Origin of the sequence: Psychrobacillus mangrovi, from assembly GCF_037104765.1 — a bacterium.
Lineage (GTDB): Bacteria > Bacillota > Bacilli > Bacillales_A > Planococcaceae > Psychrobacillus > Psychrobacillus mangrovi.
Genome location: NZ_JBAWSY010000003.1, coordinates 1 through 115,343, shown reverse-complemented (window position 1 = coordinate 115,343; position 115,343 = coordinate 1). Strand labels below are relative to the sequence as shown.

The following is a 115,343-nucleotide window of genomic DNA, read 5'->3' as shown; positions in this document are numbered from 1 at the left end:
TTCCTGCCTGTTTTGCAAACTTCATAAAATCCTGCACAATTAGAAAATAATCATCATACTTCATTTGACTAATAACTTGAAGTTCATAATGAAGACGATCCACATATTCATTCGTAACGTTTTTTACTCGTTTTGCTAATCCCTCTTCGCAAAGTTGTCGTAAATGGTCTTTTGCCAATACGTTTGATGGTAGAGGGAAGTTCGGCATATGGTGAGTAGGCTGTTCGAATTGTAAGTGGCAGCTTTCTAGCATCTTTTTTGTATTTTCAAGCCATTGTGGAACATCTGAAAACCAACTGAGCCACTCATCGCTTGAAAGTATGTGATATGAATTATTGGAAGGTTTTAAACGATGAAGATCAGCCATTTTGAGTGATTGATCCATTGCATTTAATACTTCAAAAGCAAATGCACCCTCTTTTTCCACATAGCGACTCATATGAAAGGTAGTTATGGGAATAGAAAGTTCATCTGCTATCGATACTATTTCAGGTTCGTCTTCTTTGATTATTCCATTTGGTCGCTCTACACCTACGAATAGGAAAGTAGGTAGAAATATATCAGCTAACTCAGCTAATGCTTCTTTAGAATATTGTTCACTGTGATAGACAGCAATAATTCCTTCTCTATATGCTAGTAGCCATTTTAGTGGAAGTTCGGAAAGTTCCCTTGTTTCTAAGCCACTTGTAATCTTTAATAGATTTTCATAACCCCTATTGTTTTTTGCGTATAAAATGACAGAACAGACCTGTGTTTCTAATTGTACTTTGATCGTCAGTCCTATCACCGGGTGAATTTGTTGTTTATTTAATTCATGCCAAAAAGGCAACATGCCATACAATTTACTATTTGTAATGGCGGCTGCCTTCGCATTGTTCTTTTTTAACTTTTGAATTAACTGATCCAATTGTATTGTACTTTTCAGCATATCCGCTGATGTTACAATTTGTGGATATACTGTTTCCATATAAGACACCTCAGTTTACAACATTTTTAAATCCTCAATTACGATATCCGCTTCTTCCCACGTCTTTACGGAAGCACCTGAAGCAAGTGGGTGTCCACCACCACCATATTTTTTGGCTATTTCATTAATAATCGGACCTTTCGAGCGCAGTCGAACACGGATTTCTTTCTCATCCTCGATAAAGAATACCCAACATCTCATTCCTTTTACATCCGCTAAAGCACTCACCAATAAAGAAGCTTCAGATTCTGCAACTTTGTACTTTTGTAAAATCTCTCTTGTTAATTTTACAAAACCAACACCATTTTCATCCATGTTAAAGTTTTCATAAACAAAGCCCTTTAACTGAAGTAAATTACGTTCAACCTCATACATACCATTGAACAGTTCAGTGCGGTCAAAGCCATGAGAAATTAGCTCTCCTGCATATTTCATTGTTTGTAGTGTTGTACTTTGAAACATAAACCTTCCTGTATCTCCAACAATTCCAGCAAATAATAATCTTGCAATACTTGCATCTAACTTCCAGCCTCTATATTCCTTCGCTTCTTCAAATAATTCACAAATCATTTCACTGACCGAGCTTGCATTTGTATTAACCCAGAGTAAATCTCCATACGCATCATCATTTGGGTGATGATCTATTTTAATCAAATAACTACCTTGCTTATAACGATCATCATCTATTCTTTCCGTATTTGCAGTGTCAGTAACGATAATAAGTGCATCTTGGAAATCCTCATCTAAAACTTTATCTGGTCGGGCTAAAAAGTCTAGAGTGTTTTCATGAATTCCAGTAGCAAATACTTTTTTGTTCGGATAGTTTAATGAAATGAGCTCTTTTAATCCTATTTGAGATCCGTATGCATCCGGATCGGGACGTACATGTCGATGTATTATTATTTTGTCATATCGTTCGATTGTGTCAATGATTTGTCTTTTCACTTCATATTCCCTCACTTCATCAGAATAACTATTCGCATTTTTACAAATTTCCCTATACAATAATGAAAGCTTAACTTTTTATTGGAGGTCCATTATGATACTTAATTTTATCTTTATACTAGCCATTGTTGTTTCTTTTGTATGGTATTTTTATTTTAAAACGAAACAATTCCGCACCACTTTACCTATTCATAAAAAATGGTATGCTGCGAAAGCATCTGTTTGTTTAGGAGCATTTTTACTGTTTTTTGGATTAAATTTTCTAATCGTGTTTCCATCATCTATTACATATGTTATTTCAGCTATATTTATCCTTTTAGGAGGATATTTTATGTATCATAATTATAAAGTATCCAAGCATTATGGACAATTCGTTAAAGAGGAATTAGATTTAAATAAATAGCAAATTCAACATTAAATGATGCAGCTAAAAGCTGCATCATTTTTTCATCGTTCTAGCATTTGATAAGTTACCATTGCTTTTCCGACTAACTGTTTTTCATTAAATATTTCTATATCCATTTTTGCTACTTTACGGCTCATTTCTAATACTCTTGCATGTATTCGAAGAATACTTTCTATCTGGATAGGTTTCGTATAGTAAATGGTCATATTTTCAACAACACTTTCTCCACGTTTCCGAATTTTCAATGTTTGAGCCCCTGTTTCTGTCAATAGAATGGAGAAGGCTCCATAAGACATTGCACCATAATGGTTCGTCATCTGAGGAGTAACGATAAACTCAAAAATGTATTCCTCAGCGGAAATTAGTTTTATTTGTTGCTTTACAATATCGTCTATTGTTTCACCATTTTGTGGTTGTCGTGAAGCAGCTTGTAATGCTTTTAATACATCCTGTCTACTAATAACACCTTTTAAAGAATTGTTATCACCCACAACAGGCAACAAATCAATTCCTTCCCAAATCATTCGATGACTTGCTGAAGCAACACTAGTTTTGAGCGTAATGGATATTGGATTTCTCGTCATTACTTTCTCGATTGATTCATGACTATCTTTCCCAATTACATCTCTTGCCGTAACAATTCCTACAAGCTTGTTAGATTTATCTACTACGGGAAATCCTCCATGTGTCGTCAATTGGTTTAATTCATGGTAGCGGGTTATTAAATCATTTGTACGAAGAAACGAAGTGTCTTTTAAAGGAACATAGATATCTTCAATTAAAAGTACATCTTTTTTAATCAATTGGTCATCAATTGCCCGATTGATCATCGTTGCAACCGTAAAAGTATCATAACTCGTTGAAATTACTGGCAACTCTAAATCATCCGCTAGTTTTTTTGTTCTTTCAGAAACATCAAATCCTCCGGTGACAAGTACTCCGGCTCCAGCTCTTAATCCAGATTCATGTACTTGAAGACGATTTCCTACAATTAACAAGTTGCTCGGTTCTACATAGCGCATCATGTCTTCTAATTGCATAGCACCTATAACAAACTTATTCAGTGTTTTGTATAGTCCCGCTTTACCACCCAACACCTGTCCATCGACAATATTTACTACTTCGGCATAAGTTAATCTTTCAAAATGCTCTTTTTTCTTTAATTCAATTCGGATTGTTCCAACTCGTTCAATCGTACTAACTAGTCTTCTATTTTCTGCTTCCTTTATCGCACGGTATGCTGTTCCTTCACTTACCGTTAAGTCTTTCGCAATTTGTCTTACCGATATTTTATCCCCAACAGGAAGTTTTTCTATATACGCTAAAATTTGCTCATGTTTTGTTGTCATGTAGTCACATCCAAACGATTGTTATACGCTTATTGTACCACATTAATTATTTTTTCTAGCTACGTTACAGTTGTACGATTTCACCCGCTTGTAGTATTTGGACTTCCGCAGATGAAACTAATTCTTTAAATAGATTTGGATCTTGTTTAATAGGTGGGAATGTATTGTAATGTATTGGGACAACTACTTTTGGCTTTAAAAGCTCCGTAGCATATGCTGCATCCTCAGGACCCATAGTGAAATTATCCCCGATTGGCAAAAAGGCAACATCAATATTATTTCGTTGTCCAATTAATTGCATGTCACCAAATAGCGCTGTGTCTCCTGCATGATAAATGGTCTTTCCTTCTGCGGTAAATAATATTCCAGCTGGCATACCAGTATAAATTGTTCCATCTTCAGATGAGTTAAAAGAAGAACTGTGGAATGCTTTTGTAAACTTCACTCGCCCAAAATCAAATTCATATGCCCCGCCTAAACCCATTTCATGAGTGTTTAGACCTTTCGTACCTAGATAAGCTGCAAGTTCAAAAGGTGCTACAACAAGTGCATTGGACTGCTTTGCTATTTCAATCGTGTCTCCGACGTGATCATTATGTCCATGTGTCAATAAAATTACATCAGGCTTTTCTTCAGAGGCAGTTAAATCAGTTAAGCCATTTCCAGTTATAAAAGGATCGATTAAGATTGTGTGCGTATTTGTTCTAATTTTTACTACAGAATGTCCATGATAACTAATTTTCATTTGTAATCCTCTCCTTTAGATAGTTTTTCTCTCTGTATTTCATTCAACGTAGATGCCAGATTTCCTTTATTCTGATATCCTTATAACATAAAATTTTAAAAGAGGTGCCATAATGAAACAAGTAAAACGAATTCAAAGCTTTTTAAACACTAATAATATTGACGCTGCTTTCATAACGACTCCAGATAATGTATTTTATTTTACTGGATTTAGAAGCAATCCGCATGAACGTTTGCTTGGCGTGTTAATTTTTAAAGATGATACTCCATTTATCATTTGTCCACAAATGGAAGTTCCAGATGCTTTAGCAACTGGTTGGACTGGTGATATTGTTGGACACCAAGATACAGAAAATGCTTGGGATATTGTAGTACAAACCATTCAAAACAAAGTTGGCGTTATTCAATCATTAGCAATTGAAAAAGCACACTTAACAGTAGAAAGACAAGAAGCCATTCTTGAAAGAATACCTGAAATTCAAATTTCAAGAATCGATGAGGAGATAAATAAATTACGTGTAATAAAAACAGAAGATGAATTGGTAAATATGCGAAAAGCTGCAGAGCTTGCTGATTTTGCAATTGAAGTAGGTTGTAAAGAAATTGCCGAAGGAAAAACAGAGCTAGAAATTTTAAATGCAATAGAGTCTGCAGTAAAAGAAAAAGGCGGTTATCAAATGTCCTTTGATACGATGGTATTGAGTGGACCTAAAACTGCTTCTCCACATGGTAATCCGGGTGATCGTAAAATTCAAAAAGGTGACTTTGTAATATTTGATTTAGGAGTTATTTATAATGGCTATTGTTCTGATATTACGAGAACTGTAGCATTTGGCGAACCAACTGAGGATAAACGCGAAGTATATGATACTGTACGTCGTGCAGAAGAGGCTGCAGTAAATGCAGTCAAACCGGGAATAACTGCTATGGAGCTAGATAAAATCGCTCGTGACGTAATTACAGACGCTGGATACGGAGAGTATTTTACGCATCGATTAGGCCACGGTCTTGGAATTTCAGTACACGAATTTCCATCGATTACTGGCGTAAATGATATGAAACTAGAAACTGGCATGGTATTCACTATTGAACCAGGTATTTATCACCCGAATATCACTGGAGTGCGTATTGAAGATGATGTGGTCGTTACAGAAAATGGTGTTGAAGTACTTACAAAATTCCCTAAAGAATTGATAGTTCTATAATAGTTCAATAAGCAACCGACACTTGTGCTTTCAGAGACTGTAGACAAACTCAAAAAAACGAGTGGTCTACAGTCTTTAAATTTTTTAAAAGATAGAAGAAATTGTTTTACTGATTTTACCGATTAATAGGAGCAATAGTATGGAAGAAAGAATGGTATAAAATGATGAAAGGATGCTATATGGACAGAAAAAGTTTTATACGGACAGAAATTCAATTATACGGACACTAAGTTTATCTATCCGGTCAGAAATAACTTTATACGGTCAGAAACAAAGTTGCCCCTCCTAGGCCACAGGATATGGGTCATGCAATCGTTGCCACAGTACGCGGCTAACTTAGATTACCTTCCTTTTAACTATGCGCCCTTAGCCTTTCTTCCTCTCACACTTGAGAGCATTGAACAACTCTTCAATATAACTTCTAGCGAATATGTGCCGCGTTGATTTCCGTTCCAGGCGGACGCTTTTCGCCGGCATGGCTTCAGCAGCTTCCCTCGCTACGCTCAGTCCAGGGTCTTCAGCTCATGTTTTTCCGACTGGAGTCGCCGCCTGAAACGAAAATCAACTATATGTATGCTTACAATTAAGCCTTTCTTTTCTCTAATATAAACATTTTAAATCTTGTTCCACAATACCATTTATTCACACTAGTTTTTCTACAATCTGAAGCATCCTTCACGAATGCTTTTTATTTTCCTATATAGAATCCTAGGAATGCTAAGCCTATGCCTCCAATATAAGTAGCAGCAAAATAGATTAGCCATTTTCGAGGATATTTTTGAAGTGTCAATAATTCACTATTAAAGGTCGAAAAGGTTGTAAAAGCACCGAGAAGTCCTACTCCAAAAAGCAGAGTTGAGTATTTATCTAGTCCGAAATGAATACTGTATCCCAATAAAAATGATCCGCTTAAATTAACGAGAAGCGTGCCAAGAGGTAATTTTCGTTCCTGATTGTTCAACTTTTGGGATATGTAAAATCGAACGATGGATCCTAAAAACCCACCAATAGCTACAACGCCAAGATAAAAAATACTCATTTACTTACCTCACTCTTCCACCCTAATTTACTCATCAGAATTCCACCAACCATACTAATCAATACATAAACTATGGATAGTAGAGTTTCACCTCTATTAACTAATTCCACTGTTTCCAAACTAAATGCGGAGAAAGTTGTAAAAGCACCTAGAAATCCTGTAGTTATGGCAGATTGCAGAGTCAAAGGTAGTCTACTTTTTGGCAATGCTACTGATGATAAGTAAGCAAGTATATAACAACCAATTAAATTTATAGCTAATGTAGCAAACGGGAAAATAGAGTCTGTAAACAATAGAAATCCGATTATATACCTTAATAATGCCCCTAGTGCTCCAGCTACTCCTACTAGCAAATATGCCATTTTTCACATCACTCCATCATAATAAATAAAAAACAGAACACCCAAAGTTTTAATATCTTTGGGTGTTCACAGCTAAATATTTTAGTTTAAAAGCGTTGTAACATCCACATAAGGAAGATCTTGTGCTTCCGCAACGGCTTTAAATGTAACATGACCAGCTAAAGTATTGATACCTTTTTGCAATGCAAGATTATCCAAGCATGCTTGTCTGTATCCTTTGTTGGCAATTTGTAAAGCATAAGGAACAGTCGCATTAGTTAGTGCCATTGTGGAAGTTCTCGGAACAGCTCCAGGCATATTAGCAACTGCATAATGAACAACACCATGTTTTTCATAAGTTGGGTTATCATGCGTTGTGATACGATCAGAAGTTTCAAAGATTCCACCTTGGTCAATTGCAATATCAATGACAACAGAGCCAGGAGACATTGATTTAATCATTTCTTCTGTAACAAGTTTAGGGGCCTTTGCACCTGGAATTAGAACCGCACCCACTACTAAATCTGCTTCTTTTACTGCTTGTCCAATATTATATGGATTAGAGATTAATGTTTGAACATTACTACCAAATAAATCTTCTAACTGACGAAGACGATCAGGATTTAAATCGATGATTGTAACTTGTGCACCCATACCTACCGCTATGTGAGCTGCATTTGTTCCAGCAATTCCGCCACCAACAACCGCAACTTTCGCACGTGGTACTCCTGGAACGCCACCAAGTAAAATTCCCTTACCGCCATTAATCTTCTCTAAATATTGTGCACCAATTTGAGTTGCCATACGACCAGCAACTTCACTCATTGGAGTTAATAATGGTAAAGAATTATTTGGAAGTTGAACTGTTTCGTAAGCAATGGCAGTTACTTTCTTATCTAATAGTACCTTCGTCAAATCTTCTTCAGGAGCTAAATGTAGATAAGTAAATAGAATCGATTCTTCTTGAATCAAATTATACTCATCATGAGTTGGTTCTTTTACTTTCATAACCATTTCTTGATTCCATGCTTCTTGTGCAGTGTTTACAATTGTTGCACCTGCTGCAATATAATCCTCGTCTGTAAAACTTGAACCTAATCCTGCTCCAGTTTCAATTATTACTTCGTGATTATGAAGCTTTAAAGTAACTACACCAGCAGGCGTCATAGCCACACGGTTTTCGTTATTTTTAGTTTCTTTTGGCACACCAATACGCATTTCCATATCCCCTTATGTACAATATTTTAAAAATTTTAAAACGTTTTAAAACACTTTCATTTTAACATTTATATAGGAAAATTGCTTCAACAAAATAATAATTATACGGATAAGTTCACAAGTTGTTCTTAAAAACTTAGATGAAATAGAAGGAATACAAAAAGTAATCTCGAAATATATATATATAACAAGAATAGGAGGTTTTAATGATGACATTAAAATACAAACAAATTCTAGTTGCAGTTGATGGTTCTAAGGAAGCTGAACTTGCTTTTAAAAAATCTGTATCCATTGCGGCAAGAAACAATGCCACTTTAAATTTAATTAACATTATTGATACAAGATCATTTGCTGCAATCGAGGCCTATGACCGTTCAATTGCTGAACGAGCACAAGTATTTGCAGAAGATTTACTAGCAGACTATAAAAAAGAAGCTCTTGCAGGTGGCGTTACAAATGTGAACATATTAGTAGAGTATGGTTCACCAAAAACAATGATTTCGAAAGACATTGCAAACAAAGTTGAGGCAGATTTAATTATCTGTGGGGCAACTGGTTTAAATACAGTAGAACGCTTCCTAATTGGTAGTGTATCTGAATACATCGTTCGTTCGTCAAAATGTGATGTTCTAGTAGTTCGTACAGAAGAAACAGAAGATTAAATAGAAAAGAGGTAGCCCTGTTGGGTTACCTCTTTTTTTATAATTCCGCCAATCTCATCGTATCTCTTGCAATCATTATCTCTTCGTTCGTTGGAATCACAATTACTTTTACTGGTGAATGAGGGTAATTTATAAACGTTTCTTTACCAAGTATTTTGTTTAAATCAGAATCCATATAAACACCCATAAATTGTAGTCCACTTAGAACTTTTTCACGGATGACCGAGCTATTTTCACCTATACCTGCTGTAAATATTATTGCATCTACTCCATTCATACGAGCAGCATATGAGCCAATATATTTGTGAATACGATTTGCAAAAACATCAAGGGCTAACTGTGCACGATCATTTCCTTTGGATGCCTCCGTAACGATGTCACGAAGATCACTTGAAAATCCAGAAACTCCAAGCATACCAGATTTCTTATTCAATATATCTAGTACTCCTTCCGCGCTTTTTCCCGTCTTTTCCATTAAATAAGGGATAAGTGCTGGATCGAGATTTCCTGATCTTGTACCCATCGTAACCCCTGCAAGGGGGGTGAAGCCCATAGAAGTATCAATCGATTTTCCACGGTGTATAGCAGCAATACTTGCTCCGTTACCTAGATGGCAGGAGATAAATCGAGTAGTTTCAATAGGTCGATTCAACATCTTGGCTGCACGATACGCAACATATTTATGAGAGGTACCATGGAAACCATATTTACGGATGCCATACTTCTTATAATAGTCATAAGGAATGGAATACAAATAAGAGCTTTCTGGCATTGTTTGATGAAAAGCAGTATCAAAAACGGCTACAGCTGGAACATGTGGTAATTCTTTTGCAACCTCACGAATACCTGTAATATTTGCTGGATTATGTAACGGTGCGAGTTCGGATAGTTCATCAAGTGTGTTCAATACTTCATCCGTTATCAGCACAGAATCACTATAAACTTCCCCACCATGAACAACACGATGTCCAACCCCCTGTATATCCTCTAATGAGTAAATTACATTTTTTTCTAACAGTTGTCTAATTAATAATTTAACGGCTTGCGTATGGTTTTCAACCTGTTCAATTAATTGAGTACGCCCGCTTTCCGTAGTCATCGTAAAAATAGGATCACTCAAACCAATTCGCTCAATTAAACCTTTTGCAATTACTTCTTCTTCGGGCATTTTAAGCAATTGAAACTTTAAAGAAGAACTACCTGCATTAATCGCTAAAATATTTGCCATAAAAAAACGCCCCTTCTATAAATTAGTACGTTAATTGTACCTTTCATAGAAGGAGCGAGCAACTATCCTTACCATCATTTAGCGTTTTCTTCTTGCCAAATGTCAATTTTTTTAAAGAAGAGTTCCATCGCTTCTTTATTTGACATATTTGGTACTTTTGCAAGTAATACTTCTCTTGGTGCTTTTAATGTCTCGCTTTTCTTTTGAATAATTAACAGGCTTTTTTCCTGTCCTTTAGTTTTAAAAATATTGGATGGAAGTTGGATAACCGCTTGAATCCATCCAGTTTCTTTTAAAAACTTATGAAGTTTTGGTGCTTGTTTAGATTCAAAAATAGATTCCGGAACTAAAAAGTATAAGTATCCTCCAGGCTTCACATGTTTCATAGATTGTTCCATAAACAAATGGTGTGCATATGACATTTCCTCTTCACTGTGAAGGAAGTAATCTTGAGAAGTTTCCGAATCAGGATAATACCCAACAGGTAAATCACTTACTACAACATCCACTGGATCGATTAGCAAAGGTTTAAGTGCATCTTGTCTAAATAGTTGTATATCACAAGTTAGCAACTCTCCTGTTTGTGCTGCCAACTGGATCAACAAATCATCTATTTCGACTCCAAATGCATGGTTTTCTGTCGGTAAAGAATTCATAATCGTGTAAAGTAAATTCCCTGTCCCTAAAGCAGGATCTAAAATTGCCAGTTCTTTTTTGCCTTTCGACATTTCCTTCACAAGATAAGCTACCAGTAAACCAATCGCATCTGGAGTCATTTGATGATTGACCTGAGCTGATTGTTTCATCCCTTTTAAGATTGCTAGTTGTACTGCTTTTCTTATTTGCTCTTTGCTAGGATTTGTGATGGAAGGCGTCTTTTTATCCGTTATCCATAGTTCAAGTGCATAAATAACGCCCTCTAAATAAGTAGCTGATTCTTGTTCTTCAATAAAGCTACTTTCTTGATCTATAAACGTAAAAATTTTTTCGACATTCGTGTGCATATTTATCCCTCATATGAAAACCCACTCTCAAACTCGAGTGGGTTTAATTGTATTATTAATTAGTTAATGCATTTACCGCTTCTAAAGCTTTTTCATAGTTTGGATGATCGGTACCTTCACCCACATATTCAGCATAAGTAACAACGTCATTTTTATCGACTACAAAAACTGATCGGGCTAGTAATCGTAATTCCTCCATATATACACCGTATGCTCTACCAAATGAAAGGTCGCGGTGATCAGATAGCGTTTGAATTGCGTCAGCAGCATTAGCCCCACACCAACGTTTTTGAGCAAAAGGTAAATCTACTGATATAGTTAATATTACTACATCCTCACCTAAACTAGCAGCACTTTGATTGAATTTGTTTGTTTGTATAGAACATACTCCAGTATCAAGGGAAGGAACTACACTGATTAAACGAATTTTACCAGCAGAATCTTGAAGTGTTACTGGTGATAAATCATTTGCTAGAACTGTAAAGTCTGGCGCTTTGTCTCCAACTACTACTTCTTTGCCAACTAAAGTTACGGGATTATTTTTAAATGTTACTTGAGCCATAATATGTAGCCTCCTTTTCATTATCTTCATCTTACTAGAATGTGTTCTGCTCTTGCAACTCTTTTGCTGATGAAGGTAATGTATATTCAACTTTTTGTGTTTTATCATAAACAGCTTCGTGTACAACTAAAGTATCTGCTATAAAGTCATGAATAGCCTGTTTTCTTGGTGTAAAAGCAACTGCAAGATACGGGATATTGAGTGGAATTACCGATATAATTCTACCAACCCATTCTCTAAATAAAACCGTACTCCATTTTAGCTTTTCTCCATCCTTTGAGATTACTTTAATACCAAAGATCATCTTTCCAACTGTTTGGTTCAAAAACTTCGTCATCAACACGAAATAAGCATAAAATACAATCGCTGTAATCAAAGTAAAAGGTGCATACCAAGTAGGATCATTTATCTCCAATGAAAATAAACGGAAAATAGGTTTGATTAGTAACATTCCAATAGAAGATAAAACTAAAAGATCCACTATATATGCCCAAAATCGTATCCAAAAGCCAGCTGCTTTGTGCTCAAATTGGTCAGAATGCTGTGCAGTGACTTGTTGAGTAGTAGCTTCACTTACTTGCACAATATTTTCTTCTGGCTGTTCAATTTCACTCATCATTTTCCCTCCTTATCATTCACCGTATAAATACATCATGCGAGGTGCACTATTGTCTGCAATTAATTTCCCAATTAATTTAGATTCGATATCAACACCAAAGAAAGTTTGTGCCTTCATCGCAAATAATGAAGAAAAACTTGGCGAATACCCATATTCAAAAACCTCTGCATTTTCTAAATCATAATCAGTTTTAATCGCTTGAACTACATCTTCTAAAAATCCAGTCTCATCCGCTAATCCAGCTTCAATTGCTTGGCGTCCATTTACTATTCTTCCGTCCGCTACTTTTTTAACTTCAGCCTCAGTCATATTACGACCTTGTTCGATAATATCTACAAAATCCTCATATGAGTCATTCAACATAACCTGTAACATATCTCTTTCCTCTTGTGTCATTTCTCTGGATGGGCTCATAATATCTTTATATGGACCAGATTTGATGGTAACAAATTCAACACCAAAATTCTCAGCTAACTTACCATAATTGACACTTTGCATAATTACACCAATTGAACCTGTAATCGTTTCTTTGTTAACAAAAATTTTGTCCGCGGATGCTGAAATATAATATCCACCTGAGGCTGCCATACTTCCCATCGAAACATAAATCGGCTTACCTGCTTCCTCTTGTATCTCTCTTATCTCTTTATAGATTTGCGCAGATTCAACTACTCCACCACCGGGTGAGTTTACTTGAAGTACAATTGCTTTAACCGATTCGTCCGTTTTCGCTTGTTCTAATTGCTCTAAGAAGAATTGATGATTATAAGTCTCCGTAGCAAAAAGTGAACCAGTACTTCCTGTATCTTGTATAACTCCATTTACTGTAAGGAGTGCAACTCGCTCATTCAAATTACCTTCTTCTATTACTGTTTCATAAAACTCCGAACTTGAAACTGATGCAAACTCTTCCATCATTGATGTCCAATCCGTAGAAAATGCGCTTGATAACGTATTGACAAAAATGGAAACTGCTAATAATACGGTTGCCCCTAAAATGGCAAACCAACGTTTCATATTCATATACCTTGCTCCTCCTTTTGTTTACATTCTTACATACGAAAAAAATGTTTAAATGTTTCATGAAATGTTAAAATAAATGCACATACAGAAGATCACATACTTCTAATTAACTCGAACGACTAAAAAAGAAAAATACTTAATTAAAAGGAGAAAGCTTAATGACCTCAAGAAATACAATATTTCTTTATACTAAGAATGACATAGAATCATTAGAAAAAAAAGATGTTTTAGCAGAAGCCATTGAGTCATATGGCTTTCACGTTGTAGATAAACACCAAGATGCTTCCATTATTGTTAGTATTGGAACAGACGGCTCTTTTTTGCAGGCAGTTCGCAAAACCGGTTTTCGACAAGACTGTCTTTACGCAGGAATCTCTACTACTGGCACATTAAGTATGTACTGTGACTTTTTAATAGAAGATATAGAATCAATGGCAGATGCAGTTTTAAATGATCAAATAAAAGTTCGAAAATATCCTTTAATGGAAATATCGGTCAATCATAATCCAAAATTTTATTGTTTAAATGAGTTTGCTATTCGATCCAATATCATTAAAACATTTGTACTGGATATTATTATTGATGATATTCACTTCGAAACATTTAGAGGGGACGGTATGGTTATATCAACACCTACTGGTAGCTCTGCCTATAATAAATCACTTAATGGCGCGGTTGTAGATCCGCTTCTTCCATGTATCCAAGTAACAGAAATTGCTTCCGTCAATAGTAATGAATTTAGAACTCTTGGGACTTCTTTTATACTAAGTGGCAGCAGATCCTTAGAACTCCGTTTACATAAAGATTGGAACGATTATCCTTCTATGAGCACCGACAACGAAGCTCTAAGCATTCAACATGTAGAGACTGTTTCGATTGCTTTAAGTAACAAAATTGTCAAAACTGTTAAATTAAAAAATAACAGCTACTGGGAAAAAGTAAAACGTTCCTTTTTATAAGAGTCCCTATAGCTGATTATAAATTGAAGAATTTTTGTTCATAACTACTAGTTAGAATATTTATTAGCACTAAGAAAGTGGAACACGGATGTGCGCTTGCCGCAGGCTGCCTAATGAAAAAAACATGTCTAACTTTTTGGATTCACTTCAGAGCGTGTTTGAGGATGGAATCTAAGTTCGCCGCCTCCTGCTCCTGCGCAAAGCTCGTCGCAAAAGAACTTTTTACGGCAACGATTGCATGACCAACATCCTCCCAAGCGGCTCGGCGCTCGCCTGCGGAAAACGAGCGGTAAGCTTCGGAAAACCTGATTTATCCTATATAATAATAAATTTGGGCTTATCTTCAGTCTCTGAAACAGGTAGTCACCGCACTACCTGTTTTTTTCGTACCTCTACAATTTTAGAAGCAGTAAATAAAATTAACGCTACCCAAATAAACGAGAATGATATGAATTCAATTTTACTAAACGTTTCGCCATATATAAAAACTCCGATAACCAACATAAGAGTCGGTGCTATGTATTGAAGAAATCCTGACATATAAAGCGGCATCGTTTTAGTACCTTTGGCAAACAATACAAGAGGCACCGCAGTTGCAACACCGGTAAAAACTAGCAGGATCACAGTAGGCGCACTAGAATGGAAAAAGACAGCTTTGTCGGTAATTAATAAATAACCAAAATAAATAAGAGCTACTGGTAAAACAAACGCAGTTTCAATGGTTAACCCTCTCAATGGATCAATAGTTAAACTCTTTTTAATAAGTCCATAAAAAGCAAATGTTAACGCCAAAATAAATGCAATCCATGGGATTTCTCCATAGGAGACAGTTAAAATTATCACTCCTACTGCTGCTATAAGGAAGGAAAGTTGTTGGGCTCTTGATAATTTTTCTTTTAAAAAAATTATGCCTAATAGAACCGAAATTAACGGGTTAATATAATAACCTAGACTTGTTTGAACAATATAGCCTGCATTTACTGCAAATATGTATGTAAACCAATTGCCTGTTACTAAGTAAGAAGCTAGCACAAGACTCCAAAAGGCTTTCTTATTTTTCCAAAGTTCTTTTAAATCGCTCTTTAATAACCTAAAGTTCTTCATTACCATTACTACTAAAAACGTAAATATAAAGGACCATATTACTCGACTTGCTAAGATTTCATCACTGGAAACATCCAAAAGCAACTTCCAATAGATTGGCATAAACCCCCATAAAATATAAGCAACTGCTACGATTACTATTCCTTGTTTTTCTTCACTTCGCAAAATTATCACCTCACATATTTAGGAACTCGAAACACAAGAAACATTATAATACTTTACTTTACTAAAGTAAATGGACAGATTTTCAACTACACAATAAAGCACGGAGAATATACATTCTCCGTGCTAATTTTTTAGTTAGTTTTGAGTTGTTGTTCTTTCTGTCTTAACTCTATTCGTCTTATTTTACCAGAAGTAGTTTTTGGTAACTCCTTGATAAATTCTATTTCACGTGGATATTTATATGGTGCTGTCATGGATTTCACATGATCTTGAAGTTCCTTTACAAGTTCCTCTGAACCTTGAATGGAAGTGTCACGTAAAACTACAAATGCTTTTACAATAGTACCTCTAACCTCGTCGGGACTTCCAACAACTGCACATTCTTGAACAGCAGGGTGTTTTGTAAGTGCATCTTCCACTTCAAATGGTCCAATGGTATAACCAGAGCTAATAATGATATCGTCTCCTCTTCCTTCAAACCAAAAATATCCATCCTCATCTTTTTTCGCTTGGTCACCTGTAATATAGTAATCTCCTCTAAATTGCATGGAAGTTCTTTCTGGATCCTTTAAATACTCTTTAAATAGGGCTGGAGTCTCTACATGCACTGCTATATCTCCAACTTCACCAGGAGCGCAAATTTCTCCAAATTCATTAATTATTTCTACAGTATTGCCTGGAGTAGGTTTTCCCATTGAACCAGGTCGAGCTTCCGTTCCCTTCATTGTTCCAACCAATAATGTATTTTCTGTTTGACCATAGCCGTCACGTACTTCTAAGTTGAATAGTCTATCAAATGTTTCAATTACTTCTCTATTCAAAGGTTCCCCTGCTGAAACGGCACTATGAAGTGAAGAAAGATCATAATCCTTTAACCCATCTACTTTAGCCATAATTCGGTATTCAGTAGGTGTACAGCAAAGAACATTTACTTTTTTCTCTTGTATATTTTTTAAATACGTTTTCGGCTCAAATTTCCCATTATATACATAACCAATTGCGCCACTTCCTAAAGTTGCAAGGAACGGACTCCAAATCCACTTTTGCCATCCGGGACTAGAAGTAGCCCATACAATATCACCTTCTTGGATTCCTAGCCAATTCGGTGCTGATGTTTTTAAATGTGCAAAAGCCCAGCCATGTGTATGTACTACACCTTTTGGATTTCCAGTAGTACCACTTGTATAAGATAGAAAGGCCATATCATCCTTTAATGTATCTACCACTCGAAACTCATCTGATTCTGCTATGATTTCATTTGTTAGTGATACCCAGTTCCCTTGACTTTCACCTATTACTAAGAGTAATTTTTCATCTAAATGAGAGACATCTTCAAATTGGTCTAAAAATGGCTCATATGCAATAATTGCTTTTGCCTCACTATGCACTAGTCGATATTCAATATCCTTTGCACGAAGCATTTCTGAACTCGGTATAACAACTAAACCTGCTTTTAATGCTGCAATATATACTTCGTAAGCCTCTATTAAACGAGGAACCATTATTAATACTACATCACCTTTTTTAAGACCTTTTCGTCCAAAAAGATTTGCTATTTTATTTGACCTTTTCATCAGTTGGTTATATGTACTAGTTTTTACTTCACCCTTTTCGGATTCCCATATAAGTGCTAGCTTGTTTTCATCTGTACTATGTTTTTCGAATTCACTTACTAAATTATAATTTTCAGGTGCAATTAAGTCTTGTTTATTCATCCTAACTCCTCCTTTTTATACACTTTAATTATAAAGGACGTTATTTGAGTTTTATATAAAAAAATAATATTCAGAAATTATATTTACATAATATTTTCTTATTAAAGAAAACCGGTAGCCTAAGCTACCGGTTCGTTGTTTAATTATTTGCTGAAACCATTCATTTGTGATTGAGCTTGAGCAACTAATCGCTTAGTAATTTCTCCGCCTACGGATCCGTTGGCACGCGATGATGCTTCTCCCCCAAGTTGTACTCCAAACTCTTGAGCAATTTCATACTTCATTTGATCAAGTGCTTGTCTTACTCCTGGTACTAAAAGTTGGTTTGAAGAATTGTTGTTTGGCATGTCTCTCACCTCCTTGTGAATATAGATTGGTCAATTTCTTTTAAATCATACACAAGGAGATGAGGTATATTTTGTCATTTATTAAAGCAAATTTTCAAACTCGTTTTTCTTTTTACTTGGAAAAGAAATCACTTCTCTATTCTCAACTGCTTCTTTTATCAATTCATCAAAATCCTTAAAGCTTTCATAGTACTCCACTTTTTCAAGCTTTGGCTTGGTTTTTGGGCAGGATGGAGTGAAAATTGTACAACAATCTTCGTAAGGCAATATAGAGGTCTCATATGTCCCGATATTTCGAGCTATATCAATAATTTCAAGTTTATCAAAAGAAATAAGCGGTCTGAAAATAGGCGTTGTTGATACCGCATTTATTGCTGTTAAGCTTTCTAATGTTTGGCTTGCAACTTGACCTAAGCTTTCACCTGTTACTATTCCTAAAGCACCGATTTCTTCCCTTACAAGGTCTGCTATTTTCATCATCATTCTTCTAGTTGTTGTCATTGAAACATTATCCGGTATCTGAGCTTGAATGCTTTGTTGTATAGCTGTAAAAGGAATTACATGCAACCTTACTGTTGCGCCAAAATGACTTAATTGATTGGCTAAATCCATTACTTTTTCTTTTGAGCGTTCACTTGTAAAAGGTGGGCTATGGAAGTGAATAGCATCTAAACGAACTCCACGTTTTAATAACATATAACCCGCAACAGGACTATCTATACCTCCCGAAAGCATTAACAACGAGCGACCATTGGATCCAAGAGGCATACCACCTGCTCCTGGAATAACTTGAGCCATCATGTATACTGCATCCGATAATACTTCAATACGTAATTCAATTTCTGGTTTTTTCATCTGCACTTTTAAGCTAGAGAATTGTCTTAGTACATGATTTGCAACTTCTCTTTGAAGTTCATACGTATCTAGTGGGAAACGTTTATCTGTACGCTTTACAGTCACTTTAAACGTTTTATCTTGGTTTTCTAAACTGTCAATTATTTTAATTGCAGTTTCTGTTATGTCCTCTAGTTCTTGCGTACAAGAAGCAACAGGGCTAAATGATTGAATACCAAATATTTTCGGTAGACGTTTGATCATTTCATCAATTTCAGCATCATCCTTTGAACTTAAAAACATTCGGTCCCTCTCAGCTGTGATTTTCACATTAGGTAAATCAACAAAAGAAAATTTTATATTATTTCGAAGATGTGTAATGAATGTCTTTCTGTTTTTACCCTTTGTTGATAATTCTCCGTATCGAACTAATATTTTTTCCCATTTCATCTTTTTTAGTCTCCTTTTATTACATGCATTACTCTTGTAAATATTTTTTTAAATTGCTCCACTTCTGCTTCTGTATTCGTATAGGAAAGACTTAGTCTTATGACTCCTTTAATATAATCATCATCTAGATGCATCGCTTTTAATACATGACTAGTTTTTGTTTGTTTAGAAGAGCATGCACTACTTGTTGAGACAATAATTCCTTCCTGTTGCAAAGCATTTATAAATACTTCTCCTTTTACACCTCTAACCGAAAAAGATACAATATGCGGTGCAGTTATTTCCGGGGAAATGATTTTTATAGAAGAAAATGTTTTTAAAAAGCTTTTAAGTTCGTCGGTCATTTTTTTTAAGGTGTCTATATGTTCCTTTAAATTCGTATTGGCTAGTCTCACTGCTTTTGCTGTACTCACAGCAAGGGGAACTGGAGTTGTTCCGCTTCTGATTCCGGATTCTTGTCCTCCTCCATAAAGAATTGGATCTATTTCAATTGAATTTTTTAAAGCAAGAAGTCCCGAGCCTTTGAGACCATGAATTTTATGAGAAGAAATAGTGATTGCATCTACGTGCTGCTCTTCAAAATTTACTAACATCTTTCCAAAGCTTTGTACGGCATCCATATGAAAGACAGCTCGACTATGTGATTTTATTATTGTTGATATTTCATTTATTGGTTGAATAGATCCTATTTCGTTGTTTACATGCATAACACTAACTAAAATTGTCTCTTTACGAATTAGTGTTTTTAAATCTTCTAAAGAAATAACCCCATCCTTTTGAATGGTAATTTTTTCCACCATAAACCCTTGCTGTTGAAGCATTTTTGCTGCTTCTAATATAGAGGGATGTTCGATTGCTGATATGAGAACATGATTACCACGAAGTTTATATTTATTAGCTAAACCGAATATTGCTAAATTATTTGACTCTGTTCCACCAGAAGTAAAATATATTTTTTCGCTTGATGTTTTAAGTACATCTGCAACTTGTGTTCTTGCTGATTGTAGCAATTCATTTGTATGATGCCCAAATTCATGGATAGATGCTGGATTTGCCCAAAAATTTTCATTTACCGATACAAATGTATTCATTATCTCTTTATGAGCTTTAGTTGTAGCACTATTATCAAAATAAATCATGTGTTAAACCCTCCTTTTCGGGAAAAAACCACCTTCACAATTATAGTGAGGTGGTTCACATTTGTATATAAAATGAGCTTAAAAAGAAATTTGTTATGTACGCCAAGCGTCTTCTTTTACTAGAACTTCAATTTTCTTTAAAGCGCCCGGTTCTACTTCCTCGACTGCAGTTGCTGCATCTTCTAAAGCTTTCGCATATCTAAGTTGTCTAAATGCTTCTTCTGCTTCCAGCAAGCGTATATGAACATTTGGATGATTTGCTCGATACCGGTTTCCATATTGGATTATCTTTTCTGTTAATAATACATTTTCAAGCATTTCCTTAGCTTTCTGATGCACTTCTTCCATACATGCTTCAGCTTTTGATAAGTAGTTTTCAACTAAAGTCATGTTCAGTGGAACTTCTTGTAGGCTTTGCATCGCTACATAAATATGTTCTTCCGCTTCTTCTAGTCGAACATCCATATCCTCTGGGATTCCAGGTATATTTGCTTTTTGTAACATACGATCTGTATCGTGTAACAAATTTTTTAATTCTTCTAGTTTCGCACGAGCTTTATTTTCATCAATTCGAAGGTTCTTTAAACTATTTGCAAATCGATCTTGTTCTTCATACAAACGGTCAATATCCTCTGCTATTTCGTTTAATTCTTCTTGCAAGCTAGAGTAAGCTGATTTCTCTTCCTCCACACGTGTAGATAGCAGCTCGAATTTCTTATGCAACTCTTGTAATTCTTTTAAACAGCTTTGAGGAATCTCTGCCTCTTTTTCTGGTAAACGGTAACTTTGTTGTACGTATGTAGCCTCTTCGTTCACTGCAAGAGTAACAGTTGTTACTTCTTTAAGGCGATCTGCTGTTTTTTCTTTATGCTGATCTACATATTTTTTTGCTAATACTTCTTTTTCAAGTAAATCATAGAAAGTTTCAATTTCATCTTTTATTTCTTCTACACGTTCAATTGTTTTGGTTACTTTTAGTTCAACAATTGCTTCTTTTAATACTTTCAACTCTTCTTCTAGTGCATCTAACTTGGTAGTCATTTCTAGATGTTGCAAGTAATAGGAGCTCTCTTCCATCTCCTTTTGACCGCTTCTTAATTCGTGAATACTTGCAGGTATCTTGTGTTGTATCTCCGATAGCACTGTAGGTATATCATGTAAAATATGAAAAAACTTTTGCCCTTCATTTTGGACAGATATGACAATCTCTCTTGCACTAAGATAATTCCCTGATTCTGTCAATTTATCAAACTCTTCAAAATGGGGATTAAATGATTCTAATTTTGCTTCGAGCACTGGTACAGCATCCCCAAATGAATACTGATGCGCTAGTAAGGTTTTTCTAGCAGCACGATGCTGTTCTTTTAACTGTTCCATTTCAATGCGGTTCTTTTCTTCACTACCAATTAATTCTTCTAGTTCTTTTAGGATAGTTGACATTTTCTGATCACACGAAGTAATTAATGTCTGAATTTCTTTTTCAGTCTTAGAAGCCTTGATAAAGAGAAACTTGTCCACGTTTTCCTCCGCATCAAATAATAGAACGTCAATTTTAGGCATTAGCACATCCATTACTTCAGTCCATGTATTCCGCCAACGCTCAAACATTTCTTCTGTTTGACCATTCATATTCAGTTGTTTTACTTTAGTCATTTCTTCTAAAATCGGTTTATTTTGAATCTGGTGTTTTTCATGTTCTAACCGTTCAATTTCAGTATTATGTTTTCGTCTTATGATAAATGCAAAAACTGCAATGACTAAAAGTATAATAACCGCTGGGATGATATACTTCATCGTAAGCCCCCGTTCCAAGATCAAGAGTTCTAATTTAATTATTACTATATATTTTACCATTCTTTTTATGTTATTGTTTCATAAAACAATGAATTCTTTGAAATAATTGTATTTCATTTAGTTGGAGGTATATTTTTTGAGAAAAGATGGCCATATTCATACACCATATTGTCCTCATGGAACGCTTGATTCTTTTCATTTATACATTGAAAAAGCAATTCAGCACCAATTCCAAGAAATAACATTTACAGAACATGCTCCATTACCAAAAAACTTCATCGATCCTACTCCCGAGCAAGATAGTGGGATGGATTACACTAGGCTCGAATCATATTTGTCTGATATACATGATTTGAAAAAACAATATGAAAAAGATATTATTATTTCAACGGGGTTGGAAGTAGACTTTATTTCAGGTTTTGAAGAAGAAACAATTTCTTTTTTAAATACCTATGGAAAATATTTAGATGATTCTATCCTATCTGTTCACTTTTTGCACTTTAGGAATAAATATACATGTATTGACTTTTCCAAAGATAGTTATTTAGATTTTGCCCAACAAATAGGAAATCCGATGTATATGTATAAATTGTATTATAAAACACTCATGGATTCAATAACGAGTGATTTAGGAAACTTTAAACCAAAAAGAATTGGTCATATTACGCTTATACATAAATTTCAACATGCATTAGCAGAAAAAGTGGATGATCATGCTGATATCGTATCCATTTTAAAAGAAATGAAAAATCAACACCTGCAATTGGATGTAAATAGTGCGGGGCTAGCAAAACCTTTTTGTTTAGAAAGTTATCCTTCTCCTATCTATATTATTATGGCAAAAGAGTTGGGGATTCCATTGGTTTTTGGGTCAGACGCCCATCAAGTAAAAGATTTACATCAATTTTATCACGAAGTAAATAAATATATCGAGAATGGAGAATAATAATGTTTAGTCAATCAACGTATTCAGAAGATTTATCCGCAAGTTACACGATGTTAAGCAAGCAATTAGATGCATTATTAGAAGGTGAAACAAATGCTACCGCTAATTTAAGCAATGCATCCGCACTATTAAACCAATTTTTCGATCAAATTAACTGGGTAGGTTTTTATTTGATGGAAGATGGGGAGTTAGTATTAGGACCATTTCAAGGTTTGCCAGCGTGTGTAAGAATACCTATAGGCAAAGGAGTATGTGGTACAGCAGCAAATACGAAAGAAACAGTAATTGTTCCTGATGTTCATGCTTTTCCAGGACATATAGCTTGCGATGCTGCATCTCAATCAGAAATTGTTGTTCCAATTGAGAAAAACGGCGAATTGTTAGGTGTACTCGATATCGATAGTCCTATTAAGAATCGTTTCTCTGAGCAAGACAAAAAAGGTTTAGAGCAATTCGTTCAAATTTTAGTAAAACATATTTAAAAGACTGTTGATTAGACAAAATTTAAATGGATACTATCGGTTCCAGGCGGACGCGTTCCGCCAGCATGGCTTCAGCCGCTTCCCTCGCTCCTGCGCAAAGCTCGTCGCAAAAATTATTTTCGCTACGCTCAGTCCAGGGTCTTCAGCTCATGCTTTTCCGGCTGGAGTCGTCGCCTTCCATACAACTTACTATTGTACGCTCTTCAATTAGAAAACTATTTTCCTATTACGCCAATAAAAGAGTAAGTTTTTATCACTTAAGTTTTTTCGTTAGTATTTATAGAAAATCGTTGAAAAAGGCGACACTCCTGTGGGAATAGCGTTAGCCGCAGACCCCGCAGTTAAGGGGAAGGCAATCTAAGTTCGCCGCATCCTGCGGCAACGATTGCATGACCAACATCGTGTTGGCCTAGGAGGCTAAGGCAACGCCCGCGGAAAGGGAGCCGTTTCAACGATTTTCTTATTTATCGGACGATATTATTTAATTAAGTCAAATTCTATATAGACTTCATACGGATATAGAGCGCCAGATGACTTGTCATTAAATGCTCAAGTGTAAAGTTCGGCAGCACACATCAGTGTAGTATACGTATAAATTTCAAAAAACATCGATGAATAACAGATTCTACACTTTAAAAAAGCTGAGGCGAATCCCTCAGCTTTTTAGTTTGGAAAAGGCAGACTGTAAATCTTCTATTAGATCAGTAGAATTCTCTAAACCAACAGAAAGGCGTAGTAAACCATCTGTAATGCCCATCTCCATTCTTTCTTTTTCAGGCACCACAGAATGAGTCATTGTAGCAGGATGCTGAATTAATGTTTCCGCATCTCCCAAACTTACTGCAATTTTAATTAATTTTAATTCATTCATCAGTTTTTGAGCACTTTTTATACCACCCTTAACGGTAAACGATATAAGTCCTCCACCAGCTTTCATTTGCTTCTTAGCAATTTCAAATTGAGGATTCTGATCATCGTAAGGATAGTAGATGTTTTCTACCAAGTCACACGTTTTTAAAAAGGATAAAATTTCCTCTGCATTTTGAGTATGTCTATCCATTCTTACATGTAGAGTTTTCAGTCCCCTGATCAGCAACCACGCATCAAATGGTGAAATGATACCACCATAATCTTTTTGAATAGACATTCGTATCGCTTCTATTTCCTCATTTTGTTTTCCTACTAAAATTCCTGCAATTACATCTCCATGACCGTTAATATATTTTGTTGCACTATGCAAAACAAAATCTGCACCTAGTTGCAAAGGATTTTGTAGATAAGGTGAACTAAAAGTGTTATCTACTACTACTGGTATGCCATGCTTTTTAGCTACCTTTGTAATCATTTCAATATCCACTATCTCCATGGTAGGATTAATCGGTGTCTCGATATAGATACATGTTGTATTTGGTTTGATAGCTGCCTCAATTGCTTCTTCACTTGCTAATAAAGATAAATCATGTGTGATATTATATTTTTCCTTTAAAATATTCAAAAGCCCAAATGTACACCCATAAATCCCTCGTGTACAAAGAATATGATCTCCTGCTTTTGTTAAATGAACTAATATAGTACTAACTGCTGCCATTCCAGATCCAAAAGCCAATGCCCCTTCACCATATTCAAGTGCTGCCATACGCTCTTCTAACACGTGAACAGTAGGATTTCCTAATCTAGAATATATACCACCAGCTTCTTCACCTTCAAACCTCCTTGCACCTTGCTCTGCTGTTTCAAATGCAAAGGTAGAGGTTTGATAAAGTGGAACAGTTAAACTACCATGGTGTAGGTTAGAATGATATCCCTTATGAATGTATAATGTCTCCTTTTGAAGCTTTTCATTTGTCATACTATATGCACTCCTTTGTAAACGCTTACAATTATTTTATAACGAATATAATAAAAAAGATAGGCATCTTCACTTTGTTAAAGTGGAGGTGCCTGATAAATACGTAATTGATTTTTACCATTATTCTTTGCTTCATACATAGCTGTATCTGCATTATGAAAAAGATGATGAAAGGAAAGAAGATCATGTTTATCCCAACCGCAAACCCCCATAGAGACAGTTACACTAGGATTCGTATGGTGAGGTATTAAATTAATTATTTTTTTGGATTCTTCAATACCTTCTTCAATGGTCATTTGGGATAAATAAACAGCTAGTTCCTCTCCACCCCATCTTGCTCCTATACCAATTCCTTCCGTTCGCTTTTGGATGATGGATGCAATTTGTTTTAAAATTTCATCTCCCACTTGGTGGCCATGTGTATCATTGACTAGCTTAAAGTTATCAATATCCATGAGGATAAAAACGCCACGCTCATCATTTTTCATAGATGTTTCCACATATTTATCTAAATATTTGCGTGCAAAAAGGTTAGTCAAATGGTCGCGATTCACCATTTCCTGCAATTTAATACGCAATTTAGAGTTACTTATCGCAAGAGAAGAATGCTGTATAAGGGATTGCATTAATTTAAAGCTATCAAATGAAAAGAAATAGGGCTCTTTATGCAACACAATGCTAAATCCAGTAATATGATTTTGCTCTTTTAATGGAATGGCAATAAGTGATCGAAAATCAAATTCCTGTTCTGATAGGCGATTGAGATCTGCTATGAAAAGCGAATCCTGCATTTTTTCAAAATGATTGACTACATATTTAATGTATTCTTGTCCATTTGATGAAAGAAAGAAATCTGAACTTGCTGATGAAGTTTCATGTTCTTCCTCATTTAAAAATACGAAACCAATTTGATCAGGATGAAAAGATTTATTTAATTGCTTGTATAAAAAGGAGAGCATATCTTCTAAAGAAAGATTCATATTTAGCTTATGGGTTGTTTCATTAATTAATTGCAAATCAGATACTAGGCGGTGTGATTGAATATATAGTTTGGCATTCTCTAATGCATTTCCAGCTGCTGTAGCAAGCAAGGATGCAAATTCTTTTTGTCTGACCGAAAATAAATAATCAAGAGGCGTAGACATTTGCAAAATGCCGTAAATCCCTTGTTTACCTTTAATAGGAACATTTAATAAGCGCACTCCTAAATCCGTTGCTAACTCTGTTGTTATTTCCCCTGATACATAAGCTTCAACTGTAGCAGGTCTTTCAGATGTATAGTCGAATAGTTTGTAAGGAACAGATGTCTTACGATCTTGATCATTGGACAATATTAAGATGGATTTAAAGTTTGGAAACGCTTCTTGTACTGCATTTAATGTGCCTTCTAGTATTTGTCCAATATCGAGTGTTGAATAGAACATTTTTGTAACATTAAACAAATTTCTATATTGATGCTCTTGCTGAGTTAAATAAACGGTTTTTTTTATTTTTTGAACCAATGTACTAATAGTACTAATAAAACTGAACACTTCAGTAGTTTGGGAGAATTCCTTCCATTTAGGAGTAGACTCCATTACTAGCAAGCCTAAAGGCTGATTTTCTTGATCCCGTAACAAAATGGATACTTCCCCAACAGCCAACAGATTTTTTTGCAAAAACGGAATTTCATTAAAGTCTTGATCATAAAAAAACCCTTCAATCTCAAGCCATTTAATTGCATTTAACTTTTTAGCTAATGAATGATTCCATTGTAATTGTAAAAATGTGTCTGTATCATAAATGAAGTAATTTGCCACCTGAACATTAAAAAACTCGGAAAGTATTTCTTTTAAATCTTCGAACCAGTTATAGCTAGATTCATGATTAAAGACATTTTCATACCAAATATCTAAAATACGGCACTTTATAGGCTCCACTATTTTAACGTCCATCCATTTAACACCTCTTAGTCTTCCAAGTGTAAATACATTACTTTTATCACATTTTCTCTATAATTCTATTTGACTATACTTCACATAATTTGTCAATTAACATTCAACTAATCTGAATAGTAAAATCTTTTATTAATAAATGTAATTATTGACTTACGTTTTATAAAAAGTTACAATAGAATTTGTGTAAAATAAATGCAGCAGTTGTATGATCTAGATTGCTCATTTTGTTCCTCTATTAAAATAGATGGTGTATCCTGTAACCCTTTGGCTGCATGGGCGATGATACATGAAAACAAAATGTCTGCTAGTTTGGATACATCTGGTCTTATTTTACAACAAAATAAAACCAATAAAAGGAGGAGACATACATGTCTCGATATACAGGTCCATCATGGAAATTATCACGTCGTCTTGGTATCTCACTAAGCGGTACTGGTAAAGAATTAGAAAAACGCCCTTACGCACCAGGACAACACGGTCCTAACCAACGCAAAAAATTAACAGAGTACGGTCTTCAATTACAAGAAAAACAAAAACTTCGTCACACTTATGGTGTTAACGAACGTCAATTCCGTACACTATTTGATAAAGCTGGTAAAATGCAAGGTAAACATGGTGAAAACTTCATGATTCTACTTGAAACTCGCCTTGATAACATCGTTTATCGTTTAGGTCTTGCTCGCACACGTCGTGGAGCTCGTCAATTAGTTAACCACGGCCACGTTATGGTTGATGGTAAACGTGTAGATATTCCTTCATACCGTTTAAAACCAGGTCAAGAAATTTCTCTTCGTGAAAAATCTCAAAACCTTGATGTTGTAAACGAATCAATCGAAGTAAACAACTTCGTTCCAGAATACCTATCATTTGATGCAGACAAAAAAGTTGGTACTTTCGTGCGTGTTCCAGAACGTGGCGAACTTTCTGCTGAAATTAACGAAGCACTTATCGTTGAGTTCTACTCTCGTTAATAGTAATACTCTTCTAAGAGTATTTTTAAAAGCCCTAAAGTCCTTGTTAAATCAAGGCTTTAGGGCTTTTTTATTTTAGGCTCCTGTTAAACAATGCTGTTGATTTCCATTATAGGCGGACGCATTCCACGGGTGGTCCGTGTGCCTCCTTCTTTCACTACTATCATCCAAAAAGATAATAAGATCTATTGAAAATAAAATGGGCGTACTATTTATACGAAGTGTCTTTATATATATCCTCTGAAGAATGAAACCTATCCGCAATAACTGTACTTTCTATGTTGCGAACATTTACAGCGATTGGCGCTAGTAGCACGGAAGGAACTTCAATTTTACCATTATTAACTTTCTTTACAGTAGGAACTGGTTCCCCTTTTGCCATAGCAACAGCTATTTTCGCTACTTCCTGTGTGAGCATCTGAATTGGTTTATAGACTGTCATCGTCTGTTCTCCATTAACAATTCGCTGTACTCCTGCCAGATCCGCATCCTGCCCTGCAACTGGTACGTTTCCTGCAAATCCTTGTGCAGCAAGGGCTTCTATAACACCGCCTGCAGTGGCATCATTTGCAGCTATCACTGCGTCAATCTTCCCGTTTGATGTCTGTATAGCTTCTTCCATATTTGCTTTTGCATTAGCTGGGGTCCAATCCTTCGTCCATTGATCATAGATGATGTTAATATCTCCTCGTTCAATATATGGACGCAGCACATTGAATACACCTTTTTTTAATAAGTGTGCGTTATTATCAGTAATTGCCCCTCCTATAAACACATAATTGCCCTTCGGTACGATGGAAGTGATAGCTTTTGCCTGCATCTCACCCACTTGTTCATTATCAAATGACACATACAAATCGAGATTTGCATTTTTCACAAGCCTATCATAGGCAATGACTTGGATACCTGCTAAATGTGCCTTATGCACAATTGCAGCTGTTGCTTCAGCATTATGCGGAACAATTACCAAAAGGTCAATACCGCTTCTGATAAGCGCCTCTGCTTGCGAAATTTGAAGAGCATCGTCTCCATTAGCTGCTACAATTTCAACCTCTGCTCCCAGTGATTCTACTGCTTCCTTGAATAAATCTCTATCTTTTAACCATCGCTCTTCTAGCAGGGTATCCATCGAGAATCCAATGCGGATAGAATCATTGTCCTTAACAAGAGGTGTTATTTTTTCCGACTCATCGGCTTCCTGTTCTTGTTTTTGCGTATCTGTACAAGCAATTAGAAGGGAGGCTATTCCTAAAATCCATAATACTATAGCCTTTCTTTTCATTCGCTTACCTCCTATCAGACTTCCGCTTTATTACTCCATAATGTTTTTCGATATTGCTTAGGGGATACTCCAGACACTTTTTTAAATACTTTGCTAAAATAATTAGGCTCATGATATCCGACCTCATACGTAATTTCTTTTAAACTAAGCTCTGAATCATTTAAAAGTGTCTTTGCTTTCTCTATTCGACACTCTGTTAAAAAATCAATATAGTTAATGCCTAGCTTCTCTTTGAACATCTTACTAATATAAATGGGGCTTAAATTTACCTTTTGTGCAAGAATCTCCAATGAAATATCCTCGTGTGAATGTTCACGTATAAATTGTTTGATTTGGTGTATTTTATCCGCTTCCATTAGATCATAATGGGCTTTATAGACAGTATTCATATTATTGAGTAGCAAAAGTGTTTCCACTCGTAATTGGCGGTAGTCCTGCGTTTGAAATGAGAAAAAGGGGGCATCGGCTTCCATTCCCATTTCATCCATCACTCTTGTAGCAATCCAAAGCAGCTCAAGCACTCTTTGCTGAGCGTATATTAGAGACTTCTCCTCATTTTCATGTTGCTGTATCAAATTTAACACACCGGACTGTATAGAAACCCAGTCTCCTAAACGAACTTGGTCAAAGAGTTTTTTTTGCTGTTGTTTCATAGCTAGATTGTCAGATTCTAAGCTATTAGTTGGTAAATCGGAATAAAATCTGTATTTGACCACTAACGTTCTATCCATGGTAGCAATGAGTGCTTCTTGGTAAGATTGACGAATTTCATCTAATTTCTCATAAACTTGACCAATTCCTATAAACCAGTCCAAGCCACTTTTTTCTTTAGCTAATGATAAGATTGCTTTTACCAATGTAATCGCTTGCAAACGGAAGGACTTCTCTTGATCTTGAAAAACGATAATAGGAAGCTGTCTCCCGTATAAAGCGCCTACCCAAGCATCTCCAGTTTCACGTACCTTTTCCTTTATGGATACATAATTGGACTGTGCTCCTTCAGGCAATATAACCACTACAACAAATTTTTCATTTGAAGAACGAATGCCTAGCATGTCGAGAAGCATATCGATATGAACTTCATGTACATGATCAAATAATAGTTGTGTTACAATGTCTGTTTCCACTAAAGTCAACGTCTTTTGCCACTTCTGCTCTTGCCACTTGCTTGTAATCTGTGCCTCACGTTCCTGAATGCATTCCTCTAATACTCTTCCAACGGTTGCAACAATTTCGCTTACCTTGCTAGGTTTTAGTAAATAATCCTTCACACCGAGCTTGATAGCCTGTCTTGCATAATCGAACATATCAAAGGCTGTCACCATAACAAATTTACAAGTAGAATGTTCTATCTGAATCTTTTCAATCGCTTCAAGGCCCGTCATACCAGGCATCATAATATCCATTAATACTAAATCTGGTTTTATCTGACTTGCTAATTCTATTGCCAATTTACCATTTTTTGCTTGGTGAATGTTTAGTTCGGGAAAAGCTTTTTGTAAAATCGCCTCCATTCCCTCTCGCTCAATTGGTTCATCATCAACAATTAGAAGCTTCATCATGATATTGCTCCTCCAATGAATTAGGAATTTGTATAATCACTTTAGTGCCTCGTCCTTCTTGACTATCGATCGTAACTAAGTTCTCCATTCCATAAAATAATTCCAATCTTTTCACTACATTTTGAAAGCCAATTCCTGTAGAATGACCATCACTAGGAACTATACGCCCCTTCAGTAACTGCTCCATTTTTTCTTGTGACATACCTTTTCCACTATCCTCTATTTCAATGATTATCCATGCACCATTCTTCTTTATGCTAAAGAAAATGGTACCCCCGTCCTCTTCGGGCTCAATAGCATGGATAACTGCATTTTCGATAATAGGTTGAAGGGTTAGTCCTGGAATTTTCACATGTAGACACGACTCATCGATGTACGACTCAAATTTCAAACGATCTGTAAAGCGTGCCTTTTGAATTTCCATATACTGATTCAAAACAATCACTTCTTCAAACAACGTCACAGATCGGTCTATTCGCTTCAGATTATAACGTAGCAATCCCGCTACACTGACTAAAAGATCACTAGTTTCCTCCGCGCCATCCAAATATGCCTTTTTCGATAATGTGTTCAACGTATTAAATAAAAAATGTGGATTTATCTGGCTTTGCAGGCTTTTTAATTGACTCTCCTTCAACAACAGCTTACTTTGCTGCAGCTCATGTTCAAGCTGAGCCTTTTGTTGAATTTCCACTATTAGATCATTTATATTTATACGCATCTCATCAAAGGTTTTTGCTAAAAAAGCAATCTCGTCATTTGATTTAACTTGGATTTGTTCGTTAAAACGCCCTTTGGATAATTCGTTAGCAGCCCTAGTCAGCTGATGAATTGGCCTCGTAATACTTAGCGAAAACCAATAAGTGGCCAGTAATAACACAACAGTAATTAATAGTAATAACCAGATGCCTAGCTTCTCTAACTCCTCTGATTGCTTGATAATATCTCGATATACCAGATTATATGTCTTCAGCTCTCGATCTAAAATCGTCAAGGTCATTTCGGATATGTACTTAGAAATTCGATTTGCTTCATTAAATTCGTTTGTCGATCCTTCCATTTCCTGCTCCTCTGAAAACATAATGGATCGGTTTGTTGTCTCTATAAGGCTATCGATTAAATGAATATAATTCGTTACCGAGAACTCATTTTCCGCATTCCGAAGCTGGGCTACATCCTGTTGTACCTCTTCAATATGGTGTATGCTTCTCTCTACCTGTTTTTTTTGATTAATAGTTGGGTTTAATAAAAAATTATTTAAATCAGTAATCATTTGCTGGCTAGCAGAAGTCACTTCATTCATTCGTAAATATCTCTGTAATATTTCATTGGATTGTTCCTGGGTTTTTTGATTGTAATACGTGAGCGTCAGCCAAATAACTCCCATAATGAGTAATACAACGGAAACTAGCAACCAAATCTTCTTTTGTATCGTTGTCATATACCGTCACCTTCTGCTTCAACAATACGAGTTTCGGTGAGGTAACCATGTGAATCGAGTGGCACGGTCTCGTCTGTAATCCACTCCATTAACCATTTCACACTCTCTCTACCCATCTCTTCTGGCTTTTGCTCCAAAACCCCATCGAGTTTTCCTTGCTTTAAGAGTGTAGCTGACTCAACTCCATCATCAAATGTAAATATATGATACGGTTCTACCTTTGTACGTCTTTCAATTTCTTGAATCATTGGTCCTGCATAATTTGCATTGATGGCTAGAAAAGCAGAGGCTTGTGGTGCTTCATTCATTAATTGTTGAGTAGTTGCCAACACTTGTTCCTTTGTTTCTTCCGTCCCTCTAACAATAATTTTGATGTCTGGATACCCATCTAATACATTTCGAATCCCTGCTAACCTTTCTTTTTGATAATACGCTAGCTCTTGATCACCAAGTATTATCACTTCTCCTGCTGTTCCCATTTCTTTTATTAATTGACTTGCAACTAATTTACCTGCTAAAAACTGATCGGAACCCACATAAGTTTTCCGCAAACTCTCTTGTACTGGCACATCATTTGCTACTGTAATAACAGGAATGCCATAAAAGGCTGCCTTTACTTTTGTGAGCTCTTTAAATTCTTCATTATCTAACCCCTGTACAATTATTCCATTCACCTTTGAATGGATGGCGATCTCCATCTTTTTTAAAAAGTCATCTTGGTTGTTTCCATAACTCCCCCATACTTCAAGCTGTACATTTTCTTCCAGCGCCTGCTGTATTGCTCCTTGACCGACCTTATTCCAAAAAGGGGTATCCAGTTCTTGCGTAATAAGTACAAGACGTAAAGTATCCTCAGCGGAAGGGAGGTTAGTTGGCATATCACTACTTAATCGAAATGCCTTCGATGCTGAAATAAAAGTCAAATAGCTAAATATTACAATTAGAACACCTAAAGCAAAAATAACTTTTTTTCTCATGTCCCCTCCCCTTCCTGATACGTTTTCCTTCATATTACCACCTGTCCCAAAATTTACAATGACCTACAAAAAAACAGGAGGCACCCTACATTAGGATGCCTAGTTATTCTATTATTCTTTTTTAAGCCCGTTGTTTACGTGTCAGTACATCGAAAATTACTGCTCCAGCCAAAACACCACCACGTATCATATATTGATAGGAAATTCCGACACCTAGTAAGTTCATCCCACTTGATAAGGAGGCCATCACGATTGCTCCAATAATAGCACCTGTTACTTTTCCAACTCCACCTGCAGAAGAAACTCCACCAACGTATGCCGCAGCAATAGCATCAAGTTCAAATAGAGTACCAGCTGTGGTAGTTGCTGATTGAAGCCGAGAAGTAAATAAAATTCCAGATAAAGCTGCGAGCATCCCCATCGACCCAAAGACGATATATGTAATCTTTTGTACGTTGATCCCACTTAAATGCGCCGCCTCAGGATTACTACCTACAGCATAAATGTGACGACCGAGCACTGTTTTAGTCGTTAAGAAATGATAGATTAATACAACGATAATCATAATAACAACAGTCCAGGAAAATCCGTTATAACCAGCTAATATCCAAGTAATATAAGCAATAATTGCTGATATCAAAACAATCTTAACGCTAAAAATTCCCTTTGACATCACATCAAAGCCATATGTCAATTTATTACGACGAATGGAGATTTCATTGTAAATATACAAAAGAATTCCTACAAGCCCTACTACTAACGTAAGTAAATGCAAGCCATTTATTTGCATAATAGACGGAATAAATCCATTACCAATCGCATTGAATTGATCGTCCTTAATAATAATCGTTCCTGTTTTTTCTGTGACCTGTAGAAGGGCACCTCGAAAAATTAACATTCCTGCCAACGTAGCAACGAATGATGGAATACCAATTTTTGCGACTAATACACCGTTAAATAAACCAATTACTGCACCTAAAATTAATATAATCGGAATTGTAATCCATACGGATAAGCCCATTTGGGTCAAGAAAATGGCCGAAATGGCACCTAAAAATCCTGCTAAAAATCCAACAGATAAGTCAATGTGACGGATGACAATGACCAATGTCATCCCAACTGCCAAAACAGCAATATAACCAGCTGAATCCAATAAATTACTAATGTTTCGAGAAGACATAAACAAGCCGTTTGTCATAATCGTAAACGTAAGCATAATAACGATTAACGCAATATACATCCCATAATCTCGTATATTCGCTTTTACGAGCGCTTTAGCTTCTTGATAAAAGTTCATCGTTATCCCCCTCCTATTGCGTCGCAAGTTCCATAATCGTTTCTTGTGTCGCTTCCTCCTTAGTCAGTTCTCCTTTAATCGCTCCGTCTGCCATGACATAAATCCGATCACTCATTCCTAATACTTCACCAAGTTCAGAGGAAATCATAATAATACTCATACCTTCGTGAATGAGCTTATTCATAATCGAATAAATTTCAAATTTTGCACCAACATCAATTCCTCGTGTCGGTTCATCTAAGATTAAGATTCTAGGTTCAGTAAACAACCATTTCCCTAATGATACTTTTTGTTGGTTTCCACCACTCAGTTTGCCTACGACTTGTTCTAGTGAACTCGCTTTAATGTACAATGAGTCTTTGTACTCGTTTCCAACCTTCACTTCTTCGTTTAAATTGAGAATCCCCTTTGAAGAAATACCCGTTAGATGAGCTGCTGAGACATTGCTCTTAATATCCTGTAATAAAAACAGTCCATCACCTTTTCGATCTTCCGTTACATACGCAACGCCAGCCTTAATAGCATCACTTGTATGCTTAAATACCTTCTGTTCTCCGTGAAGAGTTAAATTTCCTTGTAGTTTATAGTTTTTTGGATTACCAAATATACTAATAGCAAGTTCTGTTCGACCCGAACCCATTAGGCCAGCAATACCAATAATCTCTCCTTTTTTTAAATGAAGATGGACGTCTTTTACAACATTTCTTCCTAGTTGAGTGTCATAGGCAGACCAATTATTTAACTCGAGAACTGTCTCTCCAATTTTGTTTTCTGGACGTTTCGGGTAAATATCTTCTATGTCACGTCCTACCATGTTTTTTATAATGGTGTTTTCCGCGACTTCCCCTTTACTTGCATCCAGTGTGCATATGGTCTTTCCATCACGTATAACAGTTACTTTATCTGCGATTTTGATTACTTCCTTCAGCTTATGCGAGATCATAATGCAACTAATACCTTGGCTTTTTAACTCTTTCAACAGTTCTAAAAGGTTTTCACTGTCATCTTCATTCAGTGCTGCTGTTGGTTCATCTAATATAAGCAAATTGACATCTTTACTTAAAGCTTTGGCTATTTCGACAAGTTGTTGTTTCCCTACACCTAGTTCCTTAATCAATGTTTCAGGTGTTACTTTCAGGTTAACTTTTTTCAATAATTGCGTTGCTTGAACGATTGTCTGATTCCAATCTACGAAAGGACCCTTCTTTACTTCGTTCCCCGCAAAAATATTTTCATAGACTGTCAGATCCGGAAAAAGCGCTAGTTCTTGATAAATAATGCCAATACCAGCCTTCACACTATCGTTAATTTCATGAAACTTTTGAACTTCATTATCAAAAACGATATCACCGTCGTATGTCCCGTATGGATAAACTCCACTCAACACCTTCATAAGTGTTGATTTCCCAGCACCATTTTCTCCTACTAAACAGTGAATCTCTCCTTTTTCCACTTTGAAATTCACATTCGAAAGGGCTTTGACTCCGGGAAATTCTTTAGATATGTCATTCATCTCTAAAATATACTCGCTCATTCTATCGCCTCCCTAACCCAATCAAAAATAGAATACGAGAAATAGTGATAGATTGTACTATCACTATTTCCATTTCTATTTGATATCTTTATTCTAAGCCTGTGAATTCACTTGCTTCATAGTATTCAGAATCGATAAGTTCTGATTTTACATTATCTTTATCTACTACGATAACGTCCGTTTGTTTTGCTTTAACATCTACTTCACCATTATTATATGAACCTGTTGTCTCTGGTGTTTTACCGTCCAAGATTTCTACCGCCATGCCCATTGCATCTTTTACTAATGTACGAACATCTTTAAAAACCGTCATCGATTGTTTTTCATCAATAATGTATTGAATAGATGCCTTCTCAGCATCTTGCCCAGTTACAAAGTAGCTAGTAATTGCACCATCAGAAGCAAAAACGTCTGCTATTGAGCGAGCTGTTCCATCATTCGGAGCTAGAATTACGACATCCCCTTTTAAATCATCGCTAGCTGCAGTTAAGTGAGTTTGTGCTTTATTTTTTGCCTCGTTGGCATCCCAATTTGTTGTAATTTGCCCAATAATTTTCCCAAGTTGATCGCGTGAAAGGTCTGCTGAATCTTTTAATGCTTCTGCTTCACTTGAGTTGGCAATTTTAAAAGTACCATCAGCTATTTTCGGTTGAAGTACTTTCCATGCCCCTTCGAAGAATAAAAATGCGTTATTATCAGAAGCTGCTCCTGCATATAAGTAAAGCGGTACATCTGTGCCTTCAGCATTGTCTACCAAGTACTGTGCTTGTGCAGCACCTACTGCTAAACTATCAAATGTTACATAGTAATCTACTGCATCTGTGTCAGTAATTAAGCGGTCATAAGCAATAACTGTAACGCCCTCTTTTTTTGCAGCTTCTACTGCTGATGCTGCAGCTGCGCCGTCATGAGGAGTGATTATTAATACTTTTATTCCTTTATTTAGTAAAGCTTCTACATTTTCTTTTTCTTTTGCTGAAGACCCTTGGCTAAATAGAATTTCTGTTGAATAATCCGAATCTGCTAATGCATCCTTAAAACGTTGCTCATCTTGTACCCAGCGTGGTTCGTCCTTTGTTGGAAGAACGATTCCAACGTCTACAGAACCTCCTCCACTGTTATTGCATCCTGCAACAAATAGTACAAACGCCATTAAGATCACTAAAAATGTTATTCCTTTGAATTTCTTGAACATTTTCTTACCCTCTCCCTTTGAATAAAAAATGATTACAATTTAATTATAAATTCTGTATTTTAATATGAAAGCGCTATCATTAGCATTCTTTTATCTTTTCCTATACTTTTTTAACCTTTTGTGAAAAGAAGCGTTTATTTTATTTCAATTGGAGAGGTGTTTCCTCATAAAAAAACACCTCTCCATTAAATTGATTTGGAAGAGATGTAAAAAAGCGATCTACCCTATATAGAGCAAATCACCAATTTTAAAAAATATTAATTTTTATGCATTTTCATTCCTTCGATTAAATCAAGCAAACGTTGTTTTGCATCATCAGTTTCTTCCTTTAACGCTTTAAAATCATAGCCTGATTTATCTTTATTAATATGTATTTCCAATAAGTCTCCTGCTTTTGCATTAATCGTAAACTTTTCTTTTAAAATGACAAGTTTGTTTGCTTTATTATCTTTTTCGAAAAGCACTACAAAAAAATCATCGAATCGATCGACCACATATTTATTCGCACACACTCAAAACAGCCCCTTGACCAAGATAAATTAAAAATAAATTTAATAAAATAATTTTTCATGAATAGTAGGAAATTCGTTCAATATTATCATTCTATACTATTTACTACTAATTTTTCATCTAATTTTGTTTACTTTTTTATTTTTTTAATAATTTCATGACTATTTGTCTATTAATGGGGAATAATAAAAAGGAATTTAGAAAAAAAGGAGGATATGTAGTGAAGAATAACGAAACGAATACTTCCAACAACAACTCTAAAGAAAACAGTAGTATAAGTGAAAATTTTACAGAACCACAAAAGTTAAGTGACGAGGAAAAGGAAAAACTTCAAGTAAAAGATGGCCAAAATAATCATCATGTTGATGAACGCGGTGGATTTTAATGATTAAAGCTACTTCCCCCTTAAAAGGGAGAAGTAGCTTTTTACATTTTAGATAAACTTAATCATTTTATAATTTTTCTTTCCTCGGCGAATAATCATAAATTCATCTTCAAGACGATCCTTTTCCCCGACTTCATATGCTACGTCTGTAACTTTTTCTCCGTTAACTGAAATAGCCCCATTTGTTACATCTTCTCTTGCTTGTCTTTTTGAAGGAGAAACAGTGGCTTCTACTATGAAATCTACAATGTTCTTTGTTTCTTTTGACATTTCTACGGAAGGTACATCTTTAAATGCATCTTTCATTTCTCCAGCGGTCAACTCTTTTAAATTTCCACTAAATAAAGCTTGTGATATACGAATTGCTTGATCTAATGCTTCTTGACCATGGATAAGTCGAGTCATCTCTTCAGCAAGTCTCATTTGACCTTTACGTAAATGTGGCTCATTTTCGACTGTTTCTTCGTATCCTTCAATATCATTGCGTTCTAAGAAAGTGAAAATTTTCATGTATTTAATAACATCAGCATCTGCGGTATTAATCCAAAATTGGTAAAACTCATATGGAGAAGTTTTTTTCGCGTCTAACCAAACAGAACCAGAAGCTGATTTTCCAAATTTCGTTCCATCCGCCTTTGTTACTAATGGAATTGTTATTCCAAATGCTTTTGTTTCTTCCTCATGCGTTTTACGAATCACCTCAAGACCAGTTGTAATATTACCCCATTGGTCAGAACCACCAACCTGCACTTTACAGTTATACGTGTTAAATAAATGATTGAAGTCAATTCCTTGAATTAATGTGTACGCAAATTCAGTAAACGAAAGCCCTGAATCTAAACGAGACGCAATAGAATCCTTAGCTAACATATAGTTGATGTTGACAAGCTTTCCGAAGTCTCTTAAAAATTCAATTACTGTCATCGGTCCAATCCAATCATGATTGTTAACCATTTTAGCACCATTCTCAGTATTAAAATCAAAAATGCGCTCCATTTGGGTTTTAATCCCTTTTACATTATTATCAATTTGTTCAGTTGTTTGCAAAACACGCTCTTCTGAACGTCCTGATGGATCTCCCACCATTCCTGTTGCTCCACCTACTAGTAAGATTGGGCGATGTCCATGCATTTGAAAACGACGTAGAGTCAACAAGGGCACAATATGCCCAATATGCATACTATCTGCAGTTGGATCGACACCACAGTAAAGTGAAATTTTTTCACTTTCCAATAAACTTTCTAAGCCTTCTGCATCTGTCTGCTGATAAATAAGACCTCTCCATGTTAAATCCTCTAATAATGTATTTTTCATAATAATTCCTCCTTTTTAAAATAAAAAAGTCCCTGCACGAAATAAATCATGCAGGGACGCTCATTTAATATAGCGCGGTACCACCCAGCTTGAAGGAAAATCCTTCCGCCTCAATCACGATATCGTTGTGAAAACGTCTAACTCCAAGACTGTAATTCGTCGATGTACACTGACTAGCTTTCACCAACCGCTAGCTCTCTATACAGTATGTGCAACAACTACTTCGGACTTTTCATCGTTAAAATATATACCTATTTTACCTAAACTAAAACGGTTGTCAATAACTATCGTCTAATGAATATCGATTATGGTATAATAATTCTTGATTTGGGGGTTGAAATGTTAATGGAGAAATGGAAAGAGAAAATCCAATTTTATAAAGATAAATTTGATGAATGGCAATCTACTAAATGGGCAAAAGGCTTGCGAATTTCCTCTAGTGTCATTTGGAACTTATGCTTAATCTTTTTAATAGTCTTCATCACTTTAGGTGTTTTTGCGGCGTCTGTAGGTGCGGGTTACTTTGCATCTCTAGTTAAAGAGGAGCCTTTACGTGAAAAGGAAGAAATGAGAACTGCAGTATTTAACTATGAAGAGACTTCCGAAATCTATTTTGCCGGAGATGTCTATCTAGGTAAATTACGTACCGATCTTGAACGTACGGAGACTAAATTATCATCGGTTTCTCCATATGTTTTAGATGCTGTTTTAGCTACGGAAGATGAATATTTTGAAGTACATAATGGAATTGTACCAAAAGCAATTTTCCGAGGATTACTACAAGATGTTACAAACTCTGATACACAAACTGGTGGATCTACTTTAACGCAACAATTAGTTAAAAACCAAATACTAACTAATGAAGTTTCCTATGAACGAAAAGCGAAGGAAATTCTATTGGCAATGCGTTTGGAACAATTTATGACAAAAGAAGAAATCTTAGAAGCTTATTTGAACATTATTCCATACGGTAGAAATGCAAATGGAAGAAATATAGCAGGAATTGAAACAGCTGCCCAAGGTATTTTTAATGTCAAAGCGAAAGACTTAAATTTGCCTCAAGCCGCATATATTGCAGGTATTCCCCAAGCACCATTTGCTTATACACCATTTAGAAAAGGTGGTGTATTAAAAGAAGGAGAAGCCTTAGAATCTGGTATTGAACGTATGAAGACGGTATTATTTCGAATGAAAGAAACTGGTTATATATCAGAGGAAGAATATAATGCCGCCATTAATTACAATATTACAAAGGATTTTAGGCAACCAGAAATTGTACCAGAAGAGAAATACCCATGGCTAACTTTTGAGATAGAAAACCGTGTAAAAGAAATTCTCCGAGAACAGTTTGCTACAGCAGATGGGATAGATCCTGAAAGATTAAAATTGGAATCAAAACTCTATGAAAAATATGATATTATTGCAGCTCGTGCAGTTAGCACTGGCGGTTATAGAATTCACACTACTATTAATAAAGACATGTATGAACAAATGATTAAAGTCAAAGATCAGTTCGATTCTTATGGACATACATTCTCAAAAGAAGTAAAAGATCCTAATACAGGAGAAACCATTGTTCAAGATTATCCTGTACAAGTAGGAAGTATGCTAATTGAAAATGGTACTGGTAGAATTTTATCGTTCCTTGGAGGTCGTGATTATAATTTAGAACAATTGAATCACGCAACTCAAGCCGTTCGTCCAATAGGTTCTACAATGAAGCCATTACTCGTGTATGCTCCTGCTATTGAATATGGAGTAATTGGTGCTGGAAGTCCAGTAGTCGATGTTAAACTAGAGAATCTAGGAAGTACAACTTGGACTAAATCTCCTCAAAACTATACGAAAGAACAAGAATTAGGGATTATTTCTGCACGTGATGCTTTAAGAACTTCACAAAACTTATCAACTATTCGTTTATATGATTTAATCATGGACAGAAAGCCTACTGATTTCTTATACAAAATGGGCTTCGAGCATATTGAAGAAAACGAATATGCGAATCATGCATTATCTATCGGCGGTATGACAAATGGTGCAACTGTCGAAGAAAATACGAATGCTTTCGGTACCTTTGCTAATAATGGGCAGTTTATCGATGCCTATATGATTGAAAAAATTGAAGATGTAGATGGGAATATCATTTATCAACATAAAACTGAACCTGTGCAAGTATTTAGCCCAGCTACTTCCTATATTATTACCGATATGCTTCGTGATGTTTTCTCGGATGGAACTGCAAAACTAGCAAAATCTAGATTAAAATTCCAATCAGATTTTGCTGCAAAAACTGGAACGACTCAAGATCATAATGACTCATGGCTAGTTGGGTATAACCCTAATGTTTCGCTAGGTGTTTGGCTTGGTTATGATTACAATGAAACCTTATTCTATATGAATAATCGTTATAATCATCCTAGTGTTCGAATAAATATGCTTTGGTCAAATATGATGAATGCTATGTTCGACGTAAATCCAGAATTAGTAGATGCACCAAATCCTTTCCCTGTTCCAAAAGATGTAGTCACTAAATCTTTCTGTGGTATTTCTGGTCTTGCAGTATCCGATGGATGTAGCAAAGCTGGCTTAGTTAAATCTGATTTATTTAATGCGGCTGCAATGTTACCTACTGCTCCAGATGACAGTCTTATTACATCATCCTATGTAGTGATTAATGAAAATAAATATCGTGCATTAGATTCTACTCCTAGTGAATTTGTAGTTCAGGGTGGTTACGGAGTAAACGAAGATTTTATTAAAAGAATGCTAGGTAAATTCGGAGGAAATGCAAGTAAATTGTTCCCTGAAAAATCTACTTTTGCTGGTAATGTAGTCTCTGAAGAAGTATTTCAAGCTGACGGAAGTCCTCCAGCACCTGTAACAGCAACACTTTCAGGAACTACGGTTACTTGGACAGATTCCGCTTCCACTGATGTCGTTGGATACAGAGTTTACCAAGTTGTAAATGGAAATAGAGTACTTGCTGCTACTAAACTCGAAGCAGAAAATAAGAGCTATACTATTAATGGTAGTGGTCAATACATCATTGTTTCTGTTGACATTACAGGCTTACAATCGGGTGCTTCAAATATAGTTTCAATCGAAGAGAAGATTCCAGAACCACCAGAACAAGTTATTCCTCCTACAACTCCCGAAGAGGAGCCAGGAGAAGTAATTATTGAACCAACCCCTCCTGAAACTGGCGAGACAACTACACCAGTAGAGGGTGAAGGATCAGGTACACCATAAGACAAACACCATAATACTTGTCTGTACTTTAGCGTTATTTTGCTCTGGAAGTATCAAGAGAGGAAGGAAGTGACTGAAGTCCCCCCCTTCCTCTCTTTTTTTGATAATAATACAGAAGCTCATGCGTAGCGTGCGGCAAGCGTACATCCTTGTTTCTGATCTCTAAGTACAAATTATATACATAGACTTGAACATATTTATATCACCAACTATAAGCATTTCGCACTGGCCGCACGTCCGCATGAGCCGCTGTATGCGCTAGCGCATTTCGCTGTCTCATACGGCACGCCATGCGGCTTGCAAGGCGCGAATGCTAGTGTAATCTCATAATACTGATTAATGTAGATTCTATTATATGTTTGAATATAAATAGATTCTGCTATCACTCTTTTTATTGAAATGTATTCTATCATCGTATGTTTCCGAGATGTGTGTTTTAAAAGCCGCAAGAGTGAGAAGAATGAGCCCCCGTAAAGGATGTGGGAGTGACTAAGGAACGACTCTCATGCTTGGCGTGTGGCAAGCGCACATCCGTGTGTTTACTCTCGTGACGATTCATTCTATAAAAAAATGCCGCAGCTTCCTGATATTACAGGTTGCTGCGGCTTTTCTTAATCTTCCATTGTTGATAAATCACCAGTTGGTAATTTTAGTTCCCAAGCTTTTAATACTCGACGCATAATTTTACCACTACGAGTTTTAGGTAACTTGTCTTTGAATTCAATTTCTCTAGGTGCTGCATGAGCCGCAAGTCCTTTTTTAACAAACTGCTGAATGTCTGAAATGAGCTCTTCTGATGGTTCATACCCTTCATTTAGTGCAATAAAAGCTTTAATAATTTCACCGCGTACTGGATCTGGTATACCGATTACGCCTGCCTCCAAAATAGCTGGATGCTCAATTAATTTACTTTCTACTTCAAATGGACCTACCCGTTCACCAGAGGTCATGATAACATCGTCCACTCTTCCTTGGAACCAGAAGTACCCTTCATCATCCATATAGGCAGAATCTCCGGAAAAATACCATTCGTCATTTATAAAGTAAGACTCATATTTTTCTTTATTGTTCCATACTTGACGCATCATCGATGGCCATCCTTTTTTAATCGCCAAATTCCCCATTGTATAAGGAGGAACAACATTCCCTTGATTATCTATGATAGCAGCTTCTAAACCAGGCAATGGTTTTCCCATTGAACCAGGTTTAATCGGTAAACTAGCAAAGTTACAAATAACTTGAGCTCCTGTTTCGGTCATCCACCATGTATCATGAATTCTTTTATTAAATACTTGCATTCCCCATTTAATAACTTCAGGATTCAATGGTTCACCAACAGATAATACATGACGAAGTGAGGTTAAATCATGTTCTTTTACTATTGCATCCCCTGCCCCCATTAGCATACGGAATGCCGTTGGCGCACTATACCAAACTGTTATCCCATATTCATCTATCGCATTATACCAAGCTTCAGGAGAAAAACGACCTCCAAGAACTAATGAAGTGGTTCCCGTTAACCAAGGTCCAAATATTCCATAGGATGTACCTGTAACCCAACCTGGGTCTGCAGTACACCAATAAATGTCATCCTCTCTAATGTCCATTACCCATTTCATTGATTGATACTGTTGCACCATAGCATAATGCACGTGTAAAATGCCTTTTGGCTTTCCAGTAGAACCAGACGTATAATGTAAAATTAGACCATCTTCTTTATCAACCCACTCTATGTCAAAAGAATCGGATGCTCCTTCTAATGCTTTCTTAAAGTCAATAAGTTTTTCCGTTTCTTTTACATCATCACCAACTAAAAAGACTGTTTCTAGGTTAGGTAATTTATCAAGTGGTACTCTATCTAGCAGTTCAGGTGTTGTAACAATAGCTTTTGCATCACTATCTAGCAAGCGGTCGTATACTGCACCCTCCATAAATGCTTCGAATAGCGGTCCGACAATGACCCCCATTTTAATTCCACCGAGTAATGCAAAATATAACTCGGGTGATCTAGGCATAAAAATGAAAAGACGATCCCCTTTTTGAAGATTAGAATATTTTTTGTAAACGTTTGCAGCTTTGTTACTTTGATTTTTCATTTCAAGAAATGTATAGGATTCTTTTCTATTAGCATCTTGATAATAAAGTGCAATTTTTTCTTTATTATTCGATTCTGCATGTCTATCGATCGCTTCATAGGCCATATTAACTTTACCTGTTTCGTACCATGAAAAGTTTTTCTCTGCATCTTCCCATTGAAAAGTCTTTACAGTTTGTTCATAATCCTTTAATTGATAGTCCCCTTCTACAACTGGTAAACTTTCTATTTTCATCCTCTTCACCCTTTCGATAAATATACTCTTTCATTCTACAATACTTTTTTCTGCTTTTGCTAATATTTCGAATCTTTTATTATATTTTGTTGAGAAAGCACCTTCCTACTTTAAAATAAGGTATAATAAATAATAATTTTATTTATATATTTAGGTGGTGAATTTGTGATACACACAAAAAAGTATAATGCTACGGAATTAGAAACAGAGCATGGTACTGTTACTATCGAAGGACCAATACCTTCAGAAGTTATTGCTGATTTAGAATTTCATGAGGATCTAGTATCCTTTAGGGCTCCTGCCCAACAACACAAAGCAATCATTGAAATCGCTAAGCTACCTGAAGGAAGAATTATTATTGTTCGAGATCAAAATACCATTGTTGGATACTGCACGTTTCTTTATCCTGATCCGTTAGAGCGATGGTCTCAAGGTAATATGAAAAATTTAATAGAACTAGGTGCAATTGAAGTAATTCCAAAATATCGAGGAACTGGTGTAGGAAAAACACTACTCCGTGTTTCTATGATGGATGATGCCATGGAAGACTATATTACAATCACTACAGAATATTATTGGCATTGGGATTTAAAAGGCACAGGATTAAATGTTTGGGAATATCGAAAAGTTATGGAAAAAATGATGCAAGCTGGTGGACTCGAATATTATGCAACAGATGACCCAGAAATAAGTTCACATCCTGCGAATTGCTTAATGGCTAAAATAGGTAGAAGAGTTGACAATGAATCCATTCAGCAATTTGATCAGCTACGCTTTATGAATCGTTTTATGTATTAAAAGGTAAAGCTATACAGATAGAAAAGGAGTTCATTCCAATGTTAGTAGAAGAAATTATGAATACATCGGTACCAACATTAACCCCTTCACATACTATCAAAGATGCAATCACGCTATTAAATGAAAAAAAAATACGCCACTTACCTATCATAAACAATGAACGAGAAGTTGTTGGAGTGGTTACGGACAGAGATTTAAAAGAAGCAACCCCTTCCACTCTACAAAGTGTTCTTCATAATGATATATATGATCGGCCATTAGATGAAATTATGACAAAAAACCCCATTACAGGTCATCCCTTAGATTTTGTAGAAGAAACAGCAAGTATTTTTTATGATAATCGAATCGGATGTCTGCCAATAGTCAGTAAAGGTAAATTGGTCGGAATGATAACTGAATCTGACTTATTGTATAAATTTATCGAACTAACTGGAGTACATCAACCTGGATCGCAAATCGAAGTACGTGTTCCTAATAGGACTGGAGTATTATTTGAGGTGTCAAAAATTTTCTACGAACAGAAGTTGAATGTATTGAGTGTTCTTGTATATCCCGATAAAATGCAAAATGATCACAAAATATTAGTATTACGTGTTAAGACTATGAATCCCCTTAAACTTATTGAAGCAATAAAAGCAGAAGGATTCGAGGTATTATGGCCTAACCATCCGGGAATGAACATATGAAAAAAAATGCCGTATTTATATTTTCAGATGACCAGTTAGGATATAAGTTTTCTGACACGCATCCATTTAACCAAAAACGATTAACATTAACTGTTGATTTATTAAAAGAAATGAATGCATTATCATTATCGGATATAGTAGCCCCAAGAACTGCTACGGAGGAAGAGTTAAGCTTAGTACACGACCCTCAGTATATTGAAATTGTTAAAAAAGCAAGTTTAGAGAATTCCGATACTAATATATATGAAAGCTATGGTATTGGTACAGAAGATACGCCTATCTTCCCACATATGCATGAAGCTAGTGCTAGTTTAGTAGGTGGAACACTGACTGCTGTAGATTATGTGATGGAAGGTAAAGCATCACATGCCCTCAATTTAGGCGGTGGTCTTCATCATGGGTTTAAAGGAAGAGCATCGGGTTTCTGTGTATATAATGATAGTTCAGTTGCAATTAAATATATGCAACAGAAATATAATGCTCGTGTACTATACATAGACACAGATGCCCATCATGGCGATGGTGTTCAATGGAGTTTTTATGATGATCCTAATGTATGTACTATATCGATTCATGAAACGGGAAGATATCTATTCCCTGGTACAGGTAATATTACAGAAAGAGGTTCTGGAGAAGGATATGGCACCTCTTTTAATTTTCCGATAGACGCTTTTACGGAGGATGATTCATTTTTAGAGGTTTACCGTACAGCCCTGAACGAGATTATAGAATCATTTAAACCAGATGTTATTTTAAGTCAAAATGGCGCAGATGCACATTATTTTGACCCACTAACACATTTATATGGAACGATGAAAATATATCAAGAAATTCCTAAACTGGCACATGAGTTGGCACATAAATATTGTGACGGAAAATGGATTGCTGTTGGTGGCGGTGGTTATGATATATGGAGAGTAGTACCTCGTGCTTGGTCATTACTTTGGATGGAAATGAATGACATTAGGACACCTGAAGGCGGATTACCGAAAGCCTGGCTCGAGCGTTGGTCTAAGGAGTCCCCTATCCCTTTAATTCCTACATGGATGGATCCAAATCCATTATACGAACCAATACCTCGTAAAGCGGAAATTACAGAAAAAAATAATCAAATGCTAGATAAAGCGTTATTCTTACTAAGGCAACAGCAATCATACAAAAAACACCAGTAGCTTAGAAGGTACTGGTGTTTTTCAATTATAAATTATTTTACAGAATCTCTTTCTTCAATACGATATGGAAGTACTACTGTATGTTCATCAATTTTTTCTTTATTCATAAACTTCGTTAATAGTCTCATGGAAACTGCTCCAATGTCGTATAAAGGTAACACGACACTCGTTAGCTGCGGTCTTACCATTCGAGATAATTTGGAATTTTCAAAGCTAATCACTTCAATGTCTTCCGGAACTTTTAATCCACTGTCTTGTGCTCCATGGATTAATCCAATCGCTATTTCGTCATTACCTGCAAAAATTGCTGTAGGAGGATTTTTTAATTTACTTAGCTCCTCCCAAGCTAGAAGACCGTCGTCATATGTATTCTCAACGCCAACAATTAAATCTGAATCAATTTCAATACCTGCTGCGTCCAAAGCCTTTTCGTAGCCTGAAAGCTTGTATAATCGATTAATGGTCGAAGATATTGAGCCTGATACAAAAGCAATTCGTTTATGACCGTTTTGAAGCAAGCGATTGACCGCATCAACTGCCGCTTCATGGTATTCAATATTAACAGAAGGAAATGCATTAGTTGTTTCAATTGTTCCAGCTAAAACAATAGGCACTTGAGATCTTTCCATCTCATGTAGCATGTCTTTTGTTACTTGGTCACTCATCATAACAATTCCATCTACTTGCTTACTGAATAAAGTGGATAATAGCTGTACTTCTTTGTCTTCTTGTTGATCGGAATTCGTTAAAATAATATTATAACGGTACATCGTCGCGATATCTTCTATACCTCGCACAAGCTCTGCATAAAATACATTTGAAATATCTGGGATAATTACCCCAACTGTTTTTGTTTTTTTACTTGCTAATCCTCTAGCAACTGCATTTGGACGATAATCTAATCGTTCTATTACTGCTAAAACTTTTTGACGTGTTGCCGGTTTTACATTTTGGTTTCCATTTACTACACGTGAAACGGTTGCCATCGACACATTTGCTTCTCTTGCTACATCATATATAGTAATAGTCAATGCATACCCCTCCTTCACTACTCTGAATAATTATACTTTAAATAATACTTCATTTCCCCTGCAACTTTCAATCAAATAGTAAAACCGACCCTAAAAAGAGTCGGTTTTGTGGCAAATCTCTGTCAAAATTTTATATTTTTTTATTTATGCATGCACTTCATGAGTTTTCATGAATTTTTGTAATGAATCATAAAATTCATCAAACTGTTGTAAATTCATTTGCTGAGCTGCGTCCGATAATGCAACAGCTGGATCTGGATGAACTTCAGCCATAACACCGTCAGCACCAATAGCAATAGCAGCTTTAGCAGCAGGTAATAGAATATCTCTTCGACCAGTTGAATGTGTTACATCAACAAATACTGGTAAATGTGTTTCTTGTTTTAATATAGGAACAGCAGAAATATCTAATGTATTTCTTGTTGCTCTTTCGTACGTACGAATGCCTCGTTCACATAAGATGATTTGGTCATTTCCTTGAGAAATGATGTATTCAGCTGCATGAATAAATTCATCTAATGTAGCAGCGATACCTCTTTTTAGTAAAACCGGTTTATTTATTGAACCTACTGCTTTTAATAATTCGAAGTTTTGCATATTACGAGCACCTACTTGCACAACATCAACATAGTCAAGTGCTTCTTCTAAATGGCTAGGAGTAACAATTTCCGATACAACAGCTAGGCCATATTCTTGTGAAATTTGTTTTAAGATTTTTAAACCTTCTAATCCAAGTCCTTGGAAATCATAAGGTGAAGTACGTGGTTTATATGCGCCACCTCTTATTAATTTTAAACCTTTTGATTGAATCGCAGCAGCTACTTCTGCTACTTGCGTATAGGATTCAACTGCACAAGGTCCAAATACAAAGGATGGTGCCCCGGTTCCTATTTTCTCACCGTTAATTTCAACGATTGTATCGGATGATTTCTTTTTACGTGAAACAAGTAGTGCTTTCTTTTGATCATCCACTTGCAATTCTAATGCTGTTTTAAAAATTTCCTTGAAAATATGCTCAACAGTGGATTGTGGCAAAGGACCAGAATTACTCTCTTTTAAGTAATCTAGCATGTGTCGTTCACGAAGTGGATCGTATCTGTTTACACCTTGCTTTTCTTTTACTCTACCAATCTCTTGTACTACCCCAGCTCTTTCGTTAATTAACTGTAGAATTTCTACGTTAATCTCATCTACACGTGCGCGTAATCCATCTAAATCAATATGACTCATGATACTTCTCCTCTCTTTCTCTTCATCGACACTTTCTATCGCCTGAAAATTATGATACATTTTAGTGATAAGACATATTATAAACAATGATAGCGAGAATGTCACGCTTTTTTATTTTAGCACTTCAACTCGCTAAAGTGTTTATCTAAAAAAGGACGTGAGAATTTGGTAACTAAGTTATTTGCTCTCGATATTGGTACTAGATCTGTAGTTGGAATTATTTTAGAAGAACGCGACCAAGCATTTCATGTTGTAGATATTTTAGTAGAAGAACACAAAGAACGTGCAATGGTTGATGGTCAAATACATAATGTACTAAAAGTAGCAGAAGCAATCATCTCTATCAAAACAAAGCTAGAAGAAAAGCATGGTCCACTTGAAAAAGTAAGTGTGGCAGCTGCTGGAAGAGCTTTGAAAACAGAACAAGCATCTGTTCAAATGGATATAAAAAATAGACCCATTTTTTCTGAGGAAGATATTAGTCGCTTGGAGCTTTCCGCCGTTCAAAAAGCACAAACTAATTTAGTACAAAAAGATATAGATAAGCAATCTAGCCATTATTATTGTGTTGGATACAGTGTATTATACTATCGTCTGGATGGAGAAGAAATTGGTAGCTTGGTTGATCAGCAAGGTGCTGAAGCTTCCATAGAGGTAATTGCTACTTTCTTACCACGGGTAGTCGTTGAATCGTTACTATCCGCATTAAAACGTGCTGGTTTAGAAATGGAAGCTTTGACACTTGAACCAATAGCAGCAATTAATGTTTTAATTCCTACATCTATGAGACGTTTAAATGTGGCATTAGTAGATATAGGTGCAGGAACTTCAGATATCGCTATCACGAATCATGGAACTATTGTAGCTTATGGAATGGTTCCAATAGCCGGAGATGAAATAACAGAATCATTAAGCGATCATTATTTATTGGACTTTCCTTTTGCAGAAGAGGCAAAGAGATCTATTAATCAAAACGATTTCATACATATTCAAGATATTTTAGGTTTTGATCAGGAAATACCAAAGGAAGAAGTAATCAATGTTATTCGGCCAGCAACCCAAGTGTTAGCTGCTTCTATTTCTTCTGAAATACTTCGATTGAACAATAACAAACCTACGAAAGCAGTGATGTTAGTTGGTGGAGGAAGTTTGACTCCTGCGCTTACTTCTATCCTTGCGGAAAAATTAAACCTTCCTGAAAATCGAGTAGCTGTTCGTGGAATAGACGCTATACAAAACTTAACAAAAGAAGAACATATTCCGGTAACACCTGAGCTTGTTACACCGATCGGTATAGCTATAGCCGCAAAGCGAGCACCTATTCAATACATGTCTGTCGAAGTGAATAATCAAATAGTACGTCTTTTCGAATTGAAGGAAATGACCGTTGGAGACGCTCTACTTGCAGCAAACATTTCTACTAGAATACTATATGGAAAACCTGGAGCTGCCCTTGCTGTTCAAGTAAATGGACAAGATATTTATATTCCCGGTGAACATGGAAAACCAGCAATCATTCATTTAAACGGAAAGGAAGCAAATACGAAAACAATCATTCAAAGTAATGATCAGATTGAGTTATTGGAAGGTCAAGATGGAAAGCCTGGAGAAGCTACTGTTCGTGATTTGCTTGATGATGCATCTGTTAAAACTGTTACCATCCAAGGTGTTATGCACATCGTGGAACCTAAAGTACGTGTAAATGGTGAGAACGTCTCTCTCGATACACCTTTGAAAGAAAGGGACAAAGTTATAGTAGATACTCCCCAAACCTTAGAACAAGTATTAATAGCTATAAAAAAAGAAGACTACCTTACGCAGTTAAAACCTTATACAATTACAATAAATGAAAAGAATCACTATATACCTGATTTTACTTCTATCATGCTGTTAAATGACAATCCAGTGAAACTGCAATACCCAATCCAAGACAATGACGTAGTACAAATAAAAAATGTAAGTGCACCTTCTCTGCAAGAGATTGCCTATAAGCTAGATAATAGGCTAGAAAATCGAATTAAAGTTATCTTTCAAAATGAGGAAGTTGAATTGGTTAAGGAGTGTGCCATTGTTACAGCAGGTGATGTTAATCTTTCCTATCAGGACATCATTCCAAATGGCTCCATACTTCAATGGCAAGAAATAAATACATCTCCTTGGATCTATCAAGATGTATTTCGTTTTTCCAATTGGACATTGCCTGAGTTTGCTAGCTCATTTCAAATATTGAAAAATGGGCAAGCATCCGGTTTCGACGAAGAAATATTTGGAGGAGATCATTTAGAAATAGTATTTAATCATAAGTAAACTTGAATGTTACTTATGTATAGGCATTCGCGCTGGCTCATACGGCTAGAAAGGTACGAATGCCAGTGTGTACTCTCTATAAAATGTAATTAACAGGATATAGGAATGTTTCTTAGATAATTCTTCAAATTCGTTGGGATGTCTTCAGGATGTGCGCCTTACACGCCGCAAGAGCGCGAAGAATGAGACCCCGTAAAGGATGTGGGAGCGACGTAGGAGCGACTCATCCTGCGGAGGCTCATGCGTAGCGTGCGGCAAGCGCACATCAGAGTTTCTAATCTCTAAGTACAAATTATATACATAGACTTGAACAGATACATCACCAACTATAGTCATTCGTGCTTGCCGCACGTCCGCATGAGCCGCTGTATGAGCAAGCGCATTTCGCTGTCTCATACGGCACGTCATGCGGCTCGTAAGGCACGAATGCCAGTATATCCTCTTGACGTAATAAAGTAGATTCTATTAATGTATTGTTAATAAATAATCTCAATACAGGATGTGGAGTGACAAAGGAGCGATTCATCTTACGGAGGCTTATGTCTAGCGTGCGGCAAGCACACATCCGTATTCTACTCCCTAAGTTTCAATTAATAACCTTAACAGTAAAAAGTGGTAATCCCTACTCTAAGGGACTACCACTTTTCAATTTATTTATTTGATTTGTTATCTACGATTGCCTCTTTAATTGCTTCCGCTACTACTGTTGTATTTTCTTCTTGCTTATCCTGTTCTGCATTTAATTCTTCCGTAGTATGAGAGATGGTTTCCATATAATCCATTGGTTCCTCACCTTCATAAGATGCAGTTCCATCGTCTAAAGGAGATGTCGGTGCACCTTTCATGGATTTTACTTTTTCCACAATTTGGCCCGATTGCTCTTGTAATTGTTTTGACAATTGAGTTGTCTTCTCCTTTGCAGTGGAAGACAAATCGATTGTTTTATCTTTTAATTGATTAGCTTGAGTTGAAATATTTCCACGTAGCTCTGTACCTGTCTTTGGTGCCAACAATAGAGCTGTTGCAGCCCCGATGATTCCACCAACAAACATACCTAGTATAAAGTCTTTTCCACTCGATTCTTCCTGGCGATAAATATAGTCTCTGCTTTCGTTATAGTATGGTTGAGGTGGATAAGTTGGTTGAATTTGCTTGTTATAGGATGATGGATTGTCGTAATACTCTGCATTGTGTTTTGAATCGTTATAATTTGGTTTATTGTGATCATAATTGCTCATCTAAATTCCTCCAATAATTATAAATTTTTTTTTGATTCATAAGAATAATATCCTGCTTCTTCTAATGCTTTACGCTCTTTCCATTTGTCGCGTATGCCAAACAAGACATTACTCCATTGGACAACCTGTGCAATCTTTTCTTCATTTTTTTCAACTTCCGTTGATACAGAAGTAGTAATTCGCTGAATAGAATGGTTTAATCCTGATACGGAAGATCCTACATTCTTAACTGCATCAACTACCGTATTTAATTTCTCTGATTTCTCTTGAATGTCTACTGCTAATTCATTTGTTTTATGAAGAAGTTCTGCAGTTTCTTTCGTGACATTTTGTAAATTTGTATCGAGCCCTTCTAGCGTATTTGCAACATTATTTAATGTCTTCTTAACAGAAAACAACGTAACTGCAAGGCTTATACAAAGTACCAAGAATGCTATTGCGGCTATAATAGCGGCTATGTATAAGAGATTTTCCATTTTGTATCCTCCTTCAGTTGTTATTACTTATTTTTACCCCAAAAGAAAAAAATTAAACTTCTTTCTCTATATTACTATACTACGTTTCTTTTAAATATCCTTTTAAAAATGCTTAATCCTAAAATGGATTAAGCATTTTCTAACATTCTTAAAAAATGTAGATGTTTATAGTAATTACCAGGTTCTCTACAGGCTGTCTTGAAAACGCTTGTCAGTCGAGGCGCGCCAGCATGAGGCGGAAGCGAATAGAACTTAAGTTCATGAGCTTACAACGAAGTGCAAGCAACGAAGAATGAAAGCGTTTGTCAACAGTCTGTAAGTTTTTGTTCAAAAGCTTGTTGATACTTTTGAACATCTCCAGCACCCATGAATAAAAAGATAGCATTTTCATGAGTAAGCAGCTGATCGACGGTCTCTTCATTTAATATATGACTTCCATCAATTATATCTACTAACGTTTGAATAGTTAAGTCCCCTGCATTTTCTCTAGCGGATCCAAATATTTCGCAGAGATATACTTGATCAGCAAGACTTAAACTGTCGGCAAACTCATTTAAGAACTTTTGAGTTCTTGTAAAGGTATGCGGTTGAAAAATAGCTACAATTTTTCGGCTCGGATATTTCTGTCTAGCTGATTGTATCGTTGCTGTTATCTCAGTAGGGTGATGCGCATAGTCATCAATAAGAATACGATTAGCTATTACCGTCTCTGTAAAGCGTCTTTTAACGCCCTCAAACGTTTCTAAACCTTTTTGAATAGTATCAGCTGGTACATCTTCATAATGGCAAAGAGATATAACAGATAAAGAATTAAGCACTGCATGATCTCCGAATAATGGAATGGAAAAACGGTGATAAAACTCGTTACGAACAAACACATCAAATGAAGTACCTTCAGTCGTTTTTTCTAAATTTCTAGCTGCAAAATCATTATGCTCACCAAAACCGTAGTAAACGACAGGAACAGGAGCTTTAATTTTTTGCAAGTACTTGTCATCTCCACAAGCAATTATTCCTTTTTTCACTTGCATTGCCATGGATTGAAAAGCTTGAAAGACATCATCAATATCTTGAAAGTAATCTGGATGATCAAAATCAATATTTGTCATAATCGCATAATCAGGATTGTAAGCTAAAAAGTGTCTTCGGTACTCACATGCTTCAAATACAAAATTGGAAGCATCCTTCATACCTTTCCCTGTTCCATCACCAATTAAATAAGAAGTTGGTGTATATCCACTTAAAACATGTGAAAGCAAGCCAGTAGTTGATGTCTTACCATGAGCACCTGTAACTGCTACAGAAGTAAATTGGCTCATATAGTCGCCTAAAAAGTCATGATATCGAATCACTTCCAAACCAAGCTCTTTTGCCTTCACTAATTCTGGGTGGGTATCCGGAAATGCATTACCTGCAATAACGGTCATGCCCTCTTCAATATTGTCTTCATCAAATAGCAAAACATTTATCTCGCGTTCGTGTAATGGTTTTTCCGTAAAAAAATACTTCTCTATGTCAGAGCCTTGTACTTCATTACCCACATCATGTAATATTTGTGCCAACGGGCTCATTCCAGACCCTTTAATGCCTGTAAAATGATATTTTGTCATACGTTGTAAACCTCCTGGGATTATCCCCACTTATATGCATAAAACAGTTATCGATAGTATACTTCGTCTTGGTAGACGTATTCCCAATTATATCATTATTTAGTCGGTAATATTAATAAACTATATTAACTAAATATTTGTTCAAGACTTTCGTTAGTAAGTAGCACTTCTCTAGCTTTACTACCCTTTTGCTCCGTAATATATCCATTTTCGTACATAGCATCTATTAATCTAGCGGCTCTGTTATAGCCCAAATGGAACTTCCGTTGTAATAATGAGGTGGATGCGGATCCTTGCTCCACAACAAATCGACATGCTTCCTCAAAGATTTCATCCTGTTCTGTTACATTCTCTGCCTTTTGAAGTAATTCTTCTTGCTCAAACATGTACTCAGGTGTTCCTTGAGTTCTTGCATAATCAATAACATTCTCAATCTCATCATCCGTAACGAATGTTCCTTGTATCCTTACTGGACTGGACATGCCATTTCCTTGGTAAAGCATATCCCCTTTCCCTAGTAATCTTTCTGCTCCTTGCTGATCTAATATAGTTCGAGAATCAATTTGCGAAGAAACAGAAAAAGCAATACGTGTAGGAATGTTCGCTTTAATAAGTCCCGTAATAACATCTACTGATGGCCTTTGAGTCGCTAATACTAAATGAATACCACAAGCTCTAGCTTTTTGGGCAATACGACAAATAGCATCCTCCACTTCAGTAGGGGCCATCATCATCAAATCTGCAAGTTCGTCTATTACAATGACGATATAAGGCAACTTCTGTGCAAATTGTCGCTTTTCTGTTGCTAATGTATTGTATCTACTAATATCTCGTACACCTATATGTGCAAACAATTGATAGCGTCTTTCCATCTCATCTACCGCCCATTTCAAAGCGGCAGTTGCTGCTTTGACATCTGTAATAACGGGGCTTACAAGATGAGGAATATGATTAAATGGCGCGAGTTCTACCATTTTAGGATCAATTAATAAAAGTTTCACTTCTTCAGGAGTTGCTTTATATAAAAGACTTACGAGTAACGAATTAATAAATACTGACTTACCTGATCCTGTCGCACCGGCAATTAGGCCATGAGGCATTTTTCGTAAATCAAGCGTCACTGGTTTCCCCGTAAGATTTAATCCCAAGGCAGCTTCTAGAGGAGAATCAGAATCTAAGAACACACTTGAATTGATTACTTCTGATAATCGAACAGCTCGTGATTTTCTATTTGGGATTTCAATTCCAATAGAACTTTTCCCCGGAATTGGTGCTTGGATACGTATATCTTTTGCAGCAAGAGCAAGTTTTAAATCATCCGCTAAATTACGAATTTTACTAACTTTTGTCCCATGGCCAACAGTTATCTCAAATTGAGTTACTGCAGGACCTTGAAACATTTGAACAATTTCTCCAGAAACTTGGAAATGGGATAGTGCTTCAATAAGTGTAAATGCTTGTTCTTCCATCCATTCAGTATCTTCATTTTTCATTTCTGGAGGTAATAAATAGTTAAGATCAGGTCTTTCATATTCGGAATGTTCTGGTTGAGATTGCGTTTTCTTAACATCCTCAAATGGTTGGGTAGCAACCGCTTTTATTTCAGGAGCAATCATAGTCGTTTCTTCTACTAGCTTATTCATTTTTTCCTTATCTGATTTAAGCATTAGTACATTAAATGGTCGAATGTTCTCTTTTGGTGTAACTTTTGTTTCTTCAACTATTTCTATAGGGTTGTCCATTACTTCAACGGCTTTATCTTCCACTTCACCTAAAGGTTCTGAAACTATAGGTGCTACTTCTGCTTCATCAACCTCTGCTTGTGTTGGAGCAATCTTAGTCGTTTCTTTTACTAGGTTATTTACTTTTTCCTTATCTGATTTAAGCATTAGTACATTAAATGGTCGAATGTTTTCTTTAGGTGTATCCTTTGTTTCTTCACCTATTTCTATAGGGTTGTCCATTACTTCAATGGCTTTATCTTCCGCTTCAGCAATTGGTTCTGATACTATGGGTGCTACTTCCACTTCATCAACTTCTGCTTGTGTTGGGGCAACAGTTACAGCAGTTTCTTTCATCTCTACTTTTGGTGTTTCTTCAACAATTTCTAAAGGTTTGTCCATTACTTCAACGGCTTTATCTTCCGCCTCAGCAATAGTTTCTGAAACTATAGGTGTTACTTCTACTTCATCAACCTCTGCTTGTGTTGGAGCAATAGTTACAGCAGTTTCTTCCATAACTAATTCTCGCTCAACTTGTATTGTTTCAATTGGCTCTTCCACTTTATTTTCCTGTCTTTTCGAAAATCCAAAAACTGGTGAAGGAACTTGTGTTGGTGAGAATAATGCTGTTGGCTCTTTATGTGTTACTTGCTCAAATTTGGTTTGTTCACTTGTCTCGTCTATTTTATTTTCCTGTCTTTTTGAAAATCCAAAAACTGGTGAAGGAACTTGTGTTGGCGTAAAAGCCTTTTTACGTCTTTCGTTAACTGTTCCTTCTATTACTTCTTTTTTAGGTGTTCGTGGTGCGACTGGTATTTCTTTTTTAGGTGCTCGATGTACGACAGACTGTTGTTTTCTTTGTTGCCACAGTTCTCGTGTATGAAGAGGTTTATATGTTTCGTCTTCTCTCTTATGTTTTTCTTTCATCATTGGCTCAATAACTTTTTCTACTTTTGGCTCTCCAAACAAAAATTGATCTTTTTCTTCATCCGGTATTAATGGAAAACGAAAAGGTGTTTTCGTTTTAGAGGTTGTATCGAATACTTCCTGTTTAGCCACTTGTTCGGTTTCTTTATCTTCTACTTCATTTGTTGCAAATAATTTTTTAAACCAATTCAATTTCATCAACTCTTTCTAATAGATACATTTTATTTTACCAATAAAAACACTTAACGTCCTTATTTTAAAGAATTTGAAATGAATTTGAAAAAAAGTACATGACAAAAGGAGCACTTCTCAGATTGTAGACGAACTTGAAAAAACATAAATCAAGTTTTTCGAAGCTTACCGCTCCCTTTCAGTGAGAGAGTGCAAAGCCGTTTAGGCTAGCCAATAGCGTATTTATCTCTTTGGCAACACTTTTCCAAAGCAATAAAATCCTTCTTTTCTATTAAATTATTCATATTTATAATTGTAAGGCAGAATAATCTTGAGGGATAGAGGGTGAGTGATCGAAAAGTAGAAAAACTTTAAAAGGTAGTTGGAATTAACTTATTCCAACTACCTTTTGTCTTCAATCTGATAAGTTTATTGAAAAAATGCACTTCCAACTTCTGATTGCTCGTCCAATATTAGAATGCCCTTTACTTCCGGTGCGTTTGGTAAAGCTAATTCTCTAGCGGAGCATAGCATTCCACTTGATGCCACACCTCGTAATTCCGCATCCTTAATAACCATTCCAGATGGCATTACTGCCCCCACTTTCGCAACAACCACTTTTTGCCCTGCATCCACATTCGGTGCTCCACAAACAATTTGCAAATTACTTTCACCAATGTTTATTTGGCAAACTTTTAATTTGTCAGCATTTGGATGTTGTTCTAACGATTCTACATAACCCACTACAAATTTTGGTGAAAGATCTACATCCAATTTATAATCTACTTCGTTAGATTGTAGAACTTGTTCAAGTTTAGCTACTAATTCTTCCGTTAAAGTTATATTTCCGTTTTCTTGAATCTCGGCATATTTACTAAATTCAAAAATATTAATAGCTAATACTTCATTAGAATTCGCATTTTTAATAAGCGTTACATCACCTTTTGTTTCTGTAACTACTTTTTCAACTTTTTCTGATGTTAATTGAAGCAACAATACATCTCCAACTCCATTTTGGTTGTAAAAAACATTCATTTTTCTTCTTTCTCCTTCGCTACTCGATTTTTTGCCATAATAAATATCGGCTCTAAATCTGCATTTTCATATATAAATGATAAAGAAGTAATGGGTACAGTTCCAACTGTAAAAAAGTGCATCGTCATTTGTGCCAAAACATCATACCCTGTCTCATTTCTTATATCACCAATTATCATAACATCTTGATGGGGTACAGAAATAGTCATATCTCCAACAATTAACTTTTTCATATCTTTTAAAAGAGATTCATTAAGTATTCTACTTGCATCATACCCATCATTATTATTGAAAAAATAAAAAATATTTCCGGCCACTTCATCTTTTTTAAAATTATTTACTAAATTTCGAACCTGAAATAGAGCTCTTTCACGTATTTCAGTTTCCCGTATACCCCAGCTCTCTAGCATTTTCTCATCTAGTAGCCGATATGTTTTTCCAAGATCTAACGCATAATAAATTCTTGTTTCTGCAGTATGTTCTTTCGTAATGAATCGATTGCCTTCATTTGATTTCTCAGGGAAAGAAGTCGAGCGAATGACCGGATATACGGAAGAAGAAGGATCTATATCGCCAAAAATTTCTTTTTCCATAGCCTGAAATGTTTGTTGTATAGTATACATTACTTCTTCAATGGCTAATTCTTTTTTTGTTTCATATTTTGCCAAAATAGGTGGAATAGAAATATCTATACCTTTATGAAGCGTTTTATGGGTTAATCTAAGTTTATTTGTTTCTCTATTAAATTCGTAAAGAAATGTGTCTTCCGATAGGTTTGTTTTCAATAGACGTATTAGTTCTTGTGCTTTCATTGTTATTCCTTCTTTCTCAAAAATAAAACGGTCCACTTTTTGTGAACCGCTTTGTTGTTGTTAGATTGTTTGAAGAAAAGATTCGATTTCCTCTCTTGTTTTGCGGTCTTTACTAACAAAACGTCCTTTTTCTTCTCCATTATCAAATACGATGAAGCTAGGAATTCCAAAAACATCTAATTGAATACAGAGGTCTATAAATTTATCACGATCTACAGAAACAAATTGAAAGTCTGAAAATTCCCCTTCTACTTCATCCATAAATGGATCAATGAAATGACAGTCTGGACACCAGTCGGCAGTAAATTTGAATACTACCTTACTTTCTTGTTTCAGTTGATCAAATTCCTCTACTGAATTTAGGCTTTTCATTCTTTTTCCTCCTTAGTCAGTTGAAATAGACCTTACAATCATCATCATTTTCTCTAAATTAGAAGCGATATTTTGTTGTTTTGATATAGTAGTGAGCTTTATCCCGCCTATACTAGTAATAAGTTCAAAATTTTCTTCACTACTTTGAATAATTGCAGCAAAACCAAATCTTCCGTTTTGTTCAAATGTATCTTTTTCAACTATTTTTAAATTAGTATTAGCCATCATTAAATCAAAATATAATTGACTTCCAGGAAGTTCATTGGGATTAACAAATAAAATATAAGAATCGTTGCCTTTAGATAAAAGAATGTTCGTTTGATCTGAATCATCTTCAATAGAAAATCCACTAGGCAAAAAGATTTTCAATTTATCTACTGTTTCATTGGGCTTTTCTGCATCTTCTTGAAACACTGTTTTTGCATTTTCCATGCCATCTACTGCTTGTTCTTCCACTGAAGAACAACTTGCTAATAAAATGACAGCTAGTGACGCGATACATAACCGCATCCATTTTCGAGCCATTTACTTTCCTCCATTCACAGCATAACTTCTATATATTTTATAGATGATTTTCAACACTTGCAACTACAGGCTACTTTCACATTTTCTATGTAGTAGTCTAAAAAATCTTTGATGCAGCCTTCATTAATCTAATAGCTTTTTAGAAAGTTCGTATTGACCTATAAGTAATAACATAATATGCTCAAACATTGCACTTCTTGACACAAGACCATTTGTAAATATACCAATTGCGCCTTCAGAATGACGAATATCATTCTTATTAGTATAGACGTCCATTACTGGCCCAAGTTCCGCACCTGCCTTCAACTGATCAGCAATTTCATACGGCAGAGGTACACCCGCCCCTGTTGCTGAAAAAACTTTCCCTTCTTTTGTTACAAGGGCACCCCAATTGCAAACATACATAGTCCCATCTATTTCTTTCACGCCGCCCTCTAATCCTACTCCAAAGTCGGCGTCAACATTCTCCAGCATCAAGTGCTTCGCGCGATTGATAGCGCCTTTTCGCGTTTCCTCATCACTCATTGGCTGATTTGATACAAGTGACGGGACATCCTTATTCTCAAATTCTGCATTTGGATAATACATTGTTGAAATAGTTATTACTGCTTTGGTTTTAGCTCTATTATTGGTTCCTATTAATATTCTCATACATATTTTCTCCACTCTAGTAAAAGTATATGTTTTCAGTATGTATTCTATTTTCCCATTATAAAAATGAACACTGATACCTCTAGTGCTTATTTTCTCTGAAGGAAAAAACAATAATTATTAACATAATATAAATTAGGAGCCGAAATCATTCAAATTTTCGGCTCCTTTCTTTTTAGGTGTTATACGTTTGCTTTAATTGTTTCTAAAGTTGTTCGGTCACATGATTTCACTAACTTAGTAATGAGTTCCTTAGCTGCTGCGTAATCATCTGTATGGATAATCGAAGCTGAAGTATGAATATAACGTGAGCAGATACCTATAACCGCACTAGGTATACCTTCATTAGAAGTATGGACTCTTCCTGCATCTGTACCACCTTGTGAGATAAAATATTGATACGGGATTTTATGTGTTTCTGCTGTGTCTAATACAAACTCTCTCATGCCTCGATGTGTTACCATTGTACGGTCAAAAATACGTAAGAGAGCTCCTTTTCCAAGTTGACCAAATTCATTTTTATTACCTGAGGCATCATTTGCAGGGCTTGCATCTAACGCAAAGAATAGATCTGGTTGAATCATATTAGCCGATGCTTGTGCACCACGCAGACCAACTTCCTCCATAACATTTGCACCTGAATAAAGCATATTAGGTAATTGCTCATTTTGGACTTCTTTCATTAGCTCGATCGCAAGACCACAACCATATCGATTATCCCATGCTTTAGCCATAATCTTTTTATCATTTGCCATTGGTGTGAATGAACAAACAGGAACTATTTGATCTCCCGGTCTAATTCCCATGCGATTCACATCTTCTTTGTCGTCTGCACCAACATCAATTAACATATTTTTAACGTCCATTGGTTTATTTCTCATCTCATCGCTTAATAAATGAGGAGGAATAGATCCGATAACTCCTGGAATTGTTCTATCCTTCGTAACAATATCTACTCGTTGCGCAAGTAAAACTTGACTCCACCAACCGCCTAATGTTTGAAATCGAATCATTCCATTATCTGTGATACCTGAAACCATAAAGCCAACTTCATCCATATGACCAGCTACTAAAATTTTCGGACCATTTTCATCCCCTTTTTTTAATCCGAAAATGCCTCCTAAATTATCTTGCACGATTTCATCTGAATACTTGGAAAGTTCACTTCGCATAAATGAACGTACCGCATGTTCATTTCCTGGTGCTCCAGGAAGTTCTGTTAAGGTTTTAAATAGTGAGCGCGTTTCTTCATTCATTTGTAAAAGCCTCCTAAAGCTTTGGTCAAATTTATATAATATAATTAATATTCCTCTTCTTATTGTAATAAAAGCTTGAATCGTTTACTACTTTAAAACTTCGACATTCGAAAAATTTATTTGAATAAGGATGTATGATACACTAAAAAAAAGACGTAAGGAGGAGTATCACATTGAAAATTCGTGATTATATGATGGGTCTAGGTTCTGGGATTGTAATCGGTATTATTGCTAGTCAAGCAGCTAATAAATTGAATATTAATCGATCTCCAGAGCTAGTTTTAAAAGAAATAAAAAATTCATTTATACAAGAAGGGCCGATTGATGGTTCTTGGATTTATATGAGCCCAGAGCCTTTCACTAATGAAGCAATCCATACGAATGTATATAAAGGTGGTATTTCTCGTGTTCGAAATGGCGAACTCGAGCAATTTGAATTTTCCGCAGACACAAAAACAGGAACTGTTGTGGAGTTAGTAAAAGTATAATAAATTTAAAATAGAGAATTTTTTAAACTAATGTGTAGCGTGTGGAAACACATCCGAATTTCCAATCAAAGTACACATAGACTGAACATATAAAAACCAACAATAGGACCGCATATCCGCAGAAGCCGTTTTATTCGCTAGCTTGTCTCACACGACTTGTCGTGGAGGACACTGAAATACTCTTCAAGGTATCTCTTAGCGAGTATGTGAACGATATTTTGTTCACATACTCGCTTTTTGTGTGTGCCCCGTTGATTTCCGTTCCAGGCGGACGCTTTCCGCCGACATGGCTTCAGCCGCTTCCTTCGCTTCGCTCAGTCCAGGGTCTTCAGCTCATGCTTTTCCGGCTGGAGTCGCCGCCTAAAACGAAAATCAACTATTGCATGCTTAAAATTAAGCCTTTCTCTGTCTAAAAAATATCGTTTTCTTGTAAATAAATAAAAAGTAAATGCAGGTAGTCGCTTCTCCATGATTTCAACCCAAGAAACCTTCAATTTAAGTCCATACATGGAGATTTTACAAATAGATAAATGAGACTCACTGATCAACATTATCATGTGGCGGGGGCAAGGCGCGAATGCCAGTATATTCTCTTATAAGTAAAGTAGATTCCATTATTAGTGTCGATGATAATTACAGACTTGAATAGGGGATTCTGGTTTTACTTATTGAATTAAGTGATTCTGTATAAACGGGTGCTTTTAGGATGTGCGCCTAACAGCCGCAGGAGCGCGAAGAATGAAACCCCGTAAAGGATGCGGAAGCGACGTAAGAGCGACTCATTCTGCGGAGGCTCATGCGTAGCGTGCGGCAAGCGCACATCCGTGTTCTACACTATAAATTGAAAAAAACACACTCTTTAAAGCAAGCCAAAATAAAAAAATCAGCTGCACTAGACAAGCGTGCAGCTGATTTTTTATCAAGTTCGGTCTAATTTTTCTATTATTTCTTTTCCATCCTCTGACCATTTGATCATACGATAAAAAGCATCATGGTAAAAACAGAACCAATAATTATTACTTAAGGCTTCGTTCAACCATTTTTCTTTTGCAAAGACGGAAGTCATCGGATAATCATCGTATGCCAACACCCACAAAGGATTTTGGTGTGCATGAGTTGGCATTAAATCTGCCATATGAATAATCGTTTCTCCATTTTGCTTAAGTAAAACAATACTATGCCCATCACTATGACCACCAGTGTGAATCATTTCTATTCCATCCACTATTTCTAATGAACCTGAAAATGGAACAACCTGTCCTTCAATTGGCTCCCAGTTTTCTTTCCAGTATGTATTTCGTGAACGAATATTTGGATTTCTCATTTCATTCCACTCAACATCAGAAACATAAATTTTCGCATTTGGAAAACTAGAAACCAACCTATCATTCTCCCACTTTGTTAGCCCACAAGCATGATCAAAATGGAGGTGAGTCATGATAATAATGTCAATCTCTTCTGGTAATACACCAAGTTGCACAAGGTTATCCTCCACCTGAGATTGATCAGTTATACCGTAGTTTCTTATTTGTTTTTCTGTAAACTTACCGTAGCCAAGCCCCGCTTCCATTACGATGTTGTGCCCATTGTATTGGATAAATAGCGGATCTGACGGTAACTCAATTTGGTTTAATTCGTTTACAGGATATTTCTTTTCCCATAATGGCTTTGGTACAACACCGAACATGGCTCCCCCATCCATGAACGTAGTACCGCCTTTAAGCCAAGTTAGTGTCATATTGTGAAATTGAAACGTATCCATTCTCTCTCCCCCTAATCGATATCGTCAACGCTTAAACATTTTATACGTATTTTGCTTCTACTCGATAGATTGGTTGTCCCTTTGCAGAAAACTTTTCTTCATACTCTGTCATAATATTATCTTCTGGCATATTTACATGTAAATCAAGCGAAACATCCTTAATTAACATGCCATAAGCTGACATACTAACTAAAGAGTATTCAAATAATCCTCGATTGTCTGTTTTAAAATGAATTTCGGCGTTATCTACTAAAATAGATTCATATAATCTCAAAAATCCTTCATGTGTCAAACGTCTCTTCTCATGTCTAACTTTTGGCCACGGATCAGAAAAATTTAAATAAACACGGTCTACATCATTTTTCTCAAAATACTTTGCTAAATCTGCACCGTTTACCTTAAGCAATCGTAAATTTGGCAATGGTTGTGCGGTTATGGCATTTTCAAGTGCCGAAACGATTACTTTATCATAAAGCTCTATTCCTATATAATTAATATCCGGATTTTGTTTGGCCATTCCTGTAATAAACTGTCCTTTACCAGTCCCAACTTCAATGTGAAGAGGATGGTCATTTTTAAATTCAGAATCCCATTTACCTTTTAATTCTTCAGGGTTTTGAATAAGAATTTCTGGATGAGAATTAATAAAATCTTCTGCCCATGGTTTATGTCTTAACCTCATTATTTTTTAACTCCTTTACTTATTGGTTTCGCTAAATTCCAAGCTTTTGATTGAACTGAAAAAGAATAACGGTGATCGGGCTCCGTTAAACATGAGAATTCTCCATCTACATGACCATATACTTGATCATGCATCATAATCGTAAAATTACTAGCTTGAAATTGTTTTACTTCTTTATATTTTGTATGTTTCCCAAAAAACACAGTTCCGAAAATAAAGAGAAGCTTCCATTTTGCTAATTTACTTACTACAGTCATTTCAATTAATTGATCATTTGGTCGGGATTGAGGTGATATTTTCATTCCACCACCAAAAAAAGGCTGATTGCATACAACAAAGAACCAAACATCATCAAACTTTAACGTATCTTTCCCCGTATGTAAAGTGAATGAAAATCTTGTAAATGTTAAAAGCTCTTTAACTACAAATAGAATGTACGCTATTTTCCCTAACCCCAAAACATTTAACCACTTTTTCCAAGATGAATTATTTACTGAATGACCTACTTTTGCATCAAACCCAAAACCTGCATTATTCACAAATCCAAATTTGTTTTCTTTTGTTGTTAATAACCCAAAGTCTAATTTTTCATATGTATAAAGATTCCTCGCATACATCTGTAACTGTTCAACGGTTTTGAAAACAGAAAAAGTCCGACCAAAATCATTTCCACTACCTGCAGAAATAACTCCGACTCGAACGTGATCATAATTTGTAATTCCTGAAATAATTTCGTGAACGGTACCATCACCGCCTATAGCTATAATTAATAAATCTCCTTCTCTATATTGTGCGCATTCTCTTGCTATATTGGTAGCATGGCCTCTATATTCAGTCACGTAACAAGTATAAGGAAAGTCAATTTTCTCTTTCCATGAAGCCCATATTTTTTTTGCTCGTCCACGACCAGCATGTTCATTTAAAATAAAGACTACCTTATTCATCCCGTTCCTCACTGTCTACTTCCCAACCTGATCTTGAATAGGATGTAGTTTGAGCTAAGTCAAGTATTGTTTGTGCAGCTTTAAATTGCATATGCTTCATTGGAGATGGAGAAGATCTTAAAGTTCTAAACCATTCTGGAAACTTTCTTGTATCTATAAATTGAGTGTTGAAAGATGTTCCAGGATAATCAATATACCCATTTCTTGAAAGCACTACTTTCCTTATTGGCAAATCGATTTCTTCTTTTTTAATTATTTGCATTAAAATAGATTCCATCCGATTTAAACTTACCATAGGACTCAAAACCTTCTTTTCTTCCTCACCACTTTTTCGAATCCAAAAACGATCGCTACTTCCTATAAAAGCATCTAATTCTCTACCTTCTAAAACAACAAGACATATAATTTCTGTAGGTAATATCAAAATGACTTCTAATTCAACCGGTGCTTTTTTTAGTTTTAATATTGGATAATAAAATAAAAAATAATTATCTGGTAGCTGTAAAATGAAGGTACGTAATAAAGTATCTCGCATAAACTTTGGATCTACATAAGACTTTTCACGTAAAGTCGAGCTTGCCCACTTCAATTGAAAATGAAATAGCTGATTTAAGTACATTTGCTTTAATTCTTCTTTTGATTTTGGGTTGTAAATAATATTTGGTTGAAAATTTAACATGGTCGATTCTTCCGGAATCACCTCTTCTTCAAGTAATTCCGATTCTTCCCATCCTGTATCTTCCATATTTTCGTGCTGTTTACGATTGAAGAGCTTTGAGAATAAAGATTTCTTTTCAGGAAGTTCTACTTCTTCATCTTTTTCCAACCAAGAGGAGTCGAACGATCCACTTTCCCATTCTGCTTTAGTACGTTCCCATTGTTGCTTTTTTAATCGCACAAATTGTGTTGGATATCGTTTTAAATCAACTTGATATCTTGAAATATAGTCCTGTAGCTTTACTAGCTGAGCCATTCACTTACCCTCCTTTGCATCTAATAGAAGCAATCTCCTCATACCGGGGTTTACTATTTGGGTTTATTCTAAATACACTAAAACTACTAACTTCAAAAGTTGTCTTAGGCAAGTGAAAATCTTCTATTGACAGTAATCCATTGGACGCAAATTTCTTTGCAATCGTAATATGAGCGTTAAAATCTTTAGTATGATCTGTATTTATACTATCCGTTAAGGTATTTACAACCTGTTGTTGTAACAATTTTAATGAGTTACTTTCTTCTAATGCAGTATATACTACTCTCGGTGTTCGATTGCTCCCAAAATGAGCGTGTCCATTCGTTGTTAGATCAAAAGAACTCCAGTCGATTTTTTGTAACGACTGGATTATTTGATCCATTTTTTTGCTCTCCATTGCCCCAGTATAAAATAAAGTAATATGCAAATCCTCTTTAAACGGCAACGTCTTATAAGTCTCATGTAAATTAGTTTTATTTCTTTCTTCTATGATAGAAGTTGCAAGCGTTGGTGGAATTTTAATTCCTATAAAGTAATGTGTATTCATACGCCGATGGATGAAGGGATTTTTAACTCAAACGCTTGTTGTATTTTTTGAGTCCATTCTCCACGTATACCATTTCCAATTGGTTTTTCGTCAACAGAAACAATTGGCATTACTTCAGCATTTGTAGAAGACATAATAATTTCATCCATTTCCAAAGCTTGTGCTTTTGTAAATGCTTCTTCTACTACTGGTAGCCCTATTTCTTCACAGCAATCTAAAATTACTTTTCTTGTTATTCCATTTAATATAAGATTACTTACTGGATGTGTATAAAGCACACCATCTTTAATGCCATATATATTGGATGAAGACCCCTCAGTTATTACTTCCCCACGATGTTGAATAGCTTCATAGCAATCTTTGCTTATAGCTTCTTGTTTTGCCAAAACATTTCCTAAAAGGTTCAGCGATTTTATGTCACAACGAAGCCAACGAATATCCTCTACAAAACATGCTTTTACTCCGTTTTCAAGTTGAGCGAGAGGACGACTCGTTTCTTTTATATACGCTGTAAGAACAGAATCAACAGCAGTTGTAGGAAAATTATGCTGTCTCGGACTAATCCCACGTGTGACTTGCAAATAAATATGTCCGTTTTGGACTTCATTCGTTTCGATTAACTCGTGTAGCATTTTATGGAGTACATCTTTTGTATACGGGATAACTAACTGGATCTTATCAGCACTTGCATACAATCGGTCAATATGTTCTGTAGCAGTAAATACATCTCCATTATAAATTTTAATTACTTCATAAATTCCATCACCAAATTGGTACCCACGATCTTCATATCCAATTTTTACTTCTTCTTCACTAACGATTTGATCATTCCATAAAATTTTAGCCATTAGTTTTCACCTCTGTAGTATTTTTTCCTGCTAGTTCTACGATTGCATCTGCATAAATTGCAGTTGCTTTAACTAAATCATCTATATCTACATATTCATCTAATTGATGTGCTAAGTCCTTTCTTCCTGGGAATAGCATTCCAAATGCAACTCCATTTTTCAGAACCCTTGCATAAGTACCTCCACCAATAGATAAGAGCTTTGCCTCTTCTCCAGTTTGTCGCTCATATACTTTTTGTAATGTTTTAATAAGTATATCTTCTTTATCGACATAATGTGGCTTGGAATTAGAGCCAAGATCAAGAGTGATCCCTACATCTTGAAGGGTCTCTCGACATGCACTCAATTTTTCCTCAAATGGATAACTTACTGAATAACGCATACTTACTTGTGTACACGACCCTTGAGCTGGGGCATAATGAATAACTCCTGGATTTAATGTTGTATCTCCAGAAACTTCATCCGTAAAGTTAAGCGATAAAGCATGCCCCCTACTTTCTTCACCAAAGCCAAGTACTAAAAAGTCTACGAATGCTTTCGAGTGAGGAGTTAAAGGAACAGTTTGTAAAAATTTAGCAAGTAATATCGCTGCATTTATCCCTTCATCGGGCTCCATCGCATGTGCAGATTTTCCTCGTACAAATACTTTAACCATTGGCCCTTCTTGAGTTACCTCTCCATTAAAATCAAGTTCAGCGGAGAATTCAATGAATTTTTGTTTAATAGAATGAAGTCCTCCGAAGATAAGAGCAAAGGCCTCGTCAGGGACCATATTTGTCCGCTTTCCTGCTTGAAAAAATTGAATAGTTTCTGTTTCGGTAGAACCTGTTTGTGTAAAGATTAGATTTGCAATTCCTTTTTCTGCGTTAATAATTGGGAAATCAGCATCTGGTGCAAATCCTATTTCAGGCATCGGTTCTTTTTCAAAATATCGTTTTACACAACGGAAGCCGCTCTCTTCATCCGTTCCAATGATTAGTCTTACTTTTTTATGTAAAGGAATTCCAGATTCCTTAACCAACTTCATTGCCATCCAGGCTGCAATAGTTGGACCCTTATCATCAATTGCCCCACGACCATAAACTTTATCATCTACTACAACGCCTTCAAATGGAGGATAAGTCCAGCCTTCTCCAACTGGTACTACATCCACATGACAGAGAATACCCAAAGTTTCTTCTCCTTCACCCATTTCAATATGTCCAGCCATATTATCAATATTTTTAATAACTAGGCCTTCACTTTTTCCTTCTCTTAACATATGATTAAGAGCATCAAGGGGTTTTGGCCCGAAAGGCATTTCTTCTGTAGCTGCTTTTTCATCAAGTACACTAGGAATTTGAATCAATTTTTGAAGCTCTTTAATTATTTCCGTTCTTTTTTGTTCCGCTAATTCTAACCAATTCATTATTATCCCTCCTACCCATCCTATAACGTTATTCTACACTTTTTTCCGAGTATAAAACACAAAAAAGAAGGCATTTTCAGTCTTCTTTTCTTCAGATTAATTAAAACTTATTGCTTCCTATACTATTTCACCTTCTACTTAAGGAATTTCTTCACTGTTAATATCTCAAATAATGCTCATTTTACCTCTATTTTTTCATATATTTCATTAAGCAATAATATGAAGTTTTTGTAAATTAACTGTTTTTTATAGAAATTTTCTCGAAAATCTACTATAATTAAATTGTCAGAAAACATATGACTGACTACCAATATAGTAAAGGGGCTGTAAATTGCAATTATATAGTTGCTTTTCACCCATGTCGTCCGCTAGTCTTGCCACGAGATATGATGATGAAGGAGTGGTTACTTATGAAACCAACTACTGATCGGATGCTCAATCGAATTAAAGATATGTATATGTTCATCCGTGATCACGGAACTGTTACAACACAAGATTTAGTCGATGAATTTGGCATCACTCCTCGCACGATTCAACGAGATTTGAATGTACTTGCCTTTAATGACTTAGTCATTAGCCCAACAAGAGGCAAATGGACCACGACGAACAAACGCGTTAAATTGACATCTTAGATTTCCCCATATGAAAAGAATGACCTAGCCTAAGCCTGGTCATTCTTTTGCTGTAAAGCCTCTAATTCTTCTTCGGTAAGTTCTCTATAATGCCCTTCTTTAAGAGATTCATCTAAATTTAACGGTCCCATTGAGAGCCTTTTAAGATAAACTACTTTCTTTCCTACTGATTCGAACATTCTTTTTACTTGATGAAACTTTCCTTCTGTTATAGTTAATTCAATTTCTGACACTGGTCCTTTACTTAAAATTTCCAACATACCTGGCTTGGTTTTATAGCCATCATCTAATGTTACACCTTCCAAAAATGCCTGTACGTCCGTCTCGTCCACCATGCCCTCAACCTCTGCATAATATACTTTCGGCACGTTCTTATTCGGAGAAAGGAGACGATGCGTTAAAGCACCGTCATTCGTTAATAACAGCAACCCTACAGTATCCTTATCAAGTCTACCAACGGGGTATGGCTGAAAATGACGTACATCATCCTCTAATAAATCAATCACAGTTCGATCTCTCGTATCTTCTGTAGCAGATACTACTCCCGCAGGCTTATTTAACATTAAGTAGATAAATTCTCTATACTCGATTTCTTCTCCATAAACAGCAACTTTATCTATGCTTTCTTTCACATGCATAGAACTATCTTTTACAATGACATCATTTACTTGTATAGCTTTTGATTTAATTAATTCTTTTACTTCTTTCCTTGTTCCAAATCCCATATGTGCTAGAAATTTATCTAATCGCATGTCATACTCCTAAAAACCAAATTTTTTCGTAAAACGGGTAATTCTCTCGCCAAAAAGCTTTTGTGCAAGTCCTAATCTTAAAGTTACAAAGCCGTAAAAAACTGCTCCAATCGAAGCACAAACAAAGATAACTAGTAACGATTCTAATTTTCCATCAATCGTAAACACTTGCCCAATACCCCATCTTACGATGGATACTATACATAACATAATTGCCGTTACAATTGAAATAAGAAAAATACGTCTGATCACCATTGTAGATTGATAATGCAATGTTTTTCCAATAGCAACCATATTTAAAGCAATAGCAACAATGTAACCAGCAGATGTGGCTAAAATAGCACCATCCGTTTCAAACATCTTAATAAATGGCGTATTTAATACGAGCTTTGTTAAAATACCAATCAATAAGTTGAGGATAATTAGTTTTTGACGGTCAATCCCTTGCAAAATAGAAGTAGTCACTGGATACAGAGCAAACAGTATTGCAACAGGTGCATAATGTGCCAGCACTGTTGCCCCAACGTCGCTTTTCTCATAAAATACTGTATAAAATTCATCAGCTAAAACCGAAATACCTAACGCAGCTGGCAATGTTAAAAATAATAAAATTTGAAAAGCTTGATCTAATGATTTTCTAACATTACTGAAATCCTGTTTGGCATAATAACTAGTAATGAGAGGAATGAGTGTCATAGAAAAGCCTGTAGCCAACATGACTGGTATCATTACAAGCTTATGTGAAGTGAAGTTCAACATACCTAAATATGTATCGGAAACTGCTGCTTTCCCAATCATTGTCATTGCACGGTTAAATGTAATCATATCGATAAATTGAAAGAGTGGATTAATTACCCCTACTAAAGCGAATGGAACAGTGTAAACCAAAATTTCTTTATATATATTTTTTAACGATACATCAGATGTCAAATTTCCGCTTTTTTCTAGTAAGGCATTATATTCTGGTTTTAACTTCTTCCAATACCAATACAATACAACTAAACTAGCAATCGCACCTAAAAATGCTGCAAAAACGGCGAAAGAAACAGCTGTTTTCTCGGAACCTTTAAATACCTTCATAACAATAAAAGCACCAGCTAGAACAAATAAAATTCTTACTACTTGCTCAAATAACTGTGATACTGCAGTCGGGGTCATATGTTGATAACCTTGAAAAAAACCTCTTATTAAACTCATAACAGGTACAACTATCACTGCAAAACTAACATATCTAATAACGGATGCTACATCCTTAATGGAGAAAAAAGCATCTTTATCTTTTATGACAAGGTGAGCGATTGGCTCTGCCATTATATAAAGAAGAAGAAATCCTAGTACACCTGTCACACACATAAGTAACATACTTGATTTTACTAATTTTCGTCCTGTTGCGTAATCTCCTAGTGCATTATACTTTGAAACAAATTTTGAAACTGCAATAGGGACTCCAGATACTGCAATGGCCAACATTATTGAATAAGGGACATATGCGTATTGGTAAAGTACTATATACTTTTCCCCGATTAATTGATAAAAAGGGATTACATAAAGAACGCCTAATATTCTAGATAATAAGAGACCGATTGTTAAAATCATCGTCCCTTTTAATAAATTCGAAGCCATAAAAACCGTCCAATCCTAAGAAATGTCTATCTAATAGTTTACATCTGTAGAAACAAAACCACAATGATGTATACTTAAGAAAAAAATGAAAGTGTGAACTTATTATGTATGACGTAATTGTAATCGGCGGGGGTCCCTCGGGATTAATGGCAGCAGCCGCTGCTGGAGCAGAAAATAAACAGGTATTATTAATTGAAAAAGGGTCAAAGCTTGGCAAAAAACTAGCAATATCAGGAGGTGGGCGTTGTAATGTGACCAATCGACTTCCTCAAGAAGAAATTGTCAAAAATATTCCTGGTAACGGAAGATTTTTATATAGCCCTTTCTCCGTTTTCAATAATGAAGATATTATTTCCTTTTTTGAAAATCTTGGTGTCCATCTAAAAGAAGAGGATCATGGAAGAATGTTTCCTGTATCCAATAAAGCAATGGATGTAGTGAATGCTCTCCTAGATGAATTAAAACGATTAAAAGTTGAAATTAAATTAAACTCACCAGCTGCCAAATTATTAATGAATGATGAAAAGATTATTGGAGTACGTCTTGAAACTGGCGAAGAAATTACTGCTCATGCAGTTGTTGTGGCAGTCGGTGGTAAGGCAGTACCACAAACTGGTTCTACAGGCGATGGATATCCATGGGCTCAAAAAGCTGGCCATACAGTTACTGATCTATATCCTACGGAGGTTCCATTACTATCCAATGAGTCATTTATCAAGTCAAAAGAACTTCAAGGACTTGCATTACGAGATGTTGCAGTTTCAGTGTTAAATAAAAAAGGAAAAGCAATTATAACTCACCAAATGGACATGCTCTTCACTCATTTTGGATTAAGTGGTCCAGCTATATTACGTTGCAGCCAGTTTGTCGTAAAAGAGCAAAAGAAAAATGGCGGTGAGCAAGTAGAAATTCGTATAGATAGCATGCCAGACCAAAACGTGGAACAAACTTTCCAATCTCTCCTCTCTTCAATTAAAGAGGAACCAAAAAAAGCTGTGAAAAACGTATGGAAAGGACTTGTACCAGAAAGATGGCTTTTGTTTTTATTACAACAAGCAGGTATTCAAGAAGGTGAAGATGGACAAAATCTTTCAAATGAAAAGGTTCGATCACTAGCTCATCAGTTGAAGCAATTTACAGTAAATGTATATGGAACACAACCTCTCGAGAAAGCATTTGTAACTGGTGGAGGTGTTTCTATCAAAGAAATTGAACCTAAAACAATGGCTTCAAAGAAAAAACCTGGTCTATATTTTTGTGGAGAAATACTTGATATTCATGGCTATACAGGTGGCTATAATATTACGTCAGCCCTTGTTACTGGTAAAATCGCAGGAATGAGCGCTGCGAAATCGATTGAATTTTAAAACTATTTATTATACAATGTGTTGTAACAAGCAATGAGGAAGAATAGTAGCTTTATGAAATGCTCCAGAGAGCTGACGCTTGGTGCAAGTCAGTGCATGACATTAAGTGAATGGGCTTCTGAGCTCCAAGGCTGAAAAATTTTAGTAGGCTTTGGCGTATGTCTACGTTACAGGACTCGCAATATATTATTTGCAACAAAGTGGATTACAATAGTAATCAAAAAAGGTGGCACCACGGCTCTCCGTCCTTTATGATGGAGGGCCTTTTTTGTGTTTTATTGAGCTGAGAAAAGGAGAGCAGAGCTATGACAGTTGAGACGAGTAGTTACGAAATGAAAGAAATGCAAGGGGATATGATGACTCCTATTTCCATTTATCATGCGTTAAACGGAAAGAAAAAGATGTTATTCGAATCCTCCGCAAAGCATGAAGAAAGTGGAAGGTATTCATTTATTGCGTGTAACCCCATTGCAGAATTAACAGGAAATCACTCTGGATATTTACTTCAATCTGATAGTGGTAGTCAGGAAAAAGGAACCGAATCCATCATCGAAAAACTAAAAACGATGATGCCAATTCACTCAGAAAAATATCCTTTTTCATTTTTTGGCGGTGCAATTGGCTATTTTGGTTATGAGACTGCATTTTACAGTGAAAAAATTGGAGAGTTTCTCCATGATGATTTAGAAATGCCAGATATACATGTAATGTTTTACGATACATTTGTGATTTATGATCATTTAAAGCAAACTACTACAATTGCAGCAATCGATTTATTCCAAAATGGTCGTACCCACAGCGAAATGATAGAGGCAATTGAAGCAATCTGCTCTGATCTAAAAAACGGGCCCATTTCCCCATCTGAAAAGGAAGAGAAGCTGGCATTTCAACCAATGATAGATGAACAGACATTCATAGAAATGGTTGAAAAAGCAAAAGAGCATATTATAAAAGGCGATATTTTTCAGGTTGTTTTGTCACAGAGATTTTCTTCACCCTATGCAGGAAATCCATTTGCATTATATCGTAAGCTACGTACATCCAATCCATCTCCATATATGTTTTATATGGACTTTGAACATTATATAATACTCGGTACTTCTCCAGAAAGCCTTGTAAAAGTACAAAATGGATTAGTTACTACAAATCCAATAGCTGGAACTAAACCTCGTGGTAAATCAATTCAAGAGGATGAACAAATTGCAAAGGCTTTATTAAACGATGAAAAAGAAGTTGCAGAACATCGAATGCTTGTAGATTTAGGTCGTAATGATATTGGACGTATCTCGGAAATTGGTTCTGTCACAATCGAAAAATATATGAACATAGAATACTATAAATACGTGATGCACATCGTTTCAGAGGTAACTGGTCGATTAAAAAAGGACACACATGTTTTAGATGTATTAACTGCGTGTTTGCCAGCCGGAACCGTTTCTGGCGCACCCAAAATTAGAGCCATGCAAATTATTAATCAACTTGAGACATCTAAACGTGGCGTATATGCTGGAGCTGTTGGCTATGTATCCGTCACCGGCAATATGGATTTAGCCCTTGCTATCCGAACAATGGTTATAAAGGATAAAAAAGCTCATGTTCAAGCTGGAGCTGGAATAGTTTTTGATTCTATTCCAAAAAGCGAATATGAGGAAACGTTGAACAAAGCCAAGGCTCTTTTGGAGGTACAACGATGATTCTATTAATAGATAATTATGATTCGTTTACGTATAACTTATATCAACAAGTAAGCATGCTAGGCAAAGAAGTTAAGGTTATCCGGAATGACGATATTACTATCAAAGAAATTGAAGAACTACATCCTGAAGCAATTATTATATCCCCTGGTCCAGGGGATCCTTCGGAAGCTGGGATTTCAATCCAATTAATCCGGGAATTACATGAGAAATATCCAATTCTCGGAATCTGTCTTGGTCACCAGTCCATTGGAGCTGCTTTTGGAGCAGATATCGTTCAAGCGAAAAATATTATGCATGGGAAATTATCGATAGTTGAGCATTCTTCAGATTCCTTATTTCAGCCATTTAACGAATCTATTTCAGTCATGCGGTACCATTCACTAGTAATTGATGAGCAAACGTTAAGTGAAGATTTAGAAGTGCTTGCACGTGCAACAGATGATAATGAAATCATGGCAATCAAGCATCGGAACTACCCTGTATTCGGACTTCAATTTCACCCTGAATCTATTGGAACAGAACAAGGTGATCAATTGATTCAAGCTTTTATAGCACAAATAAGCTAATGAAGAAATGATCATATGCCTTTAATTTTTATCAATGATGGAGTGCTTGGACTAAGCATTAATTACCGTAAAAAATTTTAAGGATGTTACTTTATCCATTTAGCAGTAAAGAGTAGATATCTATAAGGAATTGTTTATAAGGCAAGGACCACCACGAAGACTCCTGTGGGAACAGCTTGAGCAGAAGACCCCGCAGATTGAGAGGAAGGCAATCTAAGTTCGCCGCATCCTGCTCCTGCGCAAAGCTCGTCGCAAAAGAACTTTTGCGGCAACGATTGCATGACCAACATCCTGTTGGCCTAGGAGGCTGAAGCCAAGCCCACGGAAAGCTAAGTGGTGGTCCTTGCCGAATTAAATATACAACTCTAGACACCCTAAATTGAGTTTGTCTACAGTCTGGTAAGGGAAAGCGACTGCGTCGCTTTCCCCTCCTTTATTCGTAATCAAATGGTGGGTGTTTGTCCGGTGTCACTCTTTAAAAGATAAGAGCTTATTAATTTAGGATTGTAGAAATGGTTATACAAAAAGCTGCTCCACTATCTAGACAAGAGTGGAACAGCTTTTCTATTGCTTATTAAATAACGATATTCACCATTTTACCTGGTATTGCAATGATTTTCTTCACTTGTTGCCCTTCCAACCATTGTTGTACTTGTTCAGAAGCCAAAGCCAATGCTTCAAGCTCTTCTTTTGTTGCATCTTTTGCAACAAGTAATTTTGCACGGACTTTTCCTTTAATTTGAACAGGAATTTCCACTTCATTGTCAACTAATTTAGATTCATCGAAAGTTGGCCAAGATTCATAAACGATTGTATCATCATGTCCTAGAATACTCCAAAGTTCCTCAGCAATATGTGGGACAATTGGAGAAATAAGCTTCACAAATCCTTCTACATATTCTTTCGAAATTTGCTCTGCTTTATATCCTTCATTAATAAATACCATCATTTGTGAAATGGCGGTGTTGTAATGCATTGCTTCAAAGTCTTCCGTTACTTTTTTCACTGTTTGGTGATAAGCTTTTTCCATATTATCAGAAGAAGTGTCTGTCACTTTAGAGCTCAATTTACCATCTTCATCAACTAACAAACGCCAAATACGATCTAGGAATCTTCGTGAACCATCTAATCCGTTTGTAGACCATGGTTTTGAAGAATCAAGAGGTCCCATGAACATTTCATAAAGACGAAGGGAATCGGCACCATGACTTACTACGATATCATCCGGGTTTACAACATTTCCTTTTGACTTAGACATTTTTTCGTTACCTTCACCTAAGATCATGCCTTGGTTAAATAGTTTTTGGAAAGGTTCTTTTGTTGTCACTACACCAATATCATAAAGGAACTTATGCCAAAATCTAGCGTACAATAAATGCAGTACAGCATGCTCTGCTCCACCCACGTAAATATCAACCGGAAGCCAGCGTTTTGCTAGTTCTGGATCTACAAGTGCTTCGTCATTATTTGGATCGATATAGCGTAAGTAGTACCAACAGCTACCTGCCCATTGAGGCATTGTATTTGTTTCCCTACGACCTTTTTTACCTGTTTCTGGATCTACAACATTTACCCATTCCGTAATATTCGCAAGTGGAGATTCACCTGTACCACTTGGCTTAATATCTTCTGTTACTGGGAGCATCAAAGGTAATTCAGACTCATCTACAGGGGTAGACGTTCCATCTTCCCAATGGATAATTGGAATTGGTTCTCCCCAATAACGTTGGCGACTAAATAACCAGTCACGTAGACGATACGTAATTTTTCTTTCACCTTTACCGTTCGACTCAAACCAATCGATCGCTTTAGCAATCGCTTCTTGTTTGTTTAAACCATTCAAGAAATCAGAGTTAATAAGTGTTCCATCTGATGTATAAGCTTCTTTTTCAATATCTCCACCAGACACAACTTCGACGATTGGCAGATCAAATTGTTTTGCGAACTCAAAATCACGCTCATCATGAGCAGGAACTGCCATAATACCACCTGTTCCATAAGTTGCTAATACATAGTCTGCAATCCAGATTGGCATTTTTTCACCGTTTATTGGATTAATCGCATAGGCACCGGTAAATACACCAGTTTTATGTTTTGCAAGATCTGTACGCTCTAGATCACTCTTCAATTTTACTTGATCTTTATAGGCTTGCACTGCTTCCTTTTGCTCTGCTGTCGTAATTGTATCTACAAGCTTATGCTCAGGGGCTAATACTGCATATGTGGCTCCAAAAATAGTATCTGGGCGTGTTGTAAATGCACGGAATGATTCGTTCGTGCCATCAATTTCAAAAGTAAGCTCAGCACCTTCTGAACGTCCAATCCAATTACGTTGCATTTCTTTTAAACTTTCTGGCCAATCAAGATCATCTAAATCCTCTAAAAGTCTATCTGCATAAGCAGTTATACGAAGCACCCATTGACGCATTGGACGTCGTTCTACAGGATGCCCTCCACGTTCGGATACTCCATCGATTACTTCTTCATTTGCCAAAACAGTTCCTAATGCAGGACACCAGTTTACAGGCACTTCATCCACATACGCTAGACCTTTTTTATATAGTTGAATGAAAATCCATTGCGTCCATTTGTAATAAGAAGGGTCTGTTGTATTGACTTCTCTATCCCAATCAAATGAAAAACCAAGATCCATCATTTGACGTTTGAATGTAGCAATATTTTTTGCTGTAAATTCTGCAGGGTCATTACCTGTATCGATTGCATATTGCTCTGCTGGAAGTCCAAAAGCATCCCATCCCATTGGATGAAGCACGTTATATCCTTGCTTACGTTTATATGCACTTAAAATATCTGTAGCGATATAACCAAGTGGATGCCCAACGTGTAGACCTACTCCAGAAGGATAAGGAAACATATCAAGTGCATAAAATTTTGGTTTTGATGGGTCATCAGTCATCTTATATGTCTTGTTTTGTTGCCAATAATTCTGCCACTTTTTTTCAATTGCTTGATGATTAAAGCTCATTGTAATTCCTCCTCAAAATAAAAAAAACTCGCCCCTTAAAAAACTAAGGGACGAGAGATTAACCTCACGCGGTACCACCCAAATTAGTGAAAAATCACTCAACTTGATTCCTTAACGCGGAAAACGGTATAAGCTACTGACAGTTCACTCATACAGACTCAAAGGCGAGTTCAACAGGGCATTACACTAACTTCCACCAACCGTTAGCTCTCTATAGAAACACTATCTATTTACTGATCCTTATCTGCGTCTTGCTATTACTTCGTATTTTAGAGGAAATACGCTGAAATAGCAAGTTTTTATTGAGTAGTGTATCCGCCGTCTAATACTACAGCTTGACCTGTCATTCCTTTTGCAGCATCACTTGCTAAAAACAATGCCAAATCTGCAATTTCTTTCACATCTAACAAACGTCTTTGTGGTACTAATGGATAAATAACTTCTTCCAGTACTGACTCTAAAGGAACATTGCGTGTAGTTGCTAGGTCCTGTAATTGGTTTCTTACTAATGGCGTATCAGCATATCCCGGACAGATAGCGTTTACTGTAATTCCATCTGCTGCGGTTTCTAAGGCAGCGACTTTTGTTAAGCCAATTACACCATGCTTTGCAGAGTTATATGCTGCTTTACCAGCAAAACCTACTAAACCATTAATAGAAGCCATATTGATAATTCGGCCAAAACCTTCTTTACGCATATGCGGAAGAACATGCTTAGTCGCCATGAACGGAGCTGTTAGCATAATTTTCACTAATAATTCGAAGCGTTCAGTAGGAAAATCTTCTAACATAGAAACATGTTGCATCCCTGCATTGTTAATTAATATATCTATACTTCCAAACTCTTTGACAGTTAGATTAATAGAATTAATAATATCTTCCTCGTTTGTCACATCACATTTAATACCAAGGGCATTACTTCCTAGTGAAGCAGCTGCATCTTTAACTTTTTCTTCATTTATATCAGTTAATACTACCTTCGCACCAGCCTGATAAAATTCCTGTGCAATTTGAAACCCTATCCCTTGTGCAGCCCCTGTGATGAGAAGTACTCTATCTTTTACCATTCGTCTTTACCTCCAAAATCAGCCATTAAGCTCATTGGACTGAAAAATTAAATACCTAAACCAAGCGAGAATAAAATTATTGCAATAGCTGTTCCAATTAATGGGACTACAACTGTAGTTGCAGCTACTGGCCAATAAGCTTGGCTATGTTTTTCTCCACAGATTGATTGAATTGTAGTTACTACGTATCCATTATGTGGCAATGAATCAAGTGCACCAGATGAAATTGCAACAACCCTGTGTAATGCTTCAGTATTAACTCCCATATCCATATAATGTGGGGCCAATAATGGCAACGCTATAGATTGACCGCCAGATGAAGAACCAGTCATACCAGCAATTACGGATACCGCAATAGCAGCCCCAATTAGAGGCGAACCAGGAATGTTTGTCATTGCCTCAACAGCAGTTGTAAATGCAGGCACATTTTTAGCAACGCCCCCAAATCCAACAACCGCAGCTGTATTACCGATTGCAATAATTGCACCAACAGTACCTGCTGAAAATGCTTCCCAGAAATTCTTGGAATATTTTCTTCCAACGAAGTAGGTTGCAATAACTCCTCCAAGTAACGCTATGATCAATGCTGATTGCGCTAGCTTATCATGGAAAATAAATGAGATCACTAATACTACAGCTAACGGAACCATTGCTAAGAAAGGATTTGGTAAACTTCTTGCTGTATCAAACGTCGGATCATTTTCACGGTCAACAAATCTTTCCCCTTTATTAACAGCCTTCTGAATAATACGTTTCAACCACCAATACCCAAAAATCGCCATAAACGCTGCTACGATAATACTTACTTCCCACCCAGCATAAGCGTCTGTACCTAAAAATTGAATTGGGATCCAGTTTTGAATTTCAGGAGAACCCGCAGATGTCATCGTAAACGTAACCGAACCAAGTCCTAATGTTGCTGGAATAAAGCGACGTGGTAAGTCTGCTTGCTTAAACAATGAAATTGCCATTGGATATACAGAGAACGCAACTACGAACAGACTTACGCCACCATATGTAAGGATTGCACAGGCAATTACGATTGCCAATACTGCATATTTCATTCCTAATTTATCTACGATCCATTTTGATACGGAATCCGCCGCACCGCTATCCTCCATAACTTTACCAAAGACAGCTCCTAGTAAGAACATTAAATACCAGGACATAATAAATCCTGTAAACCCTGTCATATAACTTGTTACATAATTAGCTTGACCTTCAGCAGCCAACTGTGGAAATAATGGCATTCCACTCGTCAATGCTACCAATAGTGCTGAGATTGGGCCAGCGATTAATATATTTACACCCTTCATCGTCAATACTATAAGTAAAACTAGGCCTCCTATTAGGCCAATCATACTTAGTACTTCCATAACAAATCCCCCCGAATTGTTTTATACAGACATATTAAAATGAAACATTTTCTTTTACATTTTCAACATTTAAAGTAGCTTCTGTTGAATCAATAATATCTTGTACGGTGTACCCCTCTAACACTTCTGTAAGTACAAGACCTTCTGGTGTCACTTCTATAGTGGCACGCTCTGTAATGATCTTGTCTACTACACCCTTTCCAGTTAACGGAAGAGAGCACTCTTTTTTAATTTTTGGTGAACCATCCTTTGCTACATGATCCATAATTACAATTGTTTTTTTGGCACCATGCACTAAATCCATAGCACCGCCCATACCTTTTATCATTTTTCCAGGTATCATCCAATTTGCTAAGTCTCCTTTTTCAGAAACCTCCATCCCACCTAGGATAGCAACATCCACATGACCACCACGTATCATCCCAAATGATTCTGCACTTGAAAAGAATGCGGAACCGGGAATAGTTGTCACTGTTTCTTTACCGGCATTTATTAAGTCTGGATCCACTTCCTCTTGAGTCGGATAAGGACCTATTCCAAGAAGTCCATTTTCAGATTGCAATACTACCGTCTTATTCGGTGAAATATAATTGGCAACTAATGTAGGTATCCCAATACCTAAATTTACATAATTTCCATCTTCTATTTCCTTCTCAGCTCGAATAGCAATTAGTTCTCTACTAGTTAATTTTGTCACTCTAAATCTCTCCCATCTATGATCGAGTCATTAATCGTTCAATCCGTTTTTCTTGATTAGCTTGTAGCAGGCCTTGTACATAAATGCTTGGTGTATGAACGATGGCAGGGTCTAAATCTCCTGTTTCCACAATTTCTTCTACTTCTGCAATAGTAATCTTTCCTGCTGCGGCCATCATCGGATTAAAGTTTTGAGCCGTCTTGTTATAGATAAGATTTCCAAATTTATCTGCTTTGGCAGCTCGTATAAGAGCAAAGTCTGCACGCAGTGATTCTTCCAACACATATTCTTTTCCGTCAAAAACGCGAATTTCTTTTCCATCAGCTATTGGAGTACCTACTCCAGCCGGCGTGTAAAATGCTGGAATTCCTGCCCCACCAGCTCTGATTTTTTCTGCAAGTGTTCCTTGAGGAGTTAACTCTACTTCAATTTCACCTGCTAGCACTTGACGTTCAAATTCTTTGTTCTCACCTACATATGAACCTATCATTTTTTTAATTTGCTTATTATTTAATAAAAGTCCTAAACCCCAATCGTCCACTCCACAATTATTAGAAATGACCGTTAAATCCTTAACACCTTTTTCAACTAATGCTAGAATTAGTTTTTCTGGAATTCCGACCAAGCCGAAACCTCCGACCATCAATGTTGCTCCATCTTGTATTTCCTTTACCGCTTCCTCTGCAGAAGAATAAATCGGTTTCATTGTATTTCCTCCTTACATATTTGATGCGAAATAAAAGCGCTTTCAACTGTTATTAAAACAGATTCTAAAAATTCACGCAATAGCAATTGTGACAACTATTAGGCATTTTGTCTCTATTAAATTCTGAAAATCTGGACAACTATTACGAAATAATAAAACGTAATCTTAATTTTTCTATCTAAAATAAATTCCGATTATCTGGATATTTGTCCGAAAAATCGGAATTTAGGTCAAAAGTTATATTTTTTTATTTTTTCATAAAGTGTTGATCTGCTAATTCCTAATTGTTTTGCAATCAAGGCTTTATTAGGCTCTTCTTCTAGTAAATCACGAATCACATTTTTTTCAACCTCTAGTAAAATATGAGCCAGTTTACCTGAAGCCTGAAATGATAAAGCATTTCTCTTCTTTACCTGTGCTGGGAGAGCAGAAGGTAAAATAACATCATCTTCTGCTAAATAAACCGCTGCTTGAAGAACATTTTGCAATTCAGTTACATTTCCTGGCCAATGATAAGATTGGAGTATTTCTCTTGTTTTAGTTGCTAAAATAATTTTTCGACGTCCTGCTTGAACAATAAATTTTTGTAAAAAATGATTCAGTAGCTCCGTAAAATCTTCCATACGCTCTCTTAATGGAGGAATACTTAAGGTAATCGCTTGTATTCGGTAAAACAAGTCCTCACGAAATTTCTTTTCCTCCACCAATTTGGATAGGGAGACATTGGATGCCGCCAAAATTCTAACGTTTACTTGTTCCCCTTTCTCTGAATGCATAGAAACAACCTCTTTGTCTTGCAGAGTACGAAGTAACTTAGCTTGCAAAGTAAGAGGAAGAGAACTTATCTCGTCAATAAAGAGAGTACCTTTATCCGCTTGCTGAACTCGCCCTTTTCGTAAATGTCCAGTTAATATGTCTAACTTTCCGAATAACTCTTCCTCTAATAATTCAGGAGGAACTGCAGCACAATTTACCTTAACAAAAAGTCCATCCGATCGTTCGGATAGCTGATGAATACTATGCGCAAACATTTCTTTTCCTGTACCACTTTCGCCTTCGATTAAAACTGGCAAATCACTAGGGGCGATCATCTCAATTGTTTCTTTTATTTTACGCATTGCGACAGAAGTGCCTTTAATATCTACTAAATGGTACTCTTTATAACTATTATCTTCTATATTTAATTGGATGCGTTCCATCGTAGTACGAACGTGCGAGCTCAGCTTTTTCCAATCCGACATATCTCGAAATATAACGCTACCGAATGCACCAACAATTTCCCCATCTACAACAAGCGGAACACGGTTCGCCAGCATATACGTTCCTTTTATATAATGAGGTGATGCTATATCTGCAACCCCAGACATAATCACCTCATGCATCTTTGTATTTTCAATAACTTCTGCAACGGGCTGTCCGATTGCATTTTCTTTCGTAACCTCTAGAAATCGGCAATAATCTTCATTCATATAAAGTATGTTGGAATCTCTGTCTACAACAACAAACCATTGGAATGCATTCTCTAGTATTTGTGCTAGGACTGACACTGACAAATTTCCCAATAAAGTATCCATATTTTACCCTCCCTATTGGTTTATAATCTCAAAAGTTAGACAATTAATCAATTCCCTTTTTTGTTTATCTGGAACTTTTGAGCGGTCTGGTTTAGGGTTTAGGGGAATATTTACTATTATATAATCATTCGCGCTCGCCGAACGTCGTGCGACTTACAAGGCGCGAATGCCAGTGGTTTCTTTTGAAAATGATTAATGTATATTCTATTAAATGTTCACGAAATGCAGATTCTGCTTTCACTCTCTTTATTGAAAGGTACTGTATCCTCGGACATTTCTAGGATGTGCGCCTTAAACGCTGCAACTGCGCGAGGAAAGAGACTCCGTTAAGGCGATTCATTAATATATATACTTTTATGAAATTATGTTAAATGCTATAGTGCTGGCTATTTAAAATCCTGCACTCTTTAATTCTTGGATGTCTCCCCCGAACTGGATTCTTCCAATTTTACCTTCCTCAGGACATATAGCCTCCCCTATCAATTGATGGGTAGAAGTCTTACCCGCACTGTTTACAAATTCAACCTCAAACGTAAAACGATAAATAGTAGGATGATCTTCTTGTTTCACTACAATATTGCTAACGTTCATTTTATAATCAACGTTATCCGCCCTTGTAAAATAAGATTGATAATCAAAAGCAAAATTAGTAGAAATAAGCTTGTCAAATGCATTATTAGTAAAGTAGGGTTTGTAGGTTTTTTCAACAAATTCCTCGTAAGCCGTCCATTCTGGTGTACCATCCGGGGACGCACCATTTACACCTTCCGGAAGATTACTCATTATTTCCGCCATTTTCACATCGATATCTTTTTGCAAGCGTACATACTCTTCATTGGGACCAGTGAATTCTTTTTCTACAACAGCACAAATCGCTGTTATATTTTTATCTTCATTCTCTTACCCCCTCATTTAAATTCATATTACTACTTCTCCATCCTCCAAAATTACCTTCTTATTTATATGAAATTACACAGTATTCCAACAATGACATATCTAATATAAATACGTTCTTATGAAAGAAGAGTTTCATTAATTCTCAATAAACCAAACCTATGCAGATTTGTTGAAGAATCCTAGCATAACGGATGGATAGCGAGCGACTTATATTGTAATTTTGGATAAAAATAGATACGTCTGAAAACATTGATAGAGGATTTGTTCGAAGTTTCTAAAATGGCAATAGCATTGAGGCTAGCAAAAAACACTCCGCGACATTGAGAATCTAACGAAAATCGCCTGATTTCTTCGCGGAAAAATGAACTTTCCAACTAAGTACCCTAAAATTCCAACTAAAGCAGCCATTTTTCCAACTAAACACTCCAATATTCCAACTAAATCTGTACAGCCAGCAAAAAACGCTCCAGTTGAAAAGAAAATCCTTATAGAAAAAGAAGAAAGAATACTTTCAAACAATTGAAATTAATAATACAAGAAAAAAGCACTGCTGTTTGAAGTGAAATCTATTACAGATTTGCGTCAAATTACAGTGCTTTTAGTTATATATTTTATTGAAATTTTTACAATTTGTGATTCTGAACAGAACCCGTTACGACAAAAGAGTTTTTTCTTTATTCATTCTCTTTCGCAACCTTCTTAAGAGGCAGATCGTAAAGCAGACTTGTGACAATCGCAAAGATCATCAAACTAGTTAAAGTAAGGATCATCATAGGTGTACCGTAAGCTTCTACTAAAATTCCACCGATGAAAGGTCCAATCATTCTACCTATAGTCGCCATACTATTGACAATCCCTTGATAAAAGCCTTCTCTGCCTTTAGGAGCTAATTTATCAGCAAGTGTAGGTACCGCAGGCCAAACGAACATTTCACCGATAGTCAATATAACCATAGCTGTTATAAACATAGTGTAGCTTTCAGCAAAAGCAACCACAACAAATGATCCCATGAAAATCACGATTCCTAAAATCATTTGTGCTTTAATCTTATTTTCCAATCTATTAATAATTGGTTTAATAAGAGGTTGTCCAGCTATTATGAGCGCCCCATTTATTGTCCATAATAAACTATATTGTTTTAATGTTATTCCTAAATCAAGCACATGTGTAGAAATCGTTGAAGTCCACTGTACATAAACAATCCATGTTAACATGTAACCAATTGTTACAATCATCATTGCATAAAAAGGAGCTTTTTGATTTATTTTCTTTTGTTCATTAAAAACAGCTACATGTTTATTAGTTGTTGATGACATATTACGATAAAAGAATAGAGCAACAAATAAAAATAACACATATGTTAGTAAATTCGCTAGAAAGATATTATTTATATTATGGCTTGCAACTAATCCTGCAATTGCCGGCCCTATGGCTACACCTAAATTTTGTGCCAAATAAATAGAGTTAAAAGCTTTTCTTCCACCTTCTGGCCAAACACTTCCTACCATTGCATACATGCTTGGGAAAATAATACCACCACTAAAACCTAAAATAGCTACAAACCAAATATATTCTGGCCACCCGTGCCAAAATGTTAAAAGTATTAAAGGAACTATTGATAAAACAATACCAAGAACAATAGACTTATATCCGCCAATATGATCAAACAAATAACCACCAAGTAAGTTACCAATAACACCAGTCCCGGCATTTATCATGAGAACAAATCCTGCAACAGTTAAAGATTGCCCCAAATAATCATGCATATAAATTGTATGTAATGGCCACAAAAAAGAATTTCCTGTCGTATTAATAAACATTCCAATAATTAAAAGCCACACTGCTTTTGGCAATAAAAACACCTCATTTCTCTTTGCACTCTGAACATTGTATTCCTTTTCAGATTGCACTTCAAGATGTTGCTACAAACTTAACAAAGTCATGTTAAAATAATCCTTTAAGGAGGAGTCAAAATGACCGAAAATCAATTACCTTTTCCTTCTGATGGGAAAAGATACTATACTTGGAATCGCTATTTACGAGATATGTTTAATCAAAAAATTTTCAAAGTAGCTCTTGATGCCGGGTTTGATTGCCCTAATAGAGATGGTACTGTTGCATATGGAGGCTGTACTTTTTGTAGTGTAGCAGGAAGCGGTGACTTTGCAGGCGATAAAGTCGATTCCATTCCTGTGCAATTTGAAAAAATAAAAGCCAAAATGCACGAAAAATGGAAAGCGGGAAAATACATTGCTTATTTTCAGGCATATACAAATACTCATGCACCATTGCCTATTCTAAAAGAAAAATTTGAAGCGGCTCTTTCCTTAGAAGGGGTCGTTGGGATTTCCATTGCGACTAGACCAGATTGTTTACCGGATGATGTTGTAGAATATCTAGCTGAACTCAATGAACGGACCTTTTTATGGATAGAACTAGGATTGCAAACTGTTCATGAAAGAACTGCTAACTTGGTCAATCGTGCTCACGATTACCCTACTTATATAGAAGGAGTAAATAAGTTAAGAAAACATGGCATTCGAATTTGCACACATATTATTAATGGTTTACCTTTGGAAGATAGAGATATGATGATGGAAACCGCCAGAGAAGTAGCTAAACTCGATGTTCAAGGCATAAAAATTCATTTATTACATTTACTCAAAGGAACACCAATGGTGAAACAATATGAAAAAGGAAAACTGGAATTTATGGAACGAGATGCATATATCCAACTAGTAACAGATCAGTTAGAGATTTTACCTCCAGAAATGATTGTACAACGTATCACGGGTGATGGTCCTATAGACTTAATGATCGGACCGATGTGGAGTGTAAACAAATGGGATGTATTAAATGGAATTGACGCAGAATTAGCTAAACGCGAGAGTTATCAAGGAAAATTTTATCAAAAGACTGGTGTTTTGAAATGAAATTAAAAAGAGTTTTACCTTTTGCCAAGGAATTATTGGCTTCAGTTATTCAACAAGGAGATTACGTAGTGGATGCAACAGCTGGCAATGGGCATGATACATTATTTTTAGCACAATTGGTTGGAGAAACTGGGCATGTTTATGCATTTGATGTACAAGCCGAGGCACTAAAATCTACTGAGGAGAAATTAGTTGAATCAAATTTAAATTGTAGAGCTACTCTTATATTAGATGGGCATGAACATGTTTCAGCCTATGTTCAAAAGGAACTTTCTGCTGCTATTTTCAATCTCGGGTACTTACCTGGTAGCAATCATCAAATTGTGACAAAAGGAAATTCCACAATTCAAGCTATAGAATCTCTTTTAGGGATGTTGAAAATAGGTGGTTTTATTGTATTAGTTGTTTATCACGGACATGCCGGTGGTAAAGAAGAAAAAGATGCAATCTTAAATTATGTACAACAATTACCCCAATCCTACGCGCATGTACTTTGCTATCAATTTTTAAATCAACAGAATAACCCACCTTTTATTATCGCTATAGAAAAGATGAAAGCATCCTAAATTATTTGTCTACTTCTTTGCATATTTTAAAAGAGCATGGAGAAACTAAATAGAAAAGCCTAGGCGCTCGGAATGTAATTGTAATAGAGATTAATTATTCTTATCAATTTGTAAAGGAGAATTCCATGCCTAAAATTGCTTCTATTAGTACATATAATCCTCCATATGCATTGGAGCAATCCAATATTGAACAATTAACAAAAGAATTGTTTCAAGATAAAATTGCGCAATTAGATAGATTATTAAAAGTTTTTGAAAATGGAGATATTGATACTCGCTATTTTTGTGTACCATTAGAGTGGCATCAGAAAGAGCATTCATTTGAAGAACGAAATGATCTTTATATTGAGCTTGCAACAAAATATAGTGTAGAAGTAATTCAAGCTTGCCTAAGTAATACTTCTTTTCTAAAAGGTACTCTTAAGCCCGAGGAGATTGACGCAATCATATTTGTAAGCAGTACTGGTATATCTACTCCAAGTATCGATGCTCGAGTAATGAACCATCTTCCTTTTTCTGACCGAACGAAGCGTATTCCGATTTGGGGTTTAGGTTGCGCCGGTGGAGCTGCGGGAGTTAGTAGAGCATTCGATTATTGCAAAGCTCATCCTAAAGCTAAAGTACTTGTTGTTTGTGTAGAATTATGTAGCCTTACATTTCAACCAAATGATTATTCCAAAAGTAATCTAATAGGTGCTTCTCTATTTGCTGATGGGGCGGCATGCGTCTTAGTTTGTGGTGAAGAAGTTTTATTGGAAACAAATAAACGAGTCCCTTCTATTATAAATACCGCTTCTAAATGGATGCCCGATTCCGAAAATGTAATGGGCTGGGATATTAAGAATAACGGATTACATGTTGTTTTCTCGAAAAGCATACCTTCTATTATTTCAAGCTGGCTTGGACCATTTATCCATGAATTTATGGAAGAACAACGGATTTCAGTAGATCTGCTTAAGAATTTTGTCGCTCATCCTGGAGGTAAAAAAGTATTACAAGCATATGAGGAAACTCTTCAACTTGAGGAAAACCAAACAGCTATTTCACGTGATGTATTAAAAAAACATGGAAACATGTCTTCACCTACCGTGCTCTATGTCTTGGAGCAATTTATGCTAAAAGATCATAAGATGGACGAATTGGGACTATTAATAGCTCTTGGACCTGGTTTTTGTGGGGAAGCAGTTTTGCTAAATTGGAGTGATTAACATGTTGTTATTTTACATTATTATTTCTCTAGTGATAATTCAAAGATTAACGGAAGTTTTTATAGCTAAACGAAATGAAAAAAAAATGCTTGCGCAAGGTGCTTATGAAGTAGGTGCTTCTCACTATCCATATATGGTGGCTCTTCACATCAGCTTTTTTGTTAGCTTAATTGCAGAAGTTTTAATTTTTGAGCGAGGCATTTCTCCTTTATTCCCTTTATTTTTGCTAATTTTTTTATTTGTGCAATGTTTACGTATTTGGTGTTTAGCAACTTTGGGTACTTTTTGGAATACGAAAATAATTATTTTGCCTGGTGCCAATGTTGTTTCAAAGGGACCATACCTCTTTATCAAACATCCAAATTATGTAGTTGTATGTATTGAAATAGTACTGTTGCCACTAATGTTTCAAGCATATTTGACAGCTCTTTGTTTCACTCTTTTGAATCTTGCTATGCTCTCAGTTCGAATACCTTTGGAAGAAAATGCTTTAAGTGAAGCTACTAATTATAATGAAGAATTTAAAAAGAAGATTTCGGCTTCCTAACCGAAATCTTCTTTTATTTATCTTTTCATTTCTTTATTCGCTGCTTCTTCAACTGCTCTTGCCACTAAATGATGTACCCTAGGGTCAAGAGGGTTGGGTATTAACTCACCCGGTTTTGTATGTTCTACTATAGCTTGTGCTGCTGCAATTAACATCGTATAAGTAATTTTCTTTGCACCTGCATCTAAAGCTCCTTTAAATATCCCAGGGAAGCCAATAACATTATTAACAGAGCGACCGTCCGCTGCGAAGGCAGCTCCTGCCGCAATTGCAGTAGATGGTAGAATCTCTGGATTTGGATTAGATAGAGCTAAAATAATTTGATCTTTTCTTACCATTTCAGGTTTAATTAATCCTGAAACTCCTGTAGTTGCAATTATAATATCACAAGTTTCCATAAGCTCTTCTAATGAAGCGATCGTTTGGCCACCATATTTAATCAATCGATTTTGAGCCTCTTCTTGACGATCCAATCCATACACTTCTTCTACTCCATAAGCCATCAACATACGGCAAATAGCTAGTCCAGCTGCACCAAGTCCAATTTGACCGACTACAGCAGTCTTTGGATCAACTCCAGTTGCTTTACACGCAGATAATATCGCAGCAAGAGCAACAACAGCCGTCCCATGCTGATCATCATGCATTACTGGAATAGGAAGTTCCGCTTTTAGACGCTCTTCAATTTCAAAGCAATGAGGAGATCCAATGTCCTCAAGTAGTATTGCACCAAAACCTTGATGAATATGTTTTACAGTTTCGACAATTTCATCGGGATCGCTTGTATTTAACAATATAGGTATTCCGCTTAAACCAACAAATTGATCTAATAGAACTGCTTTCCCTTCCATAACAGGCATACCGGCAACTGAACCAATATTACCTAAACCTAAAATAGCTGTACCATCAGTTACGATTGCTACTGAACTCCCGATGGATGTAAAATAATTTGCTTTCTCCGGATTATGTACAATTTCCATACAAACACTTGCAACACCTGGTGTATAAATTCTTTGTAAATCTCCTAATGAGCGCACATCAAGTTGGCTCTTCATTGCGATTTTTCCACCTTCATGAGCTTTCAGTACATCATCTGTAACTGCATGAATCTTAACACCATTCCCGATGGCTTCAATATTAGAAATAATTTCTTGTAATTGCTCTTCAGATTTATAGGTGATTGAAATATCGCGAACTGTTGTTAAAGCACCACTTTTTAACGTCGTAATATCACCAATATCCCCTTCCGCCATTCCTATTGCTGTTGCTACTTTCGCAAAATTTCCGGGTTTAGAAGGTGTCTCAACTATAAAATTTCGAATAATATGTTGGTTTTGCATGTATATTCTCCTAACTTTAGCTCTTTCAATCATAAATTATAACATAAAAAAGATTAATAAATGTAGATTCATTTATTAATGTTCTTCATAACAACTCTAATAGACACTATAATGCAAACCATACGGACGAGCGCTTTCCGCACCCTAGAAATGAGCCAACGCAGGGTGCGTCGTTCGTTTCACTCACTCCCATACCCTTACGCGGAGTCTCATTCTTCACGCTCATGCGGCGTGTAAGGCGCACATCCTGATAACACCTGCGGTTAAAGTTTCGTATTCATTACATCACAGTATGATGTATATAATCATGTTTTTGAAACTTTGTACTTATTACTAATAGATTCGTAACATAGGATAACGCCAGGATCTTTAACAAAGTCAAAATCTAATAAAATTATATAAAAATCTGACTTTATATAAATTATCAAACAATATAACCAATAGACCTTAAAACATTATTAATAAAGGCATGAGAATACTCAAATATCTCTTCCCTTTCCGGCTCCTGAAATAAGTCATGAAAACAATTTTTCCACGATTTATATTGATACTCAGTGAGGTCTTGCTTTTTAAGCCACGCTGCAGCGGATGTGGTATCAGCAATCTTATCGCGTTCAGCTGTCATTAATAATACGGGAACATTTGGTATTGATTCGGTTGATTGCAAGATACTTTTCATAAGTAATTGTAGTTCTATGTACCAAGCATTTGAAACGATTGTATGATATGTCGGGTCGTTTAAAAATTGTTGATAAATATCGTAATTTCTCGTTAATTCCTTTAGCTGTATATCATGGTTAATCTTTTGTTGTAAAGGTAACTTTGCTAGTGCATTCGTCCATTTAGAAGGTTGTTTTTTTAGATGTATCCAAGGAGAGGTTAAAATGACACCAGCATATTCTATTTGTAATTTATGCAACACTTTAATAAGTAGGGTTGCTCCAAGTCCATGCCCTAGTATAAATATAGGTAGGTTATAAGAAACTGCTACTTGTAAAGCAGAAGTTATATAATCTTTATAATGATCAAATGATTCATTATGTATTTGTTTTCCTCTTGTCTGTTCACCATGTCCTGGTAAGTCCCCCATCACAATATGACAGTTAGAACTTCTAAATTTTTCTATTAACCAAGCATATCTTCTATGATGTTCATATGCACTATGAACAATGACAACTACTGCTTTAGGTTTTTCTTCTGCTTCCCATTTCCACATGAACATCACCTCTTGTTTTTATTTATACAGAATGTGTACTTCTATATGTTTGATTATTTTTTTTCATTTGATAACATTAATTATATTCTATTTATATAAGGAGCGTGAGCATATTGATTTATCCATTTAAAGGCAAAAATCCATCAATTGATGAATCTGCATTCATCGCTGATTATGTCACAATTACAGGTGATGTGACAATCGGACAAGAGTCTACAATTTGGTTTAATACGGTAATCAGAGGTGACGTTGCTCCTACGATTATTGGACGAAGAGTGAGTATCCAAGATTTATGTTGTTTACACCAAAGCCCCAATACCCCTCTAGTTATCGAAGATGAAGTAACTATTGGACACCAAGTAACTTTACATAGCTGTACGATTCGAAAAGGTGCATTGGTTGGAATGGGCTCAATAATACTAGACGGAGCGGAAATTGGTGAAGGTGCATTTATTGGTGCTGGAAGTTTAGTTACCCAAGGTAAGAAAATCCCACCAAACACACTTGCTATGGGCAGTCCCGCACGAGTTGTTCGCGAGCTAACAGATGAAGACAAAAAAGACGTCCAACGTATCATTCGTGAATACGTTGAAAAAGGGCAATATTATAAATCCCTACAAAAATAAGCTTAATTTTTTAACTTCTTTGTGATTAGCAAAGATTTGAAAGGTGACACTCAATTATCTGCATTTGCGCTGGCCGCACGTTCGCATGAGCTAGCGCATTTCGCTGTCTCATATGGCACGTCATGCTGCTCGCAAGTGGCGAATGCAGGTGTCTTCTCTTGATAATTATAAATGACGTTCTATTAAATGTTCGACAATAAATAATATCGAAATGCAGATTCTGTATTCACTCTTTTTATTGGTACTGTATCATTGGATGTTTTAGGATGTACGCTTTATAGTCACAAGAGCGCGAAGAATGATACCCCGTAAAGGACGTAGGAGCGATGTAGGAGCTACTTATCCTGCGAAGGCTCATGCGTAGCGTGCGGCAAGCGCACATCCGTTAGTAGCTACTATATGCGTATCTAAATGTTTGGAATAGCGGATCCTGTATCATTTTATTTTTAAAATGTTCTACATCGGAATTTCTAGGATGTGCGCCTTACAAGCCGCAAGAGCGCGAAGAATGAGACCACGTAAAGGATGTGGGAGCGACGTAGGAGCGACTCATCCTGCGGAGGCTCATGCGTAGCGTGCGGCAAGCGCACATCCGAGTAACTGATCTATATCCGTGCTGTTATTTAGTTCACGGTGATAATCAAGGATTTGAAAGGTGACACTCATCTATCTGCATTCGCGCTGGCCGCACGTCCGCATGAGCCGCTGTATGCGCTAGCGCATTTCGCTGTCTCATACGGCACGTCATGCGGCTCGCAAGGCGCGAATGCAAGTGTCGCTCTTAAAATTAAGTAAAGTAGATTCTATTTATTTTTTTGACAATCATAAGTCTAGAATAGAGAATCTAGCGTTAATTTCTTTATTAAATTAATACTGTAAAAAAGGATGTTTCCAGGATGTGCGCCTTCTAATAATTCATTAAAAACTCACTATTATAAATTCAAACACAAAGAAGAGGCTTTCCTATATAAAAGGAAGCCTCTTCTTCATTTATTTCTTATAAACCAGCTTTTTGTTTTAATAAGTCTGCTTTATCTGTTCTTTCCCATGGTGCGTCAATATCAGTACGACCAAAATGTCCATAAGCAGCAGTTTGCTTGTAAATTGGACGACGAAGATCTAGCATTTTAATAATACCTGCTGGACGAAGGTCAAACAATTCACGAATATGTGAAACTAATTTTGCCTCTTCGATTTTTCCAGTACCAAAAGTATCTATTGCGATTGATACAGGCTGTGCAACACCAATTGCATAAGCAAGCTGTACTTCACAACGATCAGCAAGTCCTGCAGCAACTATGTTTTTTGCAACATAACGAGCAGCATACGCAGCCGAACGGTCAACTTTTGTTGGATCCTTACCAGAGAATGCACCGCCACCATGACGAGCATATCCACCGTAAGTATCTACAATAATTTTACGACCTGTTAAACCTGCATCACCTTGTGGACCACCAATTACGAATCGACCAGTAGGGTTAATGAAATATTTTGTATTTTCATCAATTAAATTAGCAGGAACAATTGGATTGATTACTAATTCTTTTAGATCTTTTTGAATTTGTTCTAACGTTACTTCCGGATGATGCTGAGTTGAAATAACAATTGTATCAATATGAACAGGATTGTTATTTTCATCATACTCCACAGTTACTTGTGTTTTGCCGTCTGGACGTAAATAGTTTAATGTTTCGTCTTTACGAACGTCTGCTAAACGACGAGCCAACTGATGAGCTAAACTAATTGGAAGTGGCATAAGTTCAGGTGTTTCATTACATGCATAACCAAACATTAAACCTTGGTCTCCTGCTCCAATAGCTTCAATATCAGAATCTGTCATAGATCCTTCGCGCGCTTCTAAAGCTTGATCCACCCCTTGTGCAATATCAGCCGATTGCTCATCTATAGCAGTTAAAACTGCAGATGTTTCTGAGTCAAAACCGTATTTTGCACGAGTATAACCAATTTCTTTAATAGTAGAACGAACTACTTTTGGAATATCTACATAAGTAGATGTTGTAATTTCCCCTGCAACTAATACTAATCCAGTAGTCACTGTTGTTTCACAAGCAACACGTGCGTTTGGATCTTCTGTAAGAATTGCATCTAGAATTGCATCTGAAATTTGATCACAAATTTTATCTGGATGCCCTTCTGTAACTGATTCAGATGTAAATAATCTGCGTTGTGTCATAGAATATTCCTCCTATATCCTGCGAGATTTCTCTCAAGAATTGATACGGTACTCATTCCCATGTCAAGCCATTTCAAATAGATTAAACTTGAAGCCGTTTCGGACTTGGCACACAAGGATAAAGGGCGATGTTATAAAAAAAACCTCTCACTCACGTATGTTTACATGAGGAAAGGCTATTAATATCATAAGCACCTTTCACTCTTATCAATCAAGGAATCTCACCTTGTCTCAGGTTGGGCACCTTTGCAATAGAAAAATTACAGGTTGCCGGGTTTCATAGGGCCTGACCCCTCCACCAGCTCGGGATAAGAGTATCCGTTCAATTTATCATCATACGTATTTTGTCACTTCATGTCAACATTTATTTGTTGACAATTTATTCACAAACAAAAAATAATCAGTTGATTAGTGTAGACTATTTAGTCAAATGTGTTATACTATTTCACATATGAATGATATATCCCTTTACTATTATAGGGAAAACAATAAAAAGGATGGTATATACTATATGAATTCAATCGATACTGTGAGTGAACTGAACGAATTGTTAACTGGAGAGAATGTAAACATTCAATTATCAGTACCGCAACTTGTGGAAAAAGCAACATCAAGAGGCGAGGCTGTTTTAACATCTACAGGAGCAGTGAAAGCAGAAACAGGTAAATATACAGGTCGTTCTCCACAAGATAAGTATATTGTTGATGAACCTATTTCAAGAGACAAAATCGATTGGGGTCCTGTGAACCAACCAATTTCTTCTGAAATTTTCGAATCATTATATAAAAAAGTAACAAAATACCTTGCAGAACAAGAAGAACTATTTGTATTTAAAGGATTCGCTGGTGCTGATAAAGAGTCACGTTTAGGTATTCAAGTAGTAAATGAGTATGCATGGCACAACCTTTTTGCACATCAATTATTCATTCGCCCTTCAGAAGAAGAACTTGTAAACCACAAAGCAGATTTTACTATTGTAAGTGCGCCAAACTTTAAGGCAGATCCTTCTATAGACGGAACAAATTCCGAAACATTTATTATCGTCTCAATGGAAAAACGCATTGTATTAATCGGCGGTACTGAATATGCTGGTGAAATGAAAAAATCTATATTCTCTATTATGAACTATTTACTGCCAGAAGCAAATATTTTACCTATGCACTGTTCTGCAAACGTTGGTGAAGATGGTGATGTAGCATTATTCTTTGGTCTTTCAGGAACAGGAAAAACAACACTTTCTGCTGACGCTGGACGTAAGTTGATTGGTGATGATGAACACGGTTGGTCAGACAATGGAGTATTTAACATTGAAGGTGGATGCTACGCTAAATGTATCGACCTAACTCGTGAAAATGAGCCTCAAATTTTTGACGCGATTACATTTGGAACGGTTTTAGAAAACGTTGTAGTAGATTCTGAAACACGTATCGCTAATTATGCTGATAATTCTTTAACTGAGAATACACGTGCTGCATACCCAATTCAATATATCGATAATATTGTAGATCCTTCTGTAGCGGGTCACCCAAATACAATTATTTTCTTAACTGCTGATGCTTTTGGCGTATTGCCTCCAATCAGTAAATTAACGAAAGAACAAGCAATGTACCACTTCTTAAGTGGATTCACTTCTAAACTTGCAGGAACTGAGCGTGGAATTACTTCTCCACAACCAGCATTCTCTACTTGCTTCGGTTCTCCATTCCTTCCATTGCATGCAACAGTTTATGCAGAAATGCTAGGGAAGAAAATCGATGAGCACGGTGCACAAGTATTTTTAGTTAACACCGGTTGGACTGGTGGAGAATACGGGGTTGGAAGCCGTATGAAGCTTTCATATACTCGTACAATGGTACGTGCTGCAATTGAAGGTGAACTAAATGAAGTAGAAACAGAAACTGATGCGGTATTTGGATTAGCAATTCCAACACAAGTAGAAGGTGTCCCTTCTGAAGTATTAGTACCACGTAATGCTTGGGAAGATAAAGCTGCTTATGATCAAAAAGCTAGTGAGCTAGCTCAAGCTTTCTGTGAAAACTTTAAAAAGTTCGGAACAGTATCAGAAGATATTACGCTAAAAGGCGGACCTTTAGCTTAATACTTGTTGAATTAATTAAGTAAAGAGGATGTCCCATTCATTTGGAGACATCCTCTTTTTTAGTCAGCATAGTCGTCATAATAATGTGTTATTACGGAGGGAGAAAAGATGGATACAAAGTTATTTGCCACTTCTTCGTTCACTTTATACAATATAATTTCGGAACCGTAATGACCTATTTCTAATCGTTCATCTCCATCCACATGAAAGAACATCTTGAACCATTTCAAACCACCTTTAAGATCGATTGAACTATTTCTAAAGAATAGGCGGTTTTCCTCATTTAAATTGATTGTTAACACTTTTATCAATCCTTCGTCCATAACAGAAACAGCCCTTGGACTTAACTCTTCAATGACATCCAGCTCTTCCTTCCAACAATGGATAACTACTTCATGAAACTCATTTGTATACTTGTCCCAAAGATCTATCCAAAAGCTTGTATTCATTGCAAATGAAGACTTTTCATTCGTACTGATTGTTTCTCCGGTTATAACAATATTACCCATCTATTAAACCCCTTTCTGCGTTTTCATCCATACACACGCATCTTTCACCACTTGTCGATTTACTTTACTTGGAAAGAAATGTGTGAAGTCTTCGTAATACCATTTTTCTACAACTTTATTATTCCCTATTAATGCTTCTTCTAAAACCTTTGCATGCTCAAATGAAACATTCAAATCCTTCATACCATGAATGATAAGTGTTGCTGCTCCTATATCTTGAATATGGGTAAGAGCATTACGATTGTCGTAGGCTTCTACGTTATTCGTCGGTGTACCTCCAATAACTCGTTTCATCATTCTTCTCATATCTGTTCGTTCATCATAAGTTAAAAATATATCTGAAACACCAGCCCACGTTACGATGGAAGTAATATCATTTCGCAATATTGCAATCCAAAGAGCCATAATACCGCCACGTGAAAAGGCAAATAAGTGAATACGATTAGTATGACAATATTGCTTTAATATATCTACCGCATAAACTGCATCCCATCTATCTTCACCAGCAAATTCATCTCGCCCTTCCCCTCCGCGGTTTCCACGATAATATGGCGCAAATACGATAAAACCTTCCGAGGCAATTTGTGCAATTCGGGCTGGTCTTACCATGCCAATACTTTGCATACCACCCCTGCAATATAGGATGCCATCATAAGAGCCCCTTTTTTTAGGCTCCGCTAGCATTCCTTTTACTCTGTATCCGCATGACCAATATGTTATTTCAGTTAGCATAATACGCGGATTTGGTGATGGATAACTTCTAATACTCTCGATTGTTCCATTTTCCTTCAAGCGCAATCACCTTTTCTAATATAGCTTTCATTCCAGCATCTCTCATATGAAAACTTAAATTATTATTATGTAATAAATCATCCGTGCTTAACCAAAGTGCACCGTCTGTTTCAAAGTTTGTGCTCTCAACTTCAATATGCCCGACCTCTGCAATAAACACAGCTTTACAAAATGGTTTCTCCTCATATACAAGATATTCTGCAAACCACTCAACATTTTTTATCTCAACGTTTGTCTCTTCTATTGTTTCTCTTAAAGCTGCTTCTATTACGGATTCTTTCCCTTCCACTTTCCCTCCTGGAAACTCTATACCCCTTTTTGGATGCAATGTTAATAGCCAATTATTTTGATGTTTGGCGATTACTAATACATGCCTTGCCTCAATAGAAAAAGTATCTTTTTCAAAAGACAATTCTACTCGATTTCCATTTAAATCCAGAAATGAAATCATTTAAACAAATCCTCACTATTTTTATACTTCATGCAACAATAGTCCAGTATACGAGCATAATTCCTATATCTGCTAAACAATGACTTATGATCGAGGCTGTTAAAGCATTTAATTTATATCGAAATATCCCCCACATGATTCCTGCTAAAAAAACAGGCAGTATCGCTAACACATTAAAAGGAAAAGTAAAAATCTCGATAACGATAATTAGATGATATAAACTGTAGAACAAAGATGTAATAAGGATAGACATTACAGTGCCTAACCCATTCAATAATCGAGTATAAATAAATTCTCTCCAATAAAATTCTTCTAAAAAAGGATTGATGAGAATTAATACGAGCACAAATAAAATAACCTTTGTTCCTGAAAAATCCCATTCTTCTAATAAAATCTTCAAATGTGTAATATCGATAACTGGAAAATAAGATACAAAACCATAGATGGAAAACAAACATACTAAACCGCTAATAATACCAACAACAATAGATTTTTTGGACAAAGGTAGCATTATACGATATCTACTCTCTTTATCCCAAAACCTGATTACCAAAGGAATAAATAATAACCACCCGTAAAAAAGTAAAAAAGTGATTAAGACATTATTTAATACAACAAGCCCAAGAAAAATCATAATCGTTGGAGCAATTAATAATAAAATATGTTTTAACATAGGTCCTCCTAATACTTGTATGTACCCTTATTTAACCATGTTAGCATAAATATGAAAAAAAGACTTAGCATTGCTAAGTCTTTTCACTTCCTATTCCGATTGTTGGTCAAGTTTATAATGTTCATTTCCTTCTTCTCTATTTTGAGCAATATTTTGTTTCGATTTAAGCTGAGGGGATTGGTTCAATAAGGAACTTACATTTCGATAGTTCGTATTATTTTCATTACCTTTGCGTTTGATATAACCATTTTTGCTACTCAACGAATACTCTCCTACTTTCATTAAAATATGGAAGTGACTCTATTAGTGTTCTTGATTCTTCATTGCTAAATTCATGAATCAGCGCATATAATTTCTTCATTCTATTATCATACTCATCGTTTTCTTTATCTAAATGATATAATCTTATTGGAATATGTGCTCTCCAAAAGTTACTTCTTTCTACATCACTTAATTGATCAAAAAGCTTCTGAAATACAGGGATTATTTCACGATCCGCTACTATTTCATATTCCCAAGGAGATTCATCCGGATATATAAAAACTCTCCGTTGTGAAACTGAAACATACACTTTCTTTAAATCCATTTGCACACATCCTTTTTGTTAAGTATGTCTCCAAATTAAAAAAACATGCACCACCTGGGTACATGTTTTTTTATTAAACTTGAATATCTACAACAGACCCTTTATAAGGATGTGGAGCAGAAGTTTGAGGCATGTTTTCTAATAGTTCTACAGCAGCTACTGTTTCCATGTTCATTGCATTTTTTAATACGCTCATTTGAACGGTCTGTTGTAGCTCGATTAACTTCGAAGACATAATGGAATTAATATCCATATTCATTCCTCCTTTATACAAGTTTAATATCGGAAACTTTCATTAAATGTTTATTTATTTGAATCACCTAAAAATGCATTTAGCATCCATTGATGTTTTTCTGTTTTTTGATAAATAGCATTTAAAATATCTTCTGTCATATCATCTTCATCTTTTGCTGCCTCTTCCATCCCCTTTTTTAGGGACTTCATAATTTTATCAAAATCAGCTACTACTGCTTCTACCATTTGATCGGCAGTTTCCTGATTAGTAGCTTCCTTTACATCTGAAAGCTCTAAATGTTCTTTTAACGTTGCAACTGGATTACCACCTAGAGTTAAAAGTCGTTCCGCAATTTCATCCATATTAAGTGTTGCTTCGTTATATAACTCTTCAAATTTTGCGTGTAAAGTAAAAAAGGATGGGCCTTTTATATACCAATGAAAATTGTGTAATTTGGTATACAATACTGACCAAGTTGCTACTTGTTTATTTAATTCTTTATTTAATGCTGCTGACATAAATCCGACACTCTCCTTAGACAAATAGTTGTAATCACTTTTCATATACCACTTAATTACTTACAATAAACATAATGAATAGTACATTGGAGTGAAACAATATGGTATTTTTGATTTTAGGTTGTGCAATTTTATTAAGTATATTCGGATTTGCCTTTTTATATAAAATAGCGATGAATGAAAAGCCATCTGTCATTGATGCAAAACCAAAGGACGCTGAATAAACAATGAAATATATTATTATTGGGATTTTTCGTTTCTATCAAAAATTTATCTCTCCTTTGACAGGACCAAGTTGCCGATTTTATCCTACATGCTCTCATTATGGTGTTGAAGCGGTACAAAAGCACGGCGCCATTAAAGGTGGATATTTAACGGTAAAAAGAATTTCTAAATGTCACCCCTTTCATGAAGGTGGTATTGATCCAGTTCCTGATGAATGGCCTTTGAAGAAAAAATAACTTCAAAGGTTTTTTTCTTGCATTTTTTAATAATGTCTTGTAAGATTAAAAAGTTCAAAAACATTAAAACGTAACCGTTACTATTTAGGGGATGACCAAATGAAAAAGACACTTCTACTTTTTTTAATATTTCTACTGATTTTATTTATAGCAGCATGCGGAAATAATACTACTGTCAAAGAAACAACTACCCAAGAAAAGAGCGATGAATTACAAATTTATACGACTGTCTATCCTCTTCAATATTTTGCAGAAAGAATTGGTGGAGACGCAGTAACTGTTTCCTCCATATATCCTGCTGGTGCCAACGAGCACACATTTGAACCGACTCAAAAAGATATGATGTCTCTTGCTGATGCAGACTTATTTTTCTATATAGGCCTAGGCTTAGAAGGATTTGTTGAGAATGCGATGAAAACATTAGCAAATGAGCATGTAAAAATGGTAGCAACGATTGATTCAGTTCCTGATGATCAATTAGTAGAAGACTCTCATAGCGACCATGACGAAGCATCGGAAGAAACAAGTGAACATGCTCAAGAAGGGCACGATGATCACGATCATGGCAAGGTAGATCCTCATGTTTGGATTTCACCAAAAATTAGTCAAAATCTTGCACTTTCTATTAAAGATTCTCTTATAGAAGCTGCTCCTTCACAAAAAGAGGCTTTTGAAAAAAACTACGACGGTTTAATTACAGAATTACAAGAATTAGATGCGGATTATAGTGAAATGGCACAAAACTCACCGAATAAGACATTTTTCGTTTCACACTCAGCATTTGGTTATATTTCTAATACCTATGGTTTAGAGCAAGTGGCAGTTGCAGGTCTTAATTCACAAGACGAACCTTCTCAAAAAGAGCTAACAAAAATTATTGACTTAGCAAAAGATAAAAACATTAAGTATATCTTGTTCGAACAAAATGTCTCTTCCAAGTTATCAGAAGTAATTCAAAAAGAAGTTGGTGCTGAAAGCCTAGTATTACACAATTTAGGTGTTCTATCCAAAGATGACATTAATAACAATGAAACCTATTTCACATTGATGAACAAAAATTTAGAAACATTGAGAACTGCATTACAATAATAAAAAAAGCTCAAAGAAATTAATTTTTCTTTGGGCTTTTAATATTTTGAATTTGTTAACCACCGAATCCGTTGAAACTAGCACTTTCCACCGTTTTTGCATCTCTTTTTGCGTTTTCTACATTTTGATTAACTTTTGGTGATTTCATTTCCTTAAAGTCTTTCCGAATGAAATAGTCATATCCAAAACCAATCAAAACTAACAAACCGCCTATAATTAAAATAAATAGAAATAACATTTCTTCGACACCTCCTTTATCCCATTAATATTCTTATATACAGCTAACAAACCTGCAATCAGTCCATAAAAAATGAAAATCCCAAATCATTCTTCTTATATCTAATACGGTTGAAATGTAAATAGGTTCCAAATTAAATAGTGCAAGGGAATTTTTTTCTTCATTTTTTTCATCAAAAAAGACCGTTAATTCATGTGAAAATTAACGGTCTTTTCAGGTTAAATTTTTCCTTCTTTAGGCTTATATATATGAATAGGCTACTCAATCACGAGCTTCAACAGGTCTCTACGCATTAACTTATTCGAGGCATTTCGAGGCAATTGATCGACAAAGAAATAATGTACAGGTTGTTTATAAGAAGCAATTTGCGTCTTCATGAATTTTTTTAATTCGTCTTCCGTCACGTTCTCTTTTAAAACTACAAATGCTATTGGAACTTGTCCCCACTTATTATCTAGTTTTCCTGCAACTCCAGCTTCTCTTACTCCAGGATGTTTTGTAAGAGCTTGTTCTACTTCCGCCGGATAAATATTTTCACCACCGGAAATAATTAAATCAGAACGGCGGTCCAACACATACAAATATCCTTCGTCATCTATATAACCAATATCTCCTGTATGAAGCCAACCATCGACTAATGGATTTTTCGATTCTGAAGCACCAATATATCCTTTTGTTACATGAGGACCCTTAATACAAATTTCACCTATTTCTTCCTCTCCATCTATGCTTACTTCAGCAAAGAATAATGGTTTTCCTGAGGAGCCCAATTTTCGAATAGCATCCTCGGTTGAAAGTGTTGTTGTTTGAGAGGCTGTTTCAGTCATACCATATGTTTGTAAAACGGGTATTTTTCTTTTTATTGCTCTTTCCAAATAGTTTAATGGAACTGGTCCACCACCAACAAGCATTGATTGAAAAGTATTTGGGAAAGCTAAACCTTTCTCCTCTAATACTGTAATTATTCTTTCCAGCATTACAGCTACAAGAGACATTCCAGTAACCTTTCCTCCTAAGATTTCCTCTACTGCTTTTTCAGCATCAAATTTAGTATGAAGACTGACAGTCATCCCATACAAAACTGATCTCATCAAAATAGAGAATCCACTGATATGGAATAATGGAACTGTACATAACCAACTATCATTTGGTTGTACACCTAAATTTAAAGCGGATCCAGTAGCGCTCATTACATGATTATCAAGCGATTGTCGTACACCTTTTGGTTTGCCTGTAGTACCAGAAGTATACATTATGGTGATAGTTCGATCTTTTGACCATTCCTTTTCTATTTGAAAAGAATTTCCTTCTATGCATTCAACATCTGCAAAGGAAAGAAGATTTTCATGTGCTAAATTTCTTTTGTCTAGCGAATCCACTAACAAAAAGTCCGCTTTACTATCTTGTAATTGATAACTTAATTCTTCCTCCGTTAAACGTTCATTTAGCATAACTAACTCACAACCAAGCTGCATACAGCCATGTAATACAACTACTAACTTAGCGTTAGATGATGCTAAGATTGCCACTCTCATTCCAGGTGATACACCTTTGGAATGTAGTTTTTTTGCAAATAAAATGGCATCCTCATTCAATTGAGCAAATGTCCATTCTTTACCCTCAAATCTTAAGGCAATACGATTTGGGGTTAAACTAGCGCGTTTTAATAGCAAATTGGGATACATAGGTTACCTTCATCTCCTTTAGAGAAAAAAGCTGCCCTAGAATAGGACAGCTTCATTGCTTTCATTTTTCCAATTAAAAATCATGGAAAACGTGGGAATTGACCAAAATCTGGTTTACGTTTTTCTTTAAATGCGTCACGACCTTCTTTAGCTTCATCTGTTGTGTAGTAAAGAAGTGTTGCATCTCCTGCCATTTGTTGTAGACCTGCTAAACCGTCTGTATCTGCATTCATAGCAGCTTTCAAGAAACGAAGCGCAGTAGGACTCATTTCTAACATTTCCTTGCACCATTGAACCGTTTCGTCTTCTAATTGTGCATATGGTACTACAGTGTTTACTAAGCCCATATCAAGCGCTTGTTGTGCGTCATACTGGCGACATAAGAACCAAATTTCTCGAGCTTTTTTATGTCCTACAATACGAGCTAAATAACCAGAGCCATAACCAGCATCAAATGATCCAACTCTTGGTCCAGTTTGACCAAATCTTGCATTGTCTGCAGCAATTGTCAGGTCACAAACTACATGAAGTACATGTCCTCCACCAATTGCGTATCCAGCTACCATTGCTACTACTGGTTTTGGTATTACACGAATTAAGCGTTGTAAATCTAATACATTCAAGCGAGGAATTTGGTCTTCCCCAACATATCCGCCATGTCCGCGAACTTTTTGGTCTCCACCTGAACAGAAAGCGTGCTCACCTTCACCAGTCAAAATTATTACTCCGATATTTTGATCATCACGAGCACGTGAAAATGCGTCTATAAGTTCCATAACAGTTTTTGGACGAAACGCATTGCGTACTTCTGGACGATTGATCGTCACTTTAGCGATTCCATTATAGAACTCATACTTGATGTCTTCGTATGTATGTAATGTTGTCCATTCACGAGTCATCTTTAGTCCCCCTTTAAAATAATATCCTCTACTATTGTAGCAAACAATTCAGGTTTTTCCACATGAATTGCATGTCCAACGTTATTAACTTGCTTATGCGTACAATTTGGAAGAAGTTTTTGCATTTTTTTAGCTGTATTATAAAACTTTAGATCAAGCTCTCCAGTAAGCAATACGGTTGAAGTTTTCATATCTTTTAACTTGTTCCAATAGGATGGTTGCACCCCAGTACTAAATCCTCTTAAGCTATTTGAAAGACCTATTTCGGATCCAGCTAATCTTTCTTTGCGAATTAATCCCTGTTTTTCAAGAGGCAAACTCTTTTGAGAATGAAACAAAGGTATGCTCTCCCAATACTCTATAAAAGCACTAATTCCATCTTTTAGAATACTTGCAGCAAGCATTTTATCTGAATGCCTTCTCTTTATACGTTCTTCCTCAGATTCCAATCCTGGTGAGCTACTCTCTAGTATCAATTTATCCACTGGATATTTAGCAGTATAGGCTAGCGCTAAACGGCCTCCCATGGAGTACCCAACAAGTGTGAAATGTGTCCAATCTAATTGATTAAATATGGTGTGTAAGTCTTCTATTTGCTCTTCCACATAATACCGTCCAAAATCATTTGGCTTAGAAGTTTGACCGTGACCTATTAGATCCACTGTTAGTATGTCCATTGATGTTGGAAGATATGTGATTACTTCTTCCCAAGTATCACTGGAACCCGTAAACCCATGAAGAAATACTACCTTTTCTTTTGCTCCCGCATTATATCGTTTTATACGCATTTTTATATTTCGGATCATTAAATTTACGCTTTCCAAACCGAGTCTAACTCCTTCGAAATAGCATCCCATAGCTTACGGTGCGTATCAGTATTCACTTGGCGATTTGTAAAAATCTCAATAATGCGAATATCTTTTACTTTTTGTTCATTTAACACCTTTTGGAATTCATCTTTTGAACGAACTGCATTATATTGTGCATCGTACATAGCTGCAATATGTGGAAATTCTAGACCTGTTGGTGTTCCAAAAAGATGCTCAAAATAGTTTGTTTCCGTTGATTGAGGCAAATAAGAGAAAATGCCCCCACCATCATTGTTCATCACTACAATAGTTATATCCGTTTGCTGGAACCTACTCACGATTAAACCATTCACATCATGTAGAAAAGCTAAATCACCAATCAGCAAATAACCTGGACGCTTAGTAGCTGCATGAACGCCTAATGCGGTTGAAACAACACCGTCTATTCCATTGGTACCTCGATTTGCATATAGCTGAATATTCTTCGATGTTTTATTGTAAAATGTATCTACATCTCGAATAGGCATACTACTACTAGCAAATAAATCTACGCCATCTGATAATGCCTCAAATAATGTAGCTGCAAGCGCACCTTCGTCTTCTTCCATTTCCAAATATGCTTGAACATGTTTCGTAGAAATATCATTTGCATTCGACCAATCTTTTAAGTAGCTAGAACATTGTTTTTCTTCAATTGGTATCCATAATGAAGCAGCTTCAACTTGTGCATGATGCGTTACAATATGTAGTGAGTCTCGGAAAATTGTGCTTTCATCCACTGCAATAAAAACGTTAGGTTTACAAGCCTTTAAAAACTGAGTAAGTGGTTTCGAAACAGGCTGTGCACCAAAGCGTATAACAACATTCGGATTAACATTATCTCTAAACGAGTTTGCCTTTAGCAAGGCATCATACTGATCGATACATAAATGCATACAATCCTCTGGAACTGAACTCCGTAAATTAGATAATGGGTCTGCTAAAACTGGCCATTGAACTGTTCTTGCAAAATCCCAAAAACCTTCTGTTGTTGAAAGAGAATCACCAACAATAAATAAACCTTTATCTTCTTTTTGCAACAGCTCTTTATACCAAGTAATAAACTCTTGACTAGGAACTAGCTGCCCCACTTCCGACTTACTGATCTGCACCGATGAATCTTGTTGCTCCATATTAATCAAAAGAGGCTCACGGAATGGGACATTTATATGTACCGGACCCATTGGCGAAGCTTTAGAAGTTGTAATCGCACGTTGAATATGGCGTTCTATAAAAGATAAATTTTCTTCATTATCCTCCGGAATTGGAAAGTCAACCGTCCATTTCACATGCTTTCCATATAAATGAATTTGATCAATTGCTTGAGGAGCACCCACTTCTCTTAATTCATGTGGTCTGTCAGCTGTAATTACTAGTAACGGAATACGTGCATAATAAGCCTCAACAATTGCCGGAAAGAAATTTGCTGCTGCAGTTCCCGATGTACAAAGTAACACGACTGGGGATTTTTTTGCTTTTGCAATTCCTAAAGCAAAAAATGCAGCAGATCGTTCATCAATTTGACGATAAAATTCAAATCCTTCACTTTTCGCAAAACCATAAGCTAATGGCGTTGACCTTGAACCTGGACAAATAACAACATCTTTAACGCCTGCCTGTTTTACCGTTTCTACAAAATGATTTACATAAGATGTCAAATAGGTGTTGTTATTCATTCATATTTCCTCCAAGTGTTCGAAGCATCGGTCGAAATTTCACACGGGTTTCTTCAAATTCCTCTAAAGATGAAGACTCTGCTACAATTCCACCGCCTGCAAATAAATAAGCCTGATCGTTTTCTATTAATGCGGAACGAATACCAACTGCGAATTCTCCATCACCATCTGTATTGATCCAACCAATAGGTGCTGCGTAATAACCACGATTCATTTTTTCCGCTTCTCTAATAATATCTACTGCCTTTTCCCGTGGTTCTCCCCCTAATGCAGGTGTAGGATGCAATGCCTCAACAAATTCAAATAGGGAAGCTCCTTTTTTTATTTTCCCTTCAACTGGTGTAAATAAATGTTGGATATCTCTGACTTTCATTAATTTTGGTCTCGATGGAATCTTAACTTCTTCACAATATTGGTTAAAAACTTTTCGTATCATCTCTACTACAAATTGATGTTCTCCAAGGTTTTTTCTGTCTACCAATAATCTTTCTCCAAGTTCTTTATCTTCCATCGAATTTTTTCCACGTCTAACAGAGCCCGCAAGTCCTGCAGATAATACTTGTCCACCTTCTACTTTTACTAATCTTTCCGGTGTCGCACCAAAAAAGATTTTATCGTCTTTCTCTAATCCAAATAAATAACTTTCTGGTTGTTCTAATGATGCATTATAAATTGCTGTGGAAGAGGAGAACTTATTATCAAAAGTAAGCTTTAGCGATCGACCTATTACTACCTTATTAACTTCATTGCTTCGAATTTGATTGGTTACATTCTCAACAGCCTGCAAATATTCATCTTTAAGTCGGTCTTCTCGTCCAATTAAATTAGGTTTTTCGTGAACTTTTAATTCTTTTACTTGCGCTGTGTGAATTAAAGCGTCACGTTCAATTCGCAATCTCTCAAATGCTTCTGTACTATCTTCTTCATCTGTTATGTAATGAACACTTACAAATGCTTGTTCATTGCGAATGACAAGCTGAAATGTTGCAACAGCAAAAAAACTAGACGGGAATGTATCCCATTCAGAAGAAATGTTATTTTTAGGATCAAAAGAGAAACCACCAAAAAGAATTGGAGAAACATCTACTTTCTCTTTTAATGATGTTTCACATAACTCTTGCCATTTGGATGCAATGTCAGTATATCTGCTACCTTCTAGTTCATTCGTAAGTATATGTGCATGACCAAGACCAACTAAAGTAAAAGTCTTCTCTTTATTTTGCCAGAAAAAACGTTTTCCTTTATAACTTTCATCTCCTGCTTCAAAAAATGCATGAGCTGATAATCTTGATACTTCGATTGTTTCTGTATAAAAACGTAATGTTGACTTCTGTTGACCGGTGGTGTTCGGCATAAATATTACCTCCGTATAAATAAGCTTAAGATTTACTCATCATCTATTAAAATACTCTACCCTTAATCATACATCTTTCTACCGTTTTCGGCACACATTTAGCAATGAATATATGCTAAAATTGAGATTGATTCTTTTAAAGGAGAGAAAAACCTATGTCTCATGAACTTCAAGCCGATAGTGGTTGGCGAATTTGGTGGAAATTAACAAGACCACATACATTAACAGCTTCATTTGCTCCTGTATTTTTAGGAACGATGATTGCACTTTATTACACAAATATTAACTGGCTATTATTTTTAGCAATGTTATTTGCATGTCTTTTTATACAGGCAGCTACCAATATGTTTAATGAATATTATGATTTTGTACGTGGATTAGACAGTGAGGAGTCCATCGGGATTGGAGGAGCAATCGTCAGAAATGGAGTAAAGCCTAAAACTGTTTTGCAGCTTGCATTAATGTTATATGGATTTGCGGCCTTATTAGGTATATACATATGCTACGAAACTTCCTGGATATTATTAGTCGTTGGTGGAATTAGTATGCTAATTGGATATTTATATACTGGTGGTCCTTATCCAATAGCCTATACCCCATTTGGAGAACTTTTTAGTGGTATTGTGATGGGAATGCTTATAGTGCTAATATCAACTTTCATTCAAGTAGGTTCTGTGCCAAGCTTTGCTATTATCTTATCGATACCAAGTGCACTCCTTGTAGCTGCAATCATGCTTTCTAACAATATTCGAGATATTGTTGAAGACAAAAAAGGCGGCAGAAAAACAATGGCTATTCTTGTAGGAAGAAAAAATGCCATTACTATTTTAGCTTCTTTCTTTCTCGTGTCCTATCTTTGGGTTATTGTGTTAGTTATTTTGCAAGCTGTAACTCCGTGGGCTTTATTAGTCCTGTTAAGTATTAAAAAACCAATACATGCCATAAAACTATTTAGAGAGAAAGAAAATCATCTTGAAGTTGGGTTGGCAATGAAGGATACAGCACTTACAAATACAATTTTTGTTTTCTTACTTGGAATTGGCTTACTTATAGGTTATATAATCTAATCAGAATAGATTAAAGCAAGGAAGTTTAACGACTTCCTTGCTTTTTATTTTTATATATTATTATTAATTCCTTATACTAAGTCTAAAACATCAAAATATTGTAGGCATAAAAGAACCTAATAGATTCCATATACCGTGTGCAATAATCGGAATCTAAGTTTTATTGAAACGTATTCCCAATATGCCAAAGCTTAAAGCTCACCATATTCATATTATATTAAGAGGATCCCTATGGCATAATTACTAATTGAACCCTTCCTCTTACTTAAATCATTAAAAAATAAACATCTTTCTTTTTTATCCAGGTTTTACTAAGAATTTCTACTTTATTAAGCCGAAACAAGAAATCTAACATGATTTCTTATATTGCTCACTCCAACTCTATCTAAAAAATGATTTAATTAAATTTAAAAAATTCTATTTATCTTGTAATAAAAAAGAAATGCTTTTATAGAAAAATATACAAAAAAAAACGTGCTTCCTTATTGGAAACATGCTTTTTAATATGACCCCTACGGGATTCGAACCCGTGTTACCGCCGTGAAAGGGCGGTGTCTTAACCGCTTGACCAAGGGGCCAAACATATGGCGGAGAAGGAGGGATTTGAACCCTCGCGCCGGTTGCCCGACCTACACCCTTAGCAGGGGCGCCTCTTCAGCCACTTGAGTACTTCCCCATATGATGGCTCCGAAGGTAGGACTCGAACCTACGACCAATCGGTTAACAGCCGATTGCTCTACCACTGAGCTACTTCGGAATAATGGTGGGCCTAAATGGACTCGAACCATCGACCTCACGCTTATCAGGCGTGCGCTCTAACCAGCTGAGCTATAGGCCCATTATTGGAGCGGGTGAAGAGAATCGAACTCTCATCATCAGCTTGGAAGGCTGAGGTTTTACCACTAAACTACACCCGCAGTAGATGGTGGCTCAGGACGGAATCGAACCGCCGACACAAGGATTTTCAGTCCTTTGCTCTACCGACTGAGCTACTGAGCCTCTTCGATTTACGCTAAGCTACGCAACTCTTTGTCAGCTGCACTCACTCATTCAGTCACGTACTTGAGTACGCTCCTTCTTTCGTTCGATTGCTTCCTCGATTTGCTTGCTTGTCCTAAATCTCTAACTAACAAATTTATAAATGGCGGTCCCGACCGGGATCGAACCGGCGATCTCCTGCGTGACAGGCAGGCATGTTAACCGCTACACCACGGGACCATTTGGTTGCGGGGACAGGATTTGAACCTGTGACCTTCGGGTTATGAGCCCGACGAGCTACCGAACTGCTCCACCCCGCGATAATAATAATTAAGTAATAAATCTTTCATCAACAATTTTAAAATGGAGGAGGAAGAGGGATTCGAACCCCCGCGCGGTATGACCCGCCTGTCGGTTTTCAAGACCGATCCCTTCAGCCAGACTTGGGTATTCCTCCGAAATATTGTTGGTGGACCTTGCAGGACTCGAACCTGCGACCGGACGGTTATGAGCCGTCTGCTCTAACCAACTGAGCTAAAGGTCCTTAAGATGGCGGCAGAGGGAGTCGAACCCACGACCTTTCGGGTATGAACCGAATGCTCTAGCCAGCTGAGCTACGCCGCCAAGATTTTAAGTTTATAAAAATATGGTGGAGCCTAGCGGGATCGAACCGCTGACCTCCTGCGTGCAAGGCAGGCGCTCTCCCAGCTGAGCTAAGGCCCCATTCTAATAAATACTGGTCGGGAAGACAGGATTCGAACCTGCGACCCCTTGGTCCCAAACCAAGTGCTCTACCAAGCTGAGCTACTTCCCGTCTATATGGCGCGCCCGGCAGGAGTCGAACCCACAACCTTCTGATCCGTAGTCAGACGCTCTATCCAATTGAGCTACGGGCGCTTTTTTTTTTCATAAAAGTGGTGCCGAGGACCGGAATCGAACCGGTACGGTAGTCACCTACCGCAGGATTTTAAGTCCTGTGCGTCTGCCAGTTCCGCCACCCCGGCACTTAAATGAATCTTTGGAGCGGAAGACGAGGTTCGAACTCGCGACCCCCACCTTGGCAAGGTGGTGTTCTACCACTGAACTACTTCCGCTCGGTTATTAAATTAAATGGTGCGGGTGAAGGGAGTCGAACCCCCACGCCTTGCGGCGCTAGATCCTAAGTCTAGTGCGTCTGCCAGTTCCGCCACACCCGCATGCATTATTCACTTAAAAGTGATGAGCCATGTAGGATTCGAACCTACGACCCTCTGATTAAAAGTCAGATGCTCTACCAACTGAGCTAATGGCTCTAAAAATGGTGCCGGAGAAAGGACTTGAACCCTCAACCTACTGATTACAAGTCAGTTGCTCTACCAGTTGAGCTACTCCGGCGAAGAGTAAAATATGGTGGAGGATGACGGGCTCGAACCGCCGACCCTCTGCTTGTAAGGCAGATGCTCTCCCAGCTGAGCTAATCCTCCTGGGTAATATAATATTATCAAATACTTATGTATTTTTAATGCAAGCCCAGCGACTTCCTACTCTCACAGGGGGAGACCCCCAACTACCATCGGCGATGAAGAGCTTAACTTCCGTGTTCGGTATGGGAACGGGTGTGACCTCTTCTCCATCATCACTAGACTTGAATTATTATTGAAAGACAAGTTTTATTATAACAACTCTGTAGAATTTTACAAGTGTTTTTTTAATAAATTTTTTATTCTTTCAAAACTGGATAAAAGACATTGATTGCATGCAAATTCATATTTGGTTAAGTCCTCGATCGATTAGTATTCGTCAGCTGCACGTGTCGCCACGCTTCCACCCCGAACCTATCTACCTCATCGTCTTTGAGGGATCTTACTTACTTGCGTAATGGGAAAT

At 36.2% G+C, this 115,343-nt stretch carries 105 protein-coding genes, 20 tRNA genes, 2 rRNA genes, 1 riboswitch and 3 other annotated features (1 of these 131 running past the window's edge); of the genes, 29 read left to right on the top strand and 98 right to left on the bottom strand.

Annotated elements, in window-relative coordinates:
* On the bottom strand, window positions 1-967 hold the 5' portion of the coding sequence (gene dnaE / locus WAX74_RS06490) for a DNA polymerase III subunit alpha (protein ID WP_336496847.1). It extends 2,102 nt beyond the left edge of the window; only the first 967 of its 3,069 coding nucleotides appear in the window; the start codon lies at window positions 965-967; its stop codon lies off the left edge, out of view.
* A 15-nt stretch (window positions 968-982) separates the two neighbouring features.
* Window positions 983-1,912, bottom strand: coding sequence for a DHH family phosphoesterase (locus WAX74_RS06485; protein WP_336496846.1), 930 nt, complete (start codon window positions 1,910-1,912; stop codon window positions 983-985).
* Window positions 1,913-2,006: 94 nt separating this feature from the next.
* On the opposite strand from WAX74_RS06485, the gene WAX74_RS06480 reads away from it, so the two are divergent.
* Entirely contained in the window at window positions 2,007-2,315 is a 309-nt protein-coding gene (locus tag WAX74_RS06480; protein WP_336496845.1) for a YtpI family protein, read from the top strand.
* A gap of 44 nt (window positions 2,316-2,359) precedes the next feature.
* Here WAX74_RS06480 and WAX74_RS06475 read toward each other — a convergent pair whose 3' ends face one another.
* Window positions 2,360-3,667 carry a DRTGG domain-containing protein gene (locus tag WAX74_RS06475; RefSeq protein WP_336496844.1) on the bottom strand — a complete coding sequence of 436 codons (1,308 nt, stop codon included), beginning with the start codon at window positions 3,665-3,667 and terminating at the stop codon, window positions 2,360-2,362.
* Between the two features lie 64 nt (window positions 3,668-3,731).
* Window positions 3,732-4,412, bottom strand: a complete 681-nt coding sequence (locus tag WAX74_RS06470; protein WP_336496843.1) for a metal-dependent hydrolase — start codon at window positions 4,410-4,412, stop codon at window positions 3,732-3,734.
* A gap of 112 nt (window positions 4,413-4,524) precedes the next feature.
* Between WAX74_RS06470 and WAX74_RS06465 the strand changes: the two genes are divergently transcribed.
* Window positions 4,525-5,616: a M24 family metallopeptidase gene (locus WAX74_RS06465; protein WP_336496842.1), complete on the top strand. Its 1,092-nt coding sequence runs from the start codon at window positions 4,525-4,527 to the stop codon at window positions 5,614-5,616.
* 688 nt (window positions 5,617-6,304) lie between these two features.
* Here the strand turns inward: WAX74_RS06465 and WAX74_RS06460 are convergent.
* From WAX74_RS06460 to ald, 3 genes are all read right to left on the bottom strand, one after another.
* A complete protein-coding gene (locus WAX74_RS06460; RefSeq protein WP_336496841.1) occupies window positions 6,305-6,655 on the bottom strand; it encodes a fluoride efflux transporter FluC in 351 nt (116 codons plus the stop codon).
* Entirely contained in the window at window positions 6,652-7,017 is a 366-nt protein-coding gene (gene crcB / locus WAX74_RS06455) for a fluoride efflux transporter CrcB (RefSeq protein WP_336496840.1), read from the bottom strand. The genes WAX74_RS06460 and crcB overlap by 4 nt, the downstream gene beginning before the upstream one ends.
* An 81-nt stretch (window positions 7,018-7,098) precedes the next feature.
* Complete coding sequence (ald, locus tag WAX74_RS06450) at window positions 7,099-8,214, bottom strand: alanine dehydrogenase (RefSeq protein WP_336496839.1); 1,116 nt, start codon at window positions 8,212-8,214, stop codon at window positions 7,099-7,101.
* 209 nt (window positions 8,215-8,423) lie between these two features.
* Here ald and WAX74_RS06445 point away from each other — a divergent pair, with 209 nt between their 5' ends.
* The gene (locus tag WAX74_RS06445) at window positions 8,424-8,876 is read left to right on the top strand and encodes a universal stress protein (RefSeq protein ID WP_336497073.1); all 453 of its coding nucleotides are present in this window, start codon (window positions 8,424-8,426) and stop codon (window positions 8,874-8,876) included.
* 37 nt (window positions 8,877-8,913) lie between these two features.
* Here the strand turns inward: WAX74_RS06445 and WAX74_RS06440 are convergent, their stop codons facing one another.
* The 5 genes from WAX74_RS06440 to sppA form a co-directional block, all read right to left on the bottom strand.
* The gene (locus WAX74_RS06440; RefSeq protein ID WP_336496838.1) at window positions 8,914-10,104 is read right to left on the bottom strand and encodes an acetate/propionate family kinase; all 1,191 of its coding nucleotides are present in this window, start codon (window positions 10,102-10,104) and stop codon (window positions 8,914-8,916) included.
* A gap of 74 nt (window positions 10,105-10,178) precedes the next feature.
* Entirely contained in the window at window positions 10,179-11,108 is a 930-nt protein-coding gene (locus WAX74_RS06435; protein WP_336496837.1) for a class I SAM-dependent methyltransferase, read from the bottom strand.
* Window positions 11,109-11,163: 55 nt separating this feature from the next.
* A complete protein-coding gene (tpx, locus tag WAX74_RS06430; RefSeq protein WP_336496836.1) occupies window positions 11,164-11,670 on the bottom strand; it encodes a thiol peroxidase in 507 nt (168 codons plus the stop codon).
* A 34-nt stretch (window positions 11,671-11,704) separates the two neighbouring features.
* On the bottom strand, window positions 11,705-12,289 hold the full coding sequence (locus tag WAX74_RS06425) for an RDD family protein (protein WP_336496835.1): 585 nt from the start codon (window positions 12,287-12,289) through the stop codon (window positions 11,705-11,707).
* A 12-nt stretch (window positions 12,290-12,301) separates the two neighbouring features.
* On the bottom strand, window positions 12,302-13,312 hold the full coding sequence (gene sppA, locus WAX74_RS06420) for a signal peptide peptidase SppA (protein ID WP_336496834.1): 1,011 nt from the start codon (window positions 13,310-13,312) through the stop codon (window positions 12,302-12,304).
* A 158-nt stretch (window positions 13,313-13,470) separates the two neighbouring features.
* Between sppA and WAX74_RS06415 the strand changes: the two genes are divergently transcribed.
* On the top strand, window positions 13,471-14,271 hold the full coding sequence (locus tag WAX74_RS06415; protein WP_336496833.1) for an NAD kinase: 801 nt from the start codon (window positions 13,471-13,473) through the stop codon (window positions 14,269-14,271).
* A 363-nt stretch (window positions 14,272-14,634) separates the two neighbouring features.
* On the opposite strand, the gene rarD is transcribed toward WAX74_RS06415, so the two are convergent.
* From rarD to ezrA, 6 genes are all read right to left on the bottom strand, one after another.
* Window positions 14,635-15,540, bottom strand: a complete 906-nt coding sequence (gene rarD, locus WAX74_RS06410) for an EamA family transporter RarD (protein ID WP_336496832.1) — start codon at window positions 15,538-15,540, stop codon at window positions 14,635-14,637.
* A 131-nt stretch (window positions 15,541-15,671) separates the two neighbouring features.
* The gene (gene mbcS, locus WAX74_RS06405; RefSeq protein WP_336496831.1) at window positions 15,672-17,255 is read right to left on the bottom strand and encodes an acyl-CoA synthetase MbcS; all 1,584 of its coding nucleotides are present in this window, start codon (window positions 17,253-17,255) and stop codon (window positions 15,672-15,674) included.
* Between the two features lie 143 nt (window positions 17,256-17,398).
* Window positions 17,399-17,602: an alpha/beta-type small acid-soluble spore protein gene (locus WAX74_RS06400; RefSeq protein ID WP_336496830.1), complete on the bottom strand. Its 204-nt coding sequence runs from the start codon at window positions 17,600-17,602 to the stop codon at window positions 17,399-17,401.
* Between the two features lie 81 nt (window positions 17,603-17,683).
* Entirely contained in the window at window positions 17,684-18,886 is a 1,203-nt protein-coding gene (gene thiI / locus WAX74_RS06395; RefSeq protein ID WP_336496829.1) for a tRNA uracil 4-sulfurtransferase ThiI, read from the bottom strand.
* Between the two features lie 5 nt (window positions 18,887-18,891).
* A complete protein-coding gene (locus WAX74_RS06390) occupies window positions 18,892-20,025 on the bottom strand; it encodes a cysteine desulfurase family protein (protein WP_336496828.1) in 1,134 nt (377 codons plus the stop codon).
* Window positions 20,026-20,118: 93 nt separating this feature from the next.
* Window positions 20,119-21,819, bottom strand: coding sequence for a septation ring formation regulator EzrA (gene ezrA, locus WAX74_RS06385; RefSeq protein ID WP_336496827.1), 1,701 nt, complete (start codon window positions 21,817-21,819; stop codon window positions 20,119-20,121).
* A 136-nt stretch (window positions 21,820-21,955) separates the two neighbouring features.
* Between ezrA and hisJ the strand changes: the two genes are divergently transcribed.
* Together hisJ and WAX74_RS06375 are read left to right on the top strand one after the other, a co-directional pair.
* Window positions 21,956-22,765 (top strand): histidinol-phosphatase HisJ, encoded by an 810-nt coding sequence (gene hisJ, locus WAX74_RS06380; protein WP_336496826.1) that lies wholly within the window; start codon window positions 21,956-21,958, stop codon window positions 22,763-22,765.
* 2 nt (window positions 22,766-22,767) lie between these two features.
* Window positions 22,768-23,247, top strand: a complete 480-nt coding sequence (locus tag WAX74_RS06375; RefSeq protein ID WP_336496825.1) for a GAF domain-containing protein — start codon at window positions 22,768-22,770, stop codon at window positions 23,245-23,247.
* 655 nt (window positions 23,248-23,902) lie between these two features.
* Here WAX74_RS06375 and megL read toward each other — a convergent pair.
* Window positions 23,903-25,096, bottom strand: coding sequence for a methionine gamma-lyase (megL, locus tag WAX74_RS06370; protein ID WP_336496824.1), 1,194 nt, complete (start codon window positions 25,094-25,096; stop codon window positions 23,903-23,905).
* A gap of 77 nt (window positions 25,097-25,173) precedes the next feature.
* Window positions 25,174-27,030, bottom strand: a complete 1,857-nt coding sequence (locus tag WAX74_RS06365; protein ID WP_336496823.1) for a sensor domain-containing diguanylate cyclase — start codon at window positions 27,028-27,030, stop codon at window positions 25,174-25,176.
* 371 nt (window positions 27,031-27,401) lie between these two features.
* On the opposite strand from WAX74_RS06365, the gene rpsD reads away from it, so the two are divergent.
* On the top strand, window positions 27,402-28,004 hold the full coding sequence (rpsD, locus tag WAX74_RS06360; RefSeq protein WP_336496822.1) for a 30S ribosomal protein S4: 603 nt from the start codon (window positions 27,402-27,404) through the stop codon (window positions 28,002-28,004).
* Between the two features lie 208 nt (window positions 28,005-28,212).
* Here the strand turns inward: rpsD and WAX74_RS06355 are convergent, their stop codons facing one another.
* The 8 genes from WAX74_RS06355 to WAX74_RS06320 form a co-directional block, all read right to left on the bottom strand.
* Window positions 28,213-29,286 (bottom strand): sugar ABC transporter substrate-binding protein, encoded by a 1,074-nt coding sequence (locus WAX74_RS06355; RefSeq protein WP_336496821.1) that lies wholly within the window; start codon window positions 29,284-29,286, stop codon window positions 28,213-28,215.
* 14 nt (window positions 29,287-29,300) lie between these two features.
* The gene (locus WAX74_RS06350; protein ID WP_336496820.1) at window positions 29,301-30,848 is read right to left on the bottom strand and encodes a response regulator; all 1,548 of its coding nucleotides are present in this window, start codon (window positions 30,846-30,848) and stop codon (window positions 29,301-29,303) included.
* On the bottom strand, window positions 30,826-32,289 hold the full coding sequence (locus WAX74_RS06345; protein ID WP_336496819.1) for a sensor histidine kinase: 1,464 nt from the start codon (window positions 32,287-32,289) through the stop codon (window positions 30,826-30,828). The genes WAX74_RS06350 and WAX74_RS06345 overlap by 23 nt, the downstream gene beginning before the upstream one ends.
* A complete protein-coding gene (locus WAX74_RS06340; RefSeq protein WP_336496818.1) occupies window positions 32,286-33,266 on the bottom strand; it encodes a substrate-binding domain-containing protein in 981 nt (326 codons plus the stop codon). The genes WAX74_RS06345 and WAX74_RS06340 overlap by 4 nt, the downstream gene beginning before the upstream one ends.
* A gap of 121 nt (window positions 33,267-33,387) precedes the next feature.
* A complete protein-coding gene (locus WAX74_RS06335; RefSeq protein WP_336496817.1) occupies window positions 33,388-34,563 on the bottom strand; it encodes a sugar ABC transporter permease in 1,176 nt (391 codons plus the stop codon).
* Between the two features lie 13 nt (window positions 34,564-34,576).
* A complete protein-coding gene (locus WAX74_RS06330; RefSeq protein WP_336496816.1) occupies window positions 34,577-36,097 on the bottom strand; it encodes a sugar ABC transporter ATP-binding protein in 1,521 nt (506 codons plus the stop codon).
* Window positions 36,098-36,185: 88 nt separating this feature from the next.
* Window positions 36,186-37,292: a sugar ABC transporter substrate-binding protein gene (locus WAX74_RS06325; protein WP_336496815.1), complete on the bottom strand. Its 1,107-nt coding sequence runs from the start codon at window positions 37,290-37,292 to the stop codon at window positions 36,186-36,188.
* A 257-nt stretch (window positions 37,293-37,549) separates the two neighbouring features.
* Window positions 37,550-37,804 carry a DUF3006 domain-containing protein gene (locus tag WAX74_RS06320; RefSeq protein ID WP_336496814.1) on the bottom strand — a complete coding sequence of 85 codons (255 nt, stop codon included), beginning with the start codon at window positions 37,802-37,804 and terminating at the stop codon, window positions 37,550-37,552.
* 218 nt (window positions 37,805-38,022) lie between these two features.
* Here WAX74_RS06320 and WAX74_RS06315 point away from each other — a divergent pair, with 218 nt between their 5' ends.
* Window positions 38,023-38,187 carry a hypothetical protein gene (locus WAX74_RS06315; RefSeq protein WP_336496813.1) on the top strand — a complete coding sequence of 55 codons (165 nt, stop codon included), beginning with the start codon at window positions 38,023-38,025 and terminating at the stop codon, window positions 38,185-38,187.
* A gap of 48 nt (window positions 38,188-38,235) precedes the next feature.
* On the opposite strand, the gene tyrS is transcribed toward WAX74_RS06315, so the two are convergent.
* Window positions 38,236-39,501, bottom strand: a complete 1,266-nt coding sequence (gene tyrS / locus WAX74_RS06310; RefSeq protein ID WP_336496812.1) for a tyrosine--tRNA ligase — start codon at window positions 39,499-39,501, stop codon at window positions 38,236-38,238.
* 49 nt (window positions 39,502-39,550) lie between these two features.
* Window positions 39,551-39,746 (bottom strand) — a binding site (T-box leader).
* Window positions 39,747-39,846: 100 nt separating this feature from the next.
* Between tyrS and WAX74_RS06305 the strand changes: the two genes are divergently transcribed.
* Entirely contained in the window at window positions 39,847-42,750 is a 2,904-nt protein-coding gene (locus tag WAX74_RS06305) for a transglycosylase domain-containing protein (protein WP_336496811.1), read from the top strand.
* Window positions 42,751-43,361: 611 nt separating this feature from the next.
* Here WAX74_RS06305 and acsA read toward each other — a convergent pair.
* Complete coding sequence (gene acsA / locus WAX74_RS06300) at window positions 43,362-45,080, bottom strand: acetate--CoA ligase (RefSeq protein ID WP_336496810.1); 1,719 nt, start codon at window positions 45,078-45,080, stop codon at window positions 43,362-43,364.
* A gap of 165 nt (window positions 45,081-45,245) precedes the next feature.
* On the opposite strand from acsA, the gene WAX74_RS06295 reads away from it, so the two are divergent.
* Genes WAX74_RS06295 through WAX74_RS06285 form a run of 3 tightly spaced genes read left to right on the top strand, consistent with a single transcriptional unit; the run spans window position 45,246 to window position 47,736 of the window.
* The gene (locus tag WAX74_RS06295) at window positions 45,246-45,878 is read left to right on the top strand and encodes a GNAT family N-acetyltransferase (RefSeq protein WP_336496809.1); all 633 of its coding nucleotides are present in this window, start codon (window positions 45,246-45,248) and stop codon (window positions 45,876-45,878) included.
* A 38-nt stretch (window positions 45,879-45,916) separates the two neighbouring features.
* Window positions 45,917-46,564 (top strand): acetoin utilization AcuB family protein, encoded by a 648-nt coding sequence (locus WAX74_RS06290; RefSeq protein WP_336496808.1) that lies wholly within the window; start codon window positions 45,917-45,919, stop codon window positions 46,562-46,564.
* The gene (locus tag WAX74_RS06285) at window positions 46,561-47,736 is read left to right on the top strand and encodes an acetoin utilization protein AcuC (protein WP_336496807.1); all 1,176 of its coding nucleotides are present in this window, start codon (window positions 46,561-46,563) and stop codon (window positions 47,734-47,736) included. Before WAX74_RS06290 ends, WAX74_RS06285 begins: the two co-directional genes overlap by 4 nt.
* 32 nt (window positions 47,737-47,768) lie before the next feature.
* Here WAX74_RS06285 and ccpA read toward each other — a convergent pair whose 3' ends face one another.
* Together ccpA and WAX74_RS06275 are read right to left on the bottom strand one after the other, a co-directional pair.
* On the bottom strand, window positions 47,769-48,767 hold the full coding sequence (gene ccpA, locus WAX74_RS06280; RefSeq protein ID WP_336496806.1) for a catabolite control protein A: 999 nt from the start codon (window positions 48,765-48,767) through the stop codon (window positions 47,769-47,771).
* 144 nt (window positions 48,768-48,911) lie between these two features.
* Window positions 48,912-49,997: a bifunctional 3-deoxy-7-phosphoheptulonate synthase/chorismate mutase gene (locus tag WAX74_RS06275; protein WP_336496805.1), complete on the bottom strand. Its 1,086-nt coding sequence runs from the start codon at window positions 49,995-49,997 to the stop codon at window positions 48,912-48,914.
* A gap of 165 nt (window positions 49,998-50,162) precedes the next feature.
* On the opposite strand from WAX74_RS06275, the gene pilM reads away from it, so the two are divergent.
* Complete coding sequence (pilM, locus tag WAX74_RS06270; RefSeq protein ID WP_336496804.1) at window positions 50,163-52,304, top strand: pilus assembly protein PilM; 2,142 nt, start codon at window positions 50,163-50,165, stop codon at window positions 52,302-52,304.
* 650 nt (window positions 52,305-52,954) lie between these two features.
* Here pilM and WAX74_RS06265 read toward each other — a convergent pair.
* The 10 genes from WAX74_RS06265 to WAX74_RS06220 form a co-directional block, all read right to left on the bottom strand.
* A complete protein-coding gene (locus WAX74_RS06265; protein WP_336496803.1) occupies window positions 52,955-53,542 on the bottom strand; it encodes a YtxH domain-containing protein in 588 nt (195 codons plus the stop codon).
* Between the two features lie 17 nt (window positions 53,543-53,559).
* The gene (locus tag WAX74_RS06260; RefSeq protein WP_336496802.1) at window positions 53,560-54,018 is read right to left on the bottom strand and encodes a DUF948 domain-containing protein; all 459 of its coding nucleotides are present in this window, start codon (window positions 54,016-54,018) and stop codon (window positions 53,560-53,562) included.
* A gap of 305 nt (window positions 54,019-54,323) precedes the next feature.
* A complete protein-coding gene (gene murC / locus WAX74_RS06255) occupies window positions 54,324-55,628 on the bottom strand; it encodes a UDP-N-acetylmuramate--L-alanine ligase (protein WP_336496801.1) in 1,305 nt (434 codons plus the stop codon).
* A 125-nt stretch (window positions 55,629-55,753) separates the two neighbouring features.
* Entirely contained in the window at window positions 55,754-58,468 is a 2,715-nt protein-coding gene (locus WAX74_RS06250; protein ID WP_336496800.1) for a DNA translocase FtsK, read from the bottom strand.
* A 408-nt stretch (window positions 58,469-58,876) separates the two neighbouring features.
* Window positions 58,877-59,482, bottom strand: a complete 606-nt coding sequence (ytpR, locus tag WAX74_RS06245; RefSeq protein ID WP_336496799.1) for a YtpR family tRNA-binding protein — start codon at window positions 59,480-59,482, stop codon at window positions 58,877-58,879.
* Window positions 59,479-60,294 (bottom strand): DUF1444 family protein, encoded by an 816-nt coding sequence (locus WAX74_RS06240; protein ID WP_336496798.1) that lies wholly within the window; start codon window positions 60,292-60,294, stop codon window positions 59,479-59,481. The genes ytpR and WAX74_RS06240 overlap by 4 nt, the downstream gene beginning before the upstream one ends.
* Before the next feature lie 60 nt (window positions 60,295-60,354).
* Entirely contained in the window at window positions 60,355-60,666 is a 312-nt protein-coding gene (locus WAX74_RS06235) for a thioredoxin family protein (protein WP_336496797.1), read from the bottom strand.
* A 12-nt stretch (window positions 60,667-60,678) separates the two neighbouring features.
* A complete protein-coding gene (locus WAX74_RS06230; RefSeq protein ID WP_336496796.1) occupies window positions 60,679-61,191 on the bottom strand; it encodes a hypothetical protein in 513 nt (170 codons plus the stop codon).
* Window positions 61,192-61,314: 123 nt separating this feature from the next.
* Window positions 61,315-61,842, bottom strand: coding sequence for a DUF84 family protein (locus WAX74_RS06225; protein WP_336496795.1), 528 nt, complete (start codon window positions 61,840-61,842; stop codon window positions 61,315-61,317).
* A 182-nt stretch (window positions 61,843-62,024) separates the two neighbouring features.
* A complete protein-coding gene (locus tag WAX74_RS06220; RefSeq protein ID WP_336496794.1) occupies window positions 62,025-63,098 on the bottom strand; it encodes a M42 family metallopeptidase in 1,074 nt (357 codons plus the stop codon).
* A gap of 173 nt (window positions 63,099-63,271) precedes the next feature.
* Between WAX74_RS06220 and WAX74_RS06215 the strand changes: the two genes are divergently transcribed.
* Window positions 63,272-63,586, top strand: coding sequence for a hypothetical protein (locus WAX74_RS06215; RefSeq protein ID WP_336496793.1), 315 nt, complete (start codon window positions 63,272-63,274; stop codon window positions 63,584-63,586).
* 919 nt (window positions 63,587-64,505) lie between these two features.
* Here the strand turns inward: WAX74_RS06215 and WAX74_RS06210 are convergent.
* The 7 genes from WAX74_RS06210 to pepV are packed head-to-tail and all read right to left on the bottom strand — an operon-like array spanning window position 64,506 to window position 70,750.
* Window positions 64,506-65,348, bottom strand: coding sequence for a YtnP family quorum-quenching lactonase (locus tag WAX74_RS06210; RefSeq protein WP_336496792.1), 843 nt, complete (start codon window positions 65,346-65,348; stop codon window positions 64,506-64,508).
* 40 nt (window positions 65,349-65,388) lie between these two features.
* Entirely contained in the window at window positions 65,389-66,030 is a 642-nt protein-coding gene (gene trmB, locus WAX74_RS06205; protein WP_336496791.1) for a tRNA (guanosine(46)-N7)-methyltransferase TrmB, read from the bottom strand.
* Entirely contained in the window at window positions 66,030-66,974 is a 945-nt protein-coding gene (locus tag WAX74_RS06200) for a diacylglycerol/lipid kinase family protein (RefSeq protein ID WP_336496790.1), read from the bottom strand. Before WAX74_RS06200 ends, trmB begins: the two co-directional genes overlap by 1 nt.
* The gene (locus tag WAX74_RS06195) at window positions 66,967-67,947 is read right to left on the bottom strand and encodes a nuclease-related domain-containing protein (RefSeq protein ID WP_336496789.1); all 981 of its coding nucleotides are present in this window, start codon (window positions 67,945-67,947) and stop codon (window positions 66,967-66,969) included. The genes WAX74_RS06200 and WAX74_RS06195 overlap by 8 nt, the downstream gene beginning before the upstream one ends.
* 4 nt (window positions 67,948-67,951) lie before the next feature.
* A complete protein-coding gene (gene thpR, locus WAX74_RS06190; RefSeq protein ID WP_336496788.1) occupies window positions 67,952-68,494 on the bottom strand; it encodes an RNA 2',3'-cyclic phosphodiesterase in 543 nt (180 codons plus the stop codon).
* Window positions 68,491-69,342, bottom strand: coding sequence for a D-amino-acid transaminase (gene dat, locus WAX74_RS06185; RefSeq protein ID WP_336496787.1), 852 nt, complete (start codon window positions 69,340-69,342; stop codon window positions 68,491-68,493). Before dat ends, thpR begins: the two co-directional genes overlap by 4 nt.
* Window positions 69,335-70,750 carry a dipeptidase PepV gene (pepV, locus tag WAX74_RS06180; protein ID WP_336496786.1) on the bottom strand — a complete coding sequence of 472 codons (1,416 nt, stop codon included), beginning with the start codon at window positions 70,748-70,750 and terminating at the stop codon, window positions 69,335-69,337. Before pepV ends, dat begins: the two co-directional genes overlap by 8 nt.
* Before the next feature lie 410 nt (window positions 70,751-71,160).
* On the opposite strand from pepV, the gene WAX74_RS06175 reads away from it, so the two are divergent.
* Window positions 71,161-71,382: a DeoR family transcriptional regulator gene (locus WAX74_RS06175; RefSeq protein WP_336496785.1), complete on the top strand. Its 222-nt coding sequence runs from the start codon at window positions 71,161-71,163 to the stop codon at window positions 71,380-71,382.
* A 29-nt stretch (window positions 71,383-71,411) separates the two neighbouring features.
* On the opposite strand, the gene WAX74_RS06170 is transcribed toward WAX74_RS06175, so the two are convergent.
* On the bottom strand, window positions 71,412-72,134 hold the full coding sequence (locus WAX74_RS06170; RefSeq protein ID WP_336496784.1) for a pseudouridine synthase: 723 nt from the start codon (window positions 72,132-72,134) through the stop codon (window positions 71,412-71,414).
* Between the two features lie 9 nt (window positions 72,135-72,143).
* Window positions 72,144-73,757: a putative polysaccharide biosynthesis protein gene (locus tag WAX74_RS06165; protein ID WP_336496783.1), complete on the bottom strand. Its 1,614-nt coding sequence runs from the start codon at window positions 73,755-73,757 to the stop codon at window positions 72,144-72,146.
* A gap of 104 nt (window positions 73,758-73,861) precedes the next feature.
* Here WAX74_RS06165 and WAX74_RS06160 point away from each other — a divergent pair, with 104 nt between their 5' ends.
* The 3 genes from WAX74_RS06160 (at window position 73,862) to WAX74_RS06150 (ending at window position 77,387) form a co-directional block, all read left to right on the top strand.
* The gene (locus WAX74_RS06160) at window positions 73,862-75,124 is read left to right on the top strand and encodes a BaiN/RdsA family NAD(P)/FAD-dependent oxidoreductase (protein WP_336496782.1); all 1,263 of its coding nucleotides are present in this window, start codon (window positions 73,862-73,864) and stop codon (window positions 75,122-75,124) included.
* Window positions 75,125-75,148: 24 nt separating this feature from the next.
* Window positions 75,149-75,377: a binding site (T-box leader), on the top strand.
* A gap of 52 nt (window positions 75,378-75,429) precedes the next feature.
* Window positions 75,430-76,818, top strand: a complete 1,389-nt coding sequence (gene trpE / locus WAX74_RS06155) for an anthranilate synthase component I (RefSeq protein ID WP_336496781.1) — start codon at window positions 75,430-75,432, stop codon at window positions 76,816-76,818.
* Window positions 76,815-77,387 carry an anthranilate synthase component II gene (locus tag WAX74_RS06150; protein ID WP_336496780.1) on the top strand — a complete coding sequence of 191 codons (573 nt, stop codon included), beginning with the start codon at window positions 76,815-76,817 and terminating at the stop codon, window positions 77,385-77,387. The genes trpE and WAX74_RS06150 overlap by 4 nt, the downstream gene beginning before the upstream one ends.
* A 574-nt stretch (window positions 77,388-77,961) precedes the next feature.
* On the opposite strand, the gene leuS is transcribed toward WAX74_RS06150, so the two are convergent.
* The 7 genes from leuS to WAX74_RS06115 form a co-directional block, all read right to left on the bottom strand.
* Entirely contained in the window at window positions 77,962-80,373 is a 2,412-nt protein-coding gene (gene leuS, locus WAX74_RS06145) for a leucine--tRNA ligase (protein WP_336496779.1), read from the bottom strand.
* A 43-nt stretch (window positions 80,374-80,416) separates the two neighbouring features.
* Window positions 80,417-80,629, bottom strand: a binding site (T-box leader).
* 43 nt (window positions 80,630-80,672) lie between these two features.
* Complete coding sequence (locus tag WAX74_RS06140) at window positions 80,673-81,440, bottom strand: 3-hydroxybutyrate dehydrogenase (RefSeq protein ID WP_336496778.1); 768 nt, start codon at window positions 81,438-81,440, stop codon at window positions 80,673-80,675.
* A 47-nt stretch (window positions 81,441-81,487) separates the two neighbouring features.
* Window positions 81,488-82,816, bottom strand: a complete 1,329-nt coding sequence (locus WAX74_RS06135; RefSeq protein ID WP_336496777.1) for a GntP family permease — start codon at window positions 82,814-82,816, stop codon at window positions 81,488-81,490.
* Window positions 82,817-82,850: 34 nt separating this feature from the next.
* Entirely contained in the window at window positions 82,851-83,513 is a 663-nt protein-coding gene (locus tag WAX74_RS06130) for a 3-oxoacid CoA-transferase subunit B (RefSeq protein ID WP_336496776.1), read from the bottom strand.
* 16 nt (window positions 83,514-83,529) lie between these two features.
* Window positions 83,530-84,219 carry a CoA transferase subunit A gene (locus WAX74_RS06125; RefSeq protein ID WP_336496775.1) on the bottom strand — a complete coding sequence of 230 codons (690 nt, stop codon included), beginning with the start codon at window positions 84,217-84,219 and terminating at the stop codon, window positions 83,530-83,532.
* A 230-nt stretch (window positions 84,220-84,449) separates the two neighbouring features.
* Window positions 84,450-85,793, bottom strand: a complete 1,344-nt coding sequence (locus WAX74_RS06120) for a sigma-54 interaction domain-containing protein (RefSeq protein WP_336496774.1) — start codon at window positions 85,791-85,793, stop codon at window positions 84,450-84,452.
* Between the two features lie 390 nt (window positions 85,794-86,183).
* Window positions 86,184-86,612, bottom strand: a complete 429-nt coding sequence (locus tag WAX74_RS06115) for a hypothetical protein (RefSeq protein WP_336496773.1) — start codon at window positions 86,610-86,612, stop codon at window positions 86,184-86,186.
* A 439-nt stretch (window positions 86,613-87,051) separates the two neighbouring features.
* On the opposite strand from WAX74_RS06115, the gene WAX74_RS06110 reads away from it, so the two are divergent.
* A complete protein-coding gene (locus WAX74_RS06110; protein ID WP_336496772.1) occupies window positions 87,052-87,213 on the top strand; it encodes a hypothetical protein in 162 nt (53 codons plus the stop codon).
* Window positions 87,214-87,364: 151 nt separating this feature from the next.
* Here WAX74_RS06110 and WAX74_RS06105 read toward each other — a convergent pair whose 3' ends face one another.
* The gene (locus WAX74_RS06105) at window positions 87,365-88,543 is read right to left on the bottom strand and encodes an MDR family MFS transporter (protein ID WP_336496771.1); all 1,179 of its coding nucleotides are present in this window, start codon (window positions 88,541-88,543) and stop codon (window positions 87,365-87,367) included.
* A 120-nt stretch (window positions 88,544-88,663) separates the two neighbouring features.
* Here WAX74_RS06105 and mnmL point away from each other — a divergent pair, with 120 nt between their 5' ends.
* The 4 genes from mnmL to WAX74_RS06085 all read left to right on the top strand — a co-directional run bounded on the left by mnmL (window position 88,664) and on the right by WAX74_RS06085 (window position 91,944).
* Window positions 88,664-89,623 (top strand): tRNA modification radical SAM protein MnmL/YtqA, encoded by a 960-nt coding sequence (mnmL, locus tag WAX74_RS06100; protein ID WP_336496770.1) that lies wholly within the window; start codon window positions 88,664-88,666, stop codon window positions 89,621-89,623.
* Window positions 89,620-90,189: a tRNA 5-(aminomethyl)-2-thiouridylate-methyltransferase MnmM gene (mnmM, locus tag WAX74_RS06095; RefSeq protein WP_336496769.1), complete on the top strand. Its 570-nt coding sequence runs from the start codon at window positions 89,620-89,622 to the stop codon at window positions 90,187-90,189. The genes mnmL and mnmM overlap by 4 nt, the downstream gene beginning before the upstream one ends.
* Before the next feature lie 125 nt (window positions 90,190-90,314).
* Window positions 90,315-91,397, top strand: a complete 1,083-nt coding sequence (locus tag WAX74_RS06090; protein ID WP_336496768.1) for a type III polyketide synthase — start codon at window positions 90,315-90,317, stop codon at window positions 91,395-91,397.
* A 1-nt stretch (window position 91,398) separates the two neighbouring features.
* Window positions 91,399-91,944 (top strand): isoprenylcysteine carboxyl methyltransferase family protein, encoded by a 546-nt coding sequence (locus WAX74_RS06085; RefSeq protein ID WP_413788931.1) that lies wholly within the window; start codon window positions 91,399-91,401, stop codon window positions 91,942-91,944.
* Window positions 91,945-91,961: 17 nt separating this feature from the next.
* Here the strand turns inward: WAX74_RS06085 and WAX74_RS06080 are convergent, their stop codons facing one another.
* Window positions 91,962-93,284, bottom strand: a complete 1,323-nt coding sequence (locus WAX74_RS06080; protein WP_336496767.1) for an NAD-dependent malic enzyme — start codon at window positions 93,282-93,284, stop codon at window positions 91,962-91,964.
* Between the two features lie 424 nt (window positions 93,285-93,708).
* Window positions 93,709-94,500, bottom strand: coding sequence for an alpha/beta hydrolase (locus WAX74_RS06075; protein ID WP_336496766.1), 792 nt, complete (start codon window positions 94,498-94,500; stop codon window positions 93,709-93,711).
* Between the two features lie 113 nt (window positions 94,501-94,613).
* Between WAX74_RS06075 and WAX74_RS06070 the strand changes: the two genes are divergently transcribed.
* Window positions 94,614-95,126 (top strand): gamma carbonic anhydrase, encoded by a 513-nt coding sequence (locus tag WAX74_RS06070; protein ID WP_336496765.1) that lies wholly within the window; start codon window positions 94,614-94,616, stop codon window positions 95,124-95,126.
* 997 nt (window positions 95,127-96,123) lie between these two features.
* Here WAX74_RS06070 and metK read toward each other — a convergent pair.
* Window positions 96,124-97,320, bottom strand: a complete 1,197-nt coding sequence (metK, locus tag WAX74_RS06065) for a methionine adenosyltransferase (RefSeq protein ID WP_336496764.1) — start codon at window positions 97,318-97,320, stop codon at window positions 96,124-96,126.
* Between the two features lie 201 nt (window positions 97,321-97,521).
* A riboswitch (SAM riboswitch) is annotated at window positions 97,522-97,635 on the bottom strand.
* Window positions 97,636-97,831: 196 nt separating this feature from the next.
* Here metK and pckA point away from each other — a divergent pair.
* Window positions 97,832-99,418 (top strand): phosphoenolpyruvate carboxykinase (ATP), encoded by a 1,587-nt coding sequence (pckA, locus tag WAX74_RS06060; RefSeq protein ID WP_336496763.1) that lies wholly within the window; start codon window positions 97,832-97,834, stop codon window positions 99,416-99,418.
* Between the two features lie 59 nt (window positions 99,419-99,477).
* Here pckA and WAX74_RS06055 read toward each other — a convergent pair whose 3' ends face one another.
* The 8 genes from WAX74_RS06055 to WAX74_RS06020 all read right to left on the bottom strand — a co-directional run bounded on the left by WAX74_RS06055 (window position 99,478) and on the right by WAX74_RS06020 (window position 103,182).
* Complete coding sequence (locus WAX74_RS06055; RefSeq protein WP_336496762.1) at window positions 99,478-99,927, bottom strand: hypothetical protein; 450 nt, start codon at window positions 99,925-99,927, stop codon at window positions 99,478-99,480.
* A 3-nt stretch (window positions 99,928-99,930) separates the two neighbouring features.
* Window positions 99,931-100,719, bottom strand: coding sequence for an alpha/beta hydrolase family protein (locus WAX74_RS06050; RefSeq protein ID WP_336496761.1), 789 nt, complete (start codon window positions 100,717-100,719; stop codon window positions 99,931-99,933).
* On the bottom strand, window positions 100,688-101,170 hold the full coding sequence (locus tag WAX74_RS06045) for an NUDIX domain-containing protein (protein WP_336496760.1): 483 nt from the start codon (window positions 101,168-101,170) through the stop codon (window positions 100,688-100,690). Before WAX74_RS06045 ends, WAX74_RS06050 begins: the two co-directional genes overlap by 32 nt.
* A 28-nt stretch (window positions 101,171-101,198) precedes the next feature.
* Window positions 101,199-101,843 (bottom strand): CPBP family intramembrane glutamic endopeptidase, encoded by a 645-nt coding sequence (locus tag WAX74_RS06040; RefSeq protein WP_336496759.1) that lies wholly within the window; start codon window positions 101,841-101,843, stop codon window positions 101,199-101,201.
* 90 nt (window positions 101,844-101,933) lie between these two features.
* A complete protein-coding gene (locus tag WAX74_RS06035) occupies window positions 101,934-102,104 on the bottom strand; it encodes a hypothetical protein (protein WP_336496758.1) in 171 nt (56 codons plus the stop codon).
* A complete protein-coding gene (locus WAX74_RS06030; protein ID WP_336496757.1) occupies window positions 102,097-102,429 on the bottom strand; it encodes a transposase in 333 nt (110 codons plus the stop codon). The genes WAX74_RS06035 and WAX74_RS06030 overlap by 8 nt, the downstream gene beginning before the upstream one ends.
* Window positions 102,430-102,502: 73 nt before the next feature.
* Window positions 102,503-102,682: a YjfB family protein gene (locus WAX74_RS06025; RefSeq protein WP_336496756.1), complete on the bottom strand. Its 180-nt coding sequence runs from the start codon at window positions 102,680-102,682 to the stop codon at window positions 102,503-102,505.
* Window positions 102,683-102,732: 50 nt separating this feature from the next.
* Window positions 102,733-103,182 carry a Dps family protein gene (locus WAX74_RS06020; protein ID WP_336496755.1) on the bottom strand — a complete coding sequence of 150 codons (450 nt, stop codon included), beginning with the start codon at window positions 103,180-103,182 and terminating at the stop codon, window positions 102,733-102,735.
* Between the two features lie 101 nt (window positions 103,183-103,283).
* On the opposite strand from WAX74_RS06020, the gene WAX74_RS06015 reads away from it, so the two are divergent.
* The 3 genes from WAX74_RS06015 (at window position 103,284) to WAX74_RS06005 (ending at window position 104,732) form a co-directional block, all read left to right on the top strand.
* A complete protein-coding gene (locus WAX74_RS06015; protein WP_336496754.1) occupies window positions 103,284-103,406 on the top strand; it encodes a hypothetical protein in 123 nt (40 codons plus the stop codon).
* Window positions 103,407-103,409: 3 nt separating this feature from the next.
* The gene (gene yidD, locus WAX74_RS06010) at window positions 103,410-103,643 is read left to right on the top strand and encodes a membrane protein insertion efficiency factor YidD (RefSeq protein ID WP_336496753.1); all 234 of its coding nucleotides are present in this window, start codon (window positions 103,410-103,412) and stop codon (window positions 103,641-103,643) included.
* 99 nt (window positions 103,644-103,742) lie between these two features.
* Window positions 103,743-104,732 (top strand): metal ABC transporter solute-binding protein, Zn/Mn family, encoded by a 990-nt coding sequence (locus WAX74_RS06005; protein WP_336496752.1) that lies wholly within the window; start codon window positions 103,743-103,745, stop codon window positions 104,730-104,732.
* 55 nt (window positions 104,733-104,787) lie between these two features.
* Here WAX74_RS06005 and WAX74_RS06000 read toward each other — a convergent pair whose 3' ends face one another.
* The 6 genes from WAX74_RS06000 to WAX74_RS05975 form a co-directional block, all read right to left on the bottom strand.
* Window positions 104,788-104,970 carry a hypothetical protein gene (locus WAX74_RS06000; protein ID WP_336496751.1) on the bottom strand — a complete coding sequence of 61 codons (183 nt, stop codon included), beginning with the start codon at window positions 104,968-104,970 and terminating at the stop codon, window positions 104,788-104,790.
* Window positions 104,971-105,227: 257 nt separating this feature from the next.
* Complete coding sequence (locus WAX74_RS05995) at window positions 105,228-106,655, bottom strand: o-succinylbenzoate--CoA ligase (protein ID WP_336496750.1); 1,428 nt, start codon at window positions 106,653-106,655, stop codon at window positions 105,228-105,230.
* 80 nt (window positions 106,656-106,735) lie between these two features.
* Window positions 106,736-107,554 (bottom strand): 1,4-dihydroxy-2-naphthoyl-CoA synthase, encoded by an 819-nt coding sequence (gene menB, locus WAX74_RS05990; RefSeq protein WP_336496749.1) that lies wholly within the window; start codon window positions 107,552-107,554, stop codon window positions 106,736-106,738.
* A gap of 2 nt (window positions 107,555-107,556) precedes the next feature.
* On the bottom strand, window positions 107,557-108,378 hold the full coding sequence (gene menH / locus WAX74_RS05985) for a 2-succinyl-6-hydroxy-2,4-cyclohexadiene-1-carboxylate synthase (protein WP_336496748.1): 822 nt from the start codon (window positions 108,376-108,378) through the stop codon (window positions 107,557-107,559).
* Window positions 108,366-110,078 carry a 2-succinyl-5-enolpyruvyl-6-hydroxy-3-cyclohexene-1-carboxylic-acid synthase gene (gene menD / locus WAX74_RS05980; protein ID WP_336496747.1) on the bottom strand — a complete coding sequence of 571 codons (1,713 nt, stop codon included), beginning with the start codon at window positions 110,076-110,078 and terminating at the stop codon, window positions 108,366-108,368. The genes menH and menD overlap by 13 nt, the downstream gene beginning before the upstream one ends.
* Window positions 110,071-111,432: an isochorismate synthase gene (locus WAX74_RS05975; protein WP_336496746.1), complete on the bottom strand. Its 1,362-nt coding sequence runs from the start codon at window positions 111,430-111,432 to the stop codon at window positions 110,071-110,073. Before WAX74_RS05975 ends, menD begins: the two co-directional genes overlap by 8 nt.
* A 155-nt stretch (window positions 111,433-111,587) precedes the next feature.
* Here WAX74_RS05975 and WAX74_RS05970 point away from each other — a divergent pair, with 155 nt between their 5' ends.
* Complete coding sequence (locus WAX74_RS05970; protein ID WP_336496745.1) at window positions 111,588-112,499, top strand: 1,4-dihydroxy-2-naphthoate polyprenyltransferase; 912 nt, start codon at window positions 111,588-111,590, stop codon at window positions 112,497-112,499.
* Window positions 112,500-113,005: 506 nt separating this feature from the next.
* Here WAX74_RS05970 and WAX74_RS05965 read toward each other — a convergent pair.
* The 22 genes from WAX74_RS05965 to WAX74_RS05860 all read right to left on the bottom strand — a co-directional run.
* Window positions 113,006-113,077 (bottom strand) — tRNA-Glu (locus tag WAX74_RS05965).
* A 7-nt stretch (window positions 113,078-113,084) separates the two neighbouring features.
* Window positions 113,085-113,175, bottom strand: a tRNA-Ser gene (locus WAX74_RS05960).
* Window positions 113,176-113,181: 6 nt separating this feature from the next.
* Window positions 113,182-113,256: transfer RNA gene (locus tag WAX74_RS05955), tRNA-Asn, on the bottom strand.
* Between the two features lie 4 nt (window positions 113,257-113,260).
* Window positions 113,261-113,337 (bottom strand) — tRNA-Ile (locus WAX74_RS05950).
* Window positions 113,338-113,342: 5 nt separating this feature from the next.
* Window positions 113,343-113,416 (bottom strand) — tRNA-Gly (locus tag WAX74_RS05945).
* Between the two features lie 6 nt (window positions 113,417-113,422).
* Window positions 113,423-113,498: transfer RNA gene (locus tag WAX74_RS05940), tRNA-Phe, on the bottom strand.
* A 143-nt stretch (window positions 113,499-113,641) separates the two neighbouring features.
* Window positions 113,642-113,717, bottom strand: a tRNA-Asp gene (locus WAX74_RS05935).
* Window positions 113,718-113,720: 3 nt separating this feature from the next.
* Window positions 113,721-113,797, bottom strand: a tRNA-Met gene (locus WAX74_RS05930).
* Between the two features lie 44 nt (window positions 113,798-113,841).
* Window positions 113,842-113,934: transfer RNA gene (locus WAX74_RS05925), tRNA-Ser, on the bottom strand.
* A gap of 10 nt (window positions 113,935-113,944) precedes the next feature.
* A tRNA-Ile gene (locus tag WAX74_RS05920) sits at window positions 113,945-114,021 on the bottom strand.
* 6 nt (window positions 114,022-114,027) lie between these two features.
* Window positions 114,028-114,101, bottom strand: a tRNA-Met gene (locus WAX74_RS05915).
* 23 nt (window positions 114,102-114,124) lie between these two features.
* Window positions 114,125-114,200, bottom strand: a tRNA-Ala gene (locus WAX74_RS05910).
* A 14-nt stretch (window positions 114,201-114,214) separates the two neighbouring features.
* Window positions 114,215-114,291, bottom strand: a tRNA-Pro gene (locus tag WAX74_RS05905).
* 6 nt (window positions 114,292-114,297) lie between these two features.
* A tRNA-Arg gene (locus WAX74_RS05900) sits at window positions 114,298-114,374 on the bottom strand.
* An 18-nt stretch (window positions 114,375-114,392) separates the two neighbouring features.
* Window positions 114,393-114,481: transfer RNA gene (locus WAX74_RS05895), tRNA-Leu, on the bottom strand.
* Window positions 114,482-114,496: 15 nt separating this feature from the next.
* Window positions 114,497-114,571, bottom strand: a tRNA-Gly gene (locus WAX74_RS05890).
* 17 nt (window positions 114,572-114,588) lie between these two features.
* A tRNA-Leu gene (locus WAX74_RS05885) sits at window positions 114,589-114,673 on the bottom strand.
* Window positions 114,674-114,696: 23 nt separating this feature from the next.
* Window positions 114,697-114,769, bottom strand: a tRNA-Lys gene (locus WAX74_RS05880).
* 6 nt (window positions 114,770-114,775) lie between these two features.
* Window positions 114,776-114,851: transfer RNA gene (locus tag WAX74_RS05875), tRNA-Thr, on the bottom strand.
* Window positions 114,852-114,864: 13 nt separating this feature from the next.
* Window positions 114,865-114,940: transfer RNA gene (locus tag WAX74_RS05870), tRNA-Val, on the bottom strand.
* 44 nt (window positions 114,941-114,984) lie between these two features.
* Window positions 114,985-115,100, bottom strand: a 5S ribosomal RNA gene (gene rrf / locus WAX74_RS05865).
* A gap of 126 nt (window positions 115,101-115,226) precedes the next feature.
* Window positions 115,227-115,343, bottom strand: a 23S ribosomal RNA gene (locus tag WAX74_RS05860); the annotation flags it as partial.

Coding starts and splice junctions, on each gene's coding strand:
- WAX74_RS06480 (WP_336496845.1), top strand. CDS start 2,007: ATGATACTTAATTTTATCTTTATACTAGCCATTGTTGTTTCTTTTGTA.
- WAX74_RS06475 (WP_336496844.1), bottom strand. CDS start 3,667: ATGACAACAAAACATGAGCAAATTTTAGCGTATATAGAAAAACTTCCT.
- WAX74_RS06470 (WP_336496843.1), bottom strand. CDS start 4,412: ATGAAAATTAGTTATCATGGACATTCTGTAGTAAAAATTAGAACAAAT.
- WAX74_RS06465 (WP_336496842.1), top strand. CDS start 4,525: ATGAAACAAGTAAAACGAATTCAAAGCTTTTTAAACACTAATAATATT.
- WAX74_RS06460 (WP_336496841.1), bottom strand. CDS start 6,655: ATGAGTATTTTTTATCTTGGCGTTGTAGCTATTGGTGGGTTTTTAGGA.
- crcB (WP_336496840.1), bottom strand. CDS start 7,017: ATGGCATATTTGCTAGTAGGAGTAGCTGGAGCACTAGGGGCATTATTA.
- ald (WP_336496839.1), bottom strand. CDS start 8,214: ATGCGTATTGGTGTGCCAAAAGAAACTAAAAATAACGAAAACCGTGTG.
- WAX74_RS06445 (WP_336497073.1), top strand. CDS start 8,424: ATGACATTAAAATACAAACAAATTCTAGTTGCAGTTGATGGTTCTAAG.
- WAX74_RS06440 (WP_336496838.1), bottom strand. CDS start 10,104: ATGGCAAATATTTTAGCGATTAATGCAGGTAGTTCTTCTTTAAAGTTT.
- WAX74_RS06435 (WP_336496837.1), bottom strand. CDS start 11,108: ATGCACACGAATGTCGAAAAAATTTTTACGTTTATAGATCAAGAAAGT.
- tpx (WP_336496836.1), bottom strand. CDS start 11,670: ATGGCTCAAGTAACATTTAAAAATAATCCCGTAACTTTAGTTGGCAAA.
- WAX74_RS06425 (WP_336496835.1), bottom strand. CDS start 12,289: ATGATGAGTGAAATTGAACAGCCAGAAGAAAATATTGTGCAAGTAAGT.
- sppA (WP_336496834.1), bottom strand. CDS start 13,312: ATGAATATGAAACGTTGGTTTGCCATTTTAGGGGCAACCGTATTATTA.
- WAX74_RS06415 (WP_336496833.1), top strand. CDS start 13,471: ATGACCTCAAGAAATACAATATTTCTTTATACTAAGAATGACATAGAA.
- mbcS (WP_336496831.1), bottom strand. CDS start 17,255: ATGAATAAACAAGACTTAATTGCACCTGAAAATTATAATTTAGTAAGT.
- WAX74_RS06400 (WP_336496830.1), bottom strand. CDS start 17,602: ATGCCAAACAACAATTCTTCAAACCAACTTTTAGTACCAGGAGTAAGA.
- thiI (WP_336496829.1), bottom strand. CDS start 18,886: ATGAAATGGGAAAAAATATTAGTTCGATACGGAGAATTATCAACAAAG.
- WAX74_RS06390 (WP_336496828.1), bottom strand. CDS start 20,025: ATGATTTATTTTGATAATAGTGCTACAACTAAAGCTCATAAAGAGATA.
- ezrA (WP_336496827.1), bottom strand. CDS start 21,819: ATGAAGTATATCATCCCAGCGGTTATTATACTTTTAGTCATTGCAGTT.
- WAX74_RS06375 (WP_336496825.1), top strand. CDS start 22,768: ATGTTTAGTCAATCAACGTATTCAGAAGATTTATCCGCAAGTTACACG.
- megL (WP_336496824.1), bottom strand. CDS start 25,096: ATGACAAATGAAAAGCTTCAAAAGGAGACATTATACATTCATAAGGGA.
- WAX74_RS06365 (WP_336496823.1), bottom strand. CDS start 27,030: ATGGACGTTAAAATAGTGGAGCCTATAAAGTGCCGTATTTTAGATATT.
- rpsD (WP_336496822.1), top strand. CDS start 27,402: ATGTCTCGATATACAGGTCCATCATGGAAATTATCACGTCGTCTTGGT.
- WAX74_RS06355 (WP_336496821.1), bottom strand. CDS start 29,286: ATGAAAAGAAAGGCTATAGTATTATGGATTTTAGGAATAGCCTCCCTT.
- WAX74_RS06350 (WP_336496820.1), bottom strand. CDS start 30,848: ATGATGAAGCTTCTAATTGTTGATGATGAACCAATTGAGCGAGAGGGA.
- WAX74_RS06345 (WP_336496819.1), bottom strand. CDS start 32,289: ATGACAACGATACAAAAGAAGATTTGGTTGCTAGTTTCCGTTGTATTA.
- WAX74_RS06340 (WP_336496818.1), bottom strand. CDS start 33,266: ATGAGAAAAAAAGTTATTTTTGCTTTAGGTGTTCTAATTGTAATATTT.
- WAX74_RS06335 (WP_336496817.1), bottom strand. CDS start 34,563: ATGAACTTTTATCAAGAAGCTAAAGCGCTCGTAAAAGCGAATATACGA.
- WAX74_RS06330 (WP_336496816.1), bottom strand. CDS start 36,097: ATGAGCGAGTATATTTTAGAGATGAATGACATATCTAAAGAATTTCCC.
- WAX74_RS06325 (WP_336496815.1), bottom strand. CDS start 37,292: ATGTTCAAGAAATTCAAAGGAATAACATTTTTAGTGATCTTAATGGCG.
- tyrS (WP_336496812.1), bottom strand. CDS start 39,501: ATGAAAAATACATTATTAGAGGATTTAACATGGAGAGGTCTTATTTAT.
- WAX74_RS06305 (WP_336496811.1), top strand. CDS start 39,847: ATGGAGAAATGGAAAGAGAAAATCCAATTTTATAAAGATAAATTTGAT.
- acsA (WP_336496810.1), bottom strand. CDS start 45,080: ATGAAAATAGAAAGTTTACCAGTTGTAGAAGGGGACTATCAATTAAAG.
- WAX74_RS06290 (WP_336496808.1), top strand. CDS start 45,917: ATGTTAGTAGAAGAAATTATGAATACATCGGTACCAACATTAACCCCT.
- WAX74_RS06285 (WP_336496807.1), top strand. CDS start 46,561: ATGAAAAAAAATGCCGTATTTATATTTTCAGATGACCAGTTAGGATAT.
- WAX74_RS06275 (WP_336496805.1), bottom strand. CDS start 49,997: ATGAGTCATATTGATTTAGATGGATTACGCGCACGTGTAGATGAGATT.
- WAX74_RS06265 (WP_336496803.1), bottom strand. CDS start 53,542: ATGAGCAATTATGATCACAATAAACCAAATTATAACGATTCAAAACAC.
- WAX74_RS06260 (WP_336496802.1), bottom strand. CDS start 54,018: ATGGAAAATCTCTTATACATAGCCGCTATTATAGCCGCAATAGCATTC.
- murC (WP_336496801.1), bottom strand. CDS start 55,628: ATGACAAAATATCATTTTACAGGCATTAAAGGGTCTGGAATGAGCCCG.
- ytpR (WP_336496799.1), bottom strand. CDS start 59,482: ATGAATGTTTTTTACAACCAAAATGGAGTTGGAGATGTATTGTTGCTT.
- WAX74_RS06240 (WP_336496798.1), bottom strand. CDS start 60,294: ATGAAAGCACAAGAACTAATACGTCTATTGAAAACAAACCTATCGGAA.
- WAX74_RS06235 (WP_336496797.1), bottom strand. CDS start 60,666: ATGAAAAGCCTAAATTCAGTAGAGGAATTTGATCAACTGAAACAAGAA.
- WAX74_RS06230 (WP_336496796.1), bottom strand. CDS start 61,191: ATGGCTCGAAAATGGATGCGGTTATGTATCGCGTCACTAGCTGTCATT.
- WAX74_RS06225 (WP_336496795.1), bottom strand. CDS start 61,842: ATGAGAATATTAATAGGAACCAATAATAGAGCTAAAACCAAAGCAGTA.
- WAX74_RS06220 (WP_336496794.1), bottom strand. CDS start 63,098: ATGAATGAAGAAACGCGCTCACTATTTAAAACCTTAACAGAACTTCCT.
- WAX74_RS06210 (WP_336496792.1), bottom strand. CDS start 65,348: ATGGATACGTTTCAATTTCACAATATGACACTAACTTGGCTTAAAGGC.
- trmB (WP_336496791.1), bottom strand. CDS start 66,030: ATGAGGTTAAGACATAAACCATGGGCAGAAGATTTTATTAATTCTCAT.
- WAX74_RS06200 (WP_336496790.1), bottom strand. CDS start 66,974: ATGAATAAGGTAGTCTTTATTTTAAATGAACATGCTGGTCGTGGACGA.
- WAX74_RS06195 (WP_336496789.1), bottom strand. CDS start 67,947: ATGGCTCAGCTAGTAAAGCTACAGGACTATATTTCAAGATATCAAGTT.
- thpR (WP_336496788.1), bottom strand. CDS start 68,494: ATGAATACACATTACTTTATAGGAATTAAAATTCCACCAACGCTTGCA.
- dat (WP_336496787.1), bottom strand. CDS start 69,342: ATGGCTAAAATTTTATGGAATGATCAAATCGTTAGTGAAGAAGAAGTA.
- pepV (WP_336496786.1), bottom strand. CDS start 70,750: ATGAATTGGTTAGAATTAGCGGAACAAAAAAGAACGGAAATAATTAAA.
- WAX74_RS06175 (WP_336496785.1), top strand. CDS start 71,161: ATGAAACCAACTACTGATCGGATGCTCAATCGAATTAAAGATATGTAT.
- WAX74_RS06170 (WP_336496784.1), bottom strand. CDS start 72,134: ATGCGATTAGATAAATTTCTAGCACATATGGGATTTGGAACAAGGAAA.
- WAX74_RS06165 (WP_336496783.1), bottom strand. CDS start 73,757: ATGGCTTCGAATTTATTAAAAGGGACGATGATTTTAACAATCGGTCTC.
- WAX74_RS06160 (WP_336496782.1), top strand. CDS start 73,862: ATGTATGACGTAATTGTAATCGGCGGGGGTCCCTCGGGATTAATGGCA.
- trpE (WP_336496781.1), top strand. CDS start 75,430: ATGACAGTTGAGACGAGTAGTTACGAAATGAAAGAAATGCAAGGGGAT.
- WAX74_RS06150 (WP_336496780.1), top strand. CDS start 76,815: ATGATTCTATTAATAGATAATTATGATTCGTTTACGTATAACTTATAT.
- leuS (WP_336496779.1), bottom strand. CDS start 80,373: ATGAGCTTTAATCATCAAGCAATTGAAAAAAAGTGGCAGAATTATTGG.
- WAX74_RS06140 (WP_336496778.1), bottom strand. CDS start 81,440: ATGGTAAAAGATAGAGTACTTCTCATCACAGGGGCTGCACAAGGGATA.
- WAX74_RS06135 (WP_336496777.1), bottom strand. CDS start 82,816: ATGGAAGTACTAAGTATGATTGGCCTAATAGGAGGCCTAGTTTTACTT.
- WAX74_RS06125 (WP_336496775.1), bottom strand. CDS start 84,219: ATGAAACCGATTTATTCTTCTGCAGAGGAAGCGGTAAAGGAAATACAA.
- WAX74_RS06120 (WP_336496774.1), bottom strand. CDS start 85,793: ATGGATACTTTATTGGGAAATTTGTCAGTGTCAGTCCTAGCACAAATA.
- WAX74_RS06110 (WP_336496772.1), top strand. CDS start 87,052: ATGAACTTTCCAACTAAGTACCCTAAAATTCCAACTAAAGCAGCCATT.
- mnmL (WP_336496770.1), top strand. CDS start 88,664: ATGACCGAAAATCAATTACCTTTTCCTTCTGATGGGAAAAGATACTAT.
- mnmM (WP_336496769.1), top strand. CDS start 89,620: ATGAAATTAAAAAGAGTTTTACCTTTTGCCAAGGAATTATTGGCTTCA.
- WAX74_RS06090 (WP_336496768.1), top strand. CDS start 90,315: ATGCCTAAAATTGCTTCTATTAGTACATATAATCCTCCATATGCATTG.
- WAX74_RS06085 (WP_413788931.1), top strand. CDS start 91,399: ATGTTGTTATTTTACATTATTATTTCTCTAGTGATAATTCAAAGATTA.
- WAX74_RS06080 (WP_336496767.1), bottom strand. CDS start 93,284: ATGCAAAACCAACATATTATTCGAAATTTTATAGTTGAGACACCTTCT.
- WAX74_RS06075 (WP_336496766.1), bottom strand. CDS start 94,500: ATGTGGAAATGGGAAGCAGAAGAAAAACCTAAAGCAGTAGTTGTCATT.
- metK (WP_336496764.1), bottom strand. CDS start 97,320: ATGACACAACGCAGATTATTTACATCTGAATCAGTTACAGAAGGGCAT.
- pckA (WP_336496763.1), top strand. CDS start 97,832: ATGAATTCAATCGATACTGTGAGTGAACTGAACGAATTGTTAACTGGA.
- WAX74_RS06055 (WP_336496762.1), bottom strand. CDS start 99,927: ATGGGTAATATTGTTATAACCGGAGAAACAATCAGTACGAATGAAAAG.
- WAX74_RS06045 (WP_336496760.1), bottom strand. CDS start 101,170: ATGATTTCATTTCTGGATTTAAATGGAAATCGAGTAGAATTGTCTTTT.
- WAX74_RS06040 (WP_336496759.1), bottom strand. CDS start 101,843: ATGTTAAAACATATTTTATTATTAATTGCTCCAACGATTATGATTTTT.
- WAX74_RS06030 (WP_336496757.1), bottom strand. CDS start 102,429: ATGGATTTAAAGAAAGTGTATGTTTCAGTTTCACAACGGAGAGTTTTT.
- WAX74_RS06025 (WP_336496756.1), bottom strand. CDS start 102,682: ATGGATATTAATTCCATTATGTCTTCGAAGTTAATCGAGCTACAACAG.
- WAX74_RS06020 (WP_336496755.1), bottom strand. CDS start 103,182: ATGTCAGCAGCATTAAATAAAGAATTAAATAAACAAGTAGCAACTTGG.
- WAX74_RS06015 (WP_336496754.1), top strand. CDS start 103,284: ATGGTATTTTTGATTTTAGGTTGTGCAATTTTATTAAGTATATTCGGA.
- yidD (WP_336496753.1), top strand. CDS start 103,410: ATGAAATATATTATTATTGGGATTTTTCGTTTCTATCAAAAATTTATC.
- WAX74_RS06005 (WP_336496752.1), top strand. CDS start 103,743: ATGAAAAAGACACTTCTACTTTTTTTAATATTTCTACTGATTTTATTT.
- WAX74_RS06000 (WP_336496751.1), bottom strand. CDS start 104,970: ATGTTATTTCTATTTATTTTAATTATAGGCGGTTTGTTAGTTTTGATT.
- WAX74_RS05995 (WP_336496750.1), bottom strand. CDS start 106,655: ATGTATCCCAATTTGCTATTAAAACGCGCTAGTTTAACCCCAAATCGT.
- menB (WP_336496749.1), bottom strand. CDS start 107,554: ATGACTCGTGAATGGACAACATTACATACATACGAAGACATCAAGTAT.
- menD (WP_336496747.1), bottom strand. CDS start 110,078: ATGAATAACAACACCTATTTGACATCTTATGTAAATCATTTTGTAGAA.
- WAX74_RS05975 (WP_336496746.1), bottom strand. CDS start 111,432: ATGCCGAACACCACCGGTCAACAGAAGTCAACATTACGTTTTTATACA.
- WAX74_RS05970 (WP_336496745.1), top strand. CDS start 111,588: ATGTCTCATGAACTTCAAGCCGATAGTGGTTGGCGAATTTGGTGGAAA.